Source organism: Paractinoplanes durhamensis, from assembly GCF_016862175.1.
GTDB classification, from domain to species: domain Bacteria; phylum Actinomycetota; class Actinomycetes; order Mycobacteriales; family Micromonosporaceae; genus Actinoplanes; species Actinoplanes durhamensis.
Window position 1 is genome coordinate 57672 of sequence record NZ_BOML01000038.1, and the last position, 115343, is coordinate 173014.

Here is a 115343-nt window from a genome sequence, read left to right on the forward strand (position 1 = left end):
GACCCGACATCCTCGCGGTCATCTACGCCACCGCCGTCACCTGCTGGTGGGCCTGGCACGCCTGGACGCTGATCCGCACCCCACCACCGCGCCACTGACACGGGGGCACGGTGCCATGCGCTGGATGAACCGCCTCGCCACCACCACGATCCTGCTCGCCGTCATCGCCGGACCACCCCTGCTCGCCGCCGTCTGGCTCCAGCACCATCCCTGGCAGACACCCACCCGCACCCAGATCCAGACGTGGACCGAACAGCCACTGACCGCCGCCACGATCATCGCCGGATGCGTCACCGCAGCCGGGCTCGGCTGGCTGGCGCTGGTCGCCTACCTCGCCCACCGCGCCGCCGCCGACCTGCGCCGCCGCGTGCGGCACACACGCCTGCTGGCCCTACCCACGCCGGCGCAGATGACCGCCAGTTCCATGGCCGGCGTCGCCGCACTGACCCTGCCTGCCGTCACCGCCGACCACCCCGTGCCGGCAGTCGCTGCCACCAGCACACCTTCACCCACCAGCGAAGGCACAACTCTCACCGACGCGGATGAGCTCTCCAATGCGCAACCTGCCGGGTTCGCGCTCCCCGGCGGCGGCTGGATCCCGTACCGCACCGCGGCCGCGGTCGCCGCGCTGAGCGCCGCAACATGGCTGTACCACCGCCGCCACTACCGCCCCGGCCCGGAGCTCCGCGACCACCGCAACGACACCGACCTACAGCCGCAGACCAGTACCGTCCACACCATCACCACCGCCCTCACCGAAACCCGGCACACCGACGACCAGCCGACATCGCTGCTTCCGGAGCAACTGCCCGGCGGGATCCTGCAACTGTCAGGGCCCGGAGCGCGAGCAGCCGCCCGAGGCATCTTGGTCACCGCCGCACTGCACACCGCCACCGGCGGCGACCACCTCGCCGTTGCCGTGCGAACCGACGACCTGAAGATCCTGCTTCCCGGCCACAGCGTCGCGGACCTCGCCTCCCTCAGGATCCGCGCCACCGACGCGCCACTCCCCACCCCCGTGGCCTCGGACAGCGGCGCCGCCGCTGTGACCGTCATCCGGCTCGACGAAGACCCCACTGCCGCACATCACTGGTACGTCGCCGCCGACGGCACAGCCACCAGCCGCGACCTCACCGAACCGCTACGGATCTGCTGCCTCGACTCGCAAGCCACCACCGACCTGCTCAACCTCGCCCAGCACCGACTGCCGGCCAACCCGCAACCCGGTCCCGATCCCGGTCCCGCCGTGGCATCCACGCGAGATCAGGCCTCCACCGCCGGGCAGCTGACCCTGCTCGGCGGCTGCGACCTGACCGCGGCCGGCCGGCCGGTCCACATGCGCCGCACCGCGGGCCTGCAGATCCTGGCCTACCTCGCCGTCCACCCCGACGGCGTCACTCGCACCCGCCTCACCCAGGCGATCTGGCCGCACCTACCGGCGAGCACGATCAGCCAGCGCTTCCACACCACCCTCGCCGACCTGCGTAAACAACTACGCCCGCTCCTCGGCGACGACCCGATCGCCCGCCATGACGACCGCTACCTGCTCAACACCCGCGTCATCAGCGCCGACCTGCAACGGTGGCGAACCGCCGAACACACCGCCATCCAGGCCCTCGACCCCGCCGCCCGACTCGACGCCTGCCGCGGCCTGATCAACCTCTACGGGGGAGAACTCGCGGCCGGCTGGTCCTGGTCCTGGCTCATCCCCGTGCGGGAACAGATCCGCCGCAGCGTCATCGACGCCCACACCTTGCTGGCACGACACACCACACCCGGCGAAGCCCTCACCCTGCTGCAGCACGCGATCACCGTCGACCCCGACAACGAGTCGCTGTATCGCGACGCCGCCGACCTGCTACTGGCCGCAGGAGATCGTGCCGGTGCCGCGTACCTGATGGAACGTTTCCGCCACCAACCGGCCGAGGGGCCTGGCGCCCGATCGTGATCCGCCCTCAGGCCAGTGCACACAACCGACGGCTTCGGCCGTGCCGGAATCGACACAATGGTCAACCCACCCGACGTCGCGTGAGGACCACCATGATCCAAACGATCATCGCCTACGGCTACGACCTCGGCGGACCAGGAAACTGGCGCTTCACCGGCTTCGACCCCGGTGTCCCGCTGCGCACACCCTGGTAGCACGAGACGAACCCGACCCACGACTTCACCGAACGTGCTCTCACCGCGATCCTCACCAACATTCACGGCAAACCCGCCGACCAGGAGCTCGGTATGCCGGCCTTGCCCACCGTCCGAAACTGACGCTCAGGTCCCGCGGGAGGTCTGTGCCGACCTCGGGACGCTCAGCCGCGCAACTGCCCCATTGACGACACAGCCAAGTCACCTCATGAAGCAGCACGCTCAACTAGTGCATCGTGATGCTGTTGTATTTACGTGATGGTGGTGTGGTTGGCTGTCCGGGTGGAGTTGACGGCCGACCAGGATGCTGAGCTGCGTGCGCTGACCACGAGTACGGAAGTCTCGGCGGCGGTCGGGACGCGGGCGCGGATCGTGTTGTGGCATGCCGAGGGCCGGCTGAAGAAGGAGATCGCGGCGTTGGCCGGGGTGTCGAGGCCGACGGTGGATCTGTGGCTGGGCCGGTACTCAGCGGACGGTGCGGCGGGGCTGCTGACCGCGAAGCCGGGTGGCCCCCGTGAGCAGGTCAGCGCTGATGTCCGGTCGTATGTGCTGGCGTTGACCCGCACGACACCCCCGAGAGAGACCGGGTTGTCGCACTGGTCGACCCGGACGATGGCCGACTATGTCACCCGCACGACCCGAGTCGGTGTCTCGCATCATTGGGTGGCGAATCTGTGGCGCGAACACGGCCTCAAACCACAGAAGCAGGGCACCTTCAAGCTGTCCAAGGACCCGGCGTTCGCGGACAAGGTCGCCGACATCGTCGGCCTCTACCTCGACCCACCCGGCGGGGCCGTCGTGCTCAGCGTGGACGAGAAGACCCAGATCCAGGCCCTGGACCGCACCCAGCCCTTGCTGCCGATCGAGTTCGACCGCTCCGAGCAACGCACCCATGACTATGTGCGGCACGGCACCACCAACCTGTTCGCCGCGCTCAACGTGACCACCGGCGAAGTGATCGGCGACTGCGTGCCGTCACGAAACGGGCCCGCGTTCCTGGCCTTCCTGAAGAAAGCCGTCGCGCCGCACGCCGGCCGGCAGATCCACGTCGTGCTGGACAACCTGTCCACTCACACCACGCCCGACGTCCGGGCCTGGCTGGACGCCAACCCGAACGTCCACTTCCATTTCACCCCGAAAGGCTCCAGCTGGCTGAACCAGATCGAGACCTGGTTCGGGATCATCACCCGCCAGGCCATCCGCCGCGGCACCTTCGCTTCGGTGCAGATCCTCATCCGAACCATCCGCGCCTACATCACGTCCTGGAACACCAATCCACGACCGTTCCAGTGGACCGCGACCACCGACGAGATCCTGGCCAAGGTCCGGCTGACCCAACGCAACATCAAGAAGCTCGTCGCAAACAACGCGAAGTAAATCGATCAGCATCACGATGCACTAGCCGATGAGAGTGCCTACGCGACTTGACGGACACACGCCAATATGCCTGCGATGAGGGCTCATCAAGAGACGAACGGAATCAATACCGACGAGATCTCCTCAAGGATGTGCCAGAGCGCCGTTACGACCGCAGTGACAAATGCAGCGACATCGACACCGAGCTCCCGGATGTCATCCGGCAGGTCGTGGATCGCACCGGGTCCTTGGATGAGCGAGATGGCCAGCGCGGCAGCGCTCAGCAGATTGCCGATCTTTGACCGCGGTGATTCATCGCTGCTCGCCGCCAGGGCGCGAGCGACCCTCTGACTCGTGTCGTCTTGCCAGTGCGCGAGCAAGATCGCGCTCTGCTCTTCCACCTCGAGCATCCTTTGGAGGAGGAGTTGCGGCGCTGGGCGCTCGGCGTTGGAGGGCCAATCGGACGCGCAACGGTAGAGGAAGAGAAGGTCGGGAATTACGGATGGCTGGCCGCCACCCTCTGGTGGCGGCCAGGACAGACCCTGGGAGCGCACCGCCGAATCGATCACTTCGCCGATTGCCGTCAACCGCTCTTCCGATTCTCGATGGAACGAATCAGTGAGTGCAGCGTTCAGGAGCGGTCGTGTGGACAAGAGGCCGCGGATACCGACACGCAGTGCGTCGAAGACGTCCCGCGTGGCGTCAGCGTGGTTCGCGGATTGCGAATCATCCGACAAGACCTTGACTCGTTCATGGATGACGCCCAATTCCGGGAGTAACCAACGCAGCGGCGCCTTAGTGTCCCAGCTTGGCGGCGGCAGGGGTACTGAGACCGCTCGTCGATCGTTTTCACTGATGACCGCCGCTTCGCGTACTTCGGCCGGTCCTCCGGAAATCTTTGGACCTGAGTCGATGTGGCCGGGTATTGGTGCCTCGGGCGGCGGTGGTCCCACCCGTGGGGTGGATTCCTGCCATCGATTGAGTCGCGGACCCTTGTCGCCCGGCCCGAGCCGCTGTAGGTACTGGTCGACCACCTGATGGGCGTGGGTCAGCTGGCTCAGCAGACCGGTGGCAGGTTCCATGACAAAACGTGCTGATCGCAGCCCGTCGACAAGTTCAGGAGAGCTCGTCCCCTGTGTCGCGGCGGTGATGTCGTCGAGTGCGGCACCCAGCCGTGCGAAGGAGGTGTGCAGAACGGCTGCCTCTTCCGCGATCTGCAGGTTGGCCTGGCCGATCCGGGCTCGAAGTCTTCCCACGCTGCCATCAACGTCACCATGATCTTGCTGCATCTGGGGACCACGATCCGAGGTGGGAACGATGCCGGTGTTGACGTAGGCGTCCCTGGTGACCTCTCCGTGCCACTCACCCTTGCCCAGCGGGAGGCCTTCCGAGCCTTCGTACCATCTAGGGGCGTCGTGCTCGAACCGGTCTGTCACGACGCATATTTTCGTCGGCGACGGCAAGGCGCACCAGGCGGATTGGATGCCATGTCGGCTAGGCGCACATCGGATGGGTGACGGCCGGGGCGGTTGTAGGCCGGCGTGGTACCCCCGCAGGAGGGGCGAGCATGCTGAGGCCGGGGGCAGGACCGCCAAGCGGGGTCGAGATCGGTGATCTTCGTTGCCGGCGTTTTCTGGCGGCTGCGCTGGCCGCGTACCTCGGCCAGCATCGGAGCCGGCCTCGCCGCACGACCGCGCCCGCAAGAACCTCGACCGCCACCCCAACTACATCCTCGACGCCTTCATGGCCTCCGGAACCTAGCCATGATCATGCCGCGACAGTTAAGACGATTACCGCACGCTCCACGTTGATGATAGGAGGGTGGTTGATCTTGGTGGCCGGCGCCTCGGCAATTGGTCCATTGGTAGTCCGGTTAAGAACACCCGAAACCTGAACCCGGCACCCGGCCGCCGCCCGAACTCGCCGCTCATCCGAAGCATCCGGCATTGCCTGCCAGGCAACGGATCACCGCCTCCGGCGACCCCGGTCATATGACCGCCGAGTGTCGATCAACTCCGTCAACGCTGCCTGCAGCTCCAGCATCACGTCGACATCGGGGCGGGTCCACGCCGGCAACTCACGGCTGCTGCCCCTCGGACCGAGCGGCACCCCGGTAGCCACGACAGCACCCAGAGCCGCGACGAATCTTCGCGCTGCCGCAACATAGGCAGTCCTGGCCAGCGACTCCTCGCGCTCCGACCTGGTCCCGCCCACGCCGAGCACCCTAAGCCACCGTCGTACACATGTTCTATCCACAGGCTGTGGATGGTGCACACGCGCCCCGTTGCTGACCCCGTCTGTCGCTAAGCCGACGAGCCTTATCGGGCGAATGTGCGCAGCCGGCAGCAGCAACTTTCGGCTGCCTGTCCTACCGTCCCGCGTGCCCGCGATTGGCGAATCTTCGATACGTGCGAGTCGCCCAGACGTCCCGGTCGGCGAAGACATGGGCGATCGGTACTGGCATCTGCACGTGCATGCAATCGTGCAGATGCCATTGCATCGATTTGCGGGTGTCGCGACGATACCTGGCGTGACGATCCACGAACGCCAGCGCAACCCACCGGCCGGCCTGCGCCTTTCACGGCTGAGGAGCCGATGGACCGGCCGCCATGTCGGACTTCTGCTGCTGACCGACATGCTGCTGCTCAGCCTCTCCACGGTCGCCGCCCAGCACGGCCAAGCCGCCATCGCCACGGTCGCCGCCGCAGCGTGCACCAGCGTGGCCGAGGAGATCGTGCGGCGCCTGTTGAAGCGCTCGCCCTAGCTGCCCCGCGCCAGCAATGTCCCGACTGCACGGCGGTGCCGAACGCCGCCGATCCCGGAACCGCCAACCCATTCCCTCAGCGGAGACCTCAATGATGAGACCCGAGGAGCCACGGCCCGAGCGCAGCGGCCGACCCGACGACGCCTACAAGATCTTCGGACGGCAGTTGCAGCAGCTACGGACCGCATGCGGCGTCTCGCCGGCGGCTGCTGCGCGCCACATCGGCGGCTCCAACGCCAAGATCAGCCGACTCGAAGGCGGCAGGACAGCCGCCAAAGACGAGGATCTCGACAAGCTGCTCAACCTCTACGGCGTCACCGACACCGCCAAACGCAGAGCGCTGCACCGATTCGCCTACCGGCTCAACGACTGGAAATCGTGGGACGCCCGCAGCGGCTGGCTCTGCTCGTACCTCGTCCTCGAAGCCGTCGCCCAGGACATTCGCACCTACGAGAACGCCTTCATCCCCGGCCTGCTGCAAACCCGTACCTACGCCACAGCGATCGTGCGGCGTCACCGCAACGACGACGAGGTCCACCGACGCGTCGAACTGCGCATGCGCCGCCAGCACGCCGTCCTCGAACAGCACACAACCCGCCTCTGGGCCATCATCGACCGCGCCGCCCTGGACGCGGACCTGCTGCACGGATGCGTCACCCGTCCGGAACAGGTCATGCGCGAGCAGATCGAGTTCCTGATCCGGTCGGCCTGCCTCAGAAACGTCACGCTCCAGGTGCTACCCCGCGGCGACAGTTTCCGCGCCGGTTTCACCACCCCCTTCTCGCTGTTGCGGCTCGACCCCAGCGTGGCCGACGTCGCCTACCTCGAGCAGATGGATCACGCCTTCTTCCTCGACGACCCCGACCGGGCTGACAGCTACCGGCAGGCGATGACCTTGCTCGGCTACCACGCCGGCGAACCCAGCACGACCCTGGAGACACTGCAGAAAGCGCTGACCGAACTACCTGTCTGAACCGCGACGAAACCAGGGTGCCAACCGCGATGGCAACGGCCACCACCTGGGCAGGCGGACGTGGTGATTGGACCGCTTACGTGCGGTCACTCGCTCTTGAAGCGCCTGTTCGAGCATGCCCGTGTCGGATTCCAGGTCCGGGTGGCCGACCTGACGTTCGAGGTCGACGACGATTTCGAGTTCCGCGATCGCCCGGTCGAGGTCCCCTCGCGCCCAGTGGATCATCGCAATATTGTTCCGACAGACCGCCTCGCCGACCCGGTTACCGACCTCACGGGCGATGGGAAGGGCTTGCCGGTAGTAGGCCAGGGCCTGGTGCAGCTCCCCGAACCGGTCGTACACGGCGCCGATGTTGTTGAGCGTGGTTGCTTCGTGGGCGCGGTCACCGACCTCCTGCTGGATGGGCAGGGCCTGCCGATAGTAGGTCAGGGCCTGGCGCAGCTCCCCGAGCCCGACGTACGCGGCGCCGATGTTGTGGAGATTGACTGCTTCGCCGGCGCGGTCACCGACCTCCCGGCTGACAGGCAGGGGCTGCTGGTAGTAGGCCAGGGCCTGGTGCAGATCGCCCAGCCCGTCGTATACGAGGCCGATGTTGTTGTGGGTGGCCGCTTCGCCGGCTCGGTCACCGACCTCCTGCTGGATGGGCAGGGCCTGCCGGTAGTAGGTCAGGGCCTGTTGCAGATCGCCCAGCCCGTCGTACACGGCGCCTATGTTGTTGAGGGTGGCCGCTTCGCCGGCCCGGTCACCGACCTCGCGGGCGATGGTCAGGGCCTGCCGGTAGTAGGTCACGGCCTGCTGTCGATCGCCGAGCCCGTTGTACACGGCGCCGATGTTGTTGTGGGTGGCCGCTTCGCCGGCCCGGTCACCGACCTCCTGCCGGATGGGCAGGGCCTGCCGGTAGCAGGTCAGGGCCCGCTGCCGATCGCCGAGCCCGTCGTACACGTGGCCGATGTTGTTCAGGATGACCGCTTCAACGGCCCGATCACCGGCCTCCCGGCTGATGGCCAGGGCCTGCCGGTAGTAGGTCAGGGCCTGCTGTCGATCCCCGAGTTCGTCGTACACGTGACCGATGTTGTTGAGGATGGTCCATTCACCGGCACGCTTGCCGATCTCCCGCTGGATTGACAGAGCCTGCTCGTAGTAGGTCAGGGCCTGCTGTCGATCCCCGAGCTCGTTGTGCACGATGCCGATGCTGGAGAGGGTGGCCGCTTCGTGAGCGCGGTCGCCGACCTCCCGGAACAGGCGTAACGCCTGCTCGTAGCTGGCCAACGCCGGCCGGGGATGCCCGGTAGCGGCTCGGCCCCAGCCCAAGGCATACAAGGCGTCGGCGTCCGGGCCCAGAGTCAACGTCGCGGCCGCCAGAGCCACAACATCGGCAAACCGAGACCGTCGCAGCCACACCCCGGCCACCTGCTGCCCGGCCTCTCGGGCGATCACCGGCTCTCGACCGGCCACCGCCAGCCGATGGACTTCCACCCACCGCGGAACCATCGCAGCCGACACGACAGGAGCCCCGGACCTCGGCTGCCTGCCCTGCCCGCTGACGCCCGTCGCTTCTGGATCGCCCGTCAATCCGGCACCCGCCACCCCACGACCGTACTGACAGCGATCAAACAAACACACCAACGATTGCCCCGATCCGGCATCCGCCCATCGGAGAAACCGCGCGGCCGCCGTGTGGCCGACGGAGGCTTACCGACGCGAATGGATGTGCGGAGGCCGCCCGGAACCTCAAGAACGACCCCAGCCGTCTCGGCGAGTCCTGGAGAAGCGCCGCGGGCACCGCCGCAGCAGAGCACGGCCGGATCCTGGCCGACTACCTCGACCGCAGCCAGAGCGAAGCGATGTGGCTGGACCGCTCCGGCAACCAATACCCGGTGACGCTACGCAACGTCAAAGGCGGTTCGCGACGATCGGATACGCCTGCGCAAGCCGGTGCTGATGACCCCCGAAGGGCACGGCCACCACCCGGTCCTCGGGTATGAGCCCGGGGTGTGACCGGGGTCGTGGTGCTCGCTAACGAACGACTCGGCAGGCCGCCGCGAACTGCGATTCGTTCGCCCAAACCGACGAACGAAGCCAGCATGTAGTCAGTTCGTAGCTACGGGGCCGGTGCTCTGATTGGGTTTCCAATCCTTCCCGTTGGCCCAGCCAGGGTTGGCCTCGGGGAACGGGTGCGTGTCGTGGGCCAGGGTGCCGGGATCGGTCTGTTCCTTGCGGCGCTGTTCGTCGACGTTGATGAGGTTGATGGCGGCGTCGTGTTTCTGGCGGAGCTCGATGAAGAGCACGTTGGCGAAACCCTTCAGCGCGCTGCCCAGGGCCTTGACGGGGTTGGTCTTGCAGTCACCGATGCCACCGAGCATGTCGGCCTCGGCGTCCAGGACGGCTTTCGCCAGTTCGATGCAGTCTTTGGCCCGGTTGTGGCCGTACTCGGCGTAGCGGTTGCGCAGGCCCTCCACGAGGGTGGCGGCGGCGATGCCCTGGTCCCCGAGCCACTTGACCTCGTCGCTGATGGCGTCGAGGTAGTTGAGATGGGCGTTCGCCTGTCGGAACCACGCGAGAGCAGCGCCGGGACTGAACCAGTTGTCGCGGACCGTGGCGATGTCGAGTTTCATCTCGTCGTAGCACTCGGTGTAGGCGTGCTGGGCGGGATACAGCAGCTCGGCCCGGTTACGGATCAGCCCGGGCAGGCTACGCCACGCCGGCAGGATGTAGTCGGTGAACGGCAGCGCACCGTCGTAGTCCCGCTGCCGCGCGATGTACTCCGTGCACAACATGTCCTCGCCGTACTGTTCGACGAAGTGGTCCAGTTCGTCGCCGACCATGCCCGCCGAGAAGTTGATACCCGCCGGGTTGCTGACGGTGCACGGCATCAGGGTGTCGGAGTCGCCGGCCATCCGCTCGGCGTTCAGTTTCTTGAACTCGTCGGTGTTGTCCGGCCGGGTGAAGACGGTCGGCGAGTCGAAGTAGGGTGCTCCGCCGTCGGTGCCGGGCTTGTAGACACCGGTGGACGTGTAGCCGCCACCGTAGGCGGCCAGGAACGGCGAGACGTACTCGTTCTGCAGGTCGAAGTTGAGCGCCACCTGCTGATCGGTGTCGGTGTAGTCGGCAGCGACTTTCAGGATCGCCGCGGCGTGCTCGCCGGTGTGCTCACTGATCAGCTGCGCCTCGGCGGCGCGGTGTTCCAGGCCGAGGGCCCACCGGTCCCGCCACGTCGCCGACCAGGGCAGCTCACCCCAGGCGCCCTCCGGGACGGTACCCACGTACAGCAGGTAGTTGCGCAGCGCGTTGTAGATCGCGGCGTCCTCGAACTGCTCGCGGCCGTACCTCTGCAGCGCTTGCACCGCCACCTGCAACGGCTGACTCATGACTGCCTCGCCCACGCGCGAAGGTATTCCGGCGTCTCGCCGTACCGCGCCTCGTTCTCTGCACGCCGGCGATCGGTGTATTCCCTCGCGGCTGCGATCAGCGCAGATCGGATCTCGGCCGCCACTTCCCGCTCGTCACGGTTGCTCAGGGAACCCTGCCGCAGCCGGACATCGATCTCACCGCTGTGCGGATCACGCACCACGCTGATCCAGCTATTGGTCGAATAGGCCCGGATCCCGTAGCCGCCCGGCTCCGGTTCTGTCGGCAACTCCGGCTCCATAATTTCCCCCGTTCCTCAGCGCTCCCCGTCATGCGGTGAGGCCGGCTTTCGTCGCAGCGTCGGCAACACCGTCGGCAAACCGCAACGCCGCTTCCCGGCCGGTCTTGCCCTGGTAGTAGGCCGTGGCGTCGACGCCGACCACCCGGCCGTTCTCGCCCGCCGTCCCCAGGTGCACGCCAACAGCAGGATCGGCATTATCGGTGACACAGCGCAGCGTGTAGGGCGCCACAGCCGCCGCCGACGGCTGCGGACCGGCGCTCCCGCAGTCTGCGTCGAGCGCGTTGCGCACCGCCCCCAGTTGCCACTGCGGCAGCTTCACACCGGTCGGATCGAGCGGGTCGCCCGGCATGACCTGCACCGTCAGCTGCAACTGCAGCTCGAATTCGCTACCCGCAGAGGCGCCCCGGGCCCGGCAGAGCAACTGATCGCCGTCGGGCACCGCGTTGTCCAGATCGGTGACATCCCGGACAACCGTGGCGGGGATCCGGGACAGGACGGCATCGCAGTCGGCAGGCAGCGGGCCCGGCACATAGGAACTCGCCGCTGCCTGCGGCGACGCCGCACCGCTCTCGACACCCGGGCCCGGCTGCTCACCACCCGTGCAGCCCGCGAGCCCGGCAACCAACCCGGCCACCGCCACCCAGCAGGCCCCGTGCGCCACCGACATACGAGCACTCACCACTGCTCGACCGAGGGCACGATCTCGGCGTAGGTGCGCTGGTAGGCCTGGGTCCGGGCGGCCAGGACCAGCCGGACACAGGCGTTGATCTGCCGTTCGAGCGACTGCTCCGAACGGCCGGCCAGCGCTCCCTCGCGGAGGAAGACGTCGATGTGGCCGGTGCCCGATATCCGGATCGACACCGAACCGTCGGGGGAGGAGCGCTCCACAGACATGGTCGTCAATGCGTCACCCAGCGCCCCCACACCAGCCTCCTCGACCAGACCACCACAAACCGAACCCGCGACCCTACGTCCAGAGTAGGGAGCGTTCGCCAATCCGCGCTGTCCCACCTCGGCGGGCCCAGGCAGTGCGCGCACCACAAACCGGACCTGGACGAAAATCCGGTCAGAGATGTTTTTGATCCAGCTGAGGCACCCGTCGTCGACCTGCGCGAACGGTTTGCCGTAGATCCGTCGTGAGGCTGCGTCGGGCGTGGTGGCCTCGCGAATGACGAGGTCGGTGAAGTGGCACGTGCGAGGACCGGCGCACAGGCGAAGCCCGTACCCACCGCGCCCTGACCGCAGGGTTGAGGTGCCCGTCACGGATAAGGTCTCACGATTCAGCGGTGACTTCGTCATCGGTGTCGAGCTGGGCTGCAACGTCGTTCGTACCTTCGCCCGAACGGCAACAGCCACCGACCTCGGAGAGTGGTACGAACTGTCAGGGGGTACCCGCATGTCGAGTCAAGGGCACGCACGAAGTCCTTCGCCGCGTCGCAGGAGGCGACGAAGCCTGCCGTTGTAGGCGGCGCCCGACATTTCCAGACGTGCTCCGAGCTGAGCGGTGGATTCCTCGGGATGCTGGATCCGTACACGGAGCACCTCGGTTTCGGTGGCCGAGCAGTCGCCACCGGCGAGCAGGGCGACGGCGATCGGAATCGCGCGCGTAGCCATGGCGGCGCGCCGAGTCTCGCGGCCGCCTGTTCCGTTGCGACGCCCCTGCTCGGAGAGCCACTGCGGGCCGCGGGAGCGCCCACTAGCGGCTGACGCTGCTCCGGCTCTTTCCCCCCGGGCGCTACGCCAGGCCGGATCATGTGCGGGGCCAAGTTCCGGGCGGTTCAACTCGGCCCGTCGCGAGGCCTGCTGCCGCCGGAGATCACGCTCGCGCCAATCAGCAGGAATGTTGTCCATGAGCATCTTCTGCACGACGGGGAGATCTCCGGCAACCGCACGGTCCCTCTGGTGGCTGATCCAGCGGCGCGTGCGGTCCCTGGCCTTCTGGGCGCTGACCCTGGCTGCGTGGTCGACAGGATCGAAATACGGCCCCTCAACGCTGGTGAGCTCTACGGCTGCGAGGTAAGCGCGGCGCCACCTGTCAGGCAGCATCCCGACGGTGGAAGTCCCCATTTTCACTCCCGGATCTGGCTCGTACTGGGTCATTGATCGCGGGCCCAAACGTGAAATACCCGCGATTGGTGCCCAATCTTCTATCACGGGAAGCTCGGCACGATCGAGCGCATCATCCGTTTGGTGGCGCTGCACCCATGCGTTATACGGGCGATCAAACCGGTTGGCGCCAGTGGGCATCTGACGAGCTGGCGGTAGTGCCCGGCACTACCGGCGCCTGAGGATCGTTCGCGTATGGGTGCACCACTCGCAGCGGCAATCCCCCAGGCACGCCAACGAAAAGAACCGCTCTGAACTGCTAGAAGAAGCAAGAATGGAGACCTTTGGAAAGCTGATCGACCCGCTGTCGCACACCCGGTTGGTCGACCACTTTTGTGTGACTGCGAGAAATGGCTGTAGCTGGTTAGCTTCTTTCAGCCCACCGGGGCCAGGGAATTGCGGATCAAGATTATCTGCTGACCCGGCCGACGCACGTGGCGCCGCCCCAGACAGTTGAGCAGCCCGACATTTGAGAGGTACCTGCGTTGAGGATCAAGAAGAAGACCGTCGCCGTCGTTGTCGCCGCCGCGATCGGCTCCGTGGCCGTCGGTGGTGCTGCTTGGGCCTGGATCGCGGCCACGGGTAGCGGTTCCGCTTCCGCCACGACCACCGCTACGGCCGGAACGGTGGCCCTCACCGGGTCCGCGACCATCGCCGACTTGGACACCCCGGCGCCGGTCACGATCAACGGCACAGCCACCCAGAACAACCGGCACATCAGCACCGTGACTGTCTCCATCAACGCCTCGACGTCGTCGGGCCTGCCGGCCGGTTGTCTCCCGGCCTGGTTCGAGGTGCGTCAGGGCAGCGATCCCTTCGGGGCCTCGGTCACCGTGACGCAGCCGCACACCTTCGCGGTCGGAGGCACCGAAGAAACCAACATCGTTACGGGCGTTCAGGTCCAGTTGAAGAACGTCGACGCCGACCAGAGTGCTTGTGTCGGAAGCGGCCCGCTCACCAATCTCCTCACTCTCTCTGCTTCTTAGGGTCCCGCCGGGCGTGGCCGGCCACCAGGTCGGCCCCGCCCGACGTGAGAGGAGGACTTGCGATGTTTGAGGTTCGTGTTCCCGCCACCAGGGCAGCCGCCCGGAGAGTGGGCATCGTGACGGTCGCCGTTCTCGGCGCCCTGACCCTGACGGTGTCCGCATATGCGTGGATCAACGCGGGTTCCTCGACTGGCAACGGAACAGTCTCGACCGGCGGACCCATCAGGTCGGTTGAGATAGCTGGTCCCAGCCCCATCGTTCTCGCCTTGGACCAGCCGGTCGACCTCTCCGGGGCGATCGTCAACGACAACACCTTCAAGATCTCGATCGCCAGGATCAAGGTGACGATCACGGGGATCAGGCCGGCCAGTCCGGCCTGCAGCATCACGCCGGGAGTGAATTTCTTCCTCACCGACGCGGTCGCGAATCCCGGCCAGTACTTCACGGCAGATGGCAGCTCCGGACCAGGTGCCGGCATCGGCGACTGGCAGGGCGGAAAGATCGAATTCCGCAGCAGCCCCAACTTCGATCAGACCCCATGCCTGAACAAGACGATCAGTCTGCGCTACACGGCCATAGCACCGTGAGCTGACAAGAGGTAACTGATGAGACTTCGTCCGAGGAAGGTACGACGAGCCGGGTGGCTCGTTGTACTAGCGACCGCGAGCCTAGCCGCGACGGCTGCGGGGGCCACGGCGTACGGGTACATTACCCCCGCCACGTCCACCGGCTGGGGCGTGGTCGCCGTCTCGGGCGATATCGATACGTCGGAGTCGCCGTCGCCCTCTCCATCTCGGTCGACACCGACGGAGAGCGCCTCACCGTCCACGATCACGCCGTCCTCGCCTCAGCCGCCGCAACAATCTCCGGCCCCCACGCTGCCGCCAGCCAGCGCGTCCGACGACGTCGCGGATGTCGAACAACTGGTTTCCCCACCAGCGGACGAGGCAACCTCCGGCGGAACAATACCGGAGAAACCAGCGCCGAATGAACCATCGTCAACTCCGTCCCCACAGCTGTCATCCCCGGCCCCGACCCCGACACCTTCAGCATCCGCCAGTACCGAAACGTCCGACCCGGAAGCCCTGGACACTCCAATCCCCTAATACGCAGCAGCCGCCCCCGCATGACCGGTGTCGTTAGCGCGTCGCCCCGGAAGCCGCCAAGAGACCCTGGCGAACGTGAGTTGTCAAACGACAAGTGCCATCGCCGGGGACCCCACTCGACGCGGGCTCACCGGTCCCTATCCCCAACGCACGAGATAGGGCGCCGCCTGCTCACAGGTGTTGTCTGATCCAGGTGAGGCAGTCGCGGTCGACCTGTGCGAACGGTTTGCCGTAGATCTTTCGGGAGGCTGCGTCTTCCTTGGTGGCTTCGCGCAGGACGAGGTCGGTGAAGTGGAACATGGCGGCTTCGCCGTAGCGTGCGGCCATGCAGCTGGTCGCGGCGTAGCCCATGGCATACAGCCCATCCACGGAGTTGCGTTCGCTGCCGGCGCGGACCGAGCTGGCCATGATGGAGCGCGGCGGGTTGGAGCTGCGGAAGGCGCGTTGCAGCGTGGAACGGTGGTAGGTCTGCTGCGCTGGGCGGCCGTTCTGCCCGATGTACTCGGCGATGCCTTCGCGGAGCCATTGGTTGCGGTCGTTGAAGAGGAACTCGAGGGGGTTGTCCGGGGGTTGGGCGCCGATCATGGTCAGTACGTGGCCCATCTCGTGGCGGATGACGATCTGGGCGTCCTCGGTTCCGTCGAGGACCTGGCTGGCGTGCAGGACGACGTCCATGCCGGTGCCGGCGACTTCCCAGGCGTAGCCGATGGCCCATTCCGGCTGGTCGCCGTTGAACCAGGTGGCCCAGTCGTGGTCGTCGGCGAGGAAGATCCGGTAGCGGTCCTGGGCGGTGCGTAGGTGGTTGCCGAAGCGGTCGATGTCGACGGCGGCCTGGTCCGCGAGCGCAATGACCTGTGGAATGTCCGCGGCTCGGCTGGCGGAGGCGGCTACGACGACGCGTTTGCCTTCGGTGATGACCAGTTGGTCGTCGGCCCAGGGTGCGCCTTTGACGTTGTAGATGGTGGTGGGGTTGAAGTCGACGACGGAGATGACCTGCCGGCCGCCGGCGGTGGTGAGGGTGACCCGTTTGACCATTTTCGGCTGGTTGAAGGCGGTGGGGCAGGGGCTGCCTTGGAAGCAGTAGGAGAAGCCGACGTAGAAGTCGGTGCCGCCGACTTCTCCGGGTGGTGGGACGGCGAGGGCTTCGGCGTGGTTGATCCTCATGGCGCGCAGGGTGCGGAACAGGGTGCGGTACTGCTCGCGATACTGGGGCTGGGACGGATCGATCAGGTCGAGCCATGCCTGCTCGTTGTCGCCGAGCAGCGCGTCGACCTGGGCCTGGGCGATCTTCCAGGCCTGGTCCTCGGGATCCAGCGGTTGTCCGCCGCCGGTGGCTGAGGTCGCGGTGGTGGGCTTGTCGGGTGCCGAGCCGATGGCCTGTACGGCGATGACACCGCCGCCGACCAGGATCACGGCGGCAGCGGCCAGGGCGATGAAGACCCGGCTGACACGTCGGCCTCGGCCCGTGCCGGGGCCGGGTTCCCCGCTTCCGGCAGCCCTTATTGGAGTGGCGGCAGGGTTCGTGGCCGTCGTCGGGGTCCTGACCGGTCCGGGGGAGTAGGCAGCTCCGCGAATGGGCGCCGCAACGGGGGGAGCTGACGCAGGAAGGTCCGCGCGCTGGCCGGCGGTGTCAGCGGGATCGTGTGCCGCAGTGCCGGGGTGGTGGGGGTCCCGCTGGTTTTCGGCTGGTGTTGGCCGCATCCACTGGTGATGGTCGTCAGTCATTTTGGGTCCCCTGTGATTTGTGCTGAGCCGCCACGGTGACGACGGCGAGCCGTCAGCCGCAGGCCCGTCGATCGACTGGCCTGTGGCCGTGTTATGCCGTCGGCAGCTGCGAGCCGGGCGGGCGGCGCGCAGCGGCACGCGGCATCGGTTCGGCGCATTAACCCGTCTCGGTCGGTTAGTGGACTATCCGACGGTGGTCTTGAAGTAGGTGGTGCAGGTCTTTTCGACCGCGGCGAAGGAGCGGTCGAACGCGTGCCGGGCGGCCTGCTCGAGGCTCTCACCGTCGCGCAGCTTGGCGGTGACGAAACGCATCGTCTTGGTCTGGCCGTAGCGGTCGGCCATGCAGGCGACGGCGAGGTAGCCGTAGCCGTACAGCCGATCGACGTCGGTGTCGGTGGAGTGATCGTCGAGCGGGGCCAGCAGCAGGGTGGTGGGGGCTGCGCCGGCTCGCCGCAGTGCCGCCACCCGGCCGGTGGATGCGGGCGGCGTGGGGGTGTGGGCGATGTACTCGGCGACGCCTTCTTCCAGCCAGGAGTCGATGTCGAAGACCGCGTCGGCGGTGTGGTCGGTGCCGCCGAGGGTGACGACGTGCCCGAACTCGTGCCGCAGGATCTCCACCAGGTCGCCGCGGCCGGGCGCAGCGCTCATCTTCACCACGACGTCGGCGCCGAGCTTGCCGGTGGGGCTGGCGTACCCGGCGGCGTAGCGCGGCACCGTACCCCAGGCTGCCCATTCGTTGTCGCCGGCGAGGTAGACGCGGTAGCGCTGTGGTTTGTAGCCGGTGTCACCGGCGAACCGGTCCGCGACCGTGGCGGCTTGGTCGGCGGCGGCCACTGCCTCGGCCATGCGGCCGGTCTGGCCGGCCGGTGCGGCCACGACCACCCGTTTGCCGCGGGCGAACATGAGTTCGGTGTTCTGCCAGGGGGTGGGCCGGTAGTACTCGGTCGCCTTGACGGCGACGATCCGGTACGCCCCGTCGCGTTTGTCCAGGCGGATGCGCTGGCCGATCGCCGACCCGATACGCAGCGGGTCAGTGCGGGAGTCGTATCGGGTGCACGTGGCGACCGCGACGCAGTAGCCGATGGTGAAGTCCAGCTCGATCCAGCTTGCTCCCCAGTTCTCGTACGGTCCGGGCGAGGTCACGAAGTACTCCCAGCCGCTGACGTCCAGCGCCCGCATCGCCGTGTACAAGCGGCGGTAATAGTCGCGTAGCTGCGGCTGGGCGGGGTCGACCGCGGCAAGCCAGCCCTGCTCGTCACCGCGCAGCAGCGCGGCAGCCTGGGTGTCGAGGGCTTTCTTGGCCGCCGGCCAGGAGCCTTTCTTGCCCTGCTCGGTGGCCCACTGGTCGACCTTGGCCTGCTCCCGTGCGGTGGCGTGATCGACGTACCAGTTCCGGAAGACGACCGTGCCGGCGCACAGCAGCAGCACGGTCGAGACGATCCCTGCGACGATCCAGTCCCGGCGTCGCCGCCGAAGCTGCGCCTGCAGCTCGTCAGGATCAGGTTGGACCTCGCCGGGGTTCGGCTGTTCACCGATGTCGTCGTGGGCCGGTTCCGGTCGGGTGATCTCGCCGGGCCTCCAGGACGGTGTTCCCGGTTTGGCCCAGGCCGACGGCTGGTGTTCGTCGCTCATCGCAGAAGGATCCCCCGGGCGGTGATGGACAGCTGTGACGCGGACGCGATGCACCGCCTTGCTCCGGCCGCACTCACCGGGCGACCTTCGCCGGCGCGGCTACGGTGTGCTGACGTCCGACGGCCGCCAACAGTACCGAAACGATCGACAAATATAAGTACGCACGCGCGTACCCGTTGCACAGGACCCACTGGGCCCGAAGTCCCCGCAGGCCGGACAGCGCGCACCATCGGGGCCGCCCAGCGGGCCGCCGCGTGGACAGTCACGGTCGGCGGAAGCTCGTTCGCTGGGGTTGACATACCGGGTGGCGTCGGCACGATGGGTTGTCTGGTACGCATTGCAGTCTTCTGTCCGTGACGACGTTGGCGGCAACTCATGATCAGCGGAATGCCGAGGCTGACTCGATGGCTGCATTGACCCGCCACGGCACGCCGGTGGCCTCGGTGTTCGATCTGCTCGGCGCCACGGAGAACGACCTCACGGCGGCACTGGGGTTCACGCTGGCCCGGGCGCCGGCGCTGCTCGAAGCTGTCGTACGACGGGTATTTCCTGGTGCGACCGCCGCTGACCTGGACGCAGCCTCACTCGCGGTGGAGGTGCGCGGCGAGGTCGGGCGTACCGACCTGGAGATCACCCTCCCCGGGGCGCTGTTGATTGTCGAGGCGAAACGCGACTGGCTGCTGCCCACCCACGCGCAGCTCCGTGCCTACGCACCACGCGTGCGTAAGCGCGGCGACGGCGCACTCATCACGCTGTCGCAAGCGAGCAGGGAACTCGCACAGCTGCAGACTCCCTCGCAGGTGGACGGGGTGCCGGTCATCCACGTGAGCTGGCGGGACGTGCTGACCGACCTGCGTGCCATCCGCGTCGAACGCCGGGGTCAGGAGCGGCTCTGGCTCGACCAGCTGAACACCTACCTGCGGAGAGTGGTGCACTTGAGGCCCGTTGCCGACAGCTGGACGTACTGCGTCGTACTCAACGACGAACGCCCCGGTAACGGCGGCGACCACACCTTCCGCGAGTTCGTCACCGACGAGCACGCCTACTTCCATCCCTACGGGGTCGGCGGCTGGCCGACCGAGCCACCGAACTTCATGGCATTCCGATGGCACGGCGCAGTACACCGTATCCACCGCGTCCTGCGAGCCGACGTTCTACCGAGCCTGCTCGACCGCTGGCCGGATATCCCCGCCACCGCAGACACCGTGCGTCCACACGCCGTCTACGACCTGGGCCCACAACTCCCGCCCACCGAGCCGATCCCCAGCGGAGCCTCCTACCGGGCCTCGCGCCTGTGGGTACTGCTCGACCAGCTTCAGACGGCACCGACCCTGGCCGCAGCCCTCGCCGGCAGCAAGAGCCTCGCCGACACCGACTGAGCGACCCCCGCGACCGCCCCCCGAACCTCAGTTTCGCTGCCTTCGCGCCCGCACAGCGGGACATGAGAGGTGTGCAGGCGAGGTCGGAGAACCTCGCTGCCGCCGACACCCCTGGCAAGCAGGCGTGCCCGCTCCAAGGGTCCGCGGCGATCGGCTGCGTCGAGCGATCCATGCCCGCGATCAGTAACGATCGATGAATCGGCGGTTGACGATGTTCGTTACCCTAAGCGTTCGACGGAGGGGGACCGGAGTTGGCGGGCGAGGTCGAGGCCGTTCCCGATTCACTCGCGGGGGCGGCGCAGACACTGCACGACCTGGCGCACGATTTGCAGGCCGGCCAGTTCGACCTGTTCCTGCTGGACTGGGCGAAGGACCCGGCGAGCCATCCGGAAATGGCCAGTGCGATGCGCCGGTTCGGCGAGTTCGCCCACGACCAGTACCAAGACGTGGTGGCGTTGCTGTCCGCGCTGGCCACCAAGGTGCAGGACTCCGCCGTCGGGTACGGCACGACCGACGACGCTGTGGCCCAGGACTTCACGGCGTTCCTGACCGGGTCAACCTTCCAGCCGGCCGACCAGCGGACCAGGTAGTGGCCTACCACGACGATGTCGAGTACATCGAGAAGATGCGGCCTGACTTCGTCGGCGCGGTCGGCGAGGAGTGCCTGCGCACCAGGGGGATCATCGCTCAGGCGATGCCGACGCTGTCCGGCCTGCAGGGCAAGGTCGAATGGCGCTCGGACGCTGCGACGCTGTACGAACAGCGGTTACGGGAGACGGTCGACCTGGTCGAGGGCCTGCACGACGGCTTCGACAAGGCCGGCCCGGCGATCACCGACTACGCGCAGGCACAGGCCAGGGTAAAGGCGTTGGTGGCCGACGGCGTCGCCGCCGAGGGCCAGTTGAAAACGCTGATCTCCTCGATCGCGAACACCCAGTCCCCGGTGGTCCGGCTCTCCGACGCCTTACGGCAGTGGAACGACCTGCGCAACACCACCGGCGCACTGGACTGGCTGATCGAGATCGGCCAGCACGACAAGATCGACGAGGTACGGGAGCAGGCCGACGCGCTCTGGTACCAAGCGACCGGCGCCTATGACGACGCGATCCGTATCGAGACCGAGGCCCGGGCCGACGCGGTGGCACGCCTGGCTTCGGCCTACAAGATCCTCCCGGATTTCCTGGCGAACTCGCCGCTGAGCGCGAAGATCGTGGGGGAAACACCTGGCCTGCAAGACGCGGGCGGGAAATACCACATCGGACCGCCCACCAAGCCGCCATTCACGTTCGACGACGACTTCCCGTACGACCCGAACGCCGAACCGACCCCCGGCGACTACGCCTCGTACGCCGAGTGGAAAGCGAAGCTGCTCGGCGGCCGCATCGCTCGTTCCGACCTTGACGACGCCACCGCCCTGTACGCGCATTACCTCGACGCCAGCGGGACGCCGGTGACGGTGGACTACGAAGAGGCGTACAAGGAGGATCCGAACATCCGCAGCTCCGTTGACCAGGAGATCGCCCTCGCTCAGTCGGAGGCTGAGCGGATCTACCGGGAGACCGGGCAGACCGGGTTCCAGATGACTGGCGACCCGCAGTCGGTCAACGACCTCGGCGGCTATCCCTCCACCGAGAACTGGCAGAAGGCGCTGGGCGATCACCAGATCTACGGGACGTCCGACGTCGAGGTCAACGGCAACCAGATCACCATGAAGATAAAGGTGCATGCGGAAGACATGTACAACTTCAACGCGGGCGCCGCGGACATCGCCACCGGCGCACCCGACAACGACAACGGGCGCTTCTCCACGCTCGGCTGGGCGAAGGGCTTCGAGACCAACGGTGAGATCGAGCGGACCATCACCTGGACCGTCGGCGACCCGGCGCCAGACGTCAGTGACGGCACCGGCCCGGAACGCGGCGTCTCCGCGGGTGAAGACCGCAACGACGGGCGTGGCGATGGCTGACCGGCGCGCCATCATCGCCGCCGGGGCGCTGCTGCTGGCACTGACCGGCTGCACCGGCGGCAACACCGACCGAGACCCCTCAGGGAGGACCACCACCGTGAGCCCCGCCGCCGTACGGACCGACGCCGAACCGCTCACCAAGCGGTTCCCCTCCCTCGGCACACCCACCGCGCTGCACTGGCAGGGCGCTGCGGCCGGCGCGGACAGCGGCGGCGTACCCGGCCCCACCGACGTGCACATCCAAGCGCTGATCATGCTCACGCCCGACGTCGTGACAGCAGCCCAAAAGAACTACCAGTTCACACCCGCGACCGACGGCCCTGACCTGAGCGCTCAACTACAGCCATTCGCGCCGGCCAAGGCAGCCTGGCAGCAGAGCGACGCCTTCACCGAACAGGTCCGCACCTCCCGCTACAGCGGCACAATCCTGCTCGACCCTGACAGCCGGACGGTATGGCTGGACGTGATCGGCGGCTGAGCCGGAACGCGCGGCGGATCCGCATGGGTGAAGCGCCGGCGGGCCATCCCGTTCATTGACGTTTCCGCCGGCGGCGGCCGCAAGATTTGTTCTCAACGGGAAGCTTGGCCGAGACGGCTCGTCGGCCCACGCCGGGTGCTGCGTCACCGCTATCTGCGGTAACTCCCTTCCCGGCGACGTTCAAGCTGACCTTTGGCATGGCGGGGTGGGTTCTCCTGCGGCTGTGGGCGAGGGATTGCGGATCGGAACGGGCCCCGTCCTTTCCCGAAATGGGGACGTTGGCCTAGTTCGTAGAAATTGCGCTCTCCAAACAGGATCCCGGCCTATATGAGTGTGGGGAATGTCACAGCTACTCAGCTATCATGCAGATTCACATAGGTTGATGTCGCGAAGTTTATTTCGCGAATGTTCAGGTCTGGACTGACTCGGGGGAACGTTTAGTGCTGACAACCCATGGGGATTTCTTGCTGCCCTCTGCCAGGGCGCGTCAACAACAGCGATCTTGGAGATCGCGCATTGCAGGCCTGACCGCAATGGTCCTCGCCGCCATATTCCTGCAGGTCGCTGCCAGCCCAGCCAGCCCGGCAGCGGAGGCTGTGGCGAGGAAGCAGGTTTGTCCAGCCGATCGGCCGGATGAGGCCGCCGCGTTGGTGACCGCACGGATCTGCGGTGGTGACGTGCAGATCGCCGCGCAGACCAACGAGTACGACCAGGGCTGGGCGCAGCCGAACGGCATTGTGCGGTGGGAGCATCATTACCGGCCGATACGCGTGGAGCGCAACGGCGCATGGATTCCGGTTGACACCGCTCTAGCGGCCCGGCCGGACGGCACTGTTCAGCCGATGGCCACGGCAGTCGGTCTGGTGTTCTCCGGTGGCGGCGCAGGCCCGCTGGTGTCGCTGTCCGAGGCCGGCACCACGCTGAAGCTGGGCTCCCCGTTGGGAAGCATGCCGAAACCGGTACTGGCCGGCGACACCGCCACCTACCCGGAAGTCTTGCCCGGCGTCGATCTACAGCTCACGGCCGACGCCGACGGCTACGCCCAAGTCCTTGTCGTCAAGACCCGGCAGGCTGCGGCCAACCCGAAGCTCGCCAAGCTGGCCTTTCCAGTCACCAGCAGCGGGTTGACCGTGAGCACGGACAGCGCTGGCAACCTGCGAGCCGCAGACTCCAAGGGCAACGTCCGGCTGGCTGGAAACGCGCCGGAGATGTGGGATGCATCCGTGCCCGGCGCCACCCGAGCAAAGGCGACCGCGCCGGAAGCGGCAGAGCCAATGGGCTTGATCAAGCGGCTGGCCGCCAGCGCGTCGAAGACGCAGATCACGGTCACGCCGATTCAGAGCATGTTGACCGATCCGAATACGGTCTACCCCGTCTACATCGACCCAGGTGCAACAGCGACCCGCTCGGACTGGGCGAAGGTCAGCTCGGCGAACCCCACCACGTCCTACTGGAACCCCACCGGATCGGCCCAGGTCGGCGGGACCCCCGTCTCCAGCAACAGATACCGGTCATTCTTCAACTTGAACCTAGGCGCGACCCCGGTGCCGGGTAAGTACGTCAACGACGCAGACTTCCACATCACCCAGAACTACAGTCAGTACTGCGAGTCGCATCCGGTCGAATTGCGGGCCACCGGGCTGGCGACTTCATCGGTGACGTGGAACAGCCAGCCGGCCTGGAACACTCCACAAGGCCAAGTGACCTCCCTGGCCGGGTGTGACAGCGCGCATCCCGGTGGCCCAATCGAGTTCGACGTGACGGCGCATGTGCGGGCCGCAGCGAGCGACGCCTGGACCAACCTGACCTACGGGCTGTGGTCCCCGGACGAGGACGGGCTCCATTCGTACAAGGAGTTCAGCAACAACCCGTACGTCACCATCAGCTACACCGGCTACGCGGTTGTCACCAGCAAGGGCACGCTGCCCGCAGCGGTGTGCGCGACCGGATCGAGCCGCCCGTACGTGAACACCTCAACACCGACACTAAGGGTCCGTGTCGGCGACCCGGAAGGCTACACGGTGCGCCCGGAGATCGAGTGGGACACCGTTGCCGGCGTGAAGATCGGTAGCGCACAGCCGCAGCCGGCCAACGCCTCCGGATCGTTGTTCGGCACCGTCGTGCCGGCCGGGGCGTTCAGCAACGGCACCAGCTATTCGTGGAAGGCACGCGGGTTCGACGGCACCGTCTGGGGGCCGTGGTCGAGCGCGTGTGAGTTCACCGTCGACACCACCATCCCAGCGGCAGCTCCGACGGTCGCGTCGACGACGTACCCAGCCGGGCAGTGGGCCGGCGGCGCGAACACCACCGGCACGTTCACCTTCGGCGCCGCGGGAGTGACGGACGCAGCTGCCTACGACTACGGCCTGGACACCACCCCGCCGACAAACTCGATAAGCCCGTCGGCGCTGGGCGGTACGGCGAGCGTGTCGATCACTCCAACGACCGACGGCGCCCACATCCTCTACGTGCGATCCCGGGACCGGGCCGGGAACGTTTCCCCGACCACGCAGTACGCGTTCTCGGTCGGCTCGGCCGCGGTCACCTCACCCAAGCCGGGAGACACCACCGCCGCCGACCTGGCACTGACCGCGTCGGCCAAGCCCGCCGCGACCGGGGTGACCTACCAGTGGCGCCGCGGTGACGCAGACACCTGGGTCACCATTCCGGCCTCCGATGTCACCCAGGCTGCTGGTGGTGGCGCGGTGACCTGGCCCCTGGCCGGCAGCGGTAGCAGCTTCGCGAAGCTGAATTGGAACGTCGCGAAGACCGTCAACGATGCCGAGGCCGGTGACGACCCGCTGACCGGACCGCTGCAGATCCGGGTGGCACCGAATACCGGCACCGCGTCGAGCGCAGTGTCGGTGACCTTTGACCGCAACCAGGCTTCCGCCGAGTCCGCCGACGTGGGGCCAGGCTCGGTCAACCTGGTCACCGGCAACTTGTCGCTGTCCGACACAGACGTGTCCGTTGACTCGTACGGCAGCGATCTGACAGTCTCGCGGTCCTACAACACTCGCCGAGCGGCGGAGTTGGACTCGGCGGCGATGTTCGGGCCTGGCTGGGTTTCCGGGGTTCTGGTGGAGGGCGCCAACGCCGAGTACACCCAGTTGGACGTCACCGGTTCGCTGGTGCAGGTCGGGCTGCCCGAAGGCGACACGATCGGCTTCACTAAACGCACCGCCACCGCGTTCGTTCCCGAAGTTGGTGCGGAGGACCTCAAACTCATCTACACGGCCGGATCTGCCGGCAGTGACTACTACACACTGACCGACTCGGACGGTAACGCCACCACCTTCAAAACGGTGACGGGGGGTGCGGCGACCCGCTACTTTCCGACCGCCGTCACCACGCCCGGCTCGAACCAGACCTCGACGATCGCCTGGGAGAAAGTCACGATCGACAATGCCGGTCGTGTCCGGCCAACCCGTCTGCTGGCACCCGTGCCCAGCGGCGTCACCTGCACCACCCTGGTCAAGGGCTGCCGGGCGCTAACATTCACCTACGCGACCACAACCACCGCCACCGGCACCAGTACGACAACGTGGGGTGACTACGCCGGGCGGGTCAAGGAGATCTCCTTTACCGCCTGGGACCCCGACCTGTCGACACCGGCCATGCGCGCCATCGTCACGGCCCGCTACACCTACGACAACGCCGGACGGCTGCGCGCGGTCTGGGACCCGCGCCTGGACTGGACCGACACCACCGGCACCCACCACCAGCAGGACAGCTACGACTACAACGCCGATGGCATCCTGACCACGCTCGCCCCGAACGGCCAGGAACCTTGGACGCTGACCTACACCACCGTCCCCGGCGACGCCGGGAAGGGCCGGCTGGCCAAGGTGACCCGCTCCGCAATTGCTGCGGGCACCGCAACCACCACCGTCGTCTACAACGTCCCCATAGCTGGGACCAATGCGCCGTACGACCTGTCTGCAGCACAGACCGCCCGGTGGGGGCAGACCGAGCCACCGGTGCGCGCCACTGCGGTCTTCCCCGCCGACCAGGTCCCGAACGGCGACCAGGCCGCCGGCACCCTGCCGGACTCCTACGAGCGGGCCGCCATGACGTACCTCGACGCCAACGCCCGGGCGGTCAACACCGCTGTCCCCGGCGGCTCCATCACAAGCACCTGGTACGACACCTACGGCAACACCGTGCAAACACTGACCGCCGGCAACCGGGCCGCCGCGCTCGACACCTCGGAGCAGGACAGCCCCGCCGACGAGGCAGGCTTCGCCTACCGGCTGTCCACGGTCAGCACCTACTCGACCGACGGGCAGCGCCTGACCGACACCTACGGCCCCGAACACGACATCGTGCTGGACAGCGATAACGAACCCCGCGGCCGCACCCACACCCACAACAGCTACGACGAGGGCGCACCAGCTACCGACAACCCGTACAACCTCGTCACTACCGCAACAACCACCGCGCAATACGACAACAACGGCGAACTGGTCGACGCCGAGGCCACCACGACCAAGACCGGCTACGACTGGACACTGCGCCAGCCCACTACCAGCACCGTCGACCCCGACGGCCTGAACCTGGTCACCACCACGGCCTATGACAGCACCACCAGCCTGCCCACCTCGGTGACCACTCCGGCCGGGGCCGGGTCCACCACCACACCATCGACCCGCACCACGACCTATTACCGGGCGGGCACCGGATCCGGTCACACCGAGTGTGACGGCCACGCGGAATGGGCGAACCTGCTCTGCCGCGTCGACGTCGGCGGCCAACCCGACAGCGGCGCCCCGATCCCGGCGACCGTCACGACCTACGACATCTACAACCAGCCCCGCGTGATCACCGAAAAGACCAGCTCGGCGACCCTGCGCACTACCACCATCACCTACGACTCGGCTGGCAGGGCTGACACCAAGACGATCGCGGCCGGCGGCCTCGGCACCGCTGTCCCGGTCACCCGCACCATTTACGACCCGGCAACCGGCCAAGCCACCCGCGCTCAGTCCCTGGCCGCCGGATTGGTCACCGCCGAAGTCGTCCGTACCTACGACACCCTCGGCCGGCAAGTCACCTACACCGACGCCGACGGCGTCACCTCCACCACGACCTACGACCTGCTCGGCCGCGCCGCCATCACCAACGATGGCAAAGCCACCCGCACCTACCACTACAACGAAGGTGACGAGCGCCGCGGCCTGCTCACCAGCGTCGACGACAGCCAGGCCGGTACCTTCACCGCCGACTACGACGCCGACGGCCAGATCTGGATGGAGGTCTGGCCGAACGGAGTCCCGCATCGACGCTGGTACGACGAGACCGGCGAGGAGTACGGCACCTCCTACTGGGCTCCCGGCTGCACCGGCGACAACTGCGTCCTGTACTCCGACTGGACCGGACACGACGCCCGCGGATCAATTCGTACAGAATGGAGCGACCTCGACCAGAGGTACTACCAGTACGACAATGCCGGACGACTCGTCGAGGCCAACCAGACCACGGCGGACAGCTGCGCCACCCGCCATTACGCCTATGACGACGCCACCGACCGCACAGGTTTCAACACCGACAACTGCACCGAAGATCCACCAACCGAACGATCCTGGACCTACGACACCGCCAGCCGCGTCACGGACCCCGGCTACACCTACGACGCCCTCGGCCGCACACTCACCGTGCCGTCCGCCGACACCAGCAACAACGGCGGCGACACCACGATCAGCTACCACACCACCGATCTGGTCGACACCATCACGCGTGCCGGCCACACCTCTGACTACTCCCTCGACGTCACCGGCGAGCGAGTCCGTTCCTGGACCGACACCGCGACAGGAACAACAGCACATGTCAACCACTACGACGCGGACGACGACAGCCCTTCCTGGACCCAGGAGACCAGCAGCGCTTATACCCGTCAAATCAACGGGATCGGGGGTCTTGCCGCGATCTACAACAGCGGTATCGGGTCGACCATCTTCCAGCTCACCAACCTTCACGGCGATCTCGTTGCTGCCGCGGACCAGAGCGCAGGACTGACATCTACCTTCGTCAGCGACGAAGCGGGCAACCCGATCGACGTCGCGGACGTAGGCACTCGTTACGGTTGGCTCGGTAGTAAACAGCGTGCGGCGGACACACCTGCCGGCCTGGTGCTCATGGGAGTACGCCTCTACAACCCGACAACCGGACGATTCCTCCAGATCGACCCCGTGCCGGGCGGCAGCTGCAACTCATACGACTACGCCTGTGCCGACCCCGTCAACGGGCTCGACCTTGACGGCAAGCGATGGTGCTGGAAGCTCTGCGGCTGGAGGAATAATCCCTACGGGAAGATGGCGTGGCACGGTGGCCGGATCGCAGCATCTATCTACGGTCTAGTCAGCGGAGTCGGTGAGGCCTCCGCCGGAATCCGAGCCGTTCGCGGCGGTTACCGGTTCTACGCGGCTCAGCGGAAGGCTGGACACTGGGCGAAATTTCGGCCCTGGGGCAGGTCAAAGGCGAATATTGGCGCATGGGTTCTCAAAGGAATCGGAACGGCGATGGGTATCGACGACATACGCAATGACTGGAAGGGCTTCCGTAGCGGCGCCGGTGAAGCGTGGCGACCGGTGGCGCGTCGTGGCTGCGCCGCGGCGCGGAGGCTCTATCGATGGGCTCATCCTAGTCGGATCTCGTACTCCTATGGCGGTTGCTAGAGTCATGACGAACGCGAACGCGAACGCGGGCCGCGAGCCACAAAGCCTGAACGGGAAGCGACTTCTGGGCGATGCGGTAGCACTATTTCTTGCGGCGACGTTTCTTCTGCGGCACCACTCGATCCTCGCTCTGCTGCTCTCGGGAGCTGTGATTGCCTGGTCGACAGGTGATCTGCTGTGGGCGCTTTGGTCGATCTTTCGGAAGTCGACGGGTCGGATGGGCAAAGGCATTCCCGTCAACGCGGCCAGCGCGGATCCTGTGGACGTGCCACCCGAGATCAATCTGGCCGCGCCAGGGGAGGGGGATTGGGTCATCTACCCCGACCTGGCAACCGGAGGCATGGAAATTGAGCTACGAATAAATGAAATTGAATACTTGGCGAGATTTACGCAAGACGAATGGCGAATCGCCGAGCTGGTGATTCAAGAGGTTAATTCCAGATTGCTTAACGAGGGAACCAGGGTTGAACTCAACTCGGCCCTCGCTGAAAAGCTGCACCGGAAGCCTTTCCTCCAAGCAAGAAGCGCCGCATAGAAATCGCAAATTCCTGCAGCGTGAGTCGGTGGCGATCGGAAGGCGAAACGCCTTCCGATCGCCACCGGTACGAAGTATTGTCGTCCGGCCCCGGCAGTTGAAATCTAGCAGGCCCGTCAAAAACATGGACGTGGTCAGGCTGTTACTCGTTCGGGGGGCTTGTGCGTCACTCGTATGGCCCGCCCCGAGCGCCGTGTGGCAAGGCTTGCTTCGTCGACTGCCATTTGGCGGCTGGCCGCAGGGGACTACTCAGGCGTGCAGACAGTGAGCAAGACCGGCCGGCGGGCAGAGGGCATGATCCTGGCGCAGCGTCGTCGTGGTCCGGCCCGAGTTTCACCGTCACTCCACGCAATGCCGGCCGAACGCACGCCGGTCGCCCTGACCAGCGTGTTTGAGCCGGATGCCGGCCATTGGTGCGCTGCAGCCTCTTTTGGCGATGCTGCTGAACTCCGGGCCGGCCACCGCGTGGCACGCCGCGGATTCCGTGCGTACGAGGTGTCACGAACGCATACGAGATGGCACGAAGCGCCGCTGGAGAGCGACCTTCGAACCGATTAAAAAGTTCTCCAGCCCGTCGGTATCGTCGGCAGGCTGATGGCTTCTGACGGGCCGGTATTGACGCTGCCAGACCGTGGGCCGAACGGTGAACTCCTGTCATGCCCTGCGGCGATCTTGTCGTGGCCTCCGGCGCGGCGCGGCGCTGCAGCCTGCGGCGCCGCGCTGTCGGCCGGCCCAGTCGTCAATCAGCTTACGGCCGGGCAAGCGGGCCAACGCCGACAACCGGCGTCCGGGCCGGCCGTCGCGGCGACTCGGGTCCGGGAAATGATGCGGCCCGGAATGACCCTTATGGTGTAGTGACCTGCCTGACGTCACCAGCTCGCCCAATCGATGTGCACGACGTACCAGCGCGCAACCGATCGAAGTACCCGGGTATCGGCGGCACCTCGTGACATGGGCGGTCAAGGCTCATGGCATCAATGAGGCTCGTAGATCCAGCCTCGTGCCTAAAACGTGCGCGGCCCACAGCACCAGTACTCGTGCGGGAGACGCCTCTTTTGCACTATTAGTTCGGGACCCCTGAGGTGACCTGGACGACTGCGGTGGGCACAGCGCTGGCGATCGCCCACACTAGAAGCGTCAGCCACCTGGATCAGAACGCATTGTGGCTTGGACCTTGCGGCCAGGCCGCGCTCGCCTGATCAGATACGCCGCGCCGATCGCCGCGACAATTGCCGCGGTGGCAGCGCACAGGGTCACCCAGGCGTGCGACTGCCAGTGTTGAAACTCCCTGTCGGTGCAGAAGGAGATCACCGACATCGCGAGCCACCCGCCGGTCCCGCCGATCGCGGTGGCAAGGCTGTAATCCCATCCCGGGCCGGATCGCTGATCCGCGCTGCTAGACAGGCGCAGTACCGTGAGCGGGAGCGCCAGGGCGAGCGCGGCCAGCACGGCGATCGTCGGCGGCTGCACACGTGCCGGCAACGGCACCCGATACTGCAGGCTTTGGACGGCGCCGAGGGCCATGAGGATCGCGCCCAGCAGGCTGCTCATGACCAGCGTAAGTTCCGCCTTGCGATCCTCCAACCGACTGTTCACGGTTGAGCCGGCCAACCGGCTCAACTCCGCTGCCTTGAGCTGTGCGGCGGCTAGGTAAGCCTCCTCTGTCCGCAGCTGGACTAGCAGCCGGTCGCCGTACGGCTGGTCAGCCGCACCGACCCGGCCGCCAGCGCCGACCGTGCGCAGATTGTGGACGACGGCCTCCACTGTCCCGATCCGGCTTCGAACGTCGGTAAGGTGGGTTACCACACCACCTTGTTCGGTAGTGAGCCCGATCAAGGCCTGATTCGCCAAGAGAATTTGCGCGTGCGGGATCTCCTGGCCTTGAAGCGCCGCGCGAAGGTCCTCGCAGATCTTGTCGATCTTGTCTATCGCACCCGTGTATTCGGGGCGTTTCCGTAGCAACTCCGCTCGCTGGTAGCGGAGCTGGGCGGACTGCAGTAGATAGCGGGTGAGTAGTGGGAGGGCCGCACTCGGGCTCGTCCACAGCCAGCGGTCGAGAACGTCGTCGGTGCGGCCCATTGCGAACAATCGCCGCTCCTGTGCGTGTTCCCGGTCCAGTTCGGAGACCAGAAGTCCCGACTCGGGCCGCCAAGACGCCTCAGGCTGGATCCGCGCGTGGTCAGGGGCCAGCGGCCTGGCGAGTCCTCGTATCGTGCCGAACCGGCCGCCAACCCTGGCCGAATAGACCTCGGCCCACCCGATGAGGTTTTCGCTCGGCTGGGCCGACTCGAGGATCGTGCGCACCGGTTCGGTCCACCCTTTGTCGAACTCCGGCCAAGACGGTTGCACTGACTGGTACGCGTCGATGGTACTGACGCCGATAACCTCGTTGATCTGGTAGATCAGCAGAACCCTCACCCGTCCAGCGCCCGGCCGCGCCGCGCCGAACAGGCGCACCAGCAACCCGCTTTCGTCCGTCGCAGTGGGCGCGGCATATTCCTCAGGCCAGTCGGGAATAGCTGCGTCGTATTTCTCGCCGATAGCCCGTTTCGTGATGGTTTCGACTGCCGTCGCCGCAACCGAGGACGCCTCGTTGATCACGGCGTCGGCTGGGAAGAACGCGTGGGTAACTAGCGCTGGATGATGCACAGTCATGAGCTCGGTTGTCCCGCATCGCCGGTGTCGTCGCGGCGCCGCTCGGCCTCTCGGGTTACGCGGATGATGACGTCCTGAGTCGTCTCGTCGACCGCCTGTGCTCGCCGGTCGCCCATCCTCGGGTTTACAGCGCCGGACAGGCGTCGGCTGTACAGCAGGTCGAGGCGTGAGGCGATTGCCTCGTACCCGCGGTCGGTCATGAGCGCCGCCGAGAAGTCTTCGGCGATCCTCCGCGCCTTGGCCCACTGATCCGGGGGTAACTCGTAACCGAGAAGCTCCAGCAGCCGTGCGGAGATGTTCTCCGGTCGGTCGTCCATGACGTCGCTCCAGATCAGCCGGGTCAGAGGTACAGGCAGAAGGGCAGGTACTCGATGAGCTCGTCGGCGTTCAGACCATCGAGCGCCGCGACATGCCGGTACCGCTCGTATAGCGCCTGGACTGGTTCGAAGACTCCCGTGCCACTCGGCCGGGCGTCCCGCCGGCTGGCGGCCAGCAGGGCACCGACTGTGCGGATCATGACTCCGTCGCTCACGCTCCATAGCGGCATACCGATGGCTCCGGCGCCGGTCGCCATCAGTGAGCGTAGGAAGCCGGAGACCTCGCCGCTGTCGGTCTTGGCGCCCTGGCCAGCCAGACACGCGCCCAGCACGGCAAGCTTGTTGCGCGGCAGCCGTAGGCGTAATGCGATGTCGTACTGGGTGAGTACCATGCCGTCCAGTTCGAGATAGGGCCCGAGGCTCGTGAAGTCCGGGTTGAAGTTGCCGTGCCCGGCGTACACGAAGAACTCTGGCTTGGCTCGCACGAGCTGCCGAAAACCCTCGGTGTCGGCCCGGAAGTGCCGTGTGACCCCGTCCAGGCTGGTGAGTCGGTCGCCGAGGATGATCATGTGCTCGTCGGGCCAGTCGCTCTCGAGCAGTTCGGCGCCGCACACCCCACGTCTGCCCTCACGAGCCTCGGCGTCCGCGACCACGATTGCGGCCAGGTCGTCACTCATGCTGACTGGCTGCCGGCGCAGGAAGTTTCTCCCCCGAGTGACGAATGCGGTCGCACTGACCGACTGCGACATAGGCAGACGCGCTGCCAGCGGGAGGTCCGAATCGGGTTCCCAGGCCAAATGCAGCGGGATGGCGAAAAGGTCGTCCGTCGGGATTAGCACTAGGTGACCGGGCTCGTCTGGGCGCCGGATCTCGTCCCAGATGGGTGCGAGAAGGGTCTCCCAGATTGCGATGCACTGGTCCCGCTTTGGCGCTGAGTCCGTGCCGATGTCCTTGGCCAGTCGTTCGACCGAAGCGTAGTCGATGCCGGTGACCTGGCGCATTTTTCCGTGTCGGACGATGAAGGCGCCGAGCTGGGTGGGCACGGCGGCGCCGTAAGTGAAGTACCGCACCACGCACGTGTCCGGGTTGTTGACCGTGAACATCTTGACCCGCTGCGAGATCTCGGGGTCGGCTGGCGTGCCTTCGATCGGATTGCGCGCGAACGCCTCTTCGAACTGCGTTTCCCGCGCTGTGAGCTGTTCCTTGACGGCTTCCGCGGTGGCGCCGACTGCGCGTCGTACGGCCCCTCGGCGCACCAGCGCGCGACGCTTGCCCACTTCGGCTGTAGCAACAAACGCCCGGTCGCCGGCCGGACCGAGTTCCGGCCGGACAGCCTGTTCGGTGGCTTCCGGGAGATCCCGCTTGGTGGCGTCGGCCGAAGGCGGCGGTAGCGGGGGCAGTTCGGGCAGGCTGGCGGTTGACAGCATGTCCAGCAGTTCCCGGGCCGATGACGCCTCGACAAGGCTGAAAGCCTCCTCCGCCGGCTCGACCTCCGCCGCCGCCAGGTCACTGGCCGCTGCCACCGCACTCGCTGGCACAATCGAGGCGACGCGGTCTGCGATGCGTTGCAGGTACATAGGCCGGATGGTCTTCGAGTAAGACTGCTTGTACTGCGGCATCGCGACCACGCGGCGGACGGATTCGGCCATTAGGAAACGTTTGCTGGCCAGGCCTTCGGTCAAATCCTCACGCTGGCGCGCGTTAAGCCCGCTCTCTGGATCCTCAAGCACGTTCTCCACAGCCTTGGCATAGAGATCCATTGTGAAGGGGGCGATATGGACGTCGATACCGGTGCTGCCGTGTTCTCGGGCGGCGGCAATGAGGTCGTCCAGAAGCTCGCCGAGTCCGGTGACGGCGTCCATGCCGGAGGCGGTACGGGCGAGGTGCTGCCGTGCGATCAGCTGACCCCGAATGTACGGCTCGGTGGAGAGGCGCCGGAACAGCGCCGGCGCACGGTCGGGTTCAAGCAGCGCTTGGTTGTTTAGCGATTGGAAGATCCGGAACTGGTCGCCCAGCACGTAAGAGATCCGGATCGACTCTCTGGTGGTCGCCAGAGACTGCTTACGGTCGCCTTCCGCTCCGTGCTTCACGTACTTGTCCTTGAAGGCGAGCGCCAGGTTGTGCAGGACGCTCGAATAGCCGCGCAAGTACTCGCGGTGTCGGGCGCTTGCCTCAGGGCTGGCGTCACCGATCACCACCCCGTAGAACGGGGCATCGGCTTTGATCCGATCACACTCGGCCGTCAGGCGCTCGATCAGTCCGTCGATGTCTGGTGTGCCACTCAGCCGGGACTCCTCGTATCGGCCGCGTTGGGCGTTGCTACGCATGTCCGGAAGTGCCCACCACAGCCGGTGCTGCTCGCCGACCTCGACCGCCGTATCGAACGCGATGCGGGCACGGGTATAGCTGCCCATCCGGTACCGGATCTTGCCGGTCATGTCCTGCCAGCGTGCCGCCGCGTAGGCATGGAACGAAGCCGCGTCCGGGTCCTCTTGCACTGCGCCAAGCAGCGCCGCCGCATCGCTGGCCGATGCCTCGATTAGGCGTAGCGCCGCCCAGTGGTCGTACACCATGTCGCATAGAACGATGTCGCACCAGTACGCTCCCACCCTGCGGGCCAGCGCCCCCCGGTCGCTGCTGCGCACCTGCTCAAAGGCTTTGGCCATACGCAGAATGCCCAGCGCGTATTCGTTCCGCAGTGGCACGTCAAAGTCGACGTCGTAGCGCAATATCAAGTCGTCGACATCGAACTCACCGACGAAATCCTCGATCCGGTCGCTGAATGCGCTCACGTTCACCTCCTCGGCGCGGCAACCGTAGCGGCAGGTCATTTGGTACTAGAAGAGACGAACGTACAGTTCACTCGTACGGTGCGGTCACCGAAGGTGGACGAGTGTGCACTTTCGGCTATCCGATGCGGATCGTTTCTCCGCTAGCGTGGGCGCAGGTCCAGCAAGCAGGAGGACAGAGTGGACGAGAAGACGCGGCGATCGGCCTACGACGATCTGCGGGAGTCATTCCCGCACCTGTTCGCGAACCCGCCGGACGCGGCCTTCGCCATCCTCACCGACCCGGCCGAGATCGCCGAGGCGGAACTGGTCCGGACCGCCGATCTGGCTGAGGCCGGGCTGCCGGCATACATGGCTGAGACCGGCGTGGTCTTCATGGACTCGTTCATGATGGTGCTACGCGACGCGGTCAAGACCCGCGACGGCGCGTACGGAACGTACGGCCGCGTCGTCGCCCCCGGCAACAGCTCCGGTGTCGTCGTGCTGCCCTTGGTCGCCGGTAAGATCGTCCTGGTCAACCACTTCCGTCACAGCACCCGTAGTTGGCACCTAGAACTCCCGCGCGGCTTCGGCACTCCCGGCATTGATGACCCTGCCGACGACGCGCGGCGCGAGCTGCGCGAAGAGATCGGTACGGACGCGGCCACGATCCATGATCTGGGCATCATGTACCCGGACACCGGCGCCACCAGTACCCCCGTACGCCTGTTCTTCGCCGAGGTGACCGGCGCCCCGTTCGCTGCCGACCGAGCGGAAGGCATCGACGACATTCGCATCGTCGACCCTGTCGAGTTGGCCCGGCTTATCGGCAATGCCAGCATCACTGACGGCTTCACCATTGCGGCCTATACCCGGGCCGTCCTGCGCGGTCTCCTGCCAGGGCGGTCCTAGCTGCGCTCGTACGCACGAGCTGGAGCCCCGTATCCGTAGGGCAGTGCTGACCTTCTCCGTTGATCCCGCCTCGCCGGCGAGGTCGGAATCGGCGTCGATGAGTTCGTCAGACAGTGCTTGAGTCTGAGCATCTCGGCCTCCCTAGAGTCGGCCAGCTGGGCAATTAGGTCGGTGCATGGATCACTCCTGGTAGCGCGAGGCCGTAGCTCGAACTCGCTGCGCATGAGAGCCGGCCACCACCGTGCCGACACATACGGCACTATCACCGACGACGACCCACCAAGATCCGCCGCAGTGATACCGCAGCGGATCGTTACCATCGCAGACAGAACAGCCGCCCATAATAGGCACTCTTCGGCAGACGGCCGCCCACCCGAAGATCGGGCTTAAGCGCGACAAGCGCCAGAATCTAGGCCGACATATGAGCTGTTATCGACCTGGCCGCCTGACTCGACCTGGGGCCGGGACAACGTGAATTCGACGAGCTGAACCTGGGTGTCCGTGCTCAGCGAACTTGAGCTGCCTCCTTCCTACCTGAGCTACGCAGGGCAGAGAGGCTCGTGGCGCCCCGCCCCGGTTCTCACTATCGCGAGCCACCGAGTTCAACGGACCGACCGCAGCTCAGACCCACCGAGGACGGAGAGCGAGAGCGGCAAACGGGGAGACCTCTGCCTAAGTGGCGTTTGCTGTCCGCGTGGGCTATCGGGCGTCGGCTACGGTTCCGTAAGGGAGAGTGCCAAATGCAAGGTCGAGCCGATGAGGTTGTAGTCGATGTCGAGGCCGGTGTCGAGAATCGCCTGGATGTCTGCGTGGTCCGTGGCAGAGATTGTCGCGACGATCTGATCGTCGGCGTAGGCCGCAATCGGCGCCGGTTCTGGATCGCCTGCCAAAGGCCGTAGGGTTAGGCGGGCGCGGTCCGGCGGGTCTTGGAGGTCGAGAACGTCGATGGTGACGGCGCCGGTTTCGAGCAGGGTCTTGAGCAGACTTCGACTGCGGAGCCGTGTGTAGTCCAGTAGGTCGAGAACCTCGGAGGCGGAGGCACCGTATCGGTCGCGCCATTCGACGATTCCCATGCCGGCAAGCCAGGTGCGGAGGTCGTCGTGCGTCGGTTCGAGGTCGAGTGGCCGGTCCCGGGCTACTGCGTGTGCGAGCCTGCGTGAACGGATTCCGGAGGTCATGAGTCGTAGGGCGTGCAGAGAATCGACGCCGTAGCGGATGTAGCCGGCGAGTTCGGGGCATAGGCGTACCTCGACATCGGCGTCGAGCAGCTGGTTGTTGACGAGTTCGACGACGGCGCCGACGGTCCAAGCGAGGTAATGCTCGAAGTGTTCGGAGGCGGCGCCGACCATTTGCTCGATGCGATGCGCCGGGTCTGGACATGCGGCGAGATGCGTGTCGGCAAGTTGCGGCAGCGTGTGACCGGAGACCCAGTCGACCAGCAGCTCGACGGGGCTGACCTCGATGTCGTCTCCACGCTGAGTGGTCCGGAAACGCCAGTCCGGCGCTTCGTGTAGATCAAGCAGCTTCTGGAACACGGTCGGTATGCGGTGGATGGTTTCGGCCGGGGCGAGCAGGCTCGCTAGGGTTCCCTGGCGGTTGGCTTCCAGGATCGCGGTGGCAAGGTCGTTTGCGAGCTGGTCGATGGATCGGGCCGAGCCGATCGATGTGCCTGTGCGGGCCCAGCGGCGCCTAGTTGCCGGGTTGGTGGCTAGGTATCGCCGCTGGGTAACTGCGGCAAGTCGGGCGCCAGACTGGCGGGCGACCGGTGACTGTATTGCGGCCAGGGTGATGCCGGCGATGTCGGCCGGGTCGAGTTGTGCAGGGTCGGTGCCGCGGCCTTCCTTTGTCGCCAGGACCAGCCACACGAAGCTGATGAAGTCTCCGGCGGCGTCGAACGTGGTGAAGATGGCGTCCTCGTCTGCGCGTAGCTGCTCCTCGCTGAGGGCGAAGGCTTCCAGCGCCTGCTCGGTGATAAGCGAAGAAGTGACGGCGAGGTCTTCGGGGCTCGGGTTGAGGTCACGGAAGTCTTGGGCGGTCGGCTCGGCGGCGCGGACGAGAACGATCCACCCTTCGGTTTCCTTGCCCGCTCGGCCGGCGCGGCCCATGGCGTTGACTAGGCGGGCGCCGCTCAACCGGCTCTCCTCAGATTGACCGGGAAAGGGCTGGTCGTAGATGACGACCGTCCGGACCGGCAGGTTCACACCGTCGGTCAGCGTGGACGTGCAGGTCAGGTACGGCAGGGTGTCGTCGCGGACCGCTGCCTCAAGTGCCTCGAGGACCTCGACTGGCAGGCCGGCATGGTGGAAGCCGACTCCGTGACGCAGTACGCCGACGAGCGGGTGGGCGTCGCCGAGCTGCTGGCGAACGAAGTCGACCAGTGCGGCCAGCGCTGGCTGTTCGCCGCATTTGTCGGCGATGCCTTCGGCAAGTTGCTGGGCCTGTTTTCGCGTCGTCGCGACGATCAGGACGGATCCAGCGTGGCCCAGCAAAGTGATCATCGCGCTGGCGATCACGTACTTCTTAGTGCTGTGGGTGTTGTCGATCTCCGGTGAAGAATGCCGAGTGGCCGACTTACGCGCGAGAATCCACTCCCGGCCCGGGCGAATAGCGAGTCTGGAGGTGCGGTTCTCAGCTAGCCGGAGCCGGATTAGTCCTGTGAGCGGTGTCAGGTGCCGGTATTTCCATTTCTTGCCGGTTGTGTTCACCACACGAGTCGCGTCCCAGTTGGCGCGTGTGGTGAACGCGGCGTGAAGCCGGCGAGGGCCCCGCCATTGAGATTCGTGCTTGAGGCATCCGCCGGTGGGATCGAGCCACTGGGCGATCTCGCCAGCGTTTCCCATCGCGGCGGAGATGAGGATGATCTGGTGGTCTGTATCGGCCGTGAGGTGATCCAGCAGCGCGATCACTTGTTCAAGGGTGAATCCGCGGCCGGTCTCCTTGAGCAGCTGGGCCTCGTCGAATACGAACAGCGCGAACCGGTCGAGCACGGCGTCGGCGTCGTGGCGCAGCAGGTGAGCCAGCCGTTCCGGGGTCATGACTTCGACGTCGGGGGGCTCTTCCGTTCCGGCCGCGTCGAACAGCGCCCATATACCTGGGAAATCGGGTTGTTCGGCGCCGGTCTCCTTCTGCAGCACCCGCACCCGGCCCGACATCGCCCGGCGGACTTCACGGCCAAGGCTGCGCGTCGGTACGACATAGCAGATGCTGCGGTCCGTGCGAGCCAGGTGCTCGACCGACAACAGTTGCCCGAGCAAGGTCTTGCCGCCGCTGGTGGGTACGGCGAGGACCATGCGGCGCATGCCGGGATCGAACGGTGACTGGTCGCCGGTGAGCAAAGCACGCTGAGGTTCCCAGAGGGTCATTACAGGTGGACTGGCCATGGTGAATGCCTGCCGCACCAGCGGTGACACGCTCGGCGGGATGATGTCGGGGTTCCACAGCGAACCGTCTGCTGCTTCCCCGGACAGCGATAGCAGGTGGTTGGCCACCCAACGGGAGTGAAGGTCTTCGGGGCCGGCTTCGCCGATCGCAGCCGTCCGGAGCCGCTCGGTGCCGCGTTCCAGTCGGTCGGTACGGCCGGTGGCGAGGTAGGCCAGGACGTCCTCGGCGCCGAGCACAACCATGTGGGTGGGGCCGAATACGGTGGTCGTCAGGTCGTCCAGGCCGGAGTCTCGGGCTATCGCGTTAAGCTGCCTGCGCCAGATGGCGAACCAGCGGAACAAGGTCCTTGTCTCGAAGCCCAGGAACGCCAAACCGGCTTCGAGCGAGAGGGTCGCGATGTGATCAACCGCCGGGGTCTCAACGTCGATGTGCTCACGAAGCCGGTTCATGATCGCGGTCGCGTTTGGGTCCCGCCCGCCGCGCCGGTATCCGATGGCGGCAGCGAACCCAAGGGACAGCCGTTCGGTCACGCCCCAGTTGTCCTGGTTCAGGGCGAGATCGAAGATGTGGGCGCTGACCAGGAAGGCTTGCCGCTGGCGGGCAAGGGTGTAGCGCTGGCGCGCTTGATGAATCGAGGCCACTGCGTGCAGGTACCAAGCCGCATCCAGCAGGCTCTGGGCGACCTGCGGTTCGCGTAGGAACAGCTGAACCTCGACATCGGCCATGAGCTGCTGGAGCTCCTCGGCGCTCGGCAGGTTTGTCCGGCCGGCGAGAGCGTCACGAAGGAGCCCAAGATCTAAAGACCGCTCCACACGATCTCCTTTACCCGATCGGCGAAGTCCGCGAAGTCCGGGATCGCGACAACGACACCTTCAGTCTGCGCCGCGTCGGTGAACTGGGGAAACGCCGTCCTGATCGACCCGAAAGCCTGCGGGAGTCGTGGCTCGCGTCCGCTCGAGGTCCCTACTGACACGCCGACTCCAGCCCGGGCGCTGCGGTCGAACCAGAGTTCGACCATGTCCGCATATAACTGCCCAAGCTGTCCGTCGGCCTCGAGCGTTTCTGGCCCGGCGAGCTTGGCCAGGTACTCGGCCCCGCGCTCGCTGAGCTGCTTGCTCGCCCGGTTGATGGTCGTCGACACTGCGCCCTGCTGCTCGTGCTTCTTGATCTCCCAGAGCCGAAAGACCAGAACACCGTCTGAATCTTGATAGATGACCAGACCGTCGCCACCCGGCTCGAGAGGGTCGGCCTTCACTGGATGGGCCTTGACCAGCCGGCGGCCGTCCCGGCAGACGGACCGTTCACGCATGACACGGCTCCACAGCAGTTCGGCGACATGACCCTGAACGTGGTGCTCGTTGACGGGGGCGCCTGGCGAGCCGAACGCGATACCTGCATAGGTTTTGACGGCCTTCTCCCGGGTGCCAGTGTGCGGTGCCCCGCCGTTGCGACGCGCCCGCCACCAATCCAGCACCTCGGCTTTTCCGCATGCGATGACCATGGCGTCATCGGCAAGGAGCTGTGCCGCCTCCTCACGCACACCTCCCGTGAGCAGCAGGCCGCCGATCACGTACTCGACCGGGGACCCCGCAGGACTCTGCTGGAGCGCCAGCAGAGGAGAAAGATCATGCGGGAGCGTCACGGCCGCACGCCCTCGGGTTCCACACTGAACTCCACGTCTCCATTATCGGACGACGTGCAACGTGTAGGCATTGTTACGTTGGGAGCTGGGGCTGGTCTCCGGTTAGGGCTAGGTGGTCGTCAAGGTTCTTGCGAAGGGTTCGTACATCTCAGGGTTGTCCTCCAGCGCCCGGGCGGCGTCTTATGCCTTGCGCAGGATCTGCGCGGCGGCGGCGTGACCGTCGATCCTGCTGGTCACCACGGCGAGATTGTTCAGACCGATCGCGACGTCTGGGTGAACTGGGCCGTACGACGTTTCGGAGATCGACAGGGCCTCCCGGATGAGGTCGCGTGCCTGCTCGAGGTGCCTTGCTATTGGAGGACCTCGGCGAGGGCGTGCATCCGCATGGCGAGGTCGGGATTGTCGATGCCGAGGCCTTCTTCGGCGGCCTCCAGCGACCGTCGGAGAAGAGGCTCGGGCCTCGTGGGGTAGGTCGAGGTCGATCAGGATTTTGGTGAGATCGTCCAGAGCCGCGATCGTGGCGGGGTGGTCGGGTCCGAAGATCCCCTCAACGATGGCCGCCGCCCTGGCTTGGTGGGGACGGGCCTGACCCGGCCAGTCGATCCGGCTCATGAGCTGTGCAAGGTTGATGTAGCTTCTGGCCACGCGCAGGTACTCGCCCCCGAAATAGGCGACGTTCGCGTTGAGGGCTGCGACAACTGTGCTCGTCAACATGCGACGGGAACTACCGGAGGACACGATGACGGAGCTTGTGGCACTTCCACTCCCAGGCGCCCAAACTGCCGCTGTTTGGGTCGCCACGGCTACCTGGCGATCACCGCGGCTGCTGTCGTCACCGTCAGTGCCGGCCGCCGCTGTGGCGTATTGACCGTCCTCAAAATTTTCCTGCGCCATGAATCAGGACGCAGGCGACCCTGATGTACTCCTCCGCTGTTGGCTTCAAGGTGTAGCTGCTCGGTCGCGATCAAGTGCCATAGCGTTCAGTCTGATCCTCCCGGCTGAATTGGTTGGGACCGGCCCGTGGAGGGGCGGACCGTAGGCGGCCTAGAGAAGCTTGATCGGAGGTGTCTACGGTTTGTCGTCGTCGACTGGTCGGACGCAGCGGTGTCGGCCCGCTCGTTCCGTCGGCTGTAGTCGAGCAGCGACACGACGGTGGCAAGCTTGCTGTCATCCTCGACGGGAGCGCCTGCGGGACTGGTCTCAGGTGTCCGCGCCGTGATGATGTGGAACAAGTGCGCAGGTACTCGGCTTGATTCGAGTAGTTGCCGTTCGCCGATGCCTTCCTGCTCAAGTAGTTCAACTGCCTTGGGCAGCAGCGATGGCTGTTCGATCACGTTGACTCTGCCGGGTTCGCTGCGTCGCCATCCGCGGGTGGACACCGCGGTCATCGCGTTGCGGTAGGAGACGTCGCTGAGTTTGCCGAGCCATCGCGCGCGGTGTAGGAGTGCTTGCATGCTGACGCCCCAGGTTTCCTTCAGCTGTCCCAGAGTGCGCCACGTGCCGGAGCTCATGCTGGAAGGCAGGAGGTCGCGGATCTCGGCGGCCGGCATGAGAAGTTCGGCGGCGAACCGGTGTGCCTGGTTCTCGACGACGCGGCCCCCGGGTTCTGCGTCACCGTGCATGACGAGGTGGCCGAGCTCGTGGGCGATGTCGAAGCGTTGCCGGTAGTAGTCGCGTTTGACTGGGTTGAGGACCATGACCGGTCGCGCCCGGGCGTTGAAGGAGTAGGCGTCGACGGAGGCGGCTCCGACCGGGCTGAACACGACCAGTACGCCGTGGTGCTCGACCATGCGGATGACGTGTTTCAGCGGGCCGTCCGGCACCTGCCACGCCTGCCTGAGAAGGCGTGCCGCTTGCTCAGGTCCGTCGCCGTCGGCGTCTTCGGCGGCGTCGTCGACGAGCGGCACGTCCGGCTCCGGGAACTCGACATGCCGTTCCAGACCGTCAGCGACGTCAGCGGCGAGCTGCCCGTACGCGAACGCCTGATCCCGGATCAATTGAGTGGTGGAGCGCAGTGACCGGAAGTGCGGCGTGATTCCTGCCGCGGTCAGATCGTGCGAGCCGACGGCGAAGAAGCCTGGTTCGACGGACAGGCTCAGTGACAGTTGAGCGATGGTGGCAGCGGTTGGACGTTTCGCTCCGGTCTCCCAGCTGGTCACCGCGGTGGCGCTCTTCTCGATGCGCGAGGCGAGTTCGTTCTTACGCAAGCCGGCGAGTTGCCGCGCGAGAGTGAGCCGGGTGCCGTCGAAGACCGGTGCGATCTCGGCGGCGCGGTCGAGATGGGTGGGGAACAGGTTCATGGGGTATCACTGGCAATCTTGTTCTGTTGCTGACCCTCGTGCCTTCGCAGGCGGACAGGGGCGTCAGGAACGGAGCTGGTGCCTGTCGGCAGTGGTGCGTCGACCATGCGCCGTGATCCGTCGCTGGGTGGCATGCCGAGCAGGTCCTGTAACCAGTGCCAGGCGGGTCCGCTGTCGGTGTTCAGGCGTGGCCGGCCCAGCATCAGTTCGTGGCGCTGGCTGAGTGGGTCGAGGCTGTTGGCGAGAACGAACGTCGTCAGATCGAGTTCGGTGTCGCCGGTGAACGTGGTGATCCAGTCGTTACCGCCCTCGTCGAGCTCATCGAAGAGGGACGGTGGCGGCGGTTCCGGATTGCGCTGCGTGGCGACTTGCTGCTTCGTTGGGCTTTTACGTGACCAAGGGATCTGATGGAGCTCCCCGTAGTCGCCGGAGACGAGCAGCAGGCGATAGGTAGCGGAGGTCCATCCGGGACTGTTGTTGAGGTCGTTGCGGGTGACGAGGCCCGCGAGGCGCGGCATCGTGTCGATCTCGCGGGGCGACAGTCTCGCGAACAGGTGGTCGAGGTCTGCGGCGTCGTCGCCGGAGGGAACGGCGTAGCGCTCGCAGTGGAAGACCCGGTCTAGCCGGTCACGAAACAGGGTGTAACGCAGCGTTCCGAGCAAGGTGGCATCGTGGCCGTCGTCCTCCGAGTAGTAGTCCAGGGCCCGGGTAACGGCGCTGCTGTAGGCCCACCGTATGCCTTCCAGGATCCCGGCCGTCTCGAGTTCCTCGATCACGTCCTGCTGTTCGCTCACGTCGATCAACTTACACCATTGTCAGATTCTTTAGCGTAAAACTGAACCGTTTTGGCGCGTCTGAGTGCGACACCAAACCGATACATTTACACGCTCCGTTACGTGCGGGTGGAGTGAATGGTTCAATCGCCCTAACTTTTCACTCTTCGTACCCATAGTCCATGATCTACAACACCGCGCCGGTGACGATTCGCACAGACGCACCCCACATAACCGGAGTCTCGGCGGCAGGCTGCGGCTACGGAGGGAAGGGTTCGTTGTTGAGGCCAGCGATGGCCACCTCGATCTGCTCCGCGGTCCAGTTCACGTCGACATCCGGACGTCGCTGTAGCCGGGCATGTGCTGTACCGCTGCCCGTGAGGCGTCATGCTCGCCGGCGGGTGCCAGCACGACGGCCATGCTGGGCAGGAAGCCGAGGTCGCCGAACTTGCGCCACTCGCGTTTCCACCAGAACTCCTTGCGGGCGCCACCCTTGGGGCGGCGCATCGTCTCGATGAACGGCGTCAGTTTGAAGATCGGGAGCTCGGCCAGATCTTCCGGCGACATGCCGGTGTAGAAAGCGCTGTTGATCATGTCCGGGGCGGGGACGATGGGCCACAGCCGGGGATCCTCGGGCAGGTAGTGCCGGCCGGCGTGCTTGACTGGTTTCAAGCCCTTGGAGCGGGCGAAGGTGCGGGTGAACGCGATGCCGTGCGGGGCGAAGTCTATGGTCCGGCTCTTGATGTCCCGCACATCAGCCGGACGAATCGCAGCGGGGTCTCGGTGTGGCAGGCCGCCTTCCGCGACGCCTTCAGCTGGGTACGGTGATGCTTCTCCGCGAGATCTCGGGACGGCTTCGTGCCGAAGTAGCTCGGGTCCTCGACTGCCGTGTTGGTCAAGATTGAGTCGAGGTTGCTGCGGGGGCTGTCGCCACGGTGAGGTGGACGACGAACGTGGACAGGCCTCCCCGCTCCCGCAGGACCTCTTCGATACTCACCATGGCCACCATGTTCCCGGTCCTCACTCGGCCCGTGCGACCATTCGGTCCTTTTGCCCGGCCCGGGGGTCGGGCATGGTCGTGGATCGCCGCCGAGTGGGCCCGACCCTCTCTAAAGTGGTGAAGCCCCGGGTTGAGATCGCCTTCTCGCACGAGAGCGAGCGCCGAGCGGGGCTCGGTGGGCCGGCCGGGACGGGTAGCCGTGAGCCCCCTGCCGGCCGACTGGTACAGATGGTGATCTGGGTTACTTTGAGTCGAGGACACGCCGCTGTGGTTCAGTTTCGCGCACGAAACTCTTCTATCGGTGTATCTTCTTCGCGTGAGCGAACAGCAGGATGCCATCGAAGACCTCTCCGAAGTCAACGCCCTCACCGCCTACCGCTGGGCGTATGGCTCCGCGGTGGCCAAGGCGCTGGAGGACTACTCGGAGGAGGACGGACACGACGCCGCCTTCTTCGGAGTGTCGCGTTACACCCTCTTCCGGGACAGGATCGACCGGGTCTTCCACTGCGGGCGCTTCGCCGTCCCCTCCGGAGACACCGACGCCGACCTCGACCAGCTGCTCGCCGGGCTGTCCGAGAACGACATCACGCTGATGCCCCGCATCCCCGCCGGCGTCGCGATCCGTAACGACCTCAATGGCAGCCCGGGGTGGGTCATCGGCCAGTACCGGATCCTGCTCATATCGGCCCCCTACGGCAAGACCAAGAAGATCCTCTGGTCCGCGAAGAGCAAGACCAAGCAGCGCGTCGCGAATCAGCGTAACCCCCAGCCGGAGCAGCCCATGCTCTTCGAGGCCCTCCCGGAGGGCACCGACATCGACATGTCAGCCGTGCAGGCCACCGACACCGAGCTGGACCTCACCACGTTCGTGATCGTGCACACGGCCGACTCGCTCACCGGCCGCACCGAGCTGGCCCTCGGCCGCCCGCGCCTGAACTCCGGCGGCGGCCCGTCCTGGTGGTGGCTGCAGGACCTCGACGGCTTCCGGCCCATGGGCAGCGGCAACCGGGTGGTCAACACCCCGATGCCGACCGGACCCAACACCGTCCCGGACGCCCCGGTGCGGGTTCGCCGAGAAGCAGGCGAAGCGGGGGGCGCCAGCAGCCGCGCCAGCTGAGACGTTAGCCCAGCGGCCCTGCCGTGCTCCCAGACTAGGAAACCACGGCAGCGGCCGCTCCCCGGGGGCGGCCACTTCATCTGGCGCAGACGAGCGTTTCGTGACCCGCGTCGGATTTATGCTGCCCAGCAAGGCGCCAGAACACGCCCTCGTCCGGTGGTGCATAGGGCGAAGGCGACGCGCCTCGGGAAGTGAATCTGATTTCCGACGTTCATGTCCGGCTCGCTGCGATCATGAACTCTGGTTGCCGCAGGAGCCAGCCATGTTCGTTTCCACCATCGTGATCAAGAATTACCGGTCGTGCCGCCAGGTCAGCGTTCGCCTGCGGCCCGAGGTAACCGTTCTCGCCGGCGAGAACAACGCGGGTAAGACCACGGTGATCGATGGCCTACGTCAACTCACCGATGCCCTTGACGGGAGACGGGGCCTGACGCTGACCGACGGTGACGTGTTCAACAGCGCCGGGTCGGACGACCAGGTGAGCCTTCGGACGGTGCTCGAGGACATCCACCCGGATCACGCCGGAACCTACCAAGCCGCATTCCTCTCCGGCACCGCCGACGATGGGAAACGCTCTGCTGCCTGGGCGCTGACCTACACACGCCCACCGCTTGGACGCCGCCGGGGCATCACGACGTGGCAGGTCGGCGAGGACAAGGAGTTCCCGAGCGAGCCCGTTGCGCGTACAGCGATCCGGCACGTTCACCTTCCCGCGCTGCGTGACGCGGTCCGGGATCTCGGAGCCGCGGGCGGGGCCCGGATCCGGGTCATGCTGGAGGCTCTGCTCGGCGGCCAAGAGCGAGTCGACGCGTTCGTCGAGCGTGCCGGTGGCCATTTCGCCGCCCTGGCCCAGGACGAGGCGATCCGGGCCGTCGGGTCTGCGGTCAGCGGGCCGCTCGGGGCGATCACCTCTGGAGCGCACCGCCAGCACGCCGGCCTGACGGTGACCGACGCCAGCCTGGCCTCGATCTCCCGGGCACTACGCATGCTGCTCGGTGACGCGGAACTGCCGCTGGCAGCGCCGATCGACAACTCCGGCCTGGGCTACGCGAACGCGCTCTACATCGCCACCGTGCTGGCCGAGCTCGAGACCGCACGCGAGTCGGATCTAACCCTGCTGCTGATCGAAGAACCGGAAGCCCATCTGCACCCGCAGTTGCAGACCCTGCTGCTGCGCTACCTGAAGCGCCGGGCGAAGGCCTCCCGCGAGCGCGCGATCACCGAACCGTCTGAGCCCGCCGGACACATCCAAGTCGTGCTGACGACGCATTCACCGGTGTTGTCGGCGGCCGTCAGCGTCGAGGACCTCGTGGTGATGACCCGCGGCCCGCTCGCGGAGGGCACCGGCTGGCAGGCCCGGGCCGTGGCGGTCGCCGACCTCGGGCTCAAGAAGAAGCAAATCAAGCAGCTCGACCGGTTCCTGGACGTCACCAAGAACGCGATGCTCTACGCCGCACGGATCATCCTTGTCGAGGGGCTGTCGGAGGCCTTGCTGCTCCCGGCCCTCGGCGACCTGGTACTGGCCGCACCGGACGGTGCTGACCAATCCCAACTTCAGGCCGCTCAGGAGGCCATGGATCGGTTCCACGGCGCGACGATGGTCCTCGCCGATGGGGTGGGTTTCGGCGCCTATTTGAAGGTGCTGCTGACCGCCGTCGACGGCGCCCGAATCGGACAGCGGATCGCGGTGATCACCGACTCGGACAAAGCGACCGGCACCGAGGAACCGTCACGGGTAACCGACGCGCGGGCCGAAGCCGAACAGCTCGGGGCCGGACCAGAAGTCATCGACTGGTTCGTCGCACCGCACACCCTCGAGCCGACCCTCATGTGCTCAGAGAACGAAGAACTGCTCCACCAGGCATTCCTGGAATGTGCACCCAAGTCGGAACACCGGTGGACATCAATCGCGGCTGCCCCCGTCAGTGAGCGTCCCGCGATGTTCCGGCTGCTGTTCATCTCCAGCCAGGACGATCCGGCGGCCAAAGGCACGGCCATCTCCAAGCCCGAGTTCGCCCACGCTTTGGCCGACCTGCTGATCCCGGGATGCGGCTTCCGCGTGCCGCAAAATCTCGCCGACGGCATCCGCTATATCGCCGGTGTACCCCAGCCGCTCGGGACGGCCGCCGCCCGATGAACGCCGTATTCGAGCAGGCCGTCGCGGCGCAGGAACGGGCGATCGCCGCGAAGGCGCCGCTGTTCGTCCGAGCCTGCCCCGGCGCCGGGAAGACCCACGTAATCGTCTCCCGACACCTACGCGGACCGTCGGTCACGCTGCGTCACGGTAGGGCGCTGTTGTCGTTCACCCGGGCCGCCGCGACGCAGATGCGCCGCCGCTGCCACCGCGACGCCCGACCCGAAGCGACCGCTTTCCCCCACTACATCGGCACGCTGGACGCCTTCATCTGGGACGCCCTGGTGACACCGCACCTTCCGGCGAACCGGCCGCTGCAACTGCTCGACAGCTGGGAACGAGTCCAAGCCGAGGTGAACCTCGACCGCCCCATTCCCTTGAGCGGATTTACCTTCGCAAGAGATCCGAAAACCGGCCAGGAGTCCATCCGGCGGGACCTGCTCTCACACGAGCACACCTTGTTGATCAACAGCAGCAGATACGGGTGGGACAGGTGGGTGAGCGCGGCCATGGAGACCCGGAAGGCCCAGTTCCAGGCCGGGTACGTCACCGGGCACGAGAGCAGGCTGCTTGCATTGAGGTATCTCTCCGCCGGAGAACACGTCACCGGCCCGTTGCGTTCACGGTTCGCCGAGATCGTCGTCGACGAGGCCCAGGACTGCTCGGTGACCGACGTGGAGATCATGACGGCTCTGCACCGCCTCGGAATCCCGCTTGTCGTCGTCGCCGACCCGGACCAGATGATCTACAGCTGGCGCGATGCCGAGCTGCGCACACTTCGGGACCTCGCCGTCGAACTCGGACAGACCGTCGAGCTCAACGGAAACTGGCGCAGCTCGCGGACGATCTGCCAGGCCGCCGCGACCCTGCGCTCCGGTGCCCGCCCGCCGGACTCCGCGGTCCGGCCGCCACAGGTGGAGCCCCCACTGATCCTCCTGCCGACCCAGTTTCCGAAAAGCGGCGCCGCAACGCACGCATCGACCGGGCGGCCGATTGTCGAAGCGTTCCTCGACCACGCTCAAGTCCACGGCATCCAGCCGGCCGACTGCTTAATCACCGCGCACAGCCGGTCCTACCTGCCGGCCAAGAACCGGCGCCCTTCGGGGAACAACGCCACCATGCTCGCCCACGCCTGGCACGTCATCCGGTCCGGCACCGCCGACCAAGCCCTCGTCGACGATGCCTGCCGGATCGCAGCCAGAATGCTGCTGCGCTATTGGTATCCCGACGCTCCTGTAAACGGAAGCGTCGAAGCACGGTGTACCGCCGCCGGCGTCGAGTTTGCCGGCATCGTCCGGCGCGCCTACGGCTTCGTGTATAGGCTGCCCGAGCCGCACACGAGTTGGATCACCGACGTAAACACCGCGCTCAAGAGCGCCTCACGGCCCCCTGGCGCGAACCCTCGTGGCCGCACTGGACAACTGGGCGGTAAACCACCGAAGCCGCGCACCGCGACGGCGACGGCACCCTTTCGCTCCGACAACATCCACCAGGTCAAAGGCGACGAACACCCGGCTGTTCTGCTGCTCGCTCCGGACAACGACGTGAGCAGCCGCTGGATCAGCGGCGATCCCGGCGCCGACGAGTCGCTACGTGGCTGGTACGTCGCAGTCACCCGGGCACAACGCCTGATCGCAATCGGGGTCCGAACGGATCAGGTCGAACCGCTCACTGCGTACTTGACTGCACGGCGGGTAACGAATCTGGTCGGCTAACGCATGAACTTTTTCTTCACGGTTGCTGCCCCATCAGCGAGCGTCCTGTGGAGCCTGGGGCGGCGTAATCGACGTCGGTTCTGGCTACTAGCCCGACGGCGTCCCGGGCACCGATACGCTCCGGCATCGTCGCGTGGAGGTCTCGGTGACCGGAACAACCGAGAGTCGAAACGTCACGGAGGATCATTTTCCGGCATTAACGACGCCGGAGCGCATCAATGACGGACTCGGTTAGCGCTGGACGGACGAGCACCCCCGGAGCCGCACGTCTTGAATGCGGCGCACCAATGGTGCTGCATTTCTGCAGTTCAGGGGCCATGTCATCCCTAATTTAACTGCGCTCAGGCTGGCCAATTCTGCAGCCTTTTAATCCTTAGGTTCGGGGTTCGAGTCCCCGGCGGCCCACCAAGCACCTGGCCGGCACGCGATCAAGCCGTGTCGGCCTGTTAAGCCCCTGTCCACCCGTACGCCAAGGTGGTCGGGGATTGTCGGCGATATGCGCCGTACCGCAGGCATCGTTGCCCTTGTTGCTCTTTCCACCGTTGTCGCTGCGCCGGCTCAGGCCGGTGGGAGTGGTCCGGACAAAGAGATCACCGCGACCGTGGAGACTCCGGCGCTGTTTGACGATGCGGCCGGCGGGGACGCGGACGCCGACGATCCGGCTATCTGGGTCAACCGGGCGGACAAGGCGAAGAGTCGCGTGATCGGGACGGCCAAGAACGGTGGGCTGCGGGTCTACGACCTGACCGGTCGGGAGGTGCAGTCGATCGCGCCGCCGGCGGACGGGCGGTTCAACAACGTCGACCTGGTGACCGGGTTCCGGCTCGGTGGTCGTCTCGTCGACCTGGCCGTTGTCACCGATCGGGGGCTCGACCAGCTGCGGGTCTACCGGATCGAACCGACCGGGCGGCTCACCGACGTCACGGCCGCGGGAGCGCCGCTGCTGTTCAGCAAGGACCAGGACGAGGTGGCCACCCAGGCGACCGGATATGGGCTGGCCACCTACGGGCGGTATGCGGTGGTCAGCCGGCGGCACTCCACCCGGCTCGGGATGTTCCGGCTCGAGGAGCGCGGTGGCCGGGTCACCTATCGCAACACCGACCTGCTGGATCTGCCGCGGGAGTTCCGGCTGCCCAACGGCGAGACCTGGTCGCCGTGTGCGGAGCCGGGTGAGGACCCGCAGATCGAGGGCATGGTCGTCGACGCCGCGGCCGGAGTGCTCTATGCGGCGCAAGAGGACGTGGCGCTCTGGCGGATCCGGCTCGACTCGGATCACTTCGCCGGGGTGCCGCGGGTCGTCGAGCACGTCGCGGAGTACGGGGTGCCGGGCGTCTTCGACTCGGTGAGTGAGGAGTGCGTGCTCGGGGACGATCCTGGGTTCGGTGGACGGATCCGGGCCGATGTCGAAGGCGCGACCATCTACGCGACCGGGGAGCGGGACGGCTACCTGATCGTCTCCAGCCAGGGGGACAGCCGGTTCTACGTCTACGACCGGCGCACCAACCGGGCGGTCGGCAGTTTCCGGGTGGTCGACGGGAAGCGGGCCGACGGCGTACAGCACTCGGATGGTGCGGCCGCCACCTCGGTGCCGCTGCCCGGTTATCCGCAGGGTCTGCTCGTCCTGCACGATGGCGAGAACACTCCGGACGACGGCCGGGTGAGCACCGACTTCAAATATGTCGACTGGCGCGCTCTGAGTCTTTCCCCTCGTGGCGCATGAAGGATCGACCTTAACCGTCGTCCCGCATAAGCTTTCCGCCTGGCAAACGTGGGGGCGACGGAAGGCTGACGAATGCCGAACTTCTCGGTCGACGTCCGGACGGACGCCGACGGGAGTCTCGTGGTCACGCCGCGGGAGGTGCTGGACACCGAGTGTGCGGTGCAGTTCCGTCAGGTGCTGGTGCACGCGGTCCGCAAGCTGCGTCCACTCCGGCTGATCGTCGAACTGTCCGAGGTGTCCGCGGTGGACCCGATCAATCTGGGCACCCTGGCCGCGCTCTGCGACCTGGCCGACGACCATCGCGTGGTCGTCTTCCTGCAGAACGCGTCAGCCGAGCTCGCCGGCGACCTGCGCGCGGCCGGTGTCCCCGCCCAGCGTCTCCGCCGGCCCGACAAGATCACTGCCTGACGTAGAACGGACGTCGTGGGCGGCCAGGAACCCGGCCGCCGAGGCCGGCCAGGGGAACTTCTCGGCCTGGGCCCGGGCCGCTCGGCGCCGCTCATCCGTCGGGCGGGACAGCAGCTCGAGGATCGCCGAGACGTATGCCGGGCCTTCCCCGCCGGCGGCTACGCCCGCCGCGCCGATCACCTCGGGCAGCGCGCTCGACGAACTCACCACCACCGGGGTGCCGCTCGCGAGCGTCTCCAGCGCGGACAGTCCGAACGTCTCGATCGGGCCGGGGGCGATCGCCACGTCGGCCGACGCCTGCAACGCCGCCACCTTCAGCGGGTCGGTGATGTGCCCGAGGAAGCGCACCGGCAGGCCCCGGGCCGCGGCCTCCTCCTGCAGGGCATTGCGGAGCGGTCCGGCTCCGGCGACCACGAGCACCGCGCGTACACCCTGAAGTCGCAAGCCCTCCAGGGCCGCAAGTGAACGTCGGGGTTTCTTCTCCGGCGAAAGCCGGCCGCAGTGCAGGAGCAGCACGTCGTCGGGGCCGGCCCAGCGGGACCGCATGGCCGGATCGGCGCGGTCGGGGGTGAAGCGTTCGAGATCGACGCCGAGCGGCACCTGCATGACGTTGCGCGCGCCGATCCGCTCGAACTCGCGGGCCGCCCACCGCGTCGTGCAGACGATCCGATCGTGGTCGGCGGCGGTGCGGCCGTTCAGCACGTCGGCGATCCGCCGGCCGGACGCCGGGCCGAACAGCCGCAGCAGACCGTCGAGGCTCTCGTGCGACACCATCATCGACGGCACGTCGTGCCGCCGCGCCCACCGGCCCAGCCAGCGCAGCGTGGTCCGGTCGGAGATCTCCAGCCGGTCGGGGCGCAGCGTGCGCAGCGTCGCGGAGAGCCGGCGCCGGTCCAGCAGCACCCGGTAGCCGCCGACGCCGGGCACCTGCGGGCCGGGCAGCGTGATCACCCGGCCCTGCTCGGTCTGGTCGTCGGCGGCCTTCGCACCCGGGATGACCAGCACGGACTCGTGCCCGGCGGCCTGGTAGCCGGCGCCGAGATGGCGCAGTGCCGTCTTCAGCCCGCCCGAGCGGGGTGCGACGAAGTTGGCCACCCGCACGATCCTCACGCGGCGACCGCCCGGCGCTCGAGGATCCCGGCCGCGCACACGTCCTCGTAGTGCCCGATCAGCTCGTCACCCACCGCGGCCCAGCTCCGTCCCTCGATCGCCTGGCGTCCGGCGGCGCCGAACGTGGCTCGCTTCAACGGATCGGTGGCCAGCTCGGCGACCGCCGCGGTGAAGCCGTCCGACTCGAAGGGTCGCACCAGATATCCGGTGCGTCCATGCTGCACGAGATCGACCGGGCCGCCCGCGTTGGGCGCCACCACCGGGAGGCCGCTGGCCATCGCCTCCTGCACGGCCTGACCGAACGTCTCGTACGGCCCGGTGTGCGCGAAGATGTCGAAGCTCGCGTAGATGCGCGCCAGCTGGAGCCCACGCCGTACGCCGAGGAACTTCGCCTGTGGCAGTGCTTTTCGCAGGGCCGGGCCGGCCGGGCCGTCGCCGACGACCACCAGGCGCACGCCGGGCAGCCGGCTCACGTCGGCGAGCAGGTCGATCTGCTTCTCGACGGCGAGCCGGCCGACGAAACCGACCACGATCTCGCCGTTCGGGGACAGCACCCGGCGCATGCCGGGCGTCCGGCGGCCGGGATGGAACTGCACGTCGTCGACACCGCGCCGCCACAGGTGGATGCGCTCCACCCCGTGCGCGCCCAGGGCCGCGCCGGATTCGCTCGACGGCACCAGGGTCCGGTTCGCCGCGTTGTGCACGGTCCGGATCCACCGCCAGGCCGCGCCCTCGGTCATGCCGACCTTGTAGGCGCGCGCGTAGGCGGCCACATCGGTCTGATAGACCGCGACGGTCGGCAGTTTCAGCGACCGGGCGGCCGCCATCCCCCACGCACCCAGCACGAACGGGCTGGCCAGGTGCACCACATCGGTGCCATGCGCACGCATGGCACCGGTCATCGTCGGCGTGGGCAACCCGAGCCGGATCTGGGGGTAGCCCGGCATGGGCAGCGACGCGATCCGAACCACCGGGTAGGGCACATCGACCCGCACATCTCGCAGGGCAGGCGGCGGCTGCGGGGCGACGACCATCGGCTGGTGCCCCCGGCGCAGCAGATGTTCGGCCGCCCGCACCACCGAGTGCGCGACTCCGTTGACATCCGGCAGGAAAGACTCCGTGACCAGAGCGACTCGCATGCAGTCACGATGATCGGCGCCGATGTCCGGCACACCCCACTGGTCGTAGCCGATTCCCCAACAAAACCCAACGTCTAGACGTTGGGAGCGGCCGCCGAGATCTTCGCCAGCCGTTCGGGGGTGGGCCAGTGCACGTCGTGGGCCCAGCCGAACCGCTCGAAGATCCAGATCGTCCGGGCCGACACGTCGATCTCACCCCGCCGCTCAGGCGCCGGGCAGCCCGGAAGCGAACTCCCGGAAGCGCTCGACGGCGCGGTCGGACATTGCCCGGCCGTGGCCGAAGACCGCGTACTCGAAGTGGTAGGTGGCCAGCTTGGCCGCGCTGCGGTCCTGCTCGGCCGGGTCGTTGGCGGCCGCCTTGGGGCCGGCCGCCACCTTGCCGTCCTTGCCGCCGGCGGCCGTGTCGCCGGTGAAGAGCACGCCGCCGGCCCGGTCGAGAAGGTAGGAGACGTGGCCGCGGGTGTGGCCGGGGGTGTGCACGGCGGTGAAACCCGGGATCGGCTCGGACTCCTCCTTCGTGATCAGCTGGTCGATCTTCGAGGGCTCGGCGGTCATCACCCGGTTGATCAGGCGGGGCAGGAGTCCCTTGGGGTCGGCCCGGGCCTCGCCGGTGATGACCTGGGCGTCGGCCGCGTGCGCGAAGACCCGGGCGCCGGACCGCTGCCGCAGGTCGGCCACGTTGCCGACGTGGTCGAAGTGGTTGTGGGTGAGCAGGATCGTGCGCACGTCGCCGATCTGCCGGCGGATCCCCTGCAGGGCGCGCTCGATCTGCTTGGAGCGCCGGGGCAGGCCGGTGTCGACCAGGACGACGCCGTCGTCGGTCACCACCAGATGCACGTTGACAAACCCGAGGCCGAGCTCGAACACACCGTCGACGATCTCTTGCACGCGTCCCATTCTGCCGCGCCGGGCGGGGGCGGGCGCGGGCGGCCGGGGGATTTATTGACGTCTATTTTTAACCGGCATAGCCTGAGCGCGGAACCGTGGCACGTCGCATATCGAGGGCATTAGCAGGCGAGGGCTTCCCCGTCTGCCGTTCCCCCATGAGCGGCGTGCACCTCCCCCGGCTCGCCCGGCCCGCCGCTCTCATCCCTCAAGAAGTGAGGAAACAAGATGAGACGTCGCTTGGTATGGGCCTTGGCCTGCCTGCTGACCGCCTTCGCGGTGGTGGGCGCGTTGAAGCCCGCCTACGCGGCCGCCGGATGCCGGGTCGACTACACCGTCCCCAACCAGTGGTCGGGTGGATTCCAGGGGTCGGTCACCGTGACCAACCTCGGTGACCCGCTGACCGCCTGGACGCTGGGCTTCACCTTCCCGACCACCACCCAGAAGGTCACCCAGGGCTGGAACGCCACCTGGACGCAATCCGGCAGCGTGGTCACCGCGACCAACGCCGGCTGGAACGGGGCGGTGGCCACCGGGGGATCGGTGAACGTCGGGTTCACCGGCACGTTCACCAGCTCGAACCCGGCGCCGGCCACGTTCACGCTCAATGGGACCGCGTGTACCGGCGTGGCGCCGACTACGGCGCCCACGACCGCTCCTACCACTACTCCGGCCACCACTGCGCCGACCACGGCACCCACCGGTGACCCCTGGAACCCGCCGTCGTCGCTGGTGGCGCCCCTGGCGGCGGTCTGGTCGCACGAGGAGTCGACCTACAGCAACCTGTACGGGTTCAAGAACTACGGCTGGGACCAACTGTTCGCCGGTGGCGGCGCGATCAACTACTGCGTGCGGTGGGACTCGACCGCGCACGTCACCGCGGCCCAGCGCGACGCCGTGGCGGCCACGCTGCAACGGCAGTACCAGAAGTGGATGGACCAGATGCTCGACAACGGGTCGGGCTGGAACAACTGGCCGTACAAGCAGGTGCCGGTCAAGGTCGTCGGGTGGGCGGTGCGCGACCGGGCCCAGCTCGAATGGACGGACACGTCGGTTGACATCTACGTGAACAACATCCGCGAGGACGCACCGCAGTGCGGTGAGCCGTGCGGCCGCTTCTTCCACCAGGACGGCAACTACTCCGGCTGCCCGGGCGGGGCCACCCACCACTACGACCACTCGCTCTGGCTCACCGCCGGGTTCAGCGGCGGCGCCGGTGGCGACTGGGGTCAGCGGATCGGCTCCGAGTACTACATGAGCAACCTGAGTGCCGAGAACGTCCACATCCTGCTGCACGAGATGGGACACACGTACGGCCTCGACGACTTCTACGACTGGGACCCGACCCCCGGGCAGGGCTTCATCATGAAGGCGGGCAGCGCCACCCAGATCACCGACTTCGACAAGTGGATGCTGCGCGACTGGTGGCGACACCTGAAGAGCCGCTACGGCCGATAGTCGGACAGGCCGCGCTGTGTGGGCAGCGCGGCCGACACGCAGGGGTTAGCCGGATCGGCCAGACCGCACCCCCATCGGAGGGGTAATCGCTGAACGGCCTGGCCGGTCGCAGCGCGCGCGGCGTGCCGGACGATCACTGTGTGAACAGCGTGAAAAATGCCGATCGGGCCGGTAGACCGGGTGCCCGCGCACTGACACGCTTAGCGATGTGTATGACTACGACCTGTTGGTCTTGGGCTCCGGGCCCAGTGGGCAGAAGGCCGCGATCGCTGCGTCGAAGTTGGGTCGCCGCGTCGGCATAGTGGATCGCCGCGACATGATCGGCGGCGTCTGCATCAACACCGGGACGGTGCCGTCGAAGACGCTGCGGGAGGCCGTTCTCTACCTGACCGGCCTGAGCCAGCGCGACCTCTACGGGTCCAGCTACCGGGTCAAGGACGAGATCACGGTCAGCGACCTTGCCGCCCGCACCCAGCACGTGATCAGCCGGCAGGCCGACGTCATCCGCAACCAGCTCGCCCGCAACCACATCGTGATGCTGACCGGCACCGCCCGGTTCGCCGACGCGCACTCGATATGGGTGGACGGCGGCGACGGCCGGGACACGAAGGTCACCGCCGACAAGATCATTATTGCGGCGGGTACGCGTCCGGCCCGCCCCGACAGCGTGGACTTCGACGACAAGACGATCGTCGACTCGGACGGCGTGATCAACCTGGAGGCCGTGCCGCGCAGCATGGTGGTAGTCGGCGCGGGCGTCATCGGCATGGAGTACGCGTCGATGTTCGCCGCCCTCGGCACCAAGGTCACCGTGGTCGAGCGGCGCGAGAAGATGCTCGACTTCTGCGACGACGAGATCATCGAGTCGCTGAAATACCACCTGCGGGACCTGAGCGTGACATTCCGCTTCGGCGAGGAGGTCGCCGCCGTCGAGCGCCACGCGACCGCGGCGCTGTGCATCCTGAAGAGCGGCAAGAAGATCGTCGCCGACACGGTGATGTATTCGGCCGGCCGGCAGGGCCAGACCGACCAGCTCAACCTCGAGGCGGCCGGGCTGGCCGCCGACCGGCGTGGCCGGATCGAGGTCGACAGCAACTACCGCACCTCGGTGGACAACATCTACGCGGTCGGTGACGTCATCGGCTTCCCGGCGCTCGCCTCGACCTCGATGGAGCAGGGCCGGCTGGCCGCGCATCACGCCTGCGGCGAACCGGCCCGCGAGATGCACGTGCTCCAGCCGATCGGCATCTACACGATCCCCGAGATCAGCTTCGTCGGTAAGACCGAGGACGAGCTGACCGACTCGGCGACGCCGTTCGAGGTGGGCATCGCCCGCTACCGCGAGCTGGCCCGCGGCCAGATCGTCGGCGACTCCTACGGCATGCTCAAGCTGCTGGTCGCCCCCGAGGACGGCAAGCTGCTCGGCGTGCATGTCTTCGGCACCGGCGCCACCGAGATCGTGCACATCGGGCAGGCGGTGATCGGCTGCGGCGGCACCGTCGACTACCTGGTCGACGCGGTCTTCAACTACCCGACGCTGTCCGAGGCCTACAAGGTGGCCGCCCTCGACGCCTCCAACAAGATCCGGAACATCACCCGGATCGACGGCTGACTAGCTTTTGTAGACCCAGACCTTCGTCTTCAGCGGGATCTTGTCGGTCGCCCAGATCCAGTTCATGGCTGCGTTCGAGAGCCGGGCGCAGCCGTGCGAGGCGGCGTAGGGCGGGATGCTCGGCGAGCCGTGCACGGCGATGCCGCCGTTGAAGTACTTCGGGCGCCACAGGTCGCCGAGCGGGCCGTGCCGGGTGCCGTCGATCTGCCGGCCGACCTTGAAGTGGCCGGTCGGGGTGTCGGCGAGGTAGGTCTGACCTTCGTACTCGTAATTCTGGTTCGAACCGGTCGAGGTGTTGAGGGTGGTCACCACCTGGCCGTCCTTGACCAGCATGAGCAGCTGCTTCGTCAGGTTGATCTCGACCAGGTAGCCGCTGCCGGCCGTCGACTTCGCGGTCGGGCGCACCCCGTCGTCGAGGGCCTTCTGGGTCTTCGGGCCGACCGTGCCGTCGCGGCCGATGCCCGCCGCCTTCTGCAGGGCGAACACCGCCTGCTGGGTGGTGCCGCCGAACTTGCCGTCGGTCTTGTTGATCCAGTAACCGAGCGAGACGAGCCGCTGCTGCACGGCGAGCACGTCGGCGCCCTTGTTGCCGAGCTTCAGCTTCTTCACCGGGGCCGGCGTGGTCGCTGTCGGCGTGGGGGTCGCGTTGGGCGACTCGCTCACGCTGGGTGACGGAGAAACTGACGCAGAGCTGGGTACGGTCGGAGCTTGCGCACCGGTTTCGCCGGAATCGCCGGAATCGCAACCCGTGGCGAGCGCGAGTGTCGCGGAGAGCGCGACCACGGCCGTCAGAGCCTTGCGCATCATGTGTTCCTCCCGTCCCTCAGAGGATCATTGCCGAAAATGGTTCACAATGACCAGCAGAAGGCGCATTCGCATCTCAGCTGTGACGCGTGTGGTCATGATCACGTGCATGGATCAAAACGAGAGGTGGACGCCGCTATGAAAAAGAGTCAAGTACCCTTCGGCTATGTCATGGATGGCCAGCGCCCGGCACGGCGTACGTGAGGCCCCTGCCGGGCTCGCGCTCGTGCAGGAGCTGCTGAACACCCGCGCGACGATGCATTACGGCGCGGACCTGCTGCTGCTGGCCGATGACGCCCAGCGCTGGCTCACCGAGGCGATCACCACCTGGTCCCGGGTGTCCGGTCTGCCGGCCCCGACTTTGCTCATCTCGTCGAGCGATCTGCGCTCCCTGCGCCGCCTGCGCACCACGTTCGAGCACGTGATCGCCGCCGCCGGCAAAGAAAACCTCGACGGCGCGCTGCCGCCGGCCGACGTGCCGGTGAGCCTGGTGCCGGACGCGGACGGCTGGGTGCGGATGGTCCCCACCGGGCGCGGCACGCGCTGGCTGGCGTCCGCCCTGTGGGCCGAGGCCCTGCTGGCTCAGCAGGCCGGGCTGTGGCCGCGGCTGAAGCTCTGCCACAACGGGGACTGCCGGGCGGCCTTCTTCGACACGTCCCGCAACAACAGCGGGGTCTGGCACGACGTCTCCACCTGTGGAAACACCGCCAACCTGCGGGCCTTCCGGGAGCGGAAGCGGCTGATGGGCGGCAGCGGCGGGCAGTCCCGGCCGCCGGTCGGCGGTCCGCCCAGCTACCGCTGATCCTCGGGCCGGTCGGGCGGGAACTTCGCGCGCCCGGTGGGCGACTATGGGGATATGGCTTGTGAGCGGTGGCGGGAGATGCTGTCTGCGCAGCTGGACGGCGAGGACGATCCGGCCGGGCAGGAGCTGGTGGACGAGCATCTGGCCGGGTGTGCCGGGTGCCGGGAGTGGCTGGACCGGGCGGCCACGGTCAACCGGCTGACGCGGACCGGGGTGGGGGTCGCCCCCGACCTCAGCGCGGCCATTCTCGCCGCGCTGCCGGCACCGGCGCCGGCGCGGCGGCGATTCCGGATCTCACTGCCGGTGGCGCTCTACGTGGCGCTCGCGGTGGTCGGGGCGGTGCAGCTCATCCTCGGGCTCGGGCAGATCGGCGGCGGGGTCACCGGGGCGCACGTGCACGCCGAGGTGGGGGCCACGCCGGGGCATCTCTGGCACGAGTCGGCCGCCTGGAACGTCGCGGTCGGGGCCGGTTACCTCTTCATCGCGCTGCGCCGGAGCCGGCCCTCGGGGCTGGTGCCGATGCTGACCGCGTTCGTCGGGATGCTGCTGCTTCTCTCGGTCAACGACCTCACCGGCGACCGGGTCGACTCGGCCCGGCTGGTCAGCCACGGCTTCGTGATCCTCGGCTATCTGCTGGTGGTGGCGTTGACGCGGATCCCCGGCGGGTTCGCGGCGCCGCCCGGAGCCCGGGTCGACGCCGGCCGCGGGTCGGGGTGGCGGGCCCGCTTCGAGGACGAGGTGGCGGTGCCGGTGCTGCGGCCCGGACTGCGGCTGGTGCCCCGCGGGCCGATGACCGCGGAGCACGACGAGCGGCAGGCTGCCTGAGGCTAGGGCTGGCGCCCTAGAGAGCGGGAGGCCGGACCGAGAGCTCACGCCACTCGTCCGGTCCGGTCAGCAGAGCGCGCACGGTGTCCAGGGCCGCTTCCTCGCTGCCGTACTCGAAGAAGTGGGAGACCCCGTCGGCGCCGCCGGCGCGCTGCTCGACATACCACTGGTCGCCGTTCACCCGCAGGTAGACATCCTTGCGGGCGATCCGCCCCCACTTGCCGTTCCACCAGTGTTTTCGCTGCTCCATCCGGGCACTGTATCGAACATTTGTTCGAACAGCGCCCGGATGGATGATCTATTTCGCAGCGTGTCAGCGAGGTGGCTCCTGGTCACGGCGCTGGAACTCCTCGGCGGCCTGGTGGCGGGCCTCGGAAGCGCCGGAGTTCTGGGCCAGCAGGTCGCGGATCTGGGTGAGCAGGACGATGTCCTCGCTGGGCGCATTCGGCGGCGGCTCCTCGCCGCGGCGACGACGCTCGGCCAGGTAGTTCAGCGGCATGACGACCAGGAAGTACAGCACCGCGGCGGTGATCAGGAAGGTGATGATCGCGTTGATGAAGGTCGCGTAGTCGAAGATGACGCCGTCGCGAGGCTCCCACGCGCCGGCACCGGTGCCGGTGCCACCGCCCAGCAGCTGGATCAGCGGCTTGATGAAGCCGGTGGTGAAGGCGGTCACGACCCCGGTGAAGGCGGCACCGATCACGATGCCGACCGCGAGGTCGACAACGTTGCCGCGCATGATGAAGTCTTTGAAGCCTTGGAAGATTTTGTTCATGAGCGCTCCCGCGTGCCGGAGGTGGGATTCCGGCAGCAGGTTCCCACCACCGGTCGGCGACAAACTACGCCGATCGGGCTGCGGGAAAAAGTCAGTCGAGGGTCGCTTCCTCGGCCGTCACGGCCTCGTCGACGGTCGAGTAGGTGCGGAGCACCTCGACCAGGCCGCTGACCTCGAGGATGCGCAGCACCCCGCGCTGCGGCGCGGCCAGGCGGACGGTGCCGCCGGCGTCGTCGGTGCTGTTCTTCGCGCGCACGAAGACCGAGAGCCCGGTGGAGTCACAGAACGACACCTCGGCCAGGTCGAAGACCAGGCGGGTGCGGCCCTTCTCCAGCAGGTCGCTGATCTGGTCCTGCAACTGTGGGGCGGTAGCCATGTCGAGCTCGCCGGCGACCGACACGACGACCATGTCGGCGCGCTGTTCGGTTTGTACCGTCAGGGACATTCAGGACCTCCAGGTATGGGCAGAACGGTACTCCAGGTGTGGTGTGATCGGCAGGATGGGGCTCGGCGTTTGTGACCTTGCCGTGTTATTTGGCTGACGGCAACGATTGGACCTTGCGGTGGTAAAGTCCGCCCGTTCGCGAACCGAAGTCAGGAGGCAGCGGTGGCGCTGAGTACCGAAGAGGCGAGTCGCTTCGCCGGCCTGCTCCAGGAGAACGAGGACGCCCTGATCGGCGCCTGGACCGACCGGGTGGCCGAGACGCTTCGCGGCCGGCTCAGTCGCGTCGAGCTGCAGCGGCAGACCGCCGACCTCTACAAGGCCTTCCAGCAGGCCCTGGCCGGTGGCGCCGCCGGGATCAACCGGGACGAAGCCGCCGAGCTGCGGGCGCAGCTGAGCGAGCTGTCCGACGGCCGGGCCCGGCAGGGATTCTCGGCCAACGAGACCGCGGTCAGCATCTTCGCCGTCAAGGACGCCGTCCTCAAGGTGATCGGCGACGACACCGCCGCCCTGCTGAGCTTCATCAAGCTCTCGTCCTTCGTCGACGAGGCCGCGCTGTTCACCTTCGAAAACTACACGCGCACCCGCGAGGGGCTGATCGCCGACCAGGCCGAGCAGCTGCTCGAGCTGTCCACCCCGGTGGTGAAGCTGTGGGAGGGCGTGGTCGCCGTCCCGCTGGTCGGCACGCTCGACTCGGCGCGCGCGCAGGTCGTCATGGAGCGGCTGCTGCAGACCCTGGTCGACACCGGCTCGCCGTACGCGATCATCGACATCACCGGCGTGCCCGCGGTCGACACCCAGGTCGCGCAGCACATCCTCAAGACCGTGGTGGCCGCCCGGCTGATGGGCGCCGACTGCATCATCTCCGGCATCCGTCCGCAGATCGCGCAGACGATCGTGGCGCTGGGCATCGAGTTCGGCGATATCGCGACCAAGGCGACGCTGGCCGACGCGCTGCGCTACGTGCTCAACAAGAACGGCGCCCGCAAGCCCAGGGAGCGCTGACGTGGAGCGGGTTCCGGTCCTCAAGATCGGCGACATCCTGCTGGTCTCCATCCAGATCGACATGGAGGACCAGGTCGCCCTGCAGCTGCAGGAGGACCTCGCCGACCGGATCGTGGCCACCGGCTGCCACGGCGTGATCATCGATATCAGTGCGCTGGACATCGTCGACTCGTTCGTCGGCCGCACGCTGGCCACCATCGCCTCGATCTCCCGGGTGCTGGACGCCGAGACCGTGGTGGTCGGCATGCGCCCGGCCGTCGCGATCACGCTGGTCGAGCTGGGCCTGTCGCTGCCCGGCATCCGCACCGCCCTCAACGTCGAGCTCGGCATGGAGCTGCTGGCCCGGCACCGGGCCGAGGAGTTCACCGACCTGGACGAGTTGGGCGACGAGGACGAGGCCGATACGCCCGCGGCCGCCGCGTCGTGAGCGAACCGGGGCAGCGACTCGAGGTTGCCTCGGACCAGGACGTCGTCCGGGTCCGGCAGCTCGTGCGGACGGTCGCCGTCGCGGTGAAGCTGTCCCTCGTCGACCAGACCAAGCTGGTCACCGCCGCGAGCGAGCTCGCCCGCAACACCCTCGTCTACGGCGGCGGCGGGTGGGCCGAGGTCGAGACCGTGGACAACGGGCGACGGAAGGGCATCCGCATCGTTTTCGCCGACGAGGGACCGGGTATTGCCGACCTCGACCTGGCTCTCACCGACGGCTACACGACCGGCGGTGGGCTGGGACTAGGGTTGAGCGGCGCCCGCCGCCTGGTGGACGAGTTCGACATCGTGACCGAGGCCGGTCAAGGCACCACTATCACCATCACCAAGTGGTGCCGATGAGCGGAGGCACGGTGGCGACGCTGCCCGAAGGGCTCCTGGACGGGGGCGTCTGGTTCCGGGTGGAGGAGGCCGCGACTGCCTCCGCCGTTCGCCGCGCCGCCGAACGCCTTGCCGTCCAGGTCGGGCTGCCCGACAACCGCACCGCCGACCTGTCGATCGTGACCGCGGAGGCGGCCGGAAACCTCGTCAAGCACGCTGACCAGGGGACGATGCTGGTCCGCGCGGTCCGCAACGAGCACGAGGCCGGCGTCGAGATCGTGGCGATCGACCACGGGCCCGGGATGGCCGACCTGGTGCGATCGGTCGGCGACGGACATTCGACGGCCGGCACGCTCGGCATCGGGCTCGGTGCGATCGTGCGCCAGTCCTCGTGGAGCGATCTTCACTCCGTACCCGGCAAGGGAACCGTTCTGGTCGCTCAGATCTGGCCCGCCGACCCGCCGCAACCCGCCTGGGCGGCGGGCTTGACCCGTCCGCTCACCGGCGAGCAGGTCAGCGGCGACGCCTTCGCCGTCCGCGATGCGGACGGGCGGCGCCAGGTGCTCATGTGCGACGGGCTGGGGCACGGCGGTCTCGCCGCCGCGGCCGCGCACGAGGCGGTCCACGCGTTCACCGAGACCGCGTCGGCCCCACCCGCGGCCGTGGTCGAGGTGCTGCATCGCCGGCTGAACCACACCCGCGGCGCGGCCCTGGCGGTGGCCGAGCTGGACGCGGACGCCGGCCTGGTCCGGTACGCCGGGCTCGGCAACATCGCCGGCACGGTGATCTCGCCGAGCGGCCGGCGCGGGATGATCTCGCTGCCGGGCATCGCCGGGCACCAGCGCCGTCAGATCCGCCAGTACGACTACCCGATCACCCCGGACGCGATCGTGCTGATGCACAGCGACGGCGTGGTGGATCGGTGGAACGCGACCGACTACCCGGGCCTGCTGTCCCGTTCACCCGCGGTGATCGCGGCGACCGTGCTGCGCGATGCGGGGATCCGACGCGACGACGCCGGTGTAGTGGTGGCACGGCTGCCGTGAGCGACGCCGGCCACGCCCCGGAACCGCTGATGCGCATGCGCCTGCGGGTGGAGCAGGACGTCTTCGTCGTGCGCCAGATGGGCCGGGAGGTGGCCCGGGCGGTTGGCATGGAACAGCAGGACCAGACCCGGCTGGCCACCGCGCTCAGCGAGGTGGGCCGGGTGATGCTCACCTTCGGTCACGGCGCGGATGTGACGTTCGAGGCGGTGCCGAGCGGGGTACCAACGTTGCGGGTAAAGGTGGTGAACTCGCACCCTGGGGATGCCGCCGAAGTCCGCATGCAGCTCGGCCAGGTCGGCCGGCTGGTCGATACGTTGGAGGTCAGCGATGACGAAGCCGGTACGGTGGTCGGGATGGCCCGACGGTTGCCGGCGAGCGTGCCGAGGCTGACCCCGGAACGCATGGACGACATACGCGCCGGGTTGGCCCAGCATGTCCCGGGAACGCCGCTGGATGAGCTGAGTGTGCAGAACCAGCAGCTCATCGCCGCCCTGGACGAGGTGCGGGCGCAACGCGACGACCTGTCCCGGCTCAACGCCGAGCTGGAGGAGACCAACCGCGGGGTGATGGCGCTCTACAACCAGCTCTCCCAGGAGCTGGAGGAGACCAACCGCGGGGTGGTGGCGCTCTACGCCGAGCTGGACGAGAAGTCCGAGCAGCTGCGCACGGTCAGCGAGGCGAAGAGCCGGTTCCTGGCCAACGTGAGCCACGAGCTGCGCGCCCCGGTGACCGCGGTGATCGGACTGGCCCGGCTGCTCGGCGACCCGGCGTCGGAACCGCTCGGCGACGAGCAGCGCCGCCAGGTCGATCTGATCAGCTCGTCCGCCAATGACCTGCTCACCCTGGTCAACGACCTGCTCGACCTGGCCAAGGCGGAGGCCGGCCGGATCGAGCCGGAGTGGTCCGAGGTGGATCTGCGGGCCGTGTTCGGCCAGCTGCGCGGGACCCTGCGGCCGCTCGCCACCCGGCCCGAGGTCGACTTCATGGTCGAGGAACCATCGCCGTTGTCGCTGTCGCTGTACACCGACGAGGTGCTGCTCGCCCGGGTGCTGCGCAACCTGCTGACCAACGCGATCAAGTTCACCGCCGAGGGCGAGGTGCGACTCGCGGTGCGGACGGTGGACGACGACATCGAGTTCACCGTGTCGGACACCGGCACCGGCATCCCGGCCGAGCTGCACGAGCGGATCTTCGAGGAGTTCTACCAGGTGCCGAGGAGCCGGGCGATCACCGGCAAGGGCACCGGGCTGGGCCTGCCCTACGCCCGCCGCCTGGTCGGCATTCTCGGTGGTGGCCTGCGGGTCGACTCCGAGCCGGGCCGGGGCAGCACGTTCACCGTGCGACTACCGTTGACAAGACCATGACTCCGGCCACCCTGCTCGTCGTCGACGACAGCGCCACCAAACGCTATCTGCTGGTCAGCTGGCTGACCCGGGCCGGCTTCACGGTCCAGCAGGCGGAGACCGGCGGCGAGGCGCTGGAGATGCTGCCCGGCTCCGGGGTCGATCTGGTGGTGCTGGACGTGAAGCTGCCGGACATGAGCGGCTTCGACGTCTGCGAGAAGATCAAGACCGATCCGGTGTACGGGTCGCTGCCGGTGGTCCACGTGTCGGCGCACGCGGTGGACGTGGTCGACCGCACCCAGGGGCTCAACCGGGGCGCGGACGCCTACCTGGTGGAGCCGATCGAGCCGGACGAGCTGATCGCCACCTGCCAGGCGGTGCTGCGCTACTACTCGGCCCGGCAACGCGCCGAGTCGCTCGCCGCCCGGATGGTGCGGCTGGCCGAGACGACCCTGGCGATCAACTCGTCGCCCACCCTGCCCGAGCTGCTGGAGGCGGCCGCGGCGGGCGCGTACGACATCTTCGGCGGCGCGGTGGTGGTGCTGGCCGAGACGGCCGACGGGGAGAGCCTGGCCGCGGTCGGCTCGCCGCCGGTGGTGCGGCCCTGGACGCTGCCCGAGCGCAACGTGGCGGTGGGTTCGCTGGTGCGCACCGACGACCCGGCCGACTGGGAGATCATCGAGTGGCCGGCCGGCGAAACGGTGGCGGTGGCCGCGGCCCGGCTGCGCAGCGACCGGCCGCCGGTCTACGTCGCGGTGGCCAGCAGCACGCAAACCCCCGGCTTCCCGGTGCTGCGGCAGCTGTCCCAGGCCATCGCCGCGGCGGTGGAGGCCCAGCGGTCGTACGACGAGGAGCACCGGATCGCGGTGACCCTGCAGCGCAGCCTGCTGCAGTCGCGGCTGCCCGACGTGCCCGGCGTCCAGATGGGGGTGCTCTACGAGCCGGCCTCCGCGCAGACCGAGGTGGGCGGCGACTTCTACGAGCTGACCATGCTGGACGGGCGGCTGCTGGTGGCGATCGGCGACGTGGCCGGCCACTCGCTGCACGCGGCCACGGTGATGGCCGAGGTGCGGCACGCGGTCCGCGCCTACGCGGTCGAGGGGCATCCGCCGGGCACCGTCCTCGACCTGGTCAACCGCTTCATGCGGACCGTGCTGCCGGCCGACTCGGCCACCCTGTGCCTGTTCACCCTCGACCCGGCGACGGGCGCGGTGCGGATGGCCAGCGCCGGCCATCTGCCGCCGTTGTTGCGTACCGACGAGGGCGTGACCTTCCTGCAGCCGCGCGGCCCGCTGCTCGGCATCAACGCGTCCCGCCCGGCCGACCTGGAGTTCACCCTGCCGCCGGGCGGCACCCTCGTGCTCTACACCGACGGCCTGGTCGAGCGCCGGGACGCCGATATCGACGTCGGCCTGGCGGCGCTGTCGCGCTGCGCGACGGACGTCGAGCCGGACCTGGACGCCTTCTGCCGTCGGCTGTTGCTGCAGCTCGCGGGCACCGGACCGCAGGCGGACGACATCGCCGTGCTCGCTCTGCGCCGCTCCTGAGGATGGCTTTTTTCGGGAGAGGCCGGCTTGACGCCAGCTATTCATTCAGTGAATAGTGGCCGCCATGTCCACCGCCCACGTCCTGCTCGGACTACTCGCCGGCGGCCCGCGGCACGGCTACGACCTGAAGCGGGCGCACGACGAGCGCCTGCCCCGGGCCAAGCCGCTCGCCTACGGCCAGGTCTACGCGACGCTGAGCCGGCTGGAGCGGGACGGCTTCGTCGCCGAGTCCGGGCAGGATCGTGACGGCGGCCCCGACCGCACCTCCTACGAGCTGACCGACGAGGGCCGCGGCCACCTGGCGGCCTGGCTGGCCGCCGTCGACCCCCCGGCGCCGTATGTCAACAGCGAGATCTTCAACAAGGTGACGGTCGCGCTGCTCGCGGCCGGCATCGAGCAGGCCCGCGACTACCTCGTCGCCCAGCGGGCCGCCCACATGGGCCGCATGCGCGAGCTCACCATGGCCAAATCCGCGCCCGGCGCGAGCCTCGGCGACGTGATCGCCGCCGACTACGCCATCGGGCACCTCGAGGCCGACCTGCGCTGGCTGCAGACCACGCTGGCGCGGGTCGCCGCGATGACCACCGAACTACCGAAGGACGTGACGACATGAGCGAGCGTAGCGAGCGAATCGGCAGGCTCAGTGCGGAATTTGCTCTTGGCAGTTCGGAGCGAAGCGAGGAGCTGGCATGAGCGAGCGCAGCGCACTGCTGAGCGGGATCGGGATCGCCCGGAGCTACGGCGCCACCCCGGCGCTGCGCGGCGTCGACCTCGCCGTCGGCGCGGGCGAGATCGTCGCGGTCACCGGGCCGAGCGGCTGCGGCAAGTCCACGCTGCTGCACTGCCTGGCCGGCATCCTGCGGACCGACTCGGGCACGGTCACCTATCGCGACCAGGACATCGGGCTGTGGTCCGAGGCGGCGCGGTCCCGGCTGCGGCGCACCGAGTTCGGGGTGCTGTTCCAGTTCGGGCAGCTGGTGCCCGAGCTCACCGCGGTGGAGAACGTCGCACTGCCGCTGCTTCTCGCCGGCTCGGGGCGGCGAGAAGCACGGCAGGTGGCGGCCGAGTGGCTCGACCGGCTGGGCGTCGGCGAGCTCGCCGAGCAGCGGCCCGGCGCCATGTCCGGCGGCCAGCAGCAGCGCTGCGCCACCGCCCGGGCGCTGGTCACCCAGCCGCGGGTGCTGTTCGCCGACGAGCCGACCGGTGCGCTCGACGCGCTCACCGGCGAACAGGTGCTCGGCGAGATCGTCCGGGTGGTGCGCGAGCAGGGCACCTCGGTCGTGCTGATCACGCACGAGGCCTCGGTGGCGGCCTACGCCGACCGGGAGATCGTGCTGCGCGACGGCGTGCTCGACCCGACCGGCCTCGGGCTCGGGGTCGGCCGGTGAGACCCGCCACCCTGGCCCGGCTCGCGGTCGCCGGCAACCGCACCGACACCCTGCGGACCATCCTCACCGCGCTCAGCGCCCTGCTCGCCACGGTCGCCATGCTCGCCGCCGCCACCGTTCTCACCATCACCGGCTGGGCCGAGCGCTACACGAACCCGCTGCTGATCGAGCCCGGCCTGCGGCCCGGGGTGTCGGCCACCCTGATCCTCGTCGCGCTGCCGGTGCTGGCGCTGGCCGGGCAGTGCATCCGGCTCGGCGCGCCGGCCCGGGACCGGCGGCTGGCCGCGATCCGGCTGGCCGGCGCCACGCCCCGCGAGTCGGTGCTGATCGCCACCGCCGAGACCGCGGTCGCGAGCCTGCTGGGCTCGGTGGCGGGGCTGGTCGCGTACCTCGTCGCCCGGAAGGTGATCGACCGGCCCGCGCTGCCGACCGACATTCTTCCGCCGGCGCCGGTGATCGTGCTGCTCGTCCTGCTGGTGCCGGTGCTGGCCGCGGCGGCCGGCGCGGTGCTGATGCGGCAGGTGATCGTCACCCCGCTCGGCGTCGAGCGGCGGATCCGCACCCGCGGGCCGCGGCCCTGGCCGGGGTTGCTGATCGCGGCCGGGATCGTGCTGTTCGCCGTCCCGACCCGGCTGCCCGAGCACATCAACCTGTCGAAGAACTGGGTCTACGCCTTCCTCGGCAGCGGCGTGATGCTGACCATGGTGGGCATCGTGCTCGGCACCGGGTGGATCTCCAGCACCGCCGGGCGGCTGCTGCGCCGCTACGGCCGGGGGCCGGCCACGCTGCTCGCCGGGCAGCGGCTGATCACCGACCCGTGGAACGGCAGTCGCACGATGGCCGCGCTGCTCGCCGCCGTGATCGCCGGGGCGGTGGCGCTGGCCTACCGGGAGCTGCTGGCCACCGAGTTCCGCTACTACGACATCTACAACGCGATGATGGGCTCGACCGACGGCGGCGGGATGGGGGCGGCGGAGGCGCCGGAGTTCTACTACGGCGCGATCCGGCTGGTCGTGGTGGCGGTGTCGCTGGCCTCGGTGGTCGCGGCGGCGGGGGTGCTGATCGCGCTGGCCGAGAGCATCGTCGCGCGGCGGCGGACGTACGCCGCCCTGACCGCGGCCGGTGTTCCACGGCGTACGTTATCGGCGGCCGTTGCCTGGCAGACGCTGACGCCGCTGATCCCCGCCCTGGTGCTGGCGCTCGCCGCCGGCGACGCGCTGGTCCGGTTGATCGACTCGGAGATCCCGGTGGGTTACGAGTTCCGGGACTGCGTGGCCGCGGGGTATGGCGGCTGCGAGGCGCCGCGGCACCCGGAGATGGCCCAGATCCTGCATGTGCCGATCCCGTGGGGGTCGCTCGCCCTGCTCGGCGGGGGTGCGCTGCTGGCGGTGCTCGTCGCGGTCGGTGCCGGCCTGCTGGTGCTGCGGGCCAGCACCGACCTCGACGAGCTACGAGCCGGCTAGGCCCAGGACGTCCAGGGTCCAGGCGGCCACGAAGGCCTCCTCTTTCCAGGAGTCGTAGCGGCCGCTCGGGCCGCCGTGCCCGGCGCCCATCTCGGTCTTCAGAAGGTAGTCGCTGTCCGGCGCGACGGCGCGCAGCCGGGCGATCCACTTGGCCGGCTCGTGGTAGAGCACCCGGGTGTCGTTGAGGCTGGTCACCGCGAGGATCTTGGGATAGGGCAGCTTCGCGACATTCTCGTACGGGCTGTAGGCCTTCATGTACGCGTAGATCTCGGCCGACTCGATCGGGTTGCCCCACTCCTCCCACTCGGTCACCGTCAGCGGCAGCGACGGGTCGAGGATGGAGGTCAGCGGGTCGACGAACGGCACCTGGGCCACGATGCCGGCGAAGTCCTCCGGGGCCAGGTTGGCGATCGCGCCCATCAGCAGGCCACCGGCCGAGCCACCGCGGGCCACCAGCCGGTCGGCGGTCGTCCAGCCCTTGCTGACCAGGGCCTCGGCGCAGGCCACGAAGTCGGTGAAGGTGTTCTTCTTGGTCAGCATCTTGCCGTCCTCATACCACCGGCGGCCCATCTCGCCACCGCCGCGCACGTGCGCGATGGCGTAGACGACGCCCCGGTCGAGCAGGGACAGCCGGGCGATCGAGAAGAACGGGTCGATGCTGTGCTCGTACGATCCGTAGCCGTAGAGCAGGGCCGGCGCGGGCTTGTCGATGCCCTTGCGGGTGACGATCGAGATCGGGATCCGGGTGCCGTCGGCGGCGAGCGCCCACTCCCGGAACTGCTCGTAGTCGGCCGGGTCGTAACCGCCGAGCACCGGCTTGCGCTTACGCAGCGTCATGGTCCGGGTCACGAGGTCGACGTCGTAGACCGAGTCGGGGGTGATCATCGAGGTGTAGCCGATCCGGACCGAGCCGGTGTCGTACTCCGGGTTGCCGGCCAGGCCGACGCTGAACAGCGGCTCCGGGAACTGCATGTCGTACGAGTCGGTGCTGCCGTCGCCGATCACCCGCAGGCCGGTCAGGCCGTCCCGGCGCTGGGAGATCACGATGTGCCGGGTGAACGCGTCCACCGACTCCAGCCTGGTGCCGGGTTCGTGCGGGATCATCTCGATCCACTCGCCGGGGTGGTCCGCCGACGTCCACGCCAGGGCGAAGTCCTCGGCGTTCTTGTTGTGCAGGATCAGGAACCGGTGGCCGTGGTGCTCGATCGAATACTCCACGCCCTGCTCGCGCGGCGTCACCACCAGCGGCTCGGCGGTGGGCGTCTCGGCCGGGATGATCCGCACCTCGGAGGTGAGCTTGCTCTGCGTGTCGATGACGATGAACTTCTCACTGCGGGTGAGCTCGACCCCGACCCAGAAGCGCTCGTCCGGCTCCTCGAAGATCACCACGTCCTCGGTCGCCGGCCGGCCGACGGTGTGCCGCCAGACGCGGTGCGGCCGCCAGGCCTCGTCGACCGTGATGTAGAACAGCGAGCTGTCGTCGGACGACCAGGCGGTGCCGTAGAACGTGCCGGGCACCTCGTCGGCCAGCACCTCGCCGGTGACCAGGTTTTTCACCCGCAGGATGAAGCGCTCGTCGCCGTCGAAGTCGGTCGAGTAGGCCAGCCAGTTGCCGTCCGGGCTGACGTCGAACGTGCCGAGCGCGAAGAAGTCTTTCCCCTCGGCCAGCTCGTTGCCGTCGAGCAGAACCTGCTCGCCCGGGTTGTCCTCACCGGTCGGCGGGTCGGTCTCGCCCGGCCGGACCGCGACCCGGCACTGGATGCCGTACTGCTTTCCCTCGACGGTTCGCGTGTAATACCAGAAGTCGCCCTTGCGGCTGGGCACCGAGAGGTCGGTCTCCTGGGTGCGGCTCTTGATCTCCTGGAAGACCGTGTCGCGCAGCTCCGCGAGGTGCGCCGTCGCCCGGTCGGTCCAGGCGTTCTCGGCCTTCAGGTAGGCGATGGTCTCCGGGTTCTCCTTGTCGGCGAGCCAGGCGTATTCATCGGTCACGGTGTCGCCGTGGAAGCTGCGCTCGCTGGGGACCGCGCGGACCGTGGGCGGGCTGTCGGGCGTTTCGGTCGTCACGGGAGCAACGTTACCGGTCAGCGCGGTCTTTTCGGCCACGATGGACCCCGCGCGCGTTCGAACATGTGTACGATGTGCCAGAGTGGACGATCTTCAAGCCGTGATCATCGGGGACCATCAGTGACTTCGCGCTTTCTTGATGCTCTTGTGGACATCTGCGGGCCTGACTATGCGCGTCCGGCCCGGTCGATCGATGCTGTCGGTGGTCAGCGCGCCGAGCACGTCGCGATTCCCGCGACGGCTCAGGCGGTCGGCGACATCCTGCGCCTGGCGGCCGACGAGGGCCGGTCGGTGGTGCCGCGCGGTTCCGGCAGCAAAATCAATTGGGGCGCCCCTCGGGAGAGCGTTGACCTGCTGCTCGACACCGGCCGGCTCAACGGCCTGTGGAACCACGACGTCGGCGCCCGCACGGTCGAGGTCGCCACCGGCACGCCGGTGCGCGCGCTGCAGGCCGCCCTGGCCCTGCGCGGCCAGCGCCTGCCGGTCGATCCGCCGTCCCGCACGGCCACCGTCGGCGGCATGCTCGCGGTCAACGAGTGCGGTCCGCTGCGGCAGAGCCTGCACACCCCGGCCGAGCACGTCGACCGGGTCAGTTATGTCGACGCCGCCGGTCATTCGGCCGAGTCCGACGGTGAGCAGGGCCGGCCCGGCCTCGCCGAGATCGCCGGGGTGCTCACCTCGGCGGTGGTCCGGTTGCAGCCGTTGCCGCTCGCCCGGCGCTGGGTGACGGTCCCGGTCGCCAGCCCGGCCACCCTGCTCAAGATCCCCGCTCCGGAGCCGGCGACCGCCGCTCTCGAGGTCGATCTGCCGGGCGAGGGAGCGGGTGCGCTGGTGGCGCTGATCGAGGGCGACGTCGCCGAGGTCGCCGACCGGTCCGCTCGCCTGATCGCGGCCTGGGGCCGGGGCGCCTCCGCCGCATCGACGGCGCCGCTCTGGTGGGGTCGCTATCCGTTCGGCCCGGCCGACGTGGCGCTGCGCCTGTCGGCGGCGCCGGTCGACCTGCCGGCCATGCTCTACTCGCTGGCCGACGCGTCCGGCGTCCCGGTGCCGGTGCGCGGCTCGGCCGGCCTGGGCAATGTGCACGCGGTGCTGCCCGGCGTGCTCGGCGCCGAGCGGATCGAAGGCATCGTGGAGAGCCTGCGGCACGTCCAGATGGCCCGCGGTGGCCGGGCCGTCCTCGTCGCGGCCCCGGCCGAGTTGGCCGCCGGCCTGGAGATGGCCGCCCGGCAGGACTATTTCTAGGGCGCCGTCAGGTGCGCTCGGGGCCACGCCGCAGCCCTGGGTGATCCGTCAGATGCGCCCTAGCCCTGGAAGGCGGCGACCCGGCCCGCGGTGGCGACCGGGTGGCGGCCCGGGATCGGGGTGCCGACGGCGTAGGTGAGGTAGGCGAAGCGGCCCACCTGCGCGTTGCCGGTCAGGACCAGCTCGCGGGCGCTCAGGTGGCGCGGCAGCAGCGGCGTGCCGCGGCCCAGCAGCACCGGCGCGATGCCCAGGATGATCTCGTCGAGCAGGCCCTGGTCGACGAACTGGCCGACCAGGTCGCCGCCGCCGACCAGCCAGACGTTCCCGCCCTTGGCGGCCACCATCATGGCCTCGTGCACGCGGCGCACGTCTCCGCTGACCATGAAGACGTTGGCGTTCGGCACGGGCGGCAGATCCCGGTGAGTGAAGACCCAGCAGGGCCGGTCACCGTAGAGGTCGTGCCAGTTGCTCGGCTGGTCCAGCACGTTGTCGTTCTTGAGGACCCACTCGTACGTGTTGGCGCCCATGGCGAACGCGCCCACGCCGGCGATGAAGCCGCCGAACGGGTTCTCATTGCCCCCGTCGACGTCGAAGAGCCAGTCGAGCGAGTTGTTCTCGTCGGCGGTATATCCGTCGATGCTCGTGGCTGTGTAGTACTGAGTCTTCGCCATGTGACCCACTTTATGGGGTCAAAAGGGGCTAACTGAGGTCGTTTCGGAGAACCAGGATCGCGATATCGTCCCGGGGCTCCTCGACCGAGAAGTTGATCGTGATGGAGCGCAGCCGGGCCGCCATCACGTCGGCCGGATAGCCGGCCAGCGGACCGGCGGCCTCCCGCAGCCTGGTCGTGCCGAACAGCTCGCGGCCGCGACGGCGCTCGGTGACGCCGTCGGTGTAGAAGATCAGCGAATCACCGGCGCCCAGCCGCACCTCGGCATCCGGCGAGGCGATCGTCTCCAGCAGGCCCAGCGCGGTGCCGCCCTCGCCGACGAACGACGTCTTGCCGTCCGCCCGGACCAGCACCGCCCGGTCGTGCCCGGCCAGGTGCAGGCACACCACCAGGGTGCCGTCCGCCTCCTGCTGCACGCTGGCCATGGCGAGCGTGCAGTAGCGCCCGCCGCCGCGCTGCACCAGCGTGCGGTTGACCCGGCAGAGGATCTCGGTCATCGGCTTGCCGTCGTCGACCAGGATCCGGATCACGTCCCGGACCAGGCCGGTCACGGTGGCCGCCTGCACGCCCTTGCCGGACACGTCGCCGACCACCACCAGCCAGCGATTTTCCCCGGACGGCACGACGTCGTAGAAGTCGCCGCCCACCTCCGAGCCGGTCGGGACGTACTCGGCGGCGAAGCCGACACCGTCGACCTTCGGCAGGGCCGGCGGCAGCAGCGAGGCCTGCAGGGTGCGGGCCACCTTGTGCCGCTCGTCGTGGATCCGGGCGTTGTCGATGGCCAGGGCCGCCCGCCGGGCCACGTCCTCCAGGACGGCGACCTCCTCGGCGTCGTGCCGGTGCCGGATGTGCCGGCCGACCGCCAGGGTGCCGAGCCGGGTGCCGCGGGCCACCAGCGGCACGGCGAAGCCTTCTGCCGTTTTGATCTGGGGCTTTCCGCCGCGGGAAGACTCGGTCGACGCGCCGAACATGACCTGGGTGCCGAGCCGGGAGGCCTCCTCGAGCCGGGCCAGGATCGCGTCCGGGCCCGGGTCGGCCAGCGTCTCGTGCAGCTGGGCCAGGGCACCCTCGTCGGCGTGGGTAGCCGCGGCCAGCTGCAACCGGCCCCAGGCGTCGGTGGTGTGCACCGCGCACCACTGGCCCAGCCGGGGCACCACCAGCTGCGGGATCAGCGCCATCGTGAGGTTGACGTCGAGCGACTGGGCGAGCAGCTCACTGGCCTCGGCCAGGAACGTCAGCCAGGTCTGCCGGCGCAGGTCGATGCGGCGCAGCCGGTCATTCTCCAGGTGCAGGGAGAACCGCTCGGCGACGATCGTGGCCAGCGGCTGTGCGTAGCCGGTCGGGGCCGCGTCCAGCTCCAGCTCGCCCGAGTACGGTCGGTGCACGGACAGCGGGACGACGATGGTGTCGGCGTCCTCGCGGGGCGCGCGGCCGTGCCGGGCCAGCAGCTGCCGGCCGTTGCCGTCGCCGCGGTCGAGGCGCACCACGCCGCCGGCCGCGCCGGTCAGCCGGGCCAGCCGGGACAACAGGTCGGTGGCGAACTCGGCGAGCGCCTCGTCGGTCTGCCGCTCCGGGTTGATCTGCAACAGCGCGGTCAGGGCACCCACGCTGGGCGTGCCCGCCTCCACCACGTTTCCCGCCGGCACCACCGCGGTGGTCGGTTCGGGCACGGCCTGGCGCTCCAGGCGAAACCAGACGCCCTTGCCGGTGCCCTCGTGCACGGTGCCCCAGCGCGACGCGAAGTGGTCGACCAGCAGCAGGCCACGCCCGCGCTCGGCGACCTCGCCGATGTCCACGCTCTCGTTGCGCGGGCCGACCGCCAGCTGCTCGACCGGGCCGGGCGCGAAGTCGGTCACCGTCACGGTCAGGCCGCTCCGGTCGGCGCTGACCTCGATGTCCAGCTCGGTGTTGGCGTGCACCACGGCGTTGGTGGACAGCTCGGTGGTCAGCAGCAACGCCTCGTTGAGCAGGGCGTCGAGCCGGGCCTCCTCGAGGACCGAGCGGACCAGAGCCCGGGCCGCCGCCGGAGTGCGCCGGTCGTTGGGCAGCCGCACCCGCCGAACGAGGTCGCCCATCGGGGTATCCGAAGCTGACACGCCATGCATCCTCCCCTGTCGGCGGGGGGATGCACAAAGTCGCGTCTCGCATTGACCCGGTCGAGCGAGAGAGGATAGGGAGCCCCGGGAGTTGGACAGGCAGTGAGGACAGGCATGACTGCGGCAAAGGAAGCGCACGACGAGGCTGCCCTCCTCGGCGAGCTGGCCGAGGCTCTGCGGCGCGTGCGCCGCGGAGACCTCAAGGTCCGGTTGCCGCGTCGTGGCGGCGCGGCCGGCGAGGTTGCCGACGCCTTCAACGAGGTCGTCTCCCTGCAAGAACGGCAAAATCTCGACCTTCGCCGGATCAGCCGGATAGTCGGCCGGGACGGCCGGCTGACCGAGCGGCTCGACGACGAGGGCCTCGACGGCGCCTGGGCGGACAGCGTCCGGTCGGTCAACTCACTCATCGATGACCTTGGCCGGCCCACGACCGAGATCTCCCGCGTCATCGTGGCGGTGGCGGAGGGTGATCTTTCGCAGCACATGGCGCTGGAGATGGACGGCCGGCCACTCCGGGGTGAATTCCTCCGGATCGGCCGCACGGTGAACACGATGGTGGATCAGCTGTCGTCGTTCGCCGACGAGGTGACCCGGGTGGCCCGCGAGGTGGGCACCGAGGGCGAGCTCGGCGGCCAGGCCGACGTGCGCGGCGTCGCCGGCACCTGGAAGGACCTCACCGACTCGGTGAACCTGATGGCGTCCAACCTGACCCATCAGGTGCGCTCGATCTCGCAGGTGGCGACCGCGGTGGCCCGTGGCGACCTGTCCCAGAAGATCACCGTGTCGGCGCGCGGCGAGGTGGCCGAGCTGGCCGACACCATGAACGGCCTGACCGACACGCTGCGGCTCTTCGCCGAGCAGGTGACCCGGGTGGCCCGCGAGGTGGGCACCGAGGGCAAGCTGGGCGGCCAGGCCGACGTGCCGAACGTGGCCGGCACCTGGAAAGACCTCACCGACTCGGTGAACTCGATGGCGTCCAACCTGACCAGCCAGGTGCGAAACATCGCCCAGGTCTCGACGGCGGTGGCGAAGGGTGACCTGTCGCAGAAGATCACGGTGGCCGCGCAGGGCGAGATCCTGGAGCTCAAGGACACCGTCAACACGATGGTCGACCAGCTTTCCAGCTTTGCCGACGAGGTGACCCGGGTGGCCCGCGAGGTGGGCACCGAGGGCAAGCTCGGCGGTCAGGCCCAGGTCCGTGGCGTCTCCGGCACCTGGCGCGACCTCACCGAGAACGTGAACCAGCTCGCCAACAACCTCACCGACCAGGTGCGAAACATCGCCCAGGTCTCGACGGCGGTGGCCAAGGGCGACCTGTCGCAGAAGATCACGGTCGACGCCCGGGGCGAGATCCTCGAGCTGAAGAACACCGTGAACACGATGGTCGACCAGCTCTCCAGCTTCGCCGATGAGGTCACGCGGGTGGCCCGCGAGGTGGGCTCGGAGGGCAAGCTCGGCGGTCAGGCTCAGGTCAAGGGCGTCTCCGGCACCTGGCGCGACCTCACCGACAACGTGAACTACATGGCGTCCAACCTGACCAGCCAGGTCCGCAACATCTCGTCGGTCACCACGGCCGTCGCGAAGGGTGACCTGTCGCAGAAGATCACGGTCGACGCGCGCGGCGAGATCCTGGAGCTCAAGACCACCGTCAACACGATGGTCGACCAGCTCTCCAGCTTTGCCGACGAGGTGACCCGGGTGGCCCGCGAGGTGGGCACCGAGGGCAAGCTCGGTGGTCAGGCCCAGGTGCGGGGCGTGGCCGGCACGTGGCGCGACCTGACCGACAACGTGAACTCGATGGCGTCCAACCTGACCGCCCAGGTGCGAAACATCGCCCAGGTCTCGACGGCGGTCGCGAAGGGTGACCTGTCGCAGAAGATCACGGTCGACGCCCAGGGTGAGATCCTCGAGCTGAAGAACACCGTGAACACGATGGTCGACCAGCTCTCCAGCTTTGCCGACGAGGTGACCCGGGTGGCCCGCGAGGTGGGCTCGGAGGGCAAGCTCGGCGGTCAGGCTCAGGTGCGGGGCGTGGCCGGCACCTGGCGCGACCTCACCGACAACGTGAACTACATGGCGTCCAACCTGACCGCCCAGGTCCGCAACATCGCCTCGGTGACCACCGCGGTGGCCAAGGGTGACCTGTCGCAGAAGATCACGGTCGACGCCCGCGGCGAGATCCTCGAGCTCAAGGACACCGTCAACACGATGGTGGACCAGCTGTCGTCGTTCGCCACCGAGGTCACCCGGGTCGGCCGGGAGGTCGGCGTGGAGGGCAAGCTCGGCGGCCAGGCCCAGGTCAAGGGCGTGTCCGGCACCTGGCAGGACCTCACCGACAACGTCAACCAGCTGGCCTCGACGCTGACCACCCAGTTGCGCGCGATCGCCGAGGTGTCCACCGCGGTGACCCGCGGTGACCTGACCCAGAGCATCGCGGTCGTCGCCCAGGGCGAGGTGGCCGAGCTCAAGGACAACATCAACCAGATGATCGTCACGCTGCGCGAGACGACCAAGGCGAACGCCGAGCAGGGCTGGCTCGACTCCAACCTGGCCCGGATCGGCGGCCTGTTGCAGGGCCAGCGCGATCTCGGCGAGGTCTGCCGCATGATCATGACCGAGGTGACGCCGCTCGTCGACGCGCAGCTCGGTGCGTTCTTCCTGGTCGACAACGAGCAGGCGGTCATGCGCCTACGGCTGGCCGCCTCCTACGGCTACGTCGCCCGCAACCACGAGGTGACGTTCGGGCCGGGCGAGGGCCTGGTCGGGCAGGCGGCGGTTTCCCGCCGGACGATCCGGGTCCGCGCGACCCACGACGGCATCCTCACCATGCGCTCGGGTTTGATGTCGATGCCGCCGAACGACCTGGTCGTGCTGCCGGTGCTGTTCGAGGGCGAGATGCTCGGCGTCATCGAGTTCGCCTCGGTCGCGGCATTCTCCGGGCTGCATCTGACCTTCCTCGAACGACTCGTCGCCACCATCGGCGTCGCGCTCAACACGATCCAGGCCAACCGGCGGACCGAGGAGCTGCTCTCCCAGTCGCAGCGGCTGGCTCGCGAGATGCAGGACCAGTCGGCCGAGCTCCAGCGCACCAACGCCGAGCTGGAGGACAAGGCGCAGCTGCTCAGCGAGCAGAAGGCGAACATCGAGACGAAGAACCGGGAGATCGAGCAGGCCCGGCTCGGCCTCGAGGAGAAGGCTCAGCAGCTGTCCCGGGCGAGTGCGTACAAGTCCGAGTTCCTGGCCAACATGAGCCACGAGCTGCGTACGCCGCTCAACTCGCTGCTGCTTCTCGCCCGGCTTCTCGCCGACAACTCGGAGCAGAACCTTTCCGAGAAGCAGATCGAATTCGCCCGTACGATCCACAGCGCCGGCTCCGATCTGCTGTCGCTGATCGACGACATCCTCGACCTCGCCAAGATCGAGGCGGGCCGGATGGACGTCGACATCGACGAGATCGACTTCGACGGCGTCCGGTCGTACGTGGAGCAGGCGTTCCTGCCCCAGGCCGAGGAGAAGAACCTCGACTTCCGGGTGTCGGTGGCGCCCGACCTGCCCGAATCGATCGTCACCGACGGTCAGCGGCTCCAGCAGATCCTGCGCAACCTTCTCTCCAACGCTGTCAAGTTCACCGACTCCGGTTCGGTGACGCTGAGCATCTTCGCGGCCCCGCCGAACACCGACTTCGACATGCCGGCGCTGACCCAGGCCGGTCAGGTCGTCGCGTTCGCGGTCAGCGACACCGGCATCGGCATCTCGGACGAGAAGCTGGCGATCATCTTCGAGCCGTTCCAGCAGGCCGACGGCACCACCACCCGCAAGTACGGCGGCACCGGCCTCGGCCTGTCGATCAGCCGGGAGTTCGCGGCCCTGCTCGGCGGCACGATCGTGGTGTCCTCGACCCCGGGCGAGGGCTCGACCTTCACGCTGTACGTCCCGGATGCGCTGACCCCGGAGTCGATCCCGGTGTTCTCGCTGCTGCCGACCGAGCCGTCCACCTCGGTCGTCGTGCGGCCGGCCCAATCGGTGAACATGTCGCTGATGGAGCTGCCGGTGATCACGCCGCGGGTCGAGCTGGAGACGCACATCAGTGCCGCCGGCCGGCAGCTCGACGGTGCCACCGTGCTGATCGTCGACGACGACGTGCGCAACGTGTTCGCGCTGACCAGCGCGCTGGAGATGCACGGGCTCAACGTGCTCTACTCCGACAACGGGGTGGACGGCGTACGCCAGCTGGCCGAGCACCCGGAGGTCGACATCGTCCTGATGGACGCGATGATGCCCGATCAGGACGGTTATGAGACGACCCGTGGGATCCGCCGCAATCAGCGCTTCCGGGACCTGCCGGTAGTGTTCCTAACGGCAAAGGCCATGCCCGGTGACCGGGAGTCAGCGCTTGCGGCCGGTGCGAGCGACTACATCACCAAGCCGGTCGACCTGGACGAGCTGATCGAGCTGATGGCTCGGTGGGTGAACGCCGACAAGACCATCGAACCGGAGCGCGGCTGACAAGCCCGCCGGAAGGGACCAAGGGTGGCGGAGCGCGCCAAGGCCTTGTTGGTCGACGACCGTAAGGACAACCTGCTTGCCCTGGAGGCGATCCTCCAGGGCCTCCCGGTGACCCCGGTTGCCGTGGAGAGCGGCGAGGCCGCACTCAAGCAGCTGCTCGTGGACGATTTCGCGGTCATCCTGCTGGATGCGCAAATGCCCAACATGGACGGGTTCGAGACGGCCAGCCACATCAAGCGGCGGGAACGCACCCGGCACGTACCCATCCTGTTCCTGACCGCCGCCGACCGCGATGCGCAGCTCGCCCTGCGGGGTTACGCGGTCGGGGCGGTCGACTACCTGACGAAGCCGTTCGACCCGTGGGTGCTGCGGGCCAAGGTGTCCATCTTCGTCGAGCTGTGGACCAAGACGCAGCAGCTCAAGGCCCAGGCGGACGCCACCCGCGAGCGTGATTCGCAGTGGCAGCGCCTGACCGAGACGGTCGACGAGGCCGCCCGAGTGCTGCGGGCCGGCGGCGAGGAGGCCGCCACCGAGGCCCTGGCCCTGCTGGAGAAGGCCCGTTGGGGCAGCTGAACTCGGCCCGAGCCTTCGGAAATTCCCGAAAAATCAGCTATTGACGTACGGGGTGAGAGCGTTCGTGAGCGCCGCCCGCAACACCGACTTCGGCCGGGCTCCCACCAGGGTGCCGGTGACCACGCCGCCGGTGAAGAACAGCAGGGTCGGCATCGACATGACCCGGTAGGTGCGGGTGGCCTCGGGGTTCTCGTCGGCGTTGAGCTTGCCGATCCGGAGCGTGCCGTCGAACTCCGGCGCCAGCTCGGCCAGGGTCTGCGCCATCGGGCGGCAGGGCGGGCACCACTCCGCCCAGAAGTCGACGACGAACGGCAGGTCGGAGCGGAGCACGGTGGCGGCGAAGGTGGCGTCGGTCAGAGTGATGAGCATCGGGTCTCCCGGTGTTCGACGGCCTGGGTCAGCTGCGCCCGCAGCTGCTGCCGGACCTCGGTGAGCTGGGTCAGGTAGCCGTCGACCTCGGCGAGCTTGCGGCGCAGCACCACCACCGAGTCGGGGCACACGTGGCCCGCGGAGTTGCCGGCGCGAAGGCAGGCAACGAAGGGTTTGATGTCGTCGAGGCCGAAACCGACCGCGAGCAGCGACCGGATCTCGTGCACCACGCGCAGTTCGGCATCGTCGTACTGCCGGTAGCCGTTGGGGTCACGCTGCGGCTGGACGAGCCCGTGCTCCTCGTAGTAACGCAGCGTCCGGGTGCTGGTGCCTCCGCGGGACGCGAGCTCGCCGATCAACATGACGTCGACGGTAGGGCTTCACGCCGGTGTCAAGGCAACCCTCAGTTGGCGACCGAGCTGATCATCAGGGCGCTGCGAAGGCCGGTGATGTCGAGGACGCGCATCAGGAACTCGCCGACGTTGGTCAGGGAGAGCACCGAGCGGGCGTGCTGGGCCTTGCGGCTGAGCACGACAAGGGTGCCGAGACCCTGCGAATCGCAGAATGTGACGCCCGCCATGTCGAGCACGATGCGGGGCGGCGGTTCGGCCAGGGTTTCATTGACGATCGCGGAGAGGTTGGCGACGGTGAGCACGTCGATCTCCCCGGCGAGGTGCAAGATCACCTCGTCGGGCTCGTGCTGAACCTCGATGGAAAGCTCCGGTCGCTCCACCCGGCCAGCCTATCGCCCATGCTGGGGATGTGCCCGTCGGCCGCTCCCGTATCCGGTCGTTCCGGACATGCGGGCATACCGCGCCGCTGACGTGAACAACCCTCTTGAGACGATCGGGAGGTGCCGCTGACAGAATGGGAGCCGCTGTGACCACCTCATACCGCGCCGAGGGCCGCCCGTACCCGCTGGACGCCCCGGTCTCCCAGGCCCTGTTCGACCGCGCCGCCGCCATCGTGCCCGGCGGGGTCAATTCACCCGTGCGTGCGTTCCGAGCGGTCGGTGGCACGCCCCGATTCATGGCGTCCGGCTCCGGCGCGTGGCTCACCGACGCGGACGGCCGGCGCTACGTCGACCTGGTCTGCTCGTGGGGCCCACTGATCCACGGCCACGCGCACCCGGAGATCGTGGCCGCCGTGCAGGCGGCCGCCGCCCTCGGCACCAGCTTCGGCACGCCGACGGCCGGCGAGGTCGACCTGGCCGAGGAGATCGTCCGGCGCACCCCGATCGACCAGGTCCGCCTGGTCAACTCGGGCACCGAGGCCACCATGACGGCGATCCGGCTGGCCCGCGGTTTCACCGGCCGCACCAAGATCGTGAAGTTCGCCGGCTGCTACCACGGCCACGTGGACTCGCTGCTGGCCGCGGCCGGCTCCGGGGTCGCGACGCTCGGGCTGCCCGACTCGCCGGGAGTGACCGGCGCGACGACGGCCGAGACGATCGTGCTGCCCTACAACGACGTGGCCGCGGTCGAGGCGGCCTTCGCCGAGAACGGCACCGAGATCGCCGCGATCATCACCGAGGCCGCGGCCGGCAACATGGGCGTGGTCGCCCCGCGGGACGGCTTCAACCAGCGCCTCGCCGAGATCGCGCACGCGCACGGCGCGCTGCTGATCGTGGACGAGGTGATGACCGGCTTCCGGGTCTCGCCGGGCGGCTGGGCCGGGCTCGACCCGGTCGACGCCGACCTGTTCACCTTCGGCAAGGTGATGGGTGGCGGCCTGCCCGCGGCCGCGTTCGGCGGGCGCCGCGAGATCATGTCGCGGCTCGCTCCGGCCGGCCCGGTCTACCAGGCGGGAACGCTCTCCGGTAACCCGCTGGCCTGCGCGGCCGGCCTGGCCTCGCTGCGGCTCGCCGACGACGCGGTCTACAAGCGGCTCGACGAGCTGTCCGCAACGGTCGGGGCCCTCGCGTCGGCGGCGCTGGCCGAGGCCGGCGTGCCGCACCGGTTGGCGTACGCCGGAAACATGTTCTCGATCTTCTTCACCGAGGCCGAGGTCGTCGACTACGACTCGGCGAAGACCCAGAACGCGGCCGCGTTCAAGGGCTTCTTCCACGAGATGCTCGCCCGCGGCGTCTACCTGCCGCCGAGCGCGTTCGAATCGTGGTTCGTGTCGACCGCACTGGACGACGCGGCATTGGAGACGATCGCGGCGGCTTTGCCGCATGCGGCGCGAGCGGCTGGGGCTGGTGCATGAGCGAGGCGACAAAGACCACGGTGCATGTGCTGAGGCACGGCGAGGTCTTCAACCCCAACAAGATTTTGTACGGGCGGTTGCCCGGCTTCCACCTGTCCGAGCTCGGTGTGCAGATGGCCAAGGCCGCGGCCGAGTCGCTGGCCGCTCGGGACATCAAGTACGTGGTGGCCAGCACGCTCGAGCGCGCGCAGGAGACCGCCGCCCCGATCGCCGCCGAGTTCAAGCTCGACGTCGCCGCCGACGTGCGGCTGATCGAGAGCGCCAACTACTTCGAGGGCAAGCGGGTGTCGGTCGGCGACGGCGCGCTGACCAACCCGCGGCACTGGTGGGTGCTGCGCGACCCGATCACCCCGTCCTGGGGCGAGCCCTACCTGGTGATCGCCCAGCGGATGTTCGCGGCCGTGCAGGCGGCCCGGGTCATCGCCGAGGGCCACGAGGCCGTCTGCGTCTCGCACCAGCTGCCGATCTGGACCCTGCGGCGCTACGTCGAGAAGAAGCGGCTCTGGCACGACCCTCGCCGCCGCCAGTGCGGCCTGGCCAGCCTGACCTCGATCCGCTTCGAGGGCTCGACCGTGGTCGGCGTCGACTACTCGGAGCCGGCCGCGCACCTGGTGGCCCTGTCCGCGACCGCCAAGACCGCCAAGGGAGCTTGACCATGCGCCGCCTCGCCGCCGTGCTGACCGTCGCCGCCGTGGCGACTACCGTGCTGGCCGGGTGCGGCGGGGAGAACTGGGCGAAGAAGTGCACCACCACCGGCACCGTGGTGGAGTGCACGCCGACCCAGCGGCCGCAGGTCAAGGAGGTCATCGGCGAGCTGCTCGACGGCGGCACGTACGACGTCTCGCAGGACCGCGGCAAGGTCGTGGTGGTCAACTTCTGGGGTTCGTGGTGCGCGCCGTGCCGGGCCGAGGCCGACGACCTGGAGAAGACCTACCAGGCCACCAAGGCGCTGGGGGTCAGCTTCATCGGGGTCAACTCGCGCGACGACAAGGACTCGGCCAAGGCGTTCGAGCGCGGCCGGGTGACGTACCCCAGCATCTATGACTTCGACGGCAAGGTCGCGCTGAAGTTCGACGTGACCCAGACCAGCACGCCGGCCACGCTGATCCTGGACCGGGAGGGCCGGATCGCGGTGGCGCTGCGCGCGGCCACCACCAGCAGCCAGTTGCAGCCGCTGGTGGAGAAGATCGCCGCCGAGGGGACCGGCTGATGTCCGCGCACTTCGCCGACATCGCCGGCGACGGCCCGCTGGTCCTGGCGATCGGTGTCGCGGCCATCGCCGGCCTGGTCAGCATCCTCTCGCCGTGCGTGTTGCCGCTGGTGCCGGGCTATCTCTCCTATGTCACCGGCCTGGCCGGCTCGGACCTGGACGCCCGGCAGGAAAAGGAGTCGGCGGCGGGTGGTGTCGCGGTCGCGACCAAGCCGAAGACCGGGCGGGTCCTGGCCGGCACCATCCTCTTCGTGCTCGGCTTCGCGGTGGTGTTCACGCTGCTGGTGACGCTGGTGGCGAACATCGGCTTCACCCTCAAGACCCACCAGGACACTCTCGACATCGTGCTCGGCGTGCTGGTGATCGTGCTCGGCTTCGGCTATCTGGGCTGGATCCCCGGCCTGCAGCGGGAGATGCGGATCAGCAAGCTGCCGGCGGCCGGTCTGATCGGCGCCCCGATCTTCGGCGGCATCTTCGCGCTGTCCTGGCTGCCGTGCACCGGCCCGACGCTCACCGTGGTGATCGCGCTGGCCACGACGAGCGGCCAGACCAGCCGGGCGGCGACGCTTGCCCTCGCGTACAGCCTCGGTCTCGGTATTCCGTTCGTGCTCTTCGGTCTTTTCTTTCAGAAGTTGCTCGGGGTCTTCCGGGCGATCCGCCGCAACAGCCGCTGGGTGACCCGGATCGGCGGTGCGCTGCTCATCGCGGTCGGGATCGCGCTGATCACCGGTGGGTGGAACCACTTCCTGGTCTGGCTGCTGACCACCTTCGACTTCGGCGGGGGGACGCTACTTTGACCGTCGTGGAGGAACGTCCGGCGCCGCCCGCGGCTCCGCCGCCACGGCGGGTCAATCGCCTGTGGGCTCTGTTGCGCAATTCGTGGCGCCAGCTGACTTCCATGCGTACGGCGTTGGTCCTGCTCTTCCTGCTGGCCATCGCCGCCATCCCGGGCTCGATCTTCCCGCAGCGCGCGGTCGACTCGCAGCGCGTGACCGAGTATTACGCCGCGCACCCGCAGCTCGCGCCGTGGCTGGAACGCCTCGGCGGCTTCGAGGTGTACGCGTCGCCCTGGTTCGCCTCGATCTACCTGCTGCTGTTCACCTCGCTGATCGGCTGCGTGGTGCCCCGGCTGCTCGACCACATCCGGGCGCTGCGGATCGCCGTGCCGGACGCCCCGAAGCGCCTGGAGCGGCTGCCGCTGTCCGCGACCAAGGATCTCGCCGGCACCCCGGCCGAGGCCGCCGCGACCGCCGCTCAGGTGCTGCGCAAACATCGCTTCCGGACAAAGGTCCGCGAGCACGAGGACGGCAGCTGGACGGTCTCCGCCGAGAAGGGCTACCTCAAGGAGACCGGCAACCTGTTCTTCCACTTCGCGCTGCTCGCGGTGCTGGTCGGGGTGGGGTTCGGGCACTGGTACGGCTGGCACGGCAACCGCATCCTGGTGGCCGGCGCCGACCAGGGCTTCTGCAACTCGCTCGCGCAGTACGACGACTCCACGCTCGGCCCCCGGGTCGACGCCGCCGACCTGCCCAACTTCTGCCTGACGCTGGACAAGTTCGTGGCCGGTTACCAGGACACCGGCCAGCCGAAGGCCTTCTCGGCCACGGTCGGCGTCACGCAGAACGACGGCCCGGTCGAGACCCGCGAGTTCACCGTCAACGACCCGCTGCGGCTGCACCACGCGAACGTGCACCTGATCGGCCACGGCTACGCGGTCACCCTGCGGTTCACCGACCGCTACGGCGAGACGCAGACCAAGACCGTGCCGTTCCTGCCGGTCGACGGCATGTTCACCAGCGAGGGCGTGGCGCAGTTCCCGGACGTGAACATCGACCCCAAGACCGACAAGCGCGACGCGACGCTGCAGATGGGCTTCGAGGGGCGCTACCTGCCGACCGTCGGCACCGGCGCGACCTCGACGTTCCCGGCCGAGAACGCACCGGCCATCTTCCTCACCGCCTACCGCGGTGATCTCGGTCTGGACGTGGGGACGCCAGGCTCGGTCTACTCTCTCGACCAGGGGCAGATCGCGACCGGCGACCTGAAGAACGTGAGTGGCGCGCGCCCGCACGAGCTGAAGATCGGCGAGACCTGGACCCTGGACGACGGCACCAAGCTGGAGTTCGTCGGCACCAGGCCGTATGCCACGCTGGCCATCCGCTACGACCCGACCCAGTCGACGATCCTGATCGGCGCGGTGCTCGGGCTGATCGGCCTGATGCTGTCGCTCGGCGGGCACCGCCGGCGGGTCTGGTTCCGCGCCCTGCCAGCTTCGGCCGACAGCGGCAGCGGTACTTTGTTGGCGGCCGGTGGGCTGCCACGCACCGACTATCCCGGTTTCGCCGACGAGTTCACGGCGTTGGTGACGGCCGCCGAGGAAGGGAATCCGTGATGGCGGAGTTGTCGAACCAACTGATGGGCTTCACCGTCCTGGCCTACCTGGTCGCGATGGTGCTCTACGCCGGTGAATACGCCTTCGGCAACAAGAGCCACATCGGCCGGGCGGCGGCTCGTCCCGCCCGCCAGCTGGTCGGCGCCGGCGCTCCCGTCGACTCTGTGGAAGAACCGCAGCCGGTCGTCCCGAAGGACAAGCGGGCCGAGTGGACCGGCCGGGCCGCGGTCGCCGTCAACCTGCTGGCTCTCCTGCTGCACCTGGGCACCCTGGTCACCCGCGGCGTCGCCGCCGACCGGATGCCCTGGGGCAACATGTACGAATACATCCTGTCGGCGACCTTCGTCGGCTCGGCGGTGTGGGCGGGCGTGCTGCTCCGCCGCCCGGCGCTGCGGCACATCGGCCTCTTCGCCTCGCTGGCCCTGGTGGTGCTGCTCGGGGCGGCCGGCATGATCGCCTACACCCCGGTCGGGCCGCTGGTCCCGGCCCTCCAGTCGTACTGGTTCATCATCCACGTCTCGACGATCATCATCGCCTCCGGCGTCCTGCTGATCGGCGCGGTTCCGGCCACGATGTTCCTCATCCGCGACGGGTACGACCAGGGGAAGCGCCGCTTCCCGTACACGCTGGGCATGAGCCTGCCGGACGCGACCCTGCTCGAGCGGCTCACCTTCCGGCTGCACGCGTTCGCGTTCCCGCTGTTCACCTTCGGTGCGCTGATCGCCGGGCCGATCTGGGCCGAGGCGTCCTGGGGTCGCTACTGGAACTGGGACCCCAAGGAGGTCTGGGCGTTCATCTCCTGGGTCGTCTACGCCGGCTACCTGCACGCGCGGGCCACGCCCAGCGTGAAGCGCACGGTGGCGACCTGGATCGCCCTGCTCGGCTTCGCGACGATGCTGATGAACCTGTTCGGGGTCAACCTGTTCTTCAGCGGTCTCCACTCGTACGCCAACGCGGGCGGCATGTAACCGCCCGGCTCAACCCAACGTCCCGCCGAGCAGCGGCGCCATCGGCGTCGCGGTGCTCGGCGGTGTTGTTTGCGGCGTTGTCCGCGGCACCACCGCTTCCGTCGCCGACGGTTTCGCGGTCGGGGCCGTCGGCGGTTCGTCGCCGCCGCTCGTCCCGCCCATGCAGTCGCCGGCGGTCCAGGTGTCGTACTTGTTCACCCAGTTCAGGCAGAAGCCGCCGGAGCGTTGCTGCTGGCCCGGGTCGTAGCCGGTGAGGGTGGGCACGTCGTCGCGCCAGTAGCGGGCGGCACCGCCGTCGGCCGGCTTCAGCTGCACGTTGTCCACGGTCACCGCGGGCACGTCGACCCGGGTCGGGCGGTTGGGGTCGACGTGCACCTCGACGTACTGCTCGATCTGGGCGGTCGGCCCGATCGGGAGCCGCTGGGCGGTGAGCAGGTTCCACCGGTTGCCCCACCACAGCCAGGCCGCCCAGATGCCGTTGGCGTCGCTGTGCAGGTCGATCCAGACCCGGTCGCCCGCCTTCAGGACGTACTGGTCGTAGAACTGCCAGCTGCGGCTGTTGGTGTTGAACGTGTAGACGCGCGGGCGCCCGGGCCCGGTCCAGCCGGTCTTCGCCCAGCCCGCCTCGAGCCAGTTGATCTGGCCGGCGCCCATGTTCCGCTTGGCCATGAACCGCGCGGCGATGAAGTCGTAGCTGCTCGGCCGGATCGAACCGTCCACCACCGAGATCCGACCGGAGACGCCCTTCCATTCGCCGGCCGAGTTGGCGCCCAGGTGGTGATAGCCGCTCGGGGTGACACCGGTGGCCGGTTTGCTGAGCTGTACCCCGGACTCGAGGATGCGCCCGGCGGCGCGGCACGCCCCGGGCGTGCCCGGTCCGGCCGGTGCCGTTGGTGGCCTCGTCGAGGCGCGGGCGGTCGGACAGGCCGGAAGCGGCTTCGCCGTGGCGCTCGCGCCCTTTCGTGGCGCCGAGACCGCTGGGGCCGCGACCGCCAGCAGAGCGGTGAGCGCGGTGAGGGCGCCCCATCGCGTTGCTTTCCGGACCTTCACCAGCACCTCACCGACCGTTGGGAGCTATCGCCCAGCTCAACGCGAACCGGACAGGCTGAGTGACGGTGATCGCCCTGGCGTGGATCGGCCGGGCGGGTGGTGAAGACTGGTATCCATGGCGCCTCGTGGGTTCCCTTACGAAGATCTGCAGAGCTTCCTCGACGCCCTCGAGGCGGCTGGTGAGCTGCGCCGGGTCACAGTCCCGGCCGACCCGACGCTGGAGATCAGCGAGGTGGTCACCCGCACCGTGCGGGCCGGCGGACCGGCCCTGCTCTTCGAGCGGCCGACCCGCGGCGACATGCCGGTGGCGATCAACCTGTTCGGCACCGAGAAGCGGATGGCGATGGCGCTCGGCGTCGACTCGCTCGACGAGGTCGGCGAGCGGATCGGCTCGCTCATCCGGCCGGAGCTGCCGGTCGGCTGGTCCGGCATCCGCGAGGGCATCGGCAAGGCGCTGCAGCTCAAGTCGCTGCCGCCGAAGAAGGTGAAGACCGCGCCCTGCCAGGAAGTGGTGCTCAAGGGCGACGAGGTCGACCTCGGCCTGCTGCCCGGCCTGCAGGTCTGGCCCGGCGACGGCGGCATCTTCCACAACTTCGGGCTGACCCACACCAAGGACCCGGAGACCGGCAAGCGCAACCTCGGCCTCTACCGCCTGCAGCAGCACTCGAAGAACACGCTCGGCATGCACTGGCAGATCCACAAGGACTCGACCGCGCACCACGCGATCGCCGAGCGCCGCGGGGAGCGCCTGCCGGTGGCGGTGGCGATCGGCTGCGACCCGGTGGTCAGCTACGCCGCCAGCGCGCCGCTGCCGTCCGACATCGACGAATACCTGTTCGCCGGCTTCCTGCGCGGCGAGCGGGTCGAGATGGTCGACTGCCTGACCGTGCCGCTGCAGGTCCCGGCGCACGCCCAGATCGTGCTGGAGGGCTATCTCGAGCCCGGCGAGCGGCACCCGGAGGGGCCGTTCGGCGACCACACCGGGTTCTACACCCCGGTCGAGCCGTTCCCGGTCCTGCACATCGAGACGATGACCATGCGGAAGAAGCCGGTCTACCACTCGATCATCACGTCCAAGCCGCCGCAGGAGGACCACGGCCTGGGCAAGGCCACCGAGCGGATCTTCCTGCCGCTGCTGAAGATGCTGATCCCGGACATCGTCGACTACGACATGCCGGCCGCCGGCGTCTTCCACAACTGCGTGATCGTCTCGATCCGTAAGCGCTACCCCAAGCACGCGCAGAAGATCATGAACGCGATCTGGGGCGCGCACCTGATGTCGCTGACCAAGCTGATCGTGATCGTCGACGAGGACTGCGACGTGCACGACTACAACGAGGTGGCGTTCCGGGCGTTCGGCAACGTCGACTACGACCGCGACCTGCTCGTCACCCAGGGTCCGGTCGACCACCTCGACCACGCCTCCTACCAGCAGTTCTGGGGTGGGAAGGCCGGTCTGGACGCTACCCGTAAGCTGCCCGGCGAGGGTTACGACCGGGGCTGGCCGGACGAGATGGTCATGTCGCCCGAGGTGGTCGCCCTCGTGGACAAGCGGTGGAAGGAATACGGGATATGACGGCAGTCGCTTCGGTTCCGGAGAAGTCGAGCAAGGTCAAGTCGTTCCTGCGCCTGGTCGCCATCGAGCACTCGGTTTTCGCGCTGCCGTTCGCGTACCTCTCGGCGTTCGTCGTTCTTGATCGTCTCGACACCGGCATTCACTGGCTCGACCTGCTGCTGATCACGGTCGCGATGGTCTCCGGGCGTACGTTCGCGATGGCCGCCAACCGCATCCTCGACCGCAAGATCGACGCGCTGAACCCGCGCACCCAGAACCGCGAGCTGGTGACCGGCGCGGTCAGCCTGCGTACGGCGTGGACCGGCGCGGCCGTCTCGCTGGTCGTCATGGCGCTGGCGGCTGGCCTGCTCAACTGGCTGTGCCTGGTGCTCTTCCCGCTCGCGGTGATCCCGCTGGTGATCTATCCCTACGGGAAGCGGTTCACCAACTACCCGCACTACATCCTGGCGCTCGCGCAGGCCGTCGCGCCGGTGGGCGCGTGGCTGGCGATCACCGGCACGTTCGACGGCTCGGGTCCCGCCTGGCTGCTCGGCGCCGCGGTCGGCCTGTGGATCGGTGGCTTCGACATCATCTACGCCTGCCAGGACGTCGAGGTCGACCGCAAGATCGGGGTGCACTCGACGCCGGCCCGCTGGGGCGTGCGGACCGCGTTGCGGATCTCCACCGCCACGCACGTGCTGACCTTCATCCTGTTCGTCTGGTTCGGCCAGCTGGTGGGGCTGGGCTGGCTCTGGTGGATCGGCCTGGCGCTGACCGCGGCCGCCTTCGTCTACCAGCACATCGTCGTCACCGAGAACGACCTCTCCAAGGTCAACCGGGCGTTCTTCACCGCTAACGGCTTCGTCGGCATCGCGCTGTTCCTCTTCGCGCTCCTCGACCTGATTATTTTGTAACCCCCGACCCATCGCCGTCCGTCTAACTGGGGTGAGTGACAAAGAGGCCGAGTTCCGGGAGTTCGTGAGCGCCCGGATGGAGTCGTTACGGGGGCTGGCCTTCCTCACGTGCGGGGACTGGCAGGTGGCCGAGGATGCGGTCCTCGGCTCACTGACCAAGCTGTACGTGAAGTGGAACCGGGTCGACAATCACGAGGCCTATGCCCGCACGATCGTCGTGCGGGCCGCCATCGACGAGACCCGGCGGCCCTGGTGGCGGCGCGAGCAGTCGCACGGCGACGCGATGCCGGACCGGTCGACCGACGACGGCACCCACGCGGTCGACGAGCGAATACGCATCCAGCAGGCGCTGCATCGGTTGCCACCCAAGCAGCGGGCCGTGCTCGTGCTGCGGTTCCTCGAAGAGCTCAGCGTGCAGGAGACCGCCGCCGCGCTGCGCTTCCCCGAGGGCACCGTCAAGGCGTACACATCGCGGGGCCTCGAAGCACTCCGTGAGCTTCTCGACGAGCGCAGGGAGGGACGTCGTGCCATCCGAAATCAGTGAGCTTCTGGAAGAGGCGCGGACGGGCGCGCCACCGCCGCGCTACGACGTCGATTACGTGTGGCTGGCCGGCCGTCGTCGTCGGCGTAGGCGGAATGCCGGGTGGACGATCGCGGCCGTGGTGGCAGTGGCCGCCGCGATCGGGGTGCCGCAGATCGTCGCCCGGCGTTCCGACGACCCGCAGCCGCTGAAGCTCCCGGCCCCGGTGGTCATCACCACCCCCAAGAGCGGCGAGATCATCCCGATCGCGGTCCGATTCCACGGTTACGACGCGGGCGGTTTCCACGTCGAGGATCCGACGGGCGGCAAGCTCAACGAGACGCAAACCACGGTGACCAGGATCGGCGGGAAGCCGAACCAGCAATACGCCTTGCTGGAGGCCTACGCGCCCGGCCTCGATCCGCTCGCGACCTATCCCAAGGGCGTCCGGGCCGAGACGGATCCGATCAACGGCCGGCCGGCCTTCTGGTTCACCATGAACGACGAGCATCGCGTGCAGGAGGATCTTCTTTGCTGGGAATACGTCGACGCTCTCCTGGCCTGCATCGAGCCCGAGATGAGCGGGATGACGGCCGCCGAGATGCGGACCGTGGCCGAGGGCTTCACGGCGAGCTCCGAGCGGGAGGTAAAGGTGCCGTTCAAGGTCGGTTACCTGCCGTCCGGCTGGCGGTTGGTGAGTGCCGAAGGAGAGCCCGGCGCCGGAAAGGCGAACGGATGGCTTCGTCTCGAGCCCCAGGCGTTCACCGCCGCGAGATTTGTCCACCCGGACCGGCAGTATCCGTCGTCGCTGATGGAGGAGATGGGTGGCGCTCTGAACCTTCAGGTGTGGTTCCAGCCGTCCAGCGATCACATGCCGCTGCTTCCCACGCCGGAGCCCGACGGGTCCGATCCGACCAAGGTGGTCTGCGACATCGAGGGCTGCTATCACCCGGTGGCGAACGGCCGCTACCGCATCCGGGCCGGCGGCAGCGTCCCGAAGGCCGAGGAGGCCAAGGTGCTCGCGTCGATCACCATGGCGGCAGACCCGGAGGACGAGTCCACCTGGTTCCCGGTGCACGAGGCGGTGCCACCTTCGGCGCTGGTGCGATTGCCATAGAAAGCTGTAACCGTTCGTAGATGGAGGTCCGTCTAACCCGCGTGAGCGACAACGAGGCCGAGTTTCGGGAGTTCGTGGCCGCGCAGATGGATTCGCTGCGCGGCCTCGCCTATCTCACGTGCGGCGACTGGCAACTGGCCGAGGATGCGGTTCTGGCCGCCCTGGCCCGGCTCTTCGTGAAGTGGGGCCGGATCGACAACCACGACGCGTACGCGCGAACCGCGGTGGTGCGGGCCGCCATCGACGAGACCCGCCGGCCGTGGTGGCGGCGCGAGCAGTCGCTGAGCCACGCCATGCCGGAGATCGCGGTCGACGACCTCGTCCCGGGCGTCGACGAGCGGCTGCGGCTGCGGGCGGCGCTGCTGCGGGTTCCGGTCAAGCATCGGGCCGTGCTGGTGCTGCGCTTCCTGGAGGGGCTCAGCGTGCCGCAGACCGCGGCCGCCCTGCGCTGCCCCGAGGGCACGGTCAAGGCGTACACGTCGCGCGGCCTCGACGCGCTCCGCCGGATCCTCGGCGCCGACCCGGGCATTGACACGGAGGTTCGCTATGAAGCTGTCTGATCTGCTGGACGACGTTCGGGTGGACGCTCCGCCGGCCCGCTACGACGCCGACGACGCGGTGCTGGCCGGCAAGCGACTGCGCCGCCGGCGCCGGGGCGGGATGACGGTCGCGGCCGTGGTGGCGGTGGCCGTCGCGATCGGGGTGCCGCAACTCGCCGGCCGGGCGGCCGATCCGCTGCCGTCGCTGCCGGCCGCGCCGACACCGTCGATCACGCCGTCCCCGACCGGCAAGGCCGGGCACGGTCCCGACCTCACCTACACGCTGCACGGGTTCACCACCGGCAAGCTCCGGGTCGACGATCCCTATCGCTGGTCCCTGGCCGGGGAGACCGCGATGATCGAGAAGAAGGGCGGTCAGGCCGACGCCCAGGAGGGCGAGGTCACCCTCTACCGGCCCGGCATCGACCCGCGGGGCACGCTCGACGGCGCGAAGATCACCGCGACCTCGGCCATCCACGGCCGCCCGGCCTGGCGGGTCGACGCGGCCGGGGCTCCGTTGCTGCTCTGGGAGTACGCGGACGACGCGATGGCCCTCGCCACGGTCCGCGCCGACGGGCCCGGCCGGTGGGCCCTCACCCCGGCCGAGTTGCGGCAGGTGGCCGAGGCACTCGAACCCGGCGCACCGCAGCCGGTCATGCTCGCCTTCGGGACGTCCTACGTGCCGCCGGACTACCGGATCGTCGAGGTCGCCGGCCGATTCAGCTCGGGCCAGGTGTCGTCGGCGCAGCTCGTGCCGACCAGCGAGGCCGTCGCCCGGCTGGGCCGGCCCGACCCGAACCCGAAGATCGTTCGGGACCGCCGGGGTCTCATGCTCTGGCTGAGCCCGACCGTGCCGTCCGACCACGGCGCTCCGCGAGCCGGGGTGATCTGCCCGGAACGGGTCGCGCTCAAGGGCATCCCGGTCGAGAAGCAGCCGCGGCACTGCTTCGTCTTCCTGCCCGGCGGCAAGAACGTGCTGGAGGTGTTCGGCCCCGACTCGGCCGACGAGAAAGAACTCCGCAAGCTGCTCGAGGGCGCCCGGTTCGGCCAGGTGGACAAGCCGGCCACCTGGCTCGCGGCGGGCACCGGTTTTCCGGCGAGCGCGCAGGTCGGCGGCCGATGAGCGAGCACAATTGAGGCATGCGTGAACCATGGGTCGTCGGCGTCTCGGGAGCTTCCGGGACGCCGTACGCCAAAGCTGTGCTGACCGGTTTGCTGGAGGCGGGGGAGTCGGTCGACCTGGTCGTCTCCCGGGCGGCCCGGCTCACCCTGCTCGACGAGACCGGGGCCACCGTGCGCGACGCGCACTGGAAGGACGACGTCTCCGGCTGGCTGGGCCGGGATCTGGGCGACCTGAGCTACTGGCCGGCCGGTGACCTGGCCGCCGGGCCGAGCAGCGGGTCCTACCCGGCCAAGGGCATGGTGGTCGTGCCGGCCAGCACCGCGGCCTGCGCGGGCATCGCCATCGGACTGTCCAAGGATCTGCTGCAACGGGCCGCTGAGGTCAACCTCAAGGAGCGCCGGCGCACGGTGGTCGTGCCCCGGGAAACCCCGGTCACCCGCAGCCACCTGGAGCATCTGATCGCCCTGCACGATGCCGGCGCGGTCGTGCTGCCGGCCAGCCCCGGCTTTTACGGCTCCGGGGCTGGAGCGACCGCACAACAACTGATCGACTTCGTGGCCGGAAAGGTGTTGGACGCCATCGGCGTACCCCACACGCTTTTGACCCGTTGGAAGGGTGAGCTGAATGCTCAGCGCAACCCGTTGGGCGGGCCGTAACCCATGCCCGGATTGCTTGGTCCGCCATTGCGTGGCCGATTATTGGCGTCGTCCTCGCGCATTTCCTCGACGACTCCGTCGCCTTCGAGCAGCGCACGGACCTCGGACTCACGGAATCGGCGGTGGCCACCCGGAGTACGGATACTGCCGATACGCCCGGCGGCGGCCCATCGCGTGACCGTCTTCGGGTCGACGCGGAACAGCGCGGCCACCTCGCCCGGTGTCAGCAGACGATCTCCAGTGTCCACAACCCCCTCCTCGCGTCGGTCTTCTGGAGCGGCCGTGATCACGGTGAGTGTCGGCGTGCTCGATCGGGACGTAAAGCCATTAGAGCATTGCCCCGGAACCGAGTCCCTGGAATGCGGAAAAAGCCCTAATTGCGACAGTGATCGTTATCCTGCCGCCGATTCGTCGCTACCGGGCGTGAGTAGCTATCTGCCACCCGTTTAGGGTCTGAGCTATGGACTCCATCGACCTACGGCTGATCGACCTGCTACGGGACAATGCGCGCTCGTCGTACGCCGAGCTGGCCCGCAAGGTCGGGCTCTCGGCGCCCGCCGTGCACGAGCGGGTCGGCAAGCTCGAAGCGGCCGGGACCATCCGCGGCTACCGGGCCGACGTCGACCACGAAGCCCTCGGACTCGGGGTGACCGCGCTGATCGGCATCATCGAGGACTCCGGCGCCGACACCGACGACGTGCTCGCCGCCGTGCGGAACATGCCCGAGGTGGAGAGTTGCTACTTCATGGCCGGCGTGGAGTCCTACCAGCTCACCGTGCGGGTCGGCACGATCGCCGAGCTGGAGCAGCTGATCGTGCGGATCAACCGGACCCCGGGGGTGGCCTCCACCCGGACGGCCATCGCGCTGAGCACCAAGTGGGAGAACCGCCCCCAGCCGGGCGCCGGCTCATGATTTGATGAGCGTCGAAAGGCCCGGGTAATCCACCACGAAGCCGTCGTCGTCGACGGTCAGATCCGCGCTGAACGTCTCGCTCGCGTAGCGGACGCGATGGGCGCCGAGCGGGGTATAGATCTGGTCCGCCTGCACCACCTCGAGGCTCGGCAGCAGCATCAGAGCGGCACTGATCCGGTGGGACACCCCGGTCTCCGCCGTCAGCAGCTCCAGCCGGCGGATCGGCAGCGTGTTGGTCAACGGCGAACCGCCGAGATCGACGTCGTACGCCTTGTAGAGCTGATCGGAGTCCTCGATGCCGGGCAGACCGGCCCGGGCGTGCCCGGCCGCTGACAGCACCGCGTCGAGGTTGCCCTGCTCGGCCGTCACCGCGCGCCACCGGCCCGCCGCCAACTCGAGCCGGACGTTGCGCACCCAGCCGGCGCCCTCGGTGGTGACGTCGAGGTGGGCGGTCGCCCAGCCCGGATCGGTCCGCAACTCGTAGCGGCACGTGTAGGCGATCGGCTTCACGGCCAGGATCGTTCCCCGGGCATAGAGGCCGTTACGCGCATCGACCAGGGTGTGCTCGACACCGGTCGTGTCCTTGCGGTCCCAGAAGAGCGAATCAGGCAGTGGCATGCCTCTACGTCTACCAGCTTTGCCCAAAAAAGTAGCCCCGGCACGTTCCCGTGCCGGGGCTTCCTTTACCGCTGTGGATCAGTAGGTGCGGGCCGGGCGGGCCGTGCCGAAGCGGCCACCGGTGCCGTCACGCCGGTCGTTGCGCGCGTTGTCCCGGCGGAAACCACCGGTGCGCTCGCCGTTGCGCGGGGCGAAACCGGTGCGCTCGCCGCGCGGCCGGTCGGTGAAGGTCCGGTCGCCGGTCGGCCGGTCACCGGTCGGCCGGTCACCGGCGGGGCGGTCCGCGAAGGTCCGCTCACCGGTGGTCGTCGGCCGGTCGCCGTAGGAACGCTGCGGACGGTCACCGAACGAACGGTCACCTTCCGTACGCTCCCCGCGCGGCCGGTCACTGTACGAACGCTGCGGACGGTCGCCGTAGGAGCGCTGCGGACGGTCGCCGAAGCGACCCCGCGGCCGGTCGCCACGCTCGCGGCGGGGCTCCGGCTCCTCCTTCACGGGCACACCACTGGGCTCACGAGCCCCGGTGACCTCGGCGAGTTTCTCGTCACCCAGACGAACCCGGACCTCGGACGGCGCAACGCCGGCCTTGCCCATCATCGCCTGCGTGCTGCGCCGCTGCTTCGGCAGAACCAGCGTCACGACCGCACCGGACTCGCCGGCCCGAGCCGTACGGCCGGCGCGGTGCAGGTAGTCCTTCGGGTCCTTCGGCGGGTCCACGTGCACGACCAGCGAGATGCCGTCGACGTGGATGCCGCGGGCGGCGACGTCGGTGGCCACGAGGACGTTGGTGCGGCCCTCCTTGAACTCGGCCAGCGTGCGGGTGCGAACCCGCTGCGTCTTGCCGCCGTGCAGGGCACCGGCCCGCACGCCGACCTGACGGAGCTGCTCGACCAGCCGGTCGACGCCCATCTGGGTGCGGGCGAAGACGATGGTCTTGCCCGTCCGGTTGGCGATCGCCGCGGTGATCGGGAACTTCTCCGCCGGCGGGATCAGCAGCAGGTGGTGGTCCATGGTGGACACGCTGGCCTCGGACGGGTCGGTCGAGTGCGTGACCGGGTCGTGCATGAACCGCTTGACCAGGGTGTCGACGTCACCGTCGAGAGTGGCCGAGAAGAGCAGGCGCTGGGCGTGCTCCGGGGTCTTGGCCAGCAGCTCGGTGACCTCGGGCAGGAAGCCCATGTCGGCCATCTGGTCGGCCTCGTCCAGAACGGTGACCTCAACCTCGTCGAGGTTGCAGGCGCCGCGCTCGATCAGGTCGCCGAGGCGGCCCGGCGTGGCGACGATGACCTCGACGCCGCGACGCAGCGCGTCCATCTGCCGGTCGTACGGCACGCCGCCGACTGCGGTCTTCAGGAACACGCCGACCGAGCGGCCCAGGGGCTGCAGCGCGTCGGCCACCTGCATGGCCAGCTCGCGGGTCGGCACCATGATCAGGGCCTTGGGGTGGTGCGGCTTCGCACGGCCACCCTGCGCGACCCGGGCGAGCAGCGGAAGGCCGAACGCGAGGGTCTTGCCGGAGCCGGTCTGGCCACGACCGAGAACATCCCGGCCGGCGAGCGCGTCCGGAATGGTCGCGGACTGGATCTCGAACGGCGCGTTGATGCCGTCACGAGCGAGAACGCGGGTGAGCTCGACCGGAACACCCAGGTCGGCGAAGGTCTTGCTCTCCTCGACCGGGGCGGTCGCCTCGGGGGTCGGGGTCTCTTCGGTAGCAGCGGCTGCGGGGGTTTCCTCAGTGGCAGCGGCTTCGAAAACGGACGGGAACGTGCTGGGGTCAGCGAAAGTGGTCAAGAGAACCTCTCTACGGGGGCGCATGCTCGCGAATGGCCCGCCGCGGCTGCTGAGAGCCTGACGCTGTAATGCCCGCAAGAACGCCCGTGGCGCGCGTCAGCGCGCGCCGCTTCAGTAACTGTCATAAGTGTACGGCTCAACGTTTGACACGCCGACCGCATTCCGCCCCGGCAGTGGGCAGGCTCACCCACCTCGGGGCAACCCGCCAAGAATAGGGGCACCGGGGCGGTCCGACAAATCTAGCCGAACAGGCCACCCAGCATGTCGGAGAATGCACTGCCCGCCGTGAACAGGAAAACCAGGCTCACGGTCACCAGCAGCCCGAGGACCACCAGCATCGCGATAACCACCTTCAGGTTACCTCGGCGCCGGTCGTGGATCTCGTCACGCCAGCCCTGGGCCAGGATGTGCCCGGTCAGTGAGCCGGAATTCTCCACCGCGCTCATCGAGACCGGCATTGTTGTGTCGATCATCTCGTATCCGCTGTTGCCGTAGACCGTTCCACCCGGACCGGAAAACTGACCGCGTTGCTGCGGAACGGCCGACGTCGCGTTCGGATCGAACCCTGCGGGGTAGGCCGGCGGCGGGCTCACCTGCGCGGTCGGCGTCGGAGACACACCGAACGGCTGAGTGTTAACGGCCGGACCGGCGACCCCGTACGGGTTGGCCGGGGGAGGCGGCATGGCCGCCTGCCGGGCACCCGCGGCGGGCGGCACGGTGTAGGACGGCAGACCGTACGCCGCCGGGCTTGCGGCCGGCGCCGGCGCGGACGTCGGCATGGCGGTCGTCGGCTCAGCCGCAGTCGGCATGGCGGTCGTCGGCTCGGCCGCATTCGGCATGGCGGTTGTCGGCATGGCGGTGGTCGGCATAGCGGTCGTCGGCTCGGCCGTCGTCGGGATGGTCGGTGGCGGCGGGAACGCCGGCTGCGGCGGGCCCGGGATCGGGCTGGGGCCCGGCGGGGCCGGCACGGGGCTCGGCGAGGGCGGTGAAGGCACAGGAAACGGTCCAGGTCCAGGAGGCACGGGCGAGGGGCCCGGGCCTGGCGGCACGGGTGACGGGCCGGGGCCCGGCGGAACAGGGCTGGGCGGCGTCGGGTTCGGCACCGGCGGCGCCGGCATCGGTGGGGTCGGCGCGGGACCCGGCGCCGGACTCGGCGTGGGAGCCGGGAACGGGCTGGGCTGCGGCGTCGGGAACGGGGTCGGCACCGGCGCCGGGAACGGCGTGGTCGGGTCGAACGGGCCCGGCTTCGGTGGCCCGGGCTTCGGCGGCTCAGGCTTCGCCGGCGGCGCCGGCACCGGGCGCAGCGGCTCGGGCTTCTCCGGCTCCGGTTCGGCGGGCTCCGGCTTGCCCGGCTCGGGCTCGACGGGCTCGGGGTCGGCAGGCTTGGGATCGGCCGGCTTGGGATCGCCGGGCGGCGCGGGCGTGGGGTCGCTCGGCGGCTCGGGCTCGCCCAGTTTGATCTCCACCGGCGGCTCGGCCGCGGCGGGTGGCTTGAATGACACCGAGGCGGTGCCGATCGACGTCGAGGAGACCGCGGGCTTCGGCGGCTCGGCGGGCGCGGACTCGGTCGGGCTGTTGCCGTAGACCTTGGCCGGGCCGCTCGGCCACGTCGCGGCGCGCACCGCGGCCGGGTCGGCGCTGATCGCGCCCGGGACCGAGGCGCGGGCGGCGCCGGCAGCCGGGGCGCTGGACAGCGGCCGCGAGGAGCCGTCGACCCGCTCGGGCACCAAGTCGGTGGCGGCCGGCGGGCTGACCGGGCGGGCCGAGCCGGTGACCCGAGCTGTCCCGGAACCGGCCGGCGGAGCGCTTGCGGGTTTGGCGGAAACGGGAGCGGAGGCGCTCACCGAACCGGTGCCACGACCCACGGTGGCGCGGCCGCTTGCGGCGATCGGCGGGCCGGCCGGCGGCTCGGGTGGCGGCGGCGGAGTGGAGGAGGAACCCGCGGGTGCCCACAGGGCTCCGGGGGCGGGCGGCGGCGGCGGAGCGTACGCCTCGTGGCCGTCACCGAGCGGCGGCTTGGCGCCGTCGCCGTCCGGTGTCGCCTGCCGCTCTTCCATGAACCCTCCCGACCGCGCGCCGACGGTTCGGACGTCGGACGCTGTCCCTACCGTGCCATATCCGCGCTCGTGAACACACCTGGCACCAACCGGGCCACTCGTGCGGCCGGTCGGTTACCACCGGAAAGGCGATCTTTCCCATCCGGTGGTCGACGCAAACGGACGGCTCAGTCCGCCGACGCGGACGCCCCGGCCGACGACGCCGACTGCGCTGAGCTGGCCGCGGTCGTCTCCTTGGTCGCGGTCGGCTCGCTGTCGTTGCCCCCGGTGGCCGGCGCCGTCGTGGTCGGGTCGGGCACCGGCGTGGTCTCCGCCGGCGTCGGCTGGGTCGTCGGCGCGGTGGTCGGCGTGGTCGTCGGGGTCGTGGTCGGGGTGGTCGTCGGCGTCGTGGTGGGCGTCGTCGTCGGGCCGGTGGTCGGGCCGGTCGTCGGTCCCGTGGTGGGGCCGGTCGTCGGTCCGGTCGTGGGCTTCGTCGTCGTGCCGGTCGTGGGCGACGTCGTCGGCTTGGTGGTCGTGCCGGTCGTCGGGTCGCTCGTCGGGTCCGGATCGGGGGAGCCGAGCGCGGGACCCTCGGTGACGCCCTCGACCGAGCCGAAGATCCGGGTCGCCTGGAACAGGCGCGACCAGCGGACCGGGGTGAGACGCACGTTGAGGCCGGTGCGCGGGGCCTCGACCATCATGCCGTTGCCCGCATACATCGCGACGTGGTGGATGCCGCGCCAGCTGTTGGAGTAGCTGAAGAAGAGGAGGTCGCCGGGGAGCAGCGAATAGCGGTCGACGACCTTGTTGCGGGTCTGCCAATACTGGTCGCGGGAGACGCGGGTCAGCGGGAAGCCGACCGAGTGGTACGCCGCATACATCAAGCCGGAGCAGTCGTACTGATCCGGGCCCTCCTCGGACCACACATACGGGTCGCCGCGCTGGGCCAGGGCGTAGGTCAGCGCCTGGATGGCCCGTGGGTCGGCGCCGCGGCCGGCCTCGGCACCCGCCAGATATTGAGCACCGAGTGCGCTGTCGGCGGCGGTCTCGCTGGTCTCGGCCGCGCTCAGCTCGTCGACGTGGGCGAGCTCGAGGGCCTGCTGGGCCGACTGCTTCTTGCCGAGCGTGGTGTTGACCTTGCCGTACTGCGCGACCAGGTCGTCCCAGTGCTTCTTGGCGAGGGTCTCCTCGTCGAGCGTGAGCTGGACCGCGGTCTCGCTGGACTCGATCCGGCGGGCCGCGGCCTGCTCGGTGGAGTGGTCGCCGCGCTGCAGCCGGGCCAGGTCGTCGAGACCGGCCAGGCCCGGGTCGTAGGAGCCGGGCGGCAGCGCGGCCGCCTCGAGCATCGACTTGGCGGCGGCGTCGGACGCGGCGGTGCGGGCGTCCTGCAGGGTCTCGGCGGCGGCGGCGTAGCGCTGCTCGGTCGTCTTGAACTGGGTCTGCGCGAGATCGCGGTCGGCGCCGAGCTGGATCAGCTGGTCGCCCATGGTGGCGATCTCGGCGCGGCCCTTCTCGATCTGCTGCAGCACCGGGCTGGTCGCGGAGCCGGTGAGGGTGGGCGTCACGGTCGGCGTGCTGGTGGCGGTCTGGCCGGGCATCACCAGGGTGCCGAGGGCCATCGGCCGGGAGCCGGCGTCGGGCACGGCGGGGGCGACCGGGACCTGCGGCACGGTCGGAGCGGCCAGGGCGGGAACCGGGTTGAAGAGGGCGGCGATGGCGGCGGTGGCGGCAGCCGAATACATCACGGGGCGCCACCAAGGGCGATCCGTGCCTGTTCGGCCGTCTCCGTAACGTCCTGTAGCCATGCGCTCCCCGTCCGCGACGATGGTGCCGTCGCTTTTTGTCCCTCTAAAGGCTTACCCCATGGCTCATACGGCTGTCGATTGATCAGAGATGAAAGAAGTCTGGGAATCCGAACAACGACATCGTGAGCTGGGCCGCCCCGACACCGTGCGAGGGTGATCTTGTCGGGGGTGGGACGTAGGCTCAACGACGGGTAAAAGGAAGGGGCACAGATGGACGCCGGGCTCAAACGCGAGCTGGAGGCCAAGGTCTACGCAGGTGAGCGGCTGACTCGCGAGGACGGTGTCGCGCTCTACGAGTCGGACGATCTGGCGTGGCTCGGCCGGCTGGCCCATCACAAGCGCACCGAGATGAACGGTGAGCGGGTGATGTTCAACGTCAACCGGCACCTGAACCTCACCAACGTCTGCTCGGCGAGCTGCGCTTATTGTTCCTTTCAGCGTAAACCAGGCGAAAAGGATGCGTACACCATGCGCATCGACGAAGCGGTGCGCAAGGCCAAGGAGATGGAGGACGAGCAGCTGACCGAGCTGCACATCGTCAATGGTCTCCACCCGACCCTGCCCTGGCGCTATTACCCGAAGGTGTTGCGCGAGCTGAAGGCCGCGCTGCCCGACGTCAAGCTCAAGTGCTTCACCGCCACCGAGGTCCAGTGGTTCGAGAAGATCAGCGGCCTGCCGGCCAGCGAGATCCTCGACGAGCTGATGGATGCCGGCCTCGAGTCGCTGACCGGCGGCGGCGCCGAGATCTTCGACTGGGAGGTCCGGCAGCACATCGTCGACCACGACTGTCACTGGGAAGACTGGTCACGCATCCACCGGCTCGCCCACGAGAAGGGCATGAAGACGCCGGCGACGATGCTCTACGGCCACATCGAGGAGCCGCGGCACCGGGTCGACCACGTGATGCGGCTGCGCGAGCTGCAGGACGAGACCGGCGGCTTCGCGGTCTTCATCCCGCTGCGCTACCAGCACGACTTCGTCGACTCGCAGGACGGCAAGGTCCGCAACCGCCTCCAGGAGCGCACCCGGATGGCGGCGCCGGCCGAGTCGCTGAAGACGTTCGCGGTGTCCCGGTTGATGTTCGACAACGTGCCGCACCTGAAAAACTTCTGGGTCATGCACGGCCTGTCGGTCGCCCAGCTCTCGCTCAACTTCGGCGCCGACGACCTCGACGGTTCGGTGGTGGAATACAAGATCACCCACGACGCCGACTCGTACGGGACGCCGCACACCATGCACCGCGACGACCTGCTCGACCTCATCTGGGACGCCGGTTTCCAGCCGGTCGAGCGCAACACCCGCTACGAGGTCGTCCGGGAATATGAGAAGGCCCCGTCGCTCGCATCCCGCCGCGCCGAGCCCGCAACGGTCTGGGCCTGAGGTGCCACGGCGTACCCTCGTGGGGTCATGACCGAGACCAAGAGTGAGCGGCGCCCGCGCCGTGACCCCAGCGGCCGCCTGTCCACCATCGGCGACCTGCTGGGCACCGCGCTGGCCGGGCTGGTGATCGGTGCTGTCCTGCTGCTGGCCTTCGAGGCGGTCCTGGCGCTGACCCGGGTGTCCGAGTTCGGCGGCACGAACGGCTGGCTCGCGCTGATCCTGCCGTTGTGGCTGTTCACCGAGGAGTTCCGGGCGGCCCGCGCGAGCGGGCCCTACCGTTTCGTTGCGGCGGTGCTGGGCGCCGGCTTCGGCGTGGCCGTCGGCATGAGCGTCGTCGGCGTGGTCGCCCCGCTCTTCCCCAACCTGGTCAGCGGGGTGGCCGGGGCGGCGAGCTGCACCGTGGTCTATTGCGTCGTCTGGTTCTACGGCCTGCGGTGGCTGAGCCACCGCGCGGGTTAGGAAGAGAGAGATGAGTCCCCTCGTCAAGTACACGCTGGGCCGTCTGGGCCTGTTCGTGCTGCTCTTCGTGCTGCTCCTGCCGCTCCCGCTGAACATCCTGGTCAAGGCCATGATCGCGCTGCTGTTGTCGGCGGTGCTGTCCTACTTCCTGCTGTCCGACTGGCGCAACAAGGTCGGCGAGCAGCTCGGCGACGTGGCGAGCCGCCGCGCCCAGGAGAAGGAGCGCCTGCGCGCCGCCCTGGCCGGCGACGAGGACGCGGCCACGGCCGGCGACCGCGCCACCCCGGTGGACGAGAAGGTCGACGAGAAGAAGTAGTAGCGTGCGGGGGACCGCGTCTCAGCGAAGCCGGTGTGAATCCGGCGCTGTCCCGCAACTGTGATGCCTCTTGAGGTCAAGCCAGGTCGCCTGGGCGCCGGTCGCGAAGTAGCGCTCTCGGGGAGGGGCGCCTCGCGGGCGGGCCACATTTCTGCGGGTCCTGTCGGCGAAGCACCACACGCCCGGCCGACTGGAGGACCTCATGAAACGTGTGCTCATCGCGGCGGCGACGGCTGCCGCCCTGTTGTTCGCGGGCGGATGCGGTGACGACAAAACGACCACCACTCCCACGCCCAGCTCGTCAGCCAAAGAATTTCCGGTCACGGTCGGGCAGCTGACGCTCGACAAGCGGCCCGAGCGGATCATCTCGCTGACCCCGACCGCCACCGAGATGCTGTTCGCGATCGGGGCCGGGCCGCAGGTCGCGGCGGTCGACGACCAGTCCAACTATCCGGTCAACGCGCCCAAGACCGACCTGTCCGGCTTCAAGCCGAACGCCGAGGCGATCGCGGCGAAGAACCCGGACCTGGTGGTGCTGTCCAACGACATCGACAAGATCGTGGCGCAGCTGACGACGCTGAAGGTTCCGGTCTACCTGCTGCCGGCCGCGACGAGCATGGACGACAGCTACCAGGAGATCGGCGAGCTCGGCACGCTCACCGGGCACCAGGCCGAGGCCGAGGCGGTGCACCAGCAGATGAGCACCCAGATCGACAAGATCGTGAAGGGCGTGCCGGCCCGGGCCAAGGCACTCAGCTACTACTACGAGCTCGACCCGACGCTCTACTCGGTCACCTCGAAGACCTTCGTCGGTTCGATCTTCGCGATGTTCGGGATGACCAATGTGGCCGATGCCGCCGACCCGGACGGCGCCAAGGGCGGCTACCCGCAGCTCGCCCAGGAAGCGCTGATCACCGCCAACCCGGACACGATCTTCCTGGCCGACAGCAAGTGCTGCCAGCAGTCCGCGCCGACCGTCGCGGCCCGCAAGGGCTGGAACACGATCACCGCGGTCAAGGCCGGTCAGATCTACCCGCTCGACGACGACATCGCCTCGCGCTGGGGACCCCGTACCGTCGATCTCGTCCAGTCCGTCGCCGATGCGGTGGTCAAGGTTCCGGCGTGACGCCGGGCCTGCGGCCGGCCGGCCTGCGGCCGATCTGGCTGGTGGCAGGCCTTGTCGCGGTGCTGCTCGCGCTGGTCGCCGGCCTCGCCTTCGGCTCGGTCGCGCTCCCTCCGGCGGGCGTCGCGGCCGAGTTGCTCAATCTCCTTCCGGGTGTACGCCTACACAGCGGTCTCACCGAGCGGGAGATCGCGATCGTCACCGAGCTACGCCTGCCGCGGGTGATTCTCGGCCTCCTGGTGGGCGGCATGCTGGCCCTGGCCGGCGCCGCCTACCAGGGCGTCTTCCGCAACCCGCTGGCCGACCCGCACCTGCTCGGGGTGGCGGCCGGCGCCGGGCTCGGCGTCACCGTGGTGATCGCGTTCCGATCGACCGCCGGCGAGGCCACCGCGAACCTGCCGTTCGGCGTCCCGTTCGCGGCGTTCGCGGGCGCCCTCATCGCGGTCGCGCTGACCTGGCTGTTGGGCGCGGCCGGCGGCCGGGACCGATCACCGGCCACGCTGATCCTGGCCGGGGTGGCGGTCTCGTCGTTCCTGGCCGCGGCCCAGACGTACGTCATGCAGCAGCACGTCGACACCCTGCGCGAGGTCTACTCCTGGCTGCTCGGCCGGCTGGCCACCGCGGGCTGGCACGACGTGCTGCTGATCCTGCCGTACGCCGCGGTGACCGGCGCGATCGTCCTGTCCCAGCGCCGTGAGCTCGACGTCCTGACCGTCGGCGACGAGGAGGCGACCGGCCTGGGCCTGCATCCGCAGCGCAGCCGTTACCTGCTGATCGTCGCGGCCTCGCTCGGCACCGCGGCGGCGGTGTCGGTTTCCGGCCTGATCGGGTTCGTCGGCATCATCGTCCCGCACACGATGCGCCTGCTGGCCGGCCCGAGTTACCGCTCGATCCTGCCGCTGTCGGTCCTGTTCGGCGGCGCGTTCCTGGCCCTGGCCGACCTGCTGGCCCGCACCGCGGGCGGCGCCGCCGAGATCCCGATCGGCGTGGTCACGGCGTTCTTCGGCGCCCCGTTCTTCATCGTCGTCCTCCGCACCACCCGGACGGCCGCGCCGTGAGCGCGGCGGTCGTGGTGCGCGGGCTTCGGGTGCGGCTGGAGCGGGCGCTCATCGTGGACGGGGTCGACCTCGAGGTCGACGGCGGCGAGTGGGTGACGGTGATCGGGCCGAACGGGGCCGGGAAGTCGACGGCGCTGCGGGCCATCGGCGGACTGCTCCCGTTCGAGGGGAGTGTCGAGCTCAACGGGGTGCCGGTCGACCGGCTGCCGCGGCGGGAACGGGCCAAGACGATCGCCACGGTGGCCCAGTCGCCGGTGGTGCCGCCGGCCATGCGCGTCGTCGACTACGTACTTCTGGGGCGTACCCCCTATATGCCGCCGCTCGGCCGGGAGTCGGCCGCCGACCTGGTGGCGGTCGAGGAGGTTCTCGGCGAGCTCGACCTGGAACGCTTCGCCGGGCGGCGGCTCGACACGCTCAGCGGCGGCGAACGGCAGCGGGTGTTCCTGGCCCGGGCGCTGACCCAGGGGGCCCGCATCCTGCTGCTCGACGAGCCGACCAGCGCGCTCGACATCGGACATCAGCAGGAGGTGCTGGAGCTGGTCGACCGGCTGCGCGCCGAGCGTGGCCTGACCGTGCTGGCGACGATGCACGACCTGACCACCGCCGGCGAGTACGCCGACCGCATGGTGCTGCTGTCGGCGGGCCGGGTGGTGGCAGCCGGCCCGCCGGCAGAGGTGCTGACCGAGAAGAATCTGGCCGAGCACTACAAGGTGCGGGTGCGAGTCATCGAGGGTGACCACGGCCCGCTGGTGGTTCCGGTCCGCGGTTAGGGCCGGTCCGGCCGATCACGCCGGGCTGCGGCGTGGCCCAGCCGGCGGCTGGACCTCGCCTCGCTCCCACGTGATCGGCCGGACCGGCCCTGGCTATTTCAGCAGCGCGGCCAGTGGGATGTTCTGGTTGCGGAGGGCGTTGGCCACCACGATCGCGATCTGCTGAGCGCCGTACGCCTCGAAGTGGGTGTGGTCGTTGCAGAAGAACGCGCCGACCGTGCCCGCGGTGTAGTCACCGTTGTTCGGGCAGAACTTCAGCGAGTTGTAGAGCGACACGCTCAGTGTCTGCAGGTCGATGACGGGGGAGCCGGTGGCGGTGCCGGCCGCGGTCGTCTGGGTGACGAAGCCGCGGTTCTTCACGGCCGTGCTGCCCGAGCAGGTGATCGCCGCGACCGCGGTCAGCAGCACCGGATGCGCGCCGCGGGCCAGGGCGGTCTGCGCCATCATCGTCAGCAACTGCTGGTAGCGGGCGGTGCCGACGTGCCGGGGACAGTTGGTGTCGCCGTCGTTGATGCCGAACTGGATGAACAGATAGTCACCGGCCTTCAGACCGGTGGTCGTGTTCAGCATCTGCTGCCAGCGCGACGAGTAGGTGGTCGAGCTGAGCACGCACTCACCGCTCGCATCCTTGGTGCTTGTCACGTTGCCCTCGTAGAGCCACGTCTGGATGCTGCGGCCGGCGACGGCCAGGTTCTTGACCGCGGCCCCGGAGTTGAACAGGGCCCCGAACTGGGCGCCCCAGCCGACCGGGCAGGTGGCGCTGGGGTTGGCCATCGTCGAGTCACCGGCGAGCCACACGTTGACGGTGGCGGCAGCGGCTGAGGGAGCGACTGCGGCGCAGGCCGGACCGGCCAGCGCGGCGGACACGCCGACCAGGTGAAGCGGGACGAGCAGGGCGAGAGCGACGAGCCAGCGGAGCTTCTTCATGAGGTCCTCCATCTCGGCGGCGCCGCGGGGGACGGTCGCGGCACACGCCAAGACAGTGACATTCATCTATGTGTGAGGCAAGCGCTTACCTATCGGGAGCCAGGATCGCGAACATGCCGCCCTGCGGGTCCTCGAGCACCGCGTACCGCCCGATCGACAGGTTCGTCGGCGGCCGCAGCATCTGCCCGCCGAGCGCCCGCGCGTGCATCGCCGCCCGGTCGCAGTCCTGCACCGCGAAATAGATCATCCAGTGCGCCGGCATGTCGACCGGCCAGTCCGGCGCCGACATCGGCTGGATCCCGCAGATCGGCGTCTCGTTCAGCTTCGCCACCAGATAGGGCGAAGAACCCATGGTGCTGTGCCGGAACGCCCAGCCGAACACCGAGCCGTAGAAGACCGCCGACCCGTCCAGATCGCGGGTGTTCAACTCGTTCCAGGTCAGCGAGCCGGGGATGTCGAACACGGCCGCGCCGCGCATCGTGCCCGCCTGCCAGACGCTGAACGGCGCCCCGGACGGGTCGAGGAAGGCCGCCATCCGGCCCTGGTCGAGCACGTCGAACGGAGCGACCAGAACCTTCCCGCCGGCCGCGGCCACCCGGTCGGCGACCGCGTCCGCGTCGGCGGTGGCGATGTAGGTGCTCCAGGCGGTGGGCTGGCCCTCGCCGTAGAGCGGTCCGGCCCCCGCCACCGGGCGGCCGTTGAGCATGAAGGTCGTGTATCCGCCGAACTCCTCGCCGGCCACGTCGGCCGTCCAGCCGAACAGGCCGGAGTAGAAGCGCTTCGCATCCGCGAGATCGGCGGTCCCCAAATCAACCCACGTGGGAAAGCCAGGCGTCGATGCGGTGGTCATCAGCGAATAGTGACACCGAGATCCTTTGATCAGTCTTAAGTGTCGACGTTCTAGCTGAATCGCCGGCCTTCGTCCCGCCGATAGGCCCACAAAGCCACCCCAGCCAGGGCAATCGTCCATGTGAGAAGCGACACAAGCGAGGCCGGACTAAAGGGATATTCGCCAACCGCGGCCCACATCAGACGCACCGCACCGCCGGTCGGCAGGAACGGACCGACCGTCTCGACGAAGCCGGGTGCCCACCCGGGCGCGGTCATCAGGCCGCCGCCGAACGCCAGCGGCAGGAACAGCACCTGGGCCACCACCACCGCGGCCTTCGGCGGCATCGAGTAGCCGATCGCGAGGCCCATCAGGATGAACGGCACCGAGATCAACGCGACGCAGAGGGCGGCGAGCACGAACCGGGCCGGGCTCAGCGTCGCCGCGGTCAGGAACGCCGAGATGAGTACGACCGGGAGCAGCGCGACGGCCATCAGGGCGAGGCCGGCCAGCAGGCGACCGGCGAAGCGGGGCAGGGCACCGGCAGCCAGCGTCCGAACGTACGGATCCCAGGGCTGCACCCGGTCGTCGGCCACGCCCACGCCGTACGAGAAAAGGTTGGTGCTCATCACCGCGAAGGTCAGCATCGACGCGGTCGCGAACGTCGCGAAGTGCGGATCGTCGCCGGCGTAGGGGACCACGAAGGCGAGCATCGAGGCGGCCGGCCAGATCGCGCTGCCGACGATCGCGATCGGCGTGCGCGAGGTCTCGATCAGCTGGAACCGGGCGTGGGTGAGGGTCAGCGCGGACATGCTTCCTCCAGGCGGGTCAGGCGCAGGAACGCCTCCTCCAGCGAGGCCGGGCGCACCTCCAGGTCGGCGAACGGGACATCGGCCGCGACCAGGTCGCGGACCAGCCGATCAGCGTCGGGGCTGAGCAGGTGCCAGCGGTCACCGTCGCGTTCGGTCGCGGTCACCCCGGCAAGAGCGGGCAGGGGTACGGGTGACGTCAGGCTGATCCGGCGGACGGCGACCAGGCCGCGGACCGCGTCGACGGTGTCGTCGGCCAGCACCCGGCCGCCGCCGAGCACCACCGCGCGGTCCGCCAGCGACTCGATCTCCTCCAGGTAGTGGCTGGTCAGCACGACCGTGCCGCCGTCGGCGTGGAACTGGCGGATGCCGTCCCACAGCGAGCGGCGCGCCTCGACGTCGAGGCCGGTGGTCGGCTCGTCCAGGAAGACGATCCGCGGCCGGCCGGCGAAGGCCAGCGCCACCGCGACCCGCCGTTTCTCGCCGCCGGACAGACCGCCGGTCTGCCGCCGGACAAGGTCGGTCAGCCCGAAGCGGGTGAGCAGCTCGGCGCGGGGCAGCGGGTCGGGGTAGTGCGCCCGTACGAAATCAATCACCTCGCCGACCCGCAGCGTGCCCGGCAGGCCGGTCTCCTGTGGAGTGACCCCGAGATGCCGCCGGCTTGCCGGCAGGCGCGGGTCCGCGCCGAGCAGCTCGACCCGCCCGGAGCTGGGTTTGCGGATGCCGGTGAGCAGGCTGATCAGGGTGGACTTGCCGGCGCCGTTGGGGCCGAGCACCCCGACGATCGCGCCGGCGGCGATGTCGAGCGAGACGTGGTCGAGGGCGAGGGCGTCGCCGTAACGACGGGTGACGTCGATGGCGCGGGCGAGGATCATGACTGCGCTCCCGGATCGAGCAGGGTCCGTAACGCCGCCGTGTACTCCTCGAAGGCGAGCCGACCGCGGCGGGTGAGACGGATGAGCGTGGCCGGCGTGCGGCCCTGGTGGGTCTTGGTCACCTCGACATATCCGGCGTCCTCGAGCTTGCGCAGGTGGACCGAGAGGTTGCCGGCGGTCATCCCCAGTGACTCCTGCAGGCGGGGGAAGGTGACCTTGTCGTCGTCGCGGAGGGCGGACAGCGCGGACACGACGCGCAGCCGGGCCTGGGCGTGGATGACCGGATCGAGCTCGGTGCTCTCGCTCATCGCAGCCGCCGCCAACCGAGGATGCCGGCCACGATCATGCCGCCGCCGCCGAGGCCCCCGACGATCAGCGAATGCCAGCCGGGGCCGGCCACGATGCCGGCGATGTTGACCGCGCTGGTCCAGGCGCCGAGCACGAAGAGCTGCCGGTCCTGCCAGATCGCGCTGCCGGCCATGTGCAGCGCGCCGGTGAGCGCGACCATGCCGCCGGCCCAGAGCAGCCCGGCCTTGGGGTCGGGCAACTCGGGGGCGAGCCGGCTGAAGAGCACCGAGAAGCTGAAGAAGGAGATCGACCACGACCAGCCGTAGATCAGGCCGGCCCGCGAGCTCGGCCCGCTGGTGCGCCGGAGCGGGCGGCTGCCGGCGAAGCCGGTGGTGACGCCGGCCGCGATGAACAGCAGCATCAGCGCGATGATCGGGAGCCAGTCGGGCAGGTCGGCGTAGACCCGGCCGCCGGGGCCGAAGCGCAGGAAGAACAGGCCGAAGCCGAGCAGCCAGGCGAAGCCCCACGGCCAATACATCAATCTCGGATCGGGGGCGATGTCGCGAACCAGGTTGGCCCGCTCGCGCTCGATCAGGGCGAGAGCATCGGCCGGATTGCCGAGCGGGATGTCCTCGTCCGGGGAGTCGTCGTCCGGGGAGACGCTGTCGTGGGATGGCATGCAAAGAACTTTACCGAACAAAGTCAAAGAGGTTTGTGCCATAAAGTAGGCTGCCCGCATGATCTTGCGACGAGCACGGGCCGGCGAGCTGGCGGCCATCCTGGAGTTCTGGCTGGTCGCCGCGGAGAACGACAGCCGGCCCGCCGACTCCCGGGCGGCCATCGACGCGCTGCACCGGCGCGATCCGGACGCGCTGATCGTCGCGGTCGACGGCGACGAGATCGTCGGCACCGTGATCGCCGGGTGGGACGGATGGCGCTGCCACCTCTATCGGCTCGCCGTCGCGCCGTCCCGCCGCCGGCAGGGCATCGGGCGGGCGCTCATCTCCGCTGCTGAAGAGCGGTTCCGGGGGCTCGGCGGCGGTCGCGCCGACGCGATGGTGCTCGACGACAACGCCGAGGCGCACGGAGCGTGGTCCGCCGGCGGCTATCGCCGCCAGGCGGACTGGTCCCGCTGGGTCAAACCGCTGTGAGGGCTTCCGGCAGCGGTTTCTGGTGTACGACCGAGAGCCGCGACACCGCCCGGGTCAACACCACGTAGAGCCGGTTGAGGCCGCGGGCCTCGGCCGCCACGATGTCGGCCGGCTCGTGCACGACCACATGGTCGTACTCCAAGCCCTTCGCGACCGTGGCCGGCACCACCGTGACCCGCGCCTCGGAGTCGACGTCGTCCGGCGTCGCGTTCTCGATCCCCGCCGCCGTGAGATGCGCCCGCAGGCCGGCCACCGCGGTGTCGGCCGCGATCACCGCGACCGAACCCTCGTGCTCGAGCGCCGCCGTCACCTCGACCATCGTCTCCGCGTCCAGGCTGGCGTGCTCGGGAACGGCCACGATGGACAGGTCGCCGTCGCGGCGCAGCGACACTGCCGCCGGCACGTCCACCGCGAGGGCGGACAGCAGCCGGTTGGCCAGCTCGACCACCACGGCCGGCACCCGGAACCCGACGGTCAGCGGCACCACCGCCGCGTCCGGCTTGCCGAGGTGCCCGAGGGTGTCCCGCCAGTCCGCGGCCGCCCACGGGGTGGTGCCCTGGGCCAGGTCGCCGAGCAGCGTGATCGACCCGTGCTCGCTGCGCCGCGCGATCGCCCGGGCCTGCATCGGCGACAGGTCCTGCGCCTCGTCCACCACGACGTGCCCGAAGCTGGTCTCCCGGTCGAGCAGGCCGGCCGCCTCGTCGATCAGGATCAGGTCGGCCGCGCTGAACTTCGCCGACTTCGCGGTCTTCGGGGCCTTGGTCCAGCGGATGGCGTCCTGCTCCTCGGCGGTGAGCACGTCGTCGGCCGGGTCGAGCAGCACCTCCATCACCAGCGACTCGGGCGTCACGGCCGGCCAGACCGCGTCGAGGAAGTCCTTGACCGGCGCGACCCGGCTCATCTTGCGCAGCCAGGTCTCGCCGGGCGAGTTGCCGGTGCGGTATTCGGACTGCCGTTGCAGCAGGCCGACCACCCGGGCCAGCACGCGTTCCCGGCCCAGGGCGTAGGGCAGCCCTTCGCGCCGGGCCTCGTCGACGATCCGGCGCAGCGGCTCCAGATCGATCCGCCAGCGGTAGGAGCCGTCCGACACCATGATCGGCTCGATCGGCTTGGCGATCTTCCGCCAGAGCGCGTTGCGCAGCACCTCGGCCATCCGCACGTCGTGCTTGATGCCGGTGGCCCGGTCGTCGTCGACGCCCTTGACCGGCACCCGCGCGACCAGACCGTCCACCGTGGCCTGTTTGACCTCGACCTCGCCAAGGGCGGGCAGCACCGCCGAGATGTACGACAGGAACGCCGTGTTCGGCCCGACGATCAGCACCCCCGAGCGCCGCAGTCGCTCCCGGTGCAGATAGAGCAGGAAGGCGGCCCGGTGCAGGCCGACCGCGGTCTTTCCGGTGCCCGGCGCCCCCTGCACGCAGATCGAGTCGCCCAGATCGGCCCGGACCAGCTCGTCCTGCTCGGGCTGGATGGTCGCCACGATGTCCCGCATCGGCCCGACACGCGGCCGCTCGATCTCGGCGGTCAGGATGCGGCTGCTGGTGCCCAGCTCCTCGCCGCGGTCGAGGTGCTCGTCCTCGAAGCTGGTCAGCTCCCCTTTGACGAACCCGAACCGGCGCCGGGTGGACACGCCTTGCGGGTCCCGCACGCTGGCCCGGT

99 protein-coding genes and 1 riboswitch (2 of these 100 cut by a window edge) are annotated in these 115343 nt (G+C 68.6%); of the genes, 56 read left to right on the forward strand and 43 right to left on the reverse strand.

Annotated features, from left to right (window positions below):
- The 3 genes from Adu01nite_RS23675 to Adu01nite_RS23685 form a co-directional block, all read left to right on the forward strand.
- A protein-coding gene (locus tag Adu01nite_RS23675; protein WP_203729316.1) for an Hsp70 family protein crosses the window boundary here: on the forward strand, positions 1-98 show its end. It extends 1750 nt beyond the left edge of the window; only the last 98 of its 1848 coding nucleotides appear in the window; the start codon falls outside the window, past its left edge; it ends in the stop codon at positions 96-98.
- A 26-nt stretch (positions 99-124) separates the two neighbouring features.
- A complete protein-coding gene (locus Adu01nite_RS23680; RefSeq protein WP_203729318.1) occupies positions 125-1948 on the forward strand; it encodes an AfsR/SARP family transcriptional regulator in 1824 nt (607 codons plus the stop codon).
- A gap of 476 nt (positions 1949-2424) precedes the next feature.
- Complete coding sequence (locus tag Adu01nite_RS23685) at positions 2425-3519, forward strand: IS630 family transposase (RefSeq protein WP_203729688.1); 1095 nt, start codon at positions 2425-2427, stop codon at positions 3517-3519.
- Between the two features lie 86 nt (positions 3520-3605).
- Here Adu01nite_RS23685 and Adu01nite_RS23690 read toward each other — a convergent pair whose 3' ends face one another.
- Positions 3606-4934 (reverse strand): hypothetical protein, encoded by a 1329-nt coding sequence (locus tag Adu01nite_RS23690; RefSeq protein WP_203729320.1) that lies wholly within the window; start codon positions 4932-4934, stop codon positions 3606-3608.
- Positions 4935-6028: 1094 nt separating this feature from the next.
- Between Adu01nite_RS23690 and Adu01nite_RS23695 the strand changes: the two genes are divergently transcribed.
- Together Adu01nite_RS23695 and Adu01nite_RS23700 are read left to right on the forward strand one after the other, a co-directional pair.
- On the forward strand, positions 6029-6262 hold the full coding sequence (locus Adu01nite_RS23695; protein WP_203729322.1) for a hypothetical protein: 234 nt from the start codon (positions 6029-6031) through the stop codon (positions 6260-6262).
- A gap of 94 nt (positions 6263-6356) precedes the next feature.
- Positions 6357-7235, forward strand: coding sequence for a helix-turn-helix domain-containing protein (locus Adu01nite_RS23700; RefSeq protein ID WP_203729324.1), 879 nt, complete (start codon positions 6357-6359; stop codon positions 7233-7235).
- On the opposite strand, the gene Adu01nite_RS23705 is transcribed toward Adu01nite_RS23700, so the two are convergent.
- From Adu01nite_RS23705 to Adu01nite_RS23725, 5 genes are all read right to left on the reverse strand, one after another.
- On the reverse strand, positions 7224-8822 hold the full coding sequence (locus Adu01nite_RS23705; RefSeq protein WP_239132648.1) for a tetratricopeptide repeat protein: 1599 nt from the start codon (positions 8820-8822) through the stop codon (positions 7224-7226). The genes Adu01nite_RS23700 and Adu01nite_RS23705 overlap by 12 nt on opposite strands.
- Before the next feature lie 503 nt (positions 8823-9325).
- Positions 9326-10603, reverse strand: coding sequence for a hypothetical protein (locus Adu01nite_RS23710; protein WP_203729326.1), 1278 nt, complete (start codon positions 10601-10603; stop codon positions 9326-9328).
- Complete coding sequence (locus Adu01nite_RS23715) at positions 10600-10884, reverse strand: hypothetical protein (protein ID WP_203729328.1); 285 nt, start codon at positions 10882-10884, stop codon at positions 10600-10602. The genes Adu01nite_RS23710 and Adu01nite_RS23715 overlap by 4 nt, the downstream gene beginning before the upstream one ends.
- A gap of 28 nt (positions 10885-10912) precedes the next feature.
- Positions 10913-11551 (reverse strand): hypothetical protein, encoded by a 639-nt coding sequence (locus Adu01nite_RS23720; protein ID WP_203729330.1) that lies wholly within the window; start codon positions 11549-11551, stop codon positions 10913-10915.
- Positions 11552-11559: 8 nt separating this feature from the next.
- Positions 11560-11787, reverse strand: a complete 228-nt coding sequence (locus Adu01nite_RS23725) for a hypothetical protein (RefSeq protein WP_203729332.1) — start codon at positions 11785-11787, stop codon at positions 11560-11562.
- A 1688-nt stretch (positions 11788-13475) separates the two neighbouring features.
- Between Adu01nite_RS23725 and Adu01nite_RS23730 the strand changes: the two genes are divergently transcribed.
- A complete protein-coding gene (locus tag Adu01nite_RS23730; protein WP_203729334.1) occupies positions 13476-13976 on the forward strand; it encodes a hypothetical protein in 501 nt (166 codons plus the stop codon).
- Positions 13977-14092: 116 nt separating this feature from the next.
- On the forward strand, positions 14093-14563 hold the full coding sequence (locus Adu01nite_RS23735) for a hypothetical protein (RefSeq protein ID WP_203729336.1): 471 nt from the start codon (positions 14093-14095) through the stop codon (positions 14561-14563).
- Positions 14564-15253: 690 nt separating this feature from the next.
- Here the strand turns inward: Adu01nite_RS23735 and Adu01nite_RS23740 are convergent.
- A complete protein-coding gene (locus tag Adu01nite_RS23740; protein ID WP_203729338.1) occupies positions 15254-16495 on the reverse strand; it encodes a hypothetical protein in 1242 nt (413 codons plus the stop codon).
- Positions 16496-16990: 495 nt separating this feature from the next.
- Positions 16991-18439 carry a collagenase gene (locus tag Adu01nite_RS23745; RefSeq protein WP_203729340.1) on the reverse strand — a complete coding sequence of 483 codons (1449 nt, stop codon included), beginning with the start codon at positions 18437-18439 and terminating at the stop codon, positions 16991-16993.
- Positions 18440-18843: 404 nt separating this feature from the next.
- On the opposite strand from Adu01nite_RS23745, the gene Adu01nite_RS23750 reads away from it, so the two are divergent.
- The 6 genes from Adu01nite_RS23750 to Adu01nite_RS23775 all read left to right on the forward strand — a co-directional run bounded on the left by Adu01nite_RS23750 (position 18844) and on the right by Adu01nite_RS23775 (position 29471).
- A complete protein-coding gene (locus Adu01nite_RS23750; protein WP_203729342.1) occupies positions 18844-19818 on the forward strand; it encodes a hypothetical protein in 975 nt (324 codons plus the stop codon).
- 251 nt (positions 19819-20069) lie between these two features.
- Entirely contained in the window at positions 20070-20408 is a 339-nt protein-coding gene (locus tag Adu01nite_RS23755; protein ID WP_203729344.1) for a hypothetical protein, read from the forward strand.
- Positions 20408-21784 carry a hypothetical protein gene (locus tag Adu01nite_RS23760; RefSeq protein WP_203729346.1) on the forward strand — a complete coding sequence of 459 codons (1377 nt, stop codon included), beginning with the start codon at positions 20408-20410 and terminating at the stop codon, positions 21782-21784. The genes Adu01nite_RS23755 and Adu01nite_RS23760 overlap by 1 nt, the downstream gene beginning before the upstream one ends.
- Complete coding sequence (locus Adu01nite_RS23765; RefSeq protein WP_239132649.1) at positions 21777-22262, forward strand: hypothetical protein; 486 nt, start codon at positions 21777-21779, stop codon at positions 22260-22262. Before Adu01nite_RS23760 ends, Adu01nite_RS23765 begins: the two co-directional genes overlap by 8 nt.
- Positions 22263-22939: 677 nt before the next feature.
- Positions 22940-28936, forward strand: a complete 5997-nt coding sequence (locus Adu01nite_RS23770; RefSeq protein WP_203729348.1) for an RHS repeat-associated core domain-containing protein — start codon at positions 22940-22942, stop codon at positions 28934-28936.
- Positions 28937-28940: 4 nt separating this feature from the next.
- Positions 28941-29471, forward strand: coding sequence for a hypothetical protein (locus tag Adu01nite_RS23775; protein ID WP_203729350.1), 531 nt, complete (start codon positions 28941-28943; stop codon positions 29469-29471).
- Between the two features lie 1137 nt (positions 29472-30608).
- Here the strand turns inward: Adu01nite_RS23775 and Adu01nite_RS23780 are convergent.
- From Adu01nite_RS23780 to Adu01nite_RS23790, 3 genes are read right to left on the reverse strand one after another with little or no spacing between them, the layout of a single operon-like run.
- Positions 30609-32126 carry a CATRA conflict system CASPASE/TPR repeat-associated protein gene (locus Adu01nite_RS23780; RefSeq protein ID WP_203729352.1) on the reverse strand — a complete coding sequence of 506 codons (1518 nt, stop codon included), beginning with the start codon at positions 32124-32126 and terminating at the stop codon, positions 30609-30611.
- Positions 32123-32443, reverse strand: a complete 321-nt coding sequence (locus Adu01nite_RS23785) for a hypothetical protein (protein ID WP_203729354.1) — start codon at positions 32441-32443, stop codon at positions 32123-32125. Before Adu01nite_RS23785 ends, Adu01nite_RS23780 begins: the two co-directional genes overlap by 4 nt.
- A 23-nt stretch (positions 32444-32466) precedes the next feature.
- Positions 32467-35235: a CHAT domain-containing protein gene (locus tag Adu01nite_RS23790; RefSeq protein WP_203729356.1), complete on the reverse strand. Its 2769-nt coding sequence runs from the start codon at positions 35233-35235 to the stop codon at positions 32467-32469.
- A 177-nt stretch (positions 35236-35412) separates the two neighbouring features.
- On the opposite strand from Adu01nite_RS23790, the gene Adu01nite_RS23795 reads away from it, so the two are divergent.
- Entirely contained in the window at positions 35413-36123 is a 711-nt protein-coding gene (locus Adu01nite_RS23795) for an NUDIX hydrolase (RefSeq protein ID WP_203729358.1), read from the forward strand.
- A gap of 713 nt (positions 36124-36836) precedes the next feature.
- Here the strand turns inward: Adu01nite_RS23795 and Adu01nite_RS23800 are convergent.
- The 6 genes from Adu01nite_RS23800 to Adu01nite_RS23825 form a co-directional block, all read right to left on the reverse strand.
- Entirely contained in the window at positions 36837-40229 is a 3393-nt protein-coding gene (locus tag Adu01nite_RS23800; RefSeq protein WP_203729360.1) for a DEAD/DEAH box helicase, read from the reverse strand.
- Positions 40230-40300: 71 nt separating this feature from the next.
- Positions 40301-41146: a hypothetical protein gene (locus Adu01nite_RS23805; protein ID WP_203729362.1), complete on the reverse strand. Its 846-nt coding sequence runs from the start codon at positions 41144-41146 to the stop codon at positions 40301-40303.
- A gap of 180 nt (positions 41147-41326) precedes the next feature.
- Positions 41327-41860 (reverse strand): tetratricopeptide repeat protein, encoded by a 534-nt coding sequence (locus Adu01nite_RS23810; RefSeq protein ID WP_203729364.1) that lies wholly within the window; start codon positions 41858-41860, stop codon positions 41327-41329.
- A 266-nt stretch (positions 41861-42126) separates the two neighbouring features.
- Positions 42127-43446, reverse strand: coding sequence for a helix-turn-helix domain-containing protein (locus Adu01nite_RS23815; protein ID WP_203729366.1), 1320 nt, complete (start codon positions 43444-43446; stop codon positions 42127-42129).
- A complete protein-coding gene (locus Adu01nite_RS23820; RefSeq protein ID WP_203729368.1) occupies positions 43443-44240 on the reverse strand; it encodes a hypothetical protein in 798 nt (265 codons plus the stop codon). Before Adu01nite_RS23820 ends, Adu01nite_RS23815 begins: the two co-directional genes overlap by 4 nt.
- A gap of 303 nt (positions 44241-44543) precedes the next feature.
- Entirely contained in the window at positions 44544-44972 is a 429-nt protein-coding gene (locus Adu01nite_RS23825; protein ID WP_203729370.1) for a hypothetical protein, read from the reverse strand.
- A gap of 563 nt (positions 44973-45535) precedes the next feature.
- Here Adu01nite_RS23825 and Adu01nite_RS23830 point away from each other — a divergent pair.
- The 5 genes from Adu01nite_RS23830 to Adu01nite_RS23850 all read left to right on the forward strand — a co-directional run bounded on the left by Adu01nite_RS23830 (position 45536) and on the right by Adu01nite_RS23850 (position 52313).
- Positions 45536-46336 (forward strand): hypothetical protein, encoded by an 801-nt coding sequence (locus Adu01nite_RS23830; RefSeq protein ID WP_203729372.1) that lies wholly within the window; start codon positions 45536-45538, stop codon positions 46334-46336.
- Between the two features lie 262 nt (positions 46337-46598).
- Positions 46599-48473: an ATP-dependent nuclease gene (locus Adu01nite_RS23835; protein WP_203729374.1), complete on the forward strand. Its 1875-nt coding sequence runs from the start codon at positions 46599-46601 to the stop codon at positions 48471-48473.
- Positions 48470-50185, forward strand: a complete 1716-nt coding sequence (locus Adu01nite_RS23840; RefSeq protein WP_203729376.1) for a UvrD-helicase domain-containing protein — start codon at positions 48470-48472, stop codon at positions 50183-50185. The genes Adu01nite_RS23835 and Adu01nite_RS23840 overlap by 4 nt, the downstream gene beginning before the upstream one ends.
- A 496-nt stretch (positions 50186-50681) precedes the next feature.
- Positions 50682-51905, forward strand: a complete 1224-nt coding sequence (locus tag Adu01nite_RS23845; RefSeq protein WP_203729379.1) for a phytase — start codon at positions 50682-50684, stop codon at positions 51903-51905.
- A gap of 72 nt (positions 51906-51977) precedes the next feature.
- Entirely contained in the window at positions 51978-52313 is a 336-nt protein-coding gene (locus Adu01nite_RS23850; protein WP_203729381.1) for an STAS domain-containing protein, read from the forward strand.
- On the opposite strand, the gene Adu01nite_RS23855 is transcribed toward Adu01nite_RS23850, so the two are convergent.
- The 3 genes from Adu01nite_RS23855 to Adu01nite_RS23870 form a co-directional block, all read right to left on the reverse strand.
- Positions 52233-53423, reverse strand: a complete 1191-nt coding sequence (locus Adu01nite_RS23855; RefSeq protein WP_203729383.1) for a glycosyltransferase — start codon at positions 53421-53423, stop codon at positions 52233-52235. The two genes, Adu01nite_RS23850 and Adu01nite_RS23855, sit on opposite strands and share 81 nt — an antisense overlap.
- Entirely contained in the window at positions 53420-54562 is a 1143-nt protein-coding gene (locus Adu01nite_RS23860; protein WP_203729385.1) for a glycosyltransferase family 4 protein, read from the reverse strand. Before Adu01nite_RS23860 ends, Adu01nite_RS23855 begins: the two co-directional genes overlap by 4 nt.
- A 204-nt stretch (positions 54563-54766) precedes the next feature.
- Positions 54767-55450 (reverse strand): MBL fold metallo-hydrolase, encoded by a 684-nt coding sequence (locus tag Adu01nite_RS23870; protein WP_239132650.1) that lies wholly within the window; start codon positions 55448-55450, stop codon positions 54767-54769.
- A 225-nt stretch (positions 55451-55675) separates the two neighbouring features.
- On the opposite strand from Adu01nite_RS23870, the gene Adu01nite_RS23875 reads away from it, so the two are divergent.
- Together Adu01nite_RS23875 and sthA are read left to right on the forward strand one after the other, a co-directional pair.
- Positions 55676-56905 carry a cellulose-binding domain-containing protein gene (locus Adu01nite_RS23875; RefSeq protein WP_203729389.1) on the forward strand — a complete coding sequence of 410 codons (1230 nt, stop codon included), beginning with the start codon at positions 55676-55678 and terminating at the stop codon, positions 56903-56905.
- Between the two features lie 208 nt (positions 56906-57113).
- Complete coding sequence (gene sthA / locus Adu01nite_RS23880; protein ID WP_203729391.1) at positions 57114-58517, forward strand: Si-specific NAD(P)(+) transhydrogenase; 1404 nt, start codon at positions 57114-57116, stop codon at positions 58515-58517.
- On the opposite strand, the gene Adu01nite_RS23885 is transcribed toward sthA, so the two are convergent.
- Positions 58518-59180 carry a L,D-transpeptidase family protein gene (locus Adu01nite_RS23885; protein WP_239132651.1) on the reverse strand — a complete coding sequence of 221 codons (663 nt, stop codon included), beginning with the start codon at positions 59178-59180 and terminating at the stop codon, positions 58518-58520. It lies immediately after the preceding gene.
- A 307-nt stretch (positions 59181-59487) separates the two neighbouring features.
- On the opposite strand from Adu01nite_RS23885, the gene Adu01nite_RS23890 reads away from it, so the two are divergent.
- Positions 59488-60123: a CGNR zinc finger domain-containing protein gene (locus Adu01nite_RS23890; RefSeq protein WP_239132652.1), complete on the forward strand. Its 636-nt coding sequence runs from the start codon at positions 59488-59490 to the stop codon at positions 60121-60123.
- Between the two features lie 54 nt (positions 60124-60177).
- On the forward strand, positions 60178-60948 hold the full coding sequence (locus Adu01nite_RS23895; protein WP_203729393.1) for a zf-HC2 domain-containing protein: 771 nt from the start codon (positions 60178-60180) through the stop codon (positions 60946-60948).
- Between the two features lie 16 nt (positions 60949-60964).
- On the opposite strand, the gene Adu01nite_RS23900 is transcribed toward Adu01nite_RS23895, so the two are convergent.
- The 3 genes from Adu01nite_RS23900 to Adu01nite_RS23910 form a co-directional block, all read right to left on the reverse strand.
- Positions 60965-61198, reverse strand: a complete 234-nt coding sequence (locus Adu01nite_RS23900; protein ID WP_203729395.1) for a hypothetical protein — start codon at positions 61196-61198, stop codon at positions 60965-60967.
- A 63-nt stretch (positions 61199-61261) separates the two neighbouring features.
- Positions 61262-61714 carry a large conductance mechanosensitive channel protein MscL gene (gene mscL, locus Adu01nite_RS23905; RefSeq protein WP_203729698.1) on the reverse strand — a complete coding sequence of 151 codons (453 nt, stop codon included), beginning with the start codon at positions 61712-61714 and terminating at the stop codon, positions 61262-61264.
- A gap of 100 nt (positions 61715-61814) precedes the next feature.
- Positions 61815-62168 (reverse strand): STAS domain-containing protein, encoded by a 354-nt coding sequence (locus Adu01nite_RS23910; RefSeq protein WP_203729397.1) that lies wholly within the window; start codon positions 62166-62168, stop codon positions 61815-61817.
- Between the two features lie 162 nt (positions 62169-62330).
- Here Adu01nite_RS23910 and Adu01nite_RS23915 point away from each other — a divergent pair, with 162 nt between their 5' ends.
- The 9 genes from Adu01nite_RS23915 (at position 62331) to Adu01nite_RS23955 (ending at position 70764) form a co-directional block, all read left to right on the forward strand.
- The gene (locus Adu01nite_RS23915) at positions 62331-63170 is read left to right on the forward strand and encodes an STAS domain-containing protein (RefSeq protein ID WP_203729399.1); all 840 of its coding nucleotides are present in this window, start codon (positions 62331-62333) and stop codon (positions 63168-63170) included.
- A 1-nt stretch (position 63171) separates the two neighbouring features.
- Positions 63172-63597, forward strand: coding sequence for an STAS domain-containing protein (locus Adu01nite_RS23920; RefSeq protein WP_203729401.1), 426 nt, complete (start codon positions 63172-63174; stop codon positions 63595-63597).
- On the forward strand, positions 63594-63998 hold the full coding sequence (locus tag Adu01nite_RS23925) for an ATP-binding protein (protein WP_203729403.1): 405 nt from the start codon (positions 63594-63596) through the stop codon (positions 63996-63998). The genes Adu01nite_RS23920 and Adu01nite_RS23925 overlap by 4 nt, the downstream gene beginning before the upstream one ends.
- Positions 63995-65023, forward strand: a complete 1029-nt coding sequence (locus Adu01nite_RS23930) for a SpoIIE family protein phosphatase (protein WP_203729405.1) — start codon at positions 63995-63997, stop codon at positions 65021-65023. The genes Adu01nite_RS23925 and Adu01nite_RS23930 overlap by 4 nt, the downstream gene beginning before the upstream one ends.
- Positions 65024-65058: 35 nt before the next feature.
- Positions 65059-66387, forward strand: a complete 1329-nt coding sequence (locus tag Adu01nite_RS23935; RefSeq protein WP_203729700.1) for a sensor histidine kinase — start codon at positions 65059-65061, stop codon at positions 66385-66387.
- The gene (locus Adu01nite_RS23940) at positions 66384-67913 is read left to right on the forward strand and encodes a fused response regulator/phosphatase (RefSeq protein ID WP_203729407.1); all 1530 of its coding nucleotides are present in this window, start codon (positions 66384-66386) and stop codon (positions 67911-67913) included. Before Adu01nite_RS23935 ends, Adu01nite_RS23940 begins: the two co-directional genes overlap by 4 nt.
- 64 nt (positions 67914-67977) lie before the next feature.
- Positions 67978-68526: a helix-turn-helix transcriptional regulator gene (locus tag Adu01nite_RS23945; RefSeq protein ID WP_203729409.1), complete on the forward strand. Its 549-nt coding sequence runs from the start codon at positions 67978-67980 to the stop codon at positions 68524-68526.
- Positions 68527-68602: 76 nt separating this feature from the next.
- Positions 68603-69301 carry an ABC transporter ATP-binding protein gene (locus Adu01nite_RS23950; protein ID WP_203729411.1) on the forward strand — a complete coding sequence of 233 codons (699 nt, stop codon included), beginning with the start codon at positions 68603-68605 and terminating at the stop codon, positions 69299-69301.
- The gene (locus tag Adu01nite_RS23955) at positions 69298-70764 is read left to right on the forward strand and encodes an FtsX-like permease family protein (RefSeq protein WP_203729414.1); all 1467 of its coding nucleotides are present in this window, start codon (positions 69298-69300) and stop codon (positions 70762-70764) included. Before Adu01nite_RS23950 ends, Adu01nite_RS23955 begins: the two co-directional genes overlap by 4 nt.
- On the opposite strand, the gene Adu01nite_RS23960 is transcribed toward Adu01nite_RS23955, so the two are convergent.
- A complete protein-coding gene (locus tag Adu01nite_RS23960; protein ID WP_203729415.1) occupies positions 70750-72828 on the reverse strand; it encodes a S9 family peptidase in 2079 nt (692 codons plus the stop codon). The two genes, Adu01nite_RS23955 and Adu01nite_RS23960, sit on opposite strands and share 15 nt — an antisense overlap.
- 120 nt (positions 72829-72948) lie before the next feature.
- On the opposite strand from Adu01nite_RS23960, the gene Adu01nite_RS23965 reads away from it, so the two are divergent.
- Entirely contained in the window at positions 72949-74070 is a 1122-nt protein-coding gene (locus Adu01nite_RS23965; protein WP_239132654.1) for an FAD-binding oxidoreductase, read from the forward strand.
- Between the two features lie 59 nt (positions 74071-74129).
- On the opposite strand, the gene Adu01nite_RS23970 is transcribed toward Adu01nite_RS23965, so the two are convergent.
- Together Adu01nite_RS23970 and Adu01nite_RS23975 are read right to left on the reverse strand one after the other, a co-directional pair.
- Complete coding sequence (locus Adu01nite_RS23970) at positions 74130-74741, reverse strand: dihydrofolate reductase family protein (RefSeq protein WP_203729417.1); 612 nt, start codon at positions 74739-74741, stop codon at positions 74130-74132.
- Positions 74742-74769: 28 nt separating this feature from the next.
- Complete coding sequence (locus Adu01nite_RS23975) at positions 74770-76845, reverse strand: SpoIIE family protein phosphatase (RefSeq protein ID WP_203729419.1); 2076 nt, start codon at positions 76843-76845, stop codon at positions 74770-74772.
- 105 nt (positions 76846-76950) lie between these two features.
- On the opposite strand from Adu01nite_RS23975, the gene Adu01nite_RS23980 reads away from it, so the two are divergent.
- Entirely contained in the window at positions 76951-81342 is a 4392-nt protein-coding gene (locus Adu01nite_RS23980) for a HAMP domain-containing protein (protein WP_203729421.1), read from the forward strand.
- 24 nt (positions 81343-81366) lie between these two features.
- Positions 81367-81915: a response regulator gene (locus Adu01nite_RS23985; protein WP_203729423.1), complete on the forward strand. Its 549-nt coding sequence runs from the start codon at positions 81367-81369 to the stop codon at positions 81913-81915.
- 33 nt (positions 81916-81948) lie between these two features.
- On the opposite strand, the gene Adu01nite_RS23990 is transcribed toward Adu01nite_RS23985, so the two are convergent.
- Genes Adu01nite_RS23990 through Adu01nite_RS24000 form a run of 3 tightly spaced genes read right to left on the reverse strand, consistent with a single transcriptional unit; the run spans position 81949 to position 83017 of the window.
- Positions 81949-82284: a thioredoxin family protein gene (locus Adu01nite_RS23990; protein WP_203729425.1), complete on the reverse strand. Its 336-nt coding sequence runs from the start codon at positions 82282-82284 to the stop codon at positions 81949-81951.
- Entirely contained in the window at positions 82269-82646 is a 378-nt protein-coding gene (locus Adu01nite_RS23995; protein ID WP_203729427.1) for a MerR family transcriptional regulator, read from the reverse strand. The genes Adu01nite_RS23990 and Adu01nite_RS23995 overlap by 16 nt, the downstream gene beginning before the upstream one ends.
- Before the next feature lie 41 nt (positions 82647-82687).
- Positions 82688-83017 (reverse strand): STAS domain-containing protein, encoded by a 330-nt coding sequence (locus Adu01nite_RS24000; protein WP_203729429.1) that lies wholly within the window; start codon positions 83015-83017, stop codon positions 82688-82690.
- 134 nt (positions 83018-83151) lie between these two features.
- Between Adu01nite_RS24000 and hemL the strand changes: the two genes are divergently transcribed.
- Genes hemL through ccsB form a run of 6 tightly spaced genes read left to right on the forward strand, consistent with a single transcriptional unit; the run spans position 83152 to position 89062 of the window.
- Complete coding sequence (hemL, locus tag Adu01nite_RS24005) at positions 83152-84492, forward strand: glutamate-1-semialdehyde 2,1-aminomutase (protein WP_203729431.1); 1341 nt, start codon at positions 83152-83154, stop codon at positions 84490-84492.
- Positions 84489-85145 (forward strand): histidine phosphatase family protein, encoded by a 657-nt coding sequence (locus Adu01nite_RS24010; protein WP_203729433.1) that lies wholly within the window; start codon positions 84489-84491, stop codon positions 85143-85145. Before hemL ends, Adu01nite_RS24010 begins: the two co-directional genes overlap by 4 nt.
- A gap of 2 nt (positions 85146-85147) precedes the next feature.
- On the forward strand, positions 85148-85702 hold the full coding sequence (locus Adu01nite_RS24015; RefSeq protein WP_203729435.1) for a TlpA family protein disulfide reductase: 555 nt from the start codon (positions 85148-85150) through the stop codon (positions 85700-85702).
- Complete coding sequence (locus Adu01nite_RS24020) at positions 85702-86499, forward strand: cytochrome c biogenesis CcdA family protein (protein ID WP_203729437.1); 798 nt, start codon at positions 85702-85704, stop codon at positions 86497-86499. The genes Adu01nite_RS24015 and Adu01nite_RS24020 overlap by 1 nt, the downstream gene beginning before the upstream one ends.
- The gene (resB, locus tag Adu01nite_RS24025; protein WP_203729439.1) at positions 86496-88094 is read left to right on the forward strand and encodes a cytochrome c biogenesis protein ResB; all 1599 of its coding nucleotides are present in this window, start codon (positions 86496-86498) and stop codon (positions 88092-88094) included. The genes Adu01nite_RS24020 and resB overlap by 4 nt, the downstream gene beginning before the upstream one ends.
- Positions 88094-89062: a c-type cytochrome biogenesis protein CcsB gene (gene ccsB / locus Adu01nite_RS24030; RefSeq protein ID WP_203729441.1), complete on the forward strand. Its 969-nt coding sequence runs from the start codon at positions 88094-88096 to the stop codon at positions 89060-89062. The genes resB and ccsB overlap by 1 nt, the downstream gene beginning before the upstream one ends.
- Positions 89063-89071: 9 nt before the next feature.
- Here ccsB and Adu01nite_RS24035 read toward each other — a convergent pair whose 3' ends face one another.
- Positions 89072-90118 carry a hypothetical protein gene (locus tag Adu01nite_RS24035; RefSeq protein ID WP_239132655.1) on the reverse strand — a complete coding sequence of 349 codons (1047 nt, stop codon included), beginning with the start codon at positions 90116-90118 and terminating at the stop codon, positions 89072-89074.
- 109 nt (positions 90119-90227) lie between these two features.
- Here Adu01nite_RS24035 and Adu01nite_RS24040 point away from each other — a divergent pair, with 109 nt between their 5' ends.
- From Adu01nite_RS24040 to Adu01nite_RS24070, 7 genes are read left to right on the forward strand one after another with little or no spacing between them, the layout of a single operon-like run.
- Entirely contained in the window at positions 90228-91688 is a 1461-nt protein-coding gene (locus Adu01nite_RS24040) for a menaquinone biosynthesis decarboxylase (RefSeq protein ID WP_203729443.1), read from the forward strand.
- Entirely contained in the window at positions 91685-92581 is an 897-nt protein-coding gene (mqnP, locus tag Adu01nite_RS24045; RefSeq protein ID WP_203729445.1) for a menaquinone biosynthesis prenyltransferase MqnP, read from the forward strand. Before Adu01nite_RS24040 ends, mqnP begins: the two co-directional genes overlap by 4 nt.
- A gap of 31 nt (positions 92582-92612) precedes the next feature.
- Complete coding sequence (locus Adu01nite_RS24050) at positions 92613-93125, forward strand: SigE family RNA polymerase sigma factor (RefSeq protein ID WP_203729447.1); 513 nt, start codon at positions 92613-92615, stop codon at positions 93123-93125.
- Positions 93106-94218: a hypothetical protein gene (locus Adu01nite_RS24055; protein WP_203729449.1), complete on the forward strand. Its 1113-nt coding sequence runs from the start codon at positions 93106-93108 to the stop codon at positions 94216-94218. The genes Adu01nite_RS24050 and Adu01nite_RS24055 overlap by 20 nt, the downstream gene beginning before the upstream one ends.
- Positions 94219-94238: 20 nt before the next feature.
- A complete protein-coding gene (locus Adu01nite_RS24060) occupies positions 94239-94778 on the forward strand; it encodes a SigE family RNA polymerase sigma factor (protein ID WP_203729451.1) in 540 nt (179 codons plus the stop codon).
- Positions 94765-95880 (forward strand): hypothetical protein, encoded by a 1116-nt coding sequence (locus Adu01nite_RS24065; RefSeq protein WP_203729453.1) that lies wholly within the window; start codon positions 94765-94767, stop codon positions 95878-95880. Before Adu01nite_RS24060 ends, Adu01nite_RS24065 begins: the two co-directional genes overlap by 14 nt.
- 17 nt (positions 95881-95897) lie before the next feature.
- Positions 95898-96536: a UbiX family flavin prenyltransferase gene (locus Adu01nite_RS24070; RefSeq protein WP_203729455.1), complete on the forward strand. Its 639-nt coding sequence runs from the start codon at positions 95898-95900 to the stop codon at positions 96534-96536.
- Here the strand turns inward: Adu01nite_RS24070 and Adu01nite_RS24075 are convergent.
- A complete protein-coding gene (locus tag Adu01nite_RS24075; protein ID WP_203729457.1) occupies positions 96509-96784 on the reverse strand; it encodes a BldC family transcriptional regulator in 276 nt (91 codons plus the stop codon). The two genes, Adu01nite_RS24070 and Adu01nite_RS24075, sit on opposite strands and share 28 nt — an antisense overlap.
- A 212-nt stretch (positions 96785-96996) precedes the next feature.
- On the opposite strand from Adu01nite_RS24075, the gene Adu01nite_RS24080 reads away from it, so the two are divergent.
- Positions 96997-97449 (forward strand): Lrp/AsnC family transcriptional regulator, encoded by a 453-nt coding sequence (locus Adu01nite_RS24080; protein WP_203729459.1) that lies wholly within the window; start codon positions 96997-96999, stop codon positions 97447-97449.
- Here the strand turns inward: Adu01nite_RS24080 and Adu01nite_RS24085 are convergent.
- The 4 genes from Adu01nite_RS24085 to Adu01nite_RS24100 form a co-directional block, all read right to left on the reverse strand.
- Positions 97444-98067, reverse strand: a complete 624-nt coding sequence (locus tag Adu01nite_RS24085) for a putative glycolipid-binding domain-containing protein (RefSeq protein ID WP_203729461.1) — start codon at positions 98065-98067, stop codon at positions 97444-97446. The genes Adu01nite_RS24080 and Adu01nite_RS24085 overlap by 6 nt on opposite strands.
- 78 nt (positions 98068-98145) lie before the next feature.
- Positions 98146-99858 carry a DEAD/DEAH box helicase gene (locus Adu01nite_RS24090; protein WP_239132656.1) on the reverse strand — a complete coding sequence of 571 codons (1713 nt, stop codon included), beginning with the start codon at positions 99856-99858 and terminating at the stop codon, positions 98146-98148.
- A 239-nt stretch (positions 99859-100097) separates the two neighbouring features.
- Positions 100098-101915 carry a hypothetical protein gene (locus Adu01nite_RS24095; RefSeq protein WP_203729465.1) on the reverse strand — a complete coding sequence of 606 codons (1818 nt, stop codon included), beginning with the start codon at positions 101913-101915 and terminating at the stop codon, positions 100098-100100.
- 167 nt (positions 101916-102082) lie between these two features.
- On the reverse strand, positions 102083-103636 hold the full coding sequence (locus Adu01nite_RS24100; RefSeq protein ID WP_239132674.1) for a C40 family peptidase: 1554 nt from the start codon (positions 103634-103636) through the stop codon (positions 102083-102085).
- 273 nt (positions 103637-103909) lie between these two features.
- Between Adu01nite_RS24100 and mqnE the strand changes: the two genes are divergently transcribed.
- From mqnE to Adu01nite_RS24130, 6 genes are all read left to right on the forward strand, one after another.
- Positions 103910-105079, forward strand: coding sequence for an aminofutalosine synthase MqnE (mqnE, locus tag Adu01nite_RS24105; protein WP_203729469.1), 1170 nt, complete (start codon positions 103910-103912; stop codon positions 105077-105079).
- 27 nt (positions 105080-105106) lie between these two features.
- A complete protein-coding gene (locus tag Adu01nite_RS24110) occupies positions 105107-105538 on the forward strand; it encodes a hypothetical protein (protein ID WP_203729471.1) in 432 nt (143 codons plus the stop codon).
- 10 nt (positions 105539-105548) lie between these two features.
- Positions 105549-105854, forward strand: a complete 306-nt coding sequence (locus Adu01nite_RS24115; RefSeq protein WP_203729473.1) for a DUF4229 domain-containing protein — start codon at positions 105549-105551, stop codon at positions 105852-105854.
- A gap of 29 nt (positions 105855-105883) precedes the next feature.
- Positions 105884-105940, forward strand: a riboswitch (cobalamin riboswitch).
- A 116-nt stretch (positions 105941-106056) separates the two neighbouring features.
- The gene (locus tag Adu01nite_RS24120; RefSeq protein ID WP_203729476.1) at positions 106057-106980 is read left to right on the forward strand and encodes an ABC transporter substrate-binding protein; all 924 of its coding nucleotides are present in this window, start codon (positions 106057-106059) and stop codon (positions 106978-106980) included.
- Positions 106977-108035, forward strand: a complete 1059-nt coding sequence (locus tag Adu01nite_RS24125; RefSeq protein WP_239132657.1) for a FecCD family ABC transporter permease — start codon at positions 106977-106979, stop codon at positions 108033-108035. The genes Adu01nite_RS24120 and Adu01nite_RS24125 overlap by 4 nt, the downstream gene beginning before the upstream one ends.
- Positions 108032-108805 carry an ABC transporter ATP-binding protein gene (locus tag Adu01nite_RS24130; protein ID WP_203729478.1) on the forward strand — a complete coding sequence of 258 codons (774 nt, stop codon included), beginning with the start codon at positions 108032-108034 and terminating at the stop codon, positions 108803-108805. Before Adu01nite_RS24125 ends, Adu01nite_RS24130 begins: the two co-directional genes overlap by 4 nt.
- Positions 108806-108898: 93 nt before the next feature.
- Here the strand turns inward: Adu01nite_RS24130 and Adu01nite_RS24135 are convergent, their stop codons facing one another.
- From Adu01nite_RS24135 to Adu01nite_RS24160, 6 genes are all read right to left on the reverse strand, one after another.
- Complete coding sequence (locus Adu01nite_RS24135) at positions 108899-109732, reverse strand: SGNH/GDSL hydrolase family protein (RefSeq protein ID WP_239132658.1); 834 nt, start codon at positions 109730-109732, stop codon at positions 108899-108901.
- A gap of 85 nt (positions 109733-109817) precedes the next feature.
- Positions 109818-110582 carry a VOC family protein gene (locus Adu01nite_RS24140; RefSeq protein ID WP_203729479.1) on the reverse strand — a complete coding sequence of 255 codons (765 nt, stop codon included), beginning with the start codon at positions 110580-110582 and terminating at the stop codon, positions 109818-109820.
- 50 nt (positions 110583-110632) lie between these two features.
- The gene (locus Adu01nite_RS24145) at positions 110633-111373 is read right to left on the reverse strand and encodes an ABC transporter permease (protein ID WP_203729480.1); all 741 of its coding nucleotides are present in this window, start codon (positions 111371-111373) and stop codon (positions 110633-110635) included.
- On the reverse strand, positions 111361-112245 hold the full coding sequence (locus Adu01nite_RS24150; protein ID WP_203729481.1) for an ABC transporter ATP-binding protein: 885 nt from the start codon (positions 112243-112245) through the stop codon (positions 111361-111363). Before Adu01nite_RS24150 ends, Adu01nite_RS24145 begins: the two co-directional genes overlap by 13 nt.
- Positions 112242-112553 carry a winged helix-turn-helix domain-containing protein gene (locus Adu01nite_RS24155; RefSeq protein ID WP_203729482.1) on the reverse strand — a complete coding sequence of 104 codons (312 nt, stop codon included), beginning with the start codon at positions 112551-112553 and terminating at the stop codon, positions 112242-112244. Before Adu01nite_RS24155 ends, Adu01nite_RS24150 begins: the two co-directional genes overlap by 4 nt.
- On the reverse strand, positions 112550-113212 hold the full coding sequence (locus tag Adu01nite_RS24160; protein WP_203729483.1) for a transporter: 663 nt from the start codon (positions 113210-113212) through the stop codon (positions 112550-112552). Before Adu01nite_RS24160 ends, Adu01nite_RS24155 begins: the two co-directional genes overlap by 4 nt.
- A 58-nt stretch (positions 113213-113270) precedes the next feature.
- On the opposite strand from Adu01nite_RS24160, the gene Adu01nite_RS24165 reads away from it, so the two are divergent.
- Positions 113271-113684, forward strand: coding sequence for a GNAT family N-acetyltransferase (locus Adu01nite_RS24165; RefSeq protein ID WP_203729484.1), 414 nt, complete (start codon positions 113271-113273; stop codon positions 113682-113684).
- Here Adu01nite_RS24165 and Adu01nite_RS24170 read toward each other — a convergent pair.
- Positions 113671-115343, reverse strand: partial view of a HelD family protein gene (locus Adu01nite_RS24170; protein WP_203729486.1) — the 3' portion only. It continues 328 nt past the right edge of the window; 1673 of the gene's 2001 nt are visible here — the last part of the coding sequence; the start codon falls outside the window, past its right edge — the gene reads right to left on this strand; its stop codon occupies positions 113671-113673. The two genes, Adu01nite_RS24165 and Adu01nite_RS24170, sit on opposite strands and share 14 nt — an antisense overlap.

Coding starts and splice junctions, on each gene's coding strand:
- Adu01nite_RS23700 (WP_203729324.1), top strand. CDS start 6,357: ATGAGACCCGAGGAGCCACGGCCCGAGCGCAGCGGCCGACCCGACGAC.
- Adu01nite_RS23860 (WP_203729385.1), bottom strand. CDS start 54,562: ATGCGAGTCGCTCTGGTCACGGAGTCTTTCCTGCCGGATGTCAACGGA.
- Adu01nite_RS23975 (WP_203729419.1), bottom strand. CDS start 76,845: ATGCATGGCGTGTCAGCTTCGGATACCCCGATGGGCGACCTCGTTCGG.
- Adu01nite_RS24160 (WP_203729483.1), bottom strand. CDS start 113,212: ATGCCATCCCACGACAGCGTCTCCCCGGACGACGACTCCCCGGACGAG.
- Adu01nite_RS23785 (WP_203729354.1), bottom strand. CDS start 32,443: ATGGACGACCGACCGGAGAACATCTCCGCACGGCTGCTGGAGCTTCTC.
- Adu01nite_RS24155 (WP_203729482.1), bottom strand. CDS start 112,553: ATGAGCGAGAGCACCGAGCTCGATCCGGTCATCCACGCCCAGGCCCGG.
- Adu01nite_RS24145 (WP_203729480.1), bottom strand. CDS start 111,373: ATGTCCGCGCTGACCCTCACCCACGCCCGGTTCCAGCTGATCGAGACC.
- hemL (WP_203729431.1), top strand. CDS start 83,152: ATGGGAGCCGCTGTGACCACCTCATACCGCGCCGAGGGCCGCCCGTAC.
- mqnP (WP_203729445.1), top strand. CDS start 91,685: ATGACGGCAGTCGCTTCGGTTCCGGAGAAGTCGAGCAAGGTCAAGTCG.
- Adu01nite_RS24080 (WP_203729459.1), top strand. CDS start 96,997: ATGGACTCCATCGACCTACGGCTGATCGACCTGCTACGGGACAATGCG.
- Adu01nite_RS23810 (WP_203729364.1), bottom strand. CDS start 41,860: ATGTTGACGAGCACAGTTGTCGCAGCCCTCAACGCGAACGTCGCCTAT.
- Adu01nite_RS24085 (WP_203729461.1), bottom strand. CDS start 98,067: ATGCCACTGCCTGATTCGCTCTTCTGGGACCGCAAGGACACGACCGGT.
- Adu01nite_RS24150 (WP_203729481.1), bottom strand. CDS start 112,245: ATGATCCTCGCCCGCGCCATCGACGTCACCCGTCGTTACGGCGACGCC.
- Adu01nite_RS23815 (WP_203729366.1), bottom strand. CDS start 43,446: ATGAACCTGTTCCCCACCCATCTCGACCGCGCCGCCGAGATCGCACCG.
- Adu01nite_RS23980 (WP_203729421.1), top strand. CDS start 76,951: ATGACTGCGGCAAAGGAAGCGCACGACGAGGCTGCCCTCCTCGGCGAG.
- Adu01nite_RS23930 (WP_203729405.1), top strand. CDS start 63,995: ATGAGCGGAGGCACGGTGGCGACGCTGCCCGAAGGGCTCCTGGACGGG.
- Adu01nite_RS23850 (WP_203729381.1), top strand. CDS start 51,978: ATGCCGAACTTCTCGGTCGACGTCCGGACGGACGCCGACGGGAGTCTC.
- Adu01nite_RS24040 (WP_203729443.1), top strand. CDS start 90,228: ATGGCGCCTCGTGGGTTCCCTTACGAAGATCTGCAGAGCTTCCTCGAC.
- Adu01nite_RS23970 (WP_203729417.1), bottom strand. CDS start 74,741: ATGGCGAAGACTCAGTACTACACAGCCACGAGCATCGACGGATATACC.
- Adu01nite_RS23995 (WP_203729427.1), bottom strand. CDS start 82,646: ATGTTGATCGGCGAGCTCGCGTCCCGCGGAGGCACCAGCACCCGGACG.
- Adu01nite_RS24015 (WP_203729435.1), top strand. CDS start 85,148: ATGCGCCGCCTCGCCGCCGTGCTGACCGTCGCCGCCGTGGCGACTACC.
- Adu01nite_RS24065 (WP_203729453.1), top strand. CDS start 94,765: ATGAAGCTGTCTGATCTGCTGGACGACGTTCGGGTGGACGCTCCGCCG.
- Adu01nite_RS23990 (WP_203729425.1), bottom strand. CDS start 82,284: ATGCTCATCACTCTGACCGACGCCACCTTCGCCGCCACCGTGCTCCGC.
- Adu01nite_RS23765 (WP_239132649.1), top strand. CDS start 21,777: ATGGCTGACCGGCGCGCCATCATCGCCGCCGGGGCGCTGCTGCTGGCA.
- Adu01nite_RS23840 (WP_203729376.1), top strand. CDS start 48,470: ATGAACGCCGTATTCGAGCAGGCCGTCGCGGCGCAGGAACGGGCGATC.
- Adu01nite_RS24120 (WP_203729476.1), top strand. CDS start 106,057: ATGAAACGTGTGCTCATCGCGGCGGCGACGGCTGCCGCCCTGTTGTTC.
- Adu01nite_RS23715 (WP_203729328.1), bottom strand. CDS start 10,884: ATGGAGCCGGAGTTGCCGACAGAACCGGAGCCGGGCGGCTACGGGATC.
- mqnE (WP_203729469.1), top strand. CDS start 103,910: ATGGACGCCGGGCTCAAACGCGAGCTGGAGGCCAAGGTCTACGCAGGT.
- Adu01nite_RS23780 (WP_203729352.1), bottom strand. CDS start 32,126: ATGACTGTGCATCATCCAGCGCTAGTTACCCACGCGTTCTTCCCAGCC.
- ccsB (WP_203729441.1), top strand. CDS start 88,094: ATGGCGGAGTTGTCGAACCAACTGATGGGCTTCACCGTCCTGGCCTAC.
- Adu01nite_RS23745 (WP_203729340.1), bottom strand. CDS start 18,439: ATGAGCGACGAACACCAGCCGTCGGCCTGGGCCAAACCGGGAACACCG.
- Adu01nite_RS24010 (WP_203729433.1), top strand. CDS start 84,489: ATGAGCGAGGCGACAAAGACCACGGTGCATGTGCTGAGGCACGGCGAG.
- Adu01nite_RS23845 (WP_203729379.1), top strand. CDS start 50,682: ATGCGCCGTACCGCAGGCATCGTTGCCCTTGTTGCTCTTTCCACCGTT.
- Adu01nite_RS24020 (WP_203729437.1), top strand. CDS start 85,702: ATGTCCGCGCACTTCGCCGACATCGCCGGCGACGGCCCGCTGGTCCTG.
- Adu01nite_RS24060 (WP_203729451.1), top strand. CDS start 94,239: ATGGAGGTCCGTCTAACCCGCGTGAGCGACAACGAGGCCGAGTTTCGG.
- Adu01nite_RS23940 (WP_203729407.1), top strand. CDS start 66,384: ATGACTCCGGCCACCCTGCTCGTCGTCGACGACAGCGCCACCAAACGC.
- Adu01nite_RS23890 (WP_239132652.1), top strand. CDS start 59,488: ATGTCATGGATGGCCAGCGCCCGGCACGGCGTACGTGAGGCCCCTGCC.
- Adu01nite_RS23875 (WP_203729389.1), top strand. CDS start 55,676: ATGAGACGTCGCTTGGTATGGGCCTTGGCCTGCCTGCTGACCGCCTTC.
- Adu01nite_RS24070 (WP_203729455.1), top strand. CDS start 95,898: ATGCGTGAACCATGGGTCGTCGGCGTCTCGGGAGCTTCCGGGACGCCG.
- Adu01nite_RS24140 (WP_203729479.1), bottom strand. CDS start 110,582: ATGACCACCGCATCGACGCCTGGCTTTCCCACGTGGGTTGATTTGGGG.
- Adu01nite_RS24110 (WP_203729471.1), top strand. CDS start 105,107: ATGACCGAGACCAAGAGTGAGCGGCGCCCGCGCCGTGACCCCAGCGGC.
- Adu01nite_RS23935 (WP_203729700.1), top strand. CDS start 65,059: ATGCGCCTGCGGGTGGAGCAGGACGTCTTCGTCGTGCGCCAGATGGGC.
- Adu01nite_RS23950 (WP_203729411.1), top strand. CDS start 68,603: ATGAGCGAGCGCAGCGCACTGCTGAGCGGGATCGGGATCGCCCGGAGC.
- Adu01nite_RS23775 (WP_203729350.1), top strand. CDS start 28,941: ATGACGAACGCGAACGCGAACGCGGGCCGCGAGCCACAAAGCCTGAAC.
- Adu01nite_RS23750 (WP_203729342.1), top strand. CDS start 18,844: ATGGCTGCATTGACCCGCCACGGCACGCCGGTGGCCTCGGTGTTCGAT.
- Adu01nite_RS23910 (WP_203729397.1), bottom strand. CDS start 62,168: ATGTCCCTGACGGTACAAACCGAACAGCGCGCCGACATGGTCGTCGTG.
- Adu01nite_RS23800 (WP_203729360.1), bottom strand. CDS start 40,229: ATGGCCGATGTCGAGGTTCAGCTGTTCCTACGCGAACCGCAGGTCGCC.
- Adu01nite_RS23680 (WP_203729318.1), top strand. CDS start 125: ATGAACCGCCTCGCCACCACCACGATCCTGCTCGCCGTCATCGCCGGA.
- Adu01nite_RS24115 (WP_203729473.1), top strand. CDS start 105,549: ATGAGTCCCCTCGTCAAGTACACGCTGGGCCGTCTGGGCCTGTTCGTG.
- Adu01nite_RS24135 (WP_239132658.1), bottom strand. CDS start 109,732: ATGAAGAAGCTCCGCTGGCTCGTCGCTCTCGCCCTGCTCGTCCCGCTT.
- Adu01nite_RS24100 (WP_239132674.1), bottom strand. CDS start 103,636: ATGTATTCGGCTGCCGCCACCGCCGCCATCGCCGCCCTCTTCAACCCG.
- Adu01nite_RS23835 (WP_203729374.1), top strand. CDS start 46,599: ATGTTCGTTTCCACCATCGTGATCAAGAATTACCGGTCGTGCCGCCAG.
- Adu01nite_RS23945 (WP_203729409.1), top strand. CDS start 67,978: ATGTCCACCGCCCACGTCCTGCTCGGACTACTCGCCGGCGGCCCGCGG.
- Adu01nite_RS24095 (WP_203729465.1), bottom strand. CDS start 101,915: ATGGAAGAGCGGCAGGCGACACCGGACGGCGACGGCGCCAAGCCGCCG.
- Adu01nite_RS23900 (WP_203729395.1), bottom strand. CDS start 61,198: ATGGAGCAGCGAAAACACTGGTGGAACGGCAAGTGGGGGCGGATCGCC.
- Adu01nite_RS23710 (WP_203729326.1), bottom strand. CDS start 10,603: ATGAGTCAGCCGTTGCAGGTGGCGGTGCAAGCGCTGCAGAGGTACGGC.
- Adu01nite_RS23895 (WP_203729393.1), top strand. CDS start 60,178: ATGGCTTGTGAGCGGTGGCGGGAGATGCTGTCTGCGCAGCTGGACGGC.
- Adu01nite_RS24165 (WP_203729484.1), top strand. CDS start 113,271: ATGATCTTGCGACGAGCACGGGCCGGCGAGCTGGCGGCCATCCTGGAG.
- Adu01nite_RS23720 (WP_203729330.1), bottom strand. CDS start 11,551: ATGTCGGTGGCGCACGGGGCCTGCTGGGTGGCGGTGGCCGGGTTGGTT.